Annotated in this window: 93 protein-coding genes and 1 tRNA gene (1 of these 94 running past the window's edge); 58 read left to right on the top strand and 36 right to left on the bottom strand. The window is 68.5% G+C overall.

Annotation, left to right across the window (positions count from 1 at the left end; translation table 11 throughout):
- From FBT69_06115 to FBT69_06080, 8 genes are all read left to right on the top strand, one after another.
- Nucleotides 1-339 carry the final stretch of an rRNA pseudouridine synthase gene (locus tag FBT69_06115; GenBank protein MDL1904379.1) on the top strand. The gene continues 510 nt to the left of window position 1, outside the view, so only the last 339 of its 849 coding nucleotides appear in the window; its start codon lies off the left edge, out of view; its stop codon occupies nt 337-339.
- Nucleotides 336-1,787, top strand: a complete 1,452-nt coding sequence (locus FBT69_06110; GenBank protein ID MDL1904378.1) for a YihY family inner membrane protein — start codon at nt 336-338, stop codon at nt 1,785-1,787. The genes FBT69_06115 and FBT69_06110 overlap by 4 nt, the downstream gene beginning before the upstream one ends.
- A gap of 189 nt (nt 1,788-1,976) precedes the next feature.
- On the top strand, nt 1,977-2,393 hold the full coding sequence (locus tag FBT69_06105) for a hypothetical protein (protein ID MDL1904377.1): 417 nt from the start codon (nt 1,977-1,979) through the stop codon (nt 2,391-2,393).
- A gap of 63 nt (nt 2,394-2,456) precedes the next feature.
- Nucleotides 2,457-3,026, top strand: coding sequence for an NADH-quinone oxidoreductase subunit B (locus FBT69_06100; GenBank protein ID MDL1904376.1), 570 nt, complete (start codon nt 2,457-2,459; stop codon nt 3,024-3,026).
- A 98-nt stretch (nt 3,027-3,124) separates the two neighbouring features.
- A complete protein-coding gene (locus FBT69_06095) occupies nt 3,125-3,391 on the top strand; it encodes a hypothetical protein (protein ID MDL1904375.1) in 267 nt (88 codons plus the stop codon).
- A gap of 12 nt (nt 3,392-3,403) precedes the next feature.
- Nucleotides 3,404-3,805, top strand: a complete 402-nt coding sequence (locus FBT69_06090) for a site-specific DNA-methyltransferase (protein MDL1904374.1) — start codon at nt 3,404-3,406, stop codon at nt 3,803-3,805.
- Between the two features lie 8 nt (nt 3,806-3,813).
- Nucleotides 3,814-4,026 carry a hypothetical protein gene (locus FBT69_06085; protein ID MDL1904373.1) on the top strand — a complete coding sequence of 71 codons (213 nt, stop codon included), beginning with the start codon at nt 3,814-3,816 and terminating at the stop codon, nt 4,024-4,026.
- Nucleotides 4,027-4,112: 86 nt separating this feature from the next.
- Entirely contained in the window at nt 4,113-4,328 is a 216-nt protein-coding gene (locus FBT69_06080; GenBank protein ID MDL1904372.1) for a hypothetical protein, read from the top strand.
- A 472-nt stretch (nt 4,329-4,800) separates the two neighbouring features.
- Here FBT69_06080 and FBT69_06075 read toward each other — a convergent pair whose 3' ends face one another.
- The 5 genes from FBT69_06075 to FBT69_06055 form a co-directional block, all read right to left on the bottom strand.
- A complete protein-coding gene (locus FBT69_06075; protein MDL1904371.1) occupies nt 4,801-5,727 on the bottom strand; it encodes a prepilin-type N-terminal cleavage/methylation domain-containing protein in 927 nt (308 codons plus the stop codon).
- Entirely contained in the window at nt 5,645-6,655 is a 1,011-nt protein-coding gene (locus FBT69_06070; GenBank protein MDL1904370.1) for a FecR domain-containing protein, read from the bottom strand. Before FBT69_06070 ends, FBT69_06075 begins: the two co-directional genes overlap by 83 nt.
- A complete protein-coding gene (locus FBT69_06065) occupies nt 6,652-7,161 on the bottom strand; it encodes a sigma-70 family RNA polymerase sigma factor (GenBank protein MDL1904369.1) in 510 nt (169 codons plus the stop codon). The genes FBT69_06070 and FBT69_06065 overlap by 4 nt, the downstream gene beginning before the upstream one ends.
- A 120-nt stretch (nt 7,162-7,281) precedes the next feature.
- The gene (locus tag FBT69_06060) at nt 7,282-8,043 is read right to left on the bottom strand and encodes a hypothetical protein (protein MDL1904368.1); all 762 of its coding nucleotides are present in this window, start codon (nt 8,041-8,043) and stop codon (nt 7,282-7,284) included.
- Between the two features lie 78 nt (nt 8,044-8,121).
- A complete protein-coding gene (locus FBT69_06055; GenBank protein MDL1904367.1) occupies nt 8,122-9,066 on the bottom strand; it encodes a class I SAM-dependent methyltransferase in 945 nt (314 codons plus the stop codon).
- Here FBT69_06055 and sucC point away from each other — a divergent pair.
- The 4 genes from sucC (at nt 9,065) to FBT69_06035 (ending at nt 13,729) form a co-directional block, all read left to right on the top strand.
- Nucleotides 9,065-10,282: an ADP-forming succinate--CoA ligase subunit beta gene (sucC, locus tag FBT69_06050; GenBank protein MDL1904366.1), complete on the top strand. Its 1,218-nt coding sequence runs from the start codon at nt 9,065-9,067 to the stop codon at nt 10,280-10,282. The two genes, FBT69_06055 and sucC, sit on opposite strands and share 2 nt — an antisense overlap.
- Before the next feature lie 311 nt (nt 10,283-10,593).
- Entirely contained in the window at nt 10,594-11,388 is a 795-nt protein-coding gene (locus FBT69_06045; protein ID MDL1904365.1) for a hypothetical protein, read from the top strand.
- Nucleotides 11,389-11,438: 50 nt separating this feature from the next.
- A complete protein-coding gene (locus tag FBT69_06040) occupies nt 11,439-12,548 on the top strand; it encodes a hypothetical protein (GenBank protein MDL1904364.1) in 1,110 nt (369 codons plus the stop codon).
- A complete protein-coding gene (locus FBT69_06035) occupies nt 12,431-13,729 on the top strand; it encodes a right-handed parallel beta-helix repeat-containing protein (GenBank protein ID MDL1904363.1) in 1,299 nt (432 codons plus the stop codon). The genes FBT69_06040 and FBT69_06035 overlap by 118 nt, the downstream gene beginning before the upstream one ends.
- A 15-nt stretch (nt 13,730-13,744) precedes the next feature.
- Here the strand turns inward: FBT69_06035 and FBT69_06030 are convergent, their stop codons facing one another.
- Together FBT69_06030 and pckA are read right to left on the bottom strand one after the other, a co-directional pair.
- Nucleotides 13,745-14,335, bottom strand: a complete 591-nt coding sequence (locus FBT69_06030) for a hypothetical protein (protein ID MDL1904362.1) — start codon at nt 14,333-14,335, stop codon at nt 13,745-13,747.
- 174 nt (nt 14,336-14,509) lie between these two features.
- Nucleotides 14,510-16,105, bottom strand: a complete 1,596-nt coding sequence (pckA, locus tag FBT69_06025) for a phosphoenolpyruvate carboxykinase (ATP) (protein ID MDL1904361.1) — start codon at nt 16,103-16,105, stop codon at nt 14,510-14,512.
- A gap of 148 nt (nt 16,106-16,253) precedes the next feature.
- On the opposite strand from pckA, the gene FBT69_06020 reads away from it, so the two are divergent.
- Nucleotides 16,254-16,327: transfer RNA gene (locus FBT69_06020), tRNA-His, on the top strand.
- 10 nt (nt 16,328-16,337) lie between these two features.
- Here FBT69_06020 and FBT69_06015 read toward each other — a convergent pair.
- The 3 genes from FBT69_06015 to FBT69_06005 all read right to left on the bottom strand — a co-directional run bounded on the left by FBT69_06015 (nt 16,338) and on the right by FBT69_06005 (nt 22,130).
- Nucleotides 16,338-18,218 carry a response regulator gene (locus tag FBT69_06015; GenBank protein ID MDL1904360.1) on the bottom strand — a complete coding sequence of 627 codons (1,881 nt, stop codon included), beginning with the start codon at nt 18,216-18,218 and terminating at the stop codon, nt 16,338-16,340.
- A gap of 119 nt (nt 18,219-18,337) precedes the next feature.
- Nucleotides 18,338-19,192 (bottom strand): fructosamine kinase family protein, encoded by an 855-nt coding sequence (locus FBT69_06010; protein MDL1904359.1) that lies wholly within the window; start codon nt 19,190-19,192, stop codon nt 18,338-18,340.
- Nucleotides 19,185-22,130 carry a DNA gyrase subunit B gene (locus FBT69_06005; protein MDL1904358.1) on the bottom strand — a complete coding sequence of 982 codons (2,946 nt, stop codon included), beginning with the start codon at nt 22,128-22,130 and terminating at the stop codon, nt 19,185-19,187. Before FBT69_06005 ends, FBT69_06010 begins: the two co-directional genes overlap by 8 nt.
- Here FBT69_06005 and FBT69_06000 point away from each other — a divergent pair.
- The 3 genes from FBT69_06000 (at nt 22,105) to FBT69_05990 (ending at nt 25,930) form a co-directional block, all read left to right on the top strand.
- Nucleotides 22,105-23,265 carry an aminopeptidase P family protein gene (locus FBT69_06000; GenBank protein ID MDL1904357.1) on the top strand — a complete coding sequence of 387 codons (1,161 nt, stop codon included), beginning with the start codon at nt 22,105-22,107 and terminating at the stop codon, nt 23,263-23,265. The two genes, FBT69_06005 and FBT69_06000, sit on opposite strands and share 26 nt — an antisense overlap.
- A 42-nt stretch (nt 23,266-23,307) precedes the next feature.
- Nucleotides 23,308-25,056, top strand: a complete 1,749-nt coding sequence (locus FBT69_05995; protein ID MDL1904356.1) for a DUF885 domain-containing protein — start codon at nt 23,308-23,310, stop codon at nt 25,054-25,056.
- Nucleotides 25,057-25,297: 241 nt separating this feature from the next.
- The gene (locus FBT69_05990) at nt 25,298-25,930 is read left to right on the top strand and encodes a PEP-CTERM sorting domain-containing protein (GenBank protein MDL1904355.1); all 633 of its coding nucleotides are present in this window, start codon (nt 25,298-25,300) and stop codon (nt 25,928-25,930) included.
- A 65-nt stretch (nt 25,931-25,995) separates the two neighbouring features.
- Here FBT69_05990 and FBT69_05985 read toward each other — a convergent pair whose 3' ends face one another.
- From FBT69_05985 to dnaG, 3 genes are all read right to left on the bottom strand, one after another.
- Nucleotides 25,996-26,436, bottom strand: coding sequence for a DMT family protein (locus FBT69_05985; protein ID MDL1904354.1), 441 nt, complete (start codon nt 26,434-26,436; stop codon nt 25,996-25,998).
- Between the two features lie 129 nt (nt 26,437-26,565).
- Nucleotides 26,566-28,503 carry an RNA polymerase sigma factor RpoD gene (rpoD, locus tag FBT69_05980; GenBank protein MDL1904353.1) on the bottom strand — a complete coding sequence of 646 codons (1,938 nt, stop codon included), beginning with the start codon at nt 28,501-28,503 and terminating at the stop codon, nt 26,566-26,568.
- Nucleotides 28,504-28,623: 120 nt separating this feature from the next.
- Nucleotides 28,624-30,669, bottom strand: coding sequence for a DNA primase (gene dnaG / locus FBT69_05975; protein ID MDL1904352.1), 2,046 nt, complete (start codon nt 30,667-30,669; stop codon nt 28,624-28,626).
- Between the two features lie 240 nt (nt 30,670-30,909).
- Between dnaG and FBT69_05970 the strand changes: the two genes are divergently transcribed.
- From FBT69_05970 to clpX, 5 genes are all read left to right on the top strand, one after another.
- On the top strand, nt 30,910-31,179 hold the full coding sequence (locus FBT69_05970) for an acylphosphatase (protein MDL1904351.1): 270 nt from the start codon (nt 30,910-30,912) through the stop codon (nt 31,177-31,179).
- Nucleotides 31,179-31,916: an HAD family hydrolase gene (locus tag FBT69_05965; GenBank protein MDL1904350.1), complete on the top strand. Its 738-nt coding sequence runs from the start codon at nt 31,179-31,181 to the stop codon at nt 31,914-31,916. Before FBT69_05970 ends, FBT69_05965 begins: the two co-directional genes overlap by 1 nt.
- Nucleotides 31,917-31,977: 61 nt before the next feature.
- Nucleotides 31,978-32,724, top strand: a complete 747-nt coding sequence (locus tag FBT69_05960; protein MDL1904349.1) for a hypothetical protein — start codon at nt 31,978-31,980, stop codon at nt 32,722-32,724.
- Nucleotides 32,725-32,751: 27 nt separating this feature from the next.
- Entirely contained in the window at nt 32,752-33,135 is a 384-nt protein-coding gene (locus FBT69_05955) for a hypothetical protein (protein MDL1904348.1), read from the top strand.
- 125 nt (nt 33,136-33,260) lie between these two features.
- Nucleotides 33,261-34,595: an ATP-dependent Clp protease ATP-binding subunit ClpX gene (gene clpX / locus FBT69_05950; GenBank protein MDL1904347.1), complete on the top strand. Its 1,335-nt coding sequence runs from the start codon at nt 33,261-33,263 to the stop codon at nt 34,593-34,595.
- 75 nt (nt 34,596-34,670) lie between these two features.
- Here clpX and FBT69_05945 read toward each other — a convergent pair whose 3' ends face one another.
- Nucleotides 34,671-35,600 (bottom strand): hypothetical protein, encoded by a 930-nt coding sequence (locus FBT69_05945; GenBank protein ID MDL1904346.1) that lies wholly within the window; start codon nt 35,598-35,600, stop codon nt 34,671-34,673.
- Between the two features lie 150 nt (nt 35,601-35,750).
- Here FBT69_05945 and FBT69_05940 point away from each other — a divergent pair, with 150 nt between their 5' ends.
- The 3 genes from FBT69_05940 (at nt 35,751) to FBT69_05930 (ending at nt 48,633) form a co-directional block, all read left to right on the top strand.
- Nucleotides 35,751-36,983, top strand: a complete 1,233-nt coding sequence (locus FBT69_05940; GenBank protein ID MDL1904345.1) for a bifunctional chorismate mutase/prephenate dehydratase — start codon at nt 35,751-35,753, stop codon at nt 36,981-36,983.
- A 410-nt stretch (nt 36,984-37,393) separates the two neighbouring features.
- Nucleotides 37,394-46,888 (top strand): hypothetical protein, encoded by a 9,495-nt coding sequence (locus FBT69_05935; GenBank protein MDL1904344.1) that lies wholly within the window; start codon nt 37,394-37,396, stop codon nt 46,886-46,888.
- A 272-nt stretch (nt 46,889-47,160) separates the two neighbouring features.
- Entirely contained in the window at nt 47,161-48,633 is a 1,473-nt protein-coding gene (locus FBT69_05930; protein MDL1904343.1) for a hypothetical protein, read from the top strand.
- A gap of 81 nt (nt 48,634-48,714) precedes the next feature.
- Here the strand turns inward: FBT69_05930 and FBT69_05925 are convergent, their stop codons facing one another.
- Nucleotides 48,715-50,853: a DUF5110 domain-containing protein gene (locus FBT69_05925; GenBank protein MDL1904342.1), complete on the bottom strand. Its 2,139-nt coding sequence runs from the start codon at nt 50,851-50,853 to the stop codon at nt 48,715-48,717.
- Between the two features lie 302 nt (nt 50,854-51,155).
- Between FBT69_05925 and FBT69_05920 the strand changes: the two genes are divergently transcribed.
- The 4 genes from FBT69_05920 (at nt 51,156) to FBT69_05905 (ending at nt 55,624) form a co-directional block, all read left to right on the top strand.
- Nucleotides 51,156-52,106, top strand: coding sequence for a manganese transporter (locus FBT69_05920; GenBank protein ID MDL1904341.1), 951 nt, complete (start codon nt 51,156-51,158; stop codon nt 52,104-52,106).
- Nucleotides 52,107-52,199: 93 nt separating this feature from the next.
- On the top strand, nt 52,200-52,937 hold the full coding sequence (locus FBT69_05915; GenBank protein ID MDL1904340.1) for an ABC transporter ATP-binding protein: 738 nt from the start codon (nt 52,200-52,202) through the stop codon (nt 52,935-52,937).
- Nucleotides 52,938-52,955: 18 nt separating this feature from the next.
- Nucleotides 52,956-54,284, top strand: coding sequence for a metal ABC transporter permease (locus FBT69_05910; GenBank protein MDL1904339.1), 1,329 nt, complete (start codon nt 52,956-52,958; stop codon nt 54,282-54,284).
- Nucleotides 54,281-55,624 carry a metal ABC transporter permease gene (locus FBT69_05905; GenBank protein ID MDL1904338.1) on the top strand — a complete coding sequence of 448 codons (1,344 nt, stop codon included), beginning with the start codon at nt 54,281-54,283 and terminating at the stop codon, nt 55,622-55,624. The genes FBT69_05910 and FBT69_05905 overlap by 4 nt, the downstream gene beginning before the upstream one ends.
- Before the next feature lie 81 nt (nt 55,625-55,705).
- On the opposite strand, the gene FBT69_05900 is transcribed toward FBT69_05905, so the two are convergent.
- Complete coding sequence (locus FBT69_05900) at nt 55,706-58,249, bottom strand: hypothetical protein (GenBank protein MDL1904337.1); 2,544 nt, start codon at nt 58,247-58,249, stop codon at nt 55,706-55,708.
- Between the two features lie 509 nt (nt 58,250-58,758).
- Between FBT69_05900 and nagB the strand changes: the two genes are divergently transcribed.
- The 5 genes from nagB to FBT69_05875 all read left to right on the top strand — a co-directional run bounded on the left by nagB (nt 58,759) and on the right by FBT69_05875 (nt 64,768).
- On the top strand, nt 58,759-60,807 hold the full coding sequence (nagB, locus tag FBT69_05895) for a glucosamine-6-phosphate deaminase (GenBank protein ID MDL1904336.1): 2,049 nt from the start codon (nt 58,759-58,761) through the stop codon (nt 60,805-60,807).
- Between the two features lie 3 nt (nt 60,808-60,810).
- The gene (locus FBT69_05890; protein MDL1904335.1) at nt 60,811-61,818 is read left to right on the top strand and encodes a Gfo/Idh/MocA family oxidoreductase; all 1,008 of its coding nucleotides are present in this window, start codon (nt 60,811-60,813) and stop codon (nt 61,816-61,818) included.
- 333 nt (nt 61,819-62,151) lie between these two features.
- On the top strand, nt 62,152-63,144 hold the full coding sequence (locus tag FBT69_05885; protein ID MDL1904334.1) for a hypothetical protein: 993 nt from the start codon (nt 62,152-62,154) through the stop codon (nt 63,142-63,144).
- Nucleotides 63,145-63,497: 353 nt separating this feature from the next.
- Entirely contained in the window at nt 63,498-64,067 is a 570-nt protein-coding gene (locus FBT69_05880) for a hypothetical protein (protein MDL1904333.1), read from the top strand.
- The gene (locus FBT69_05875) at nt 63,947-64,768 is read left to right on the top strand and encodes a type II secretion system protein (GenBank protein ID MDL1904332.1); all 822 of its coding nucleotides are present in this window, start codon (nt 63,947-63,949) and stop codon (nt 64,766-64,768) included. The genes FBT69_05880 and FBT69_05875 overlap by 121 nt, the downstream gene beginning before the upstream one ends.
- Before the next feature lie 6 nt (nt 64,769-64,774).
- Here the strand turns inward: FBT69_05875 and FBT69_05870 are convergent, their stop codons facing one another.
- The 4 genes from FBT69_05870 to FBT69_05855 all read right to left on the bottom strand — a co-directional run bounded on the left by FBT69_05870 (nt 64,775) and on the right by FBT69_05855 (nt 68,341).
- A complete protein-coding gene (locus FBT69_05870; GenBank protein MDL1904331.1) occupies nt 64,775-65,200 on the bottom strand; it encodes a DUF1425 domain-containing protein in 426 nt (141 codons plus the stop codon).
- A gap of 63 nt (nt 65,201-65,263) precedes the next feature.
- Nucleotides 65,264-66,931 (bottom strand): hypothetical protein, encoded by a 1,668-nt coding sequence (locus FBT69_05865; protein ID MDL1904330.1) that lies wholly within the window; start codon nt 66,929-66,931, stop codon nt 65,264-65,266.
- Between the two features lie 101 nt (nt 66,932-67,032).
- Complete coding sequence (locus tag FBT69_05860) at nt 67,033-67,620, bottom strand: hypothetical protein (protein ID MDL1904329.1); 588 nt, start codon at nt 67,618-67,620, stop codon at nt 67,033-67,035.
- Between the two features lie 19 nt (nt 67,621-67,639).
- Nucleotides 67,640-68,341 (bottom strand): hypothetical protein, encoded by a 702-nt coding sequence (locus tag FBT69_05855; GenBank protein ID MDL1904328.1) that lies wholly within the window; start codon nt 68,339-68,341, stop codon nt 67,640-67,642.
- Between FBT69_05855 and FBT69_05850 the strand changes: the two genes are divergently transcribed.
- Nucleotides 68,340-70,955, top strand: a complete 2,616-nt coding sequence (locus FBT69_05850) for a hypothetical protein (GenBank protein MDL1904327.1) — start codon at nt 68,340-68,342, stop codon at nt 70,953-70,955. The genes FBT69_05855 and FBT69_05850 overlap by 2 nt on opposite strands.
- Nucleotides 70,952-72,688, top strand: a complete 1,737-nt coding sequence (locus FBT69_05845) for a peptidase M14 (protein ID MDL1904326.1) — start codon at nt 70,952-70,954, stop codon at nt 72,686-72,688. The genes FBT69_05850 and FBT69_05845 overlap by 4 nt, the downstream gene beginning before the upstream one ends.
- 96 nt (nt 72,689-72,784) lie before the next feature.
- Here the strand turns inward: FBT69_05845 and nrdR are convergent, their stop codons facing one another.
- The 3 genes from nrdR to FBT69_05830 form a co-directional block, all read right to left on the bottom strand.
- On the bottom strand, nt 72,785-73,279 hold the full coding sequence (nrdR, locus tag FBT69_05840) for a transcriptional repressor NrdR (GenBank protein MDL1904325.1): 495 nt from the start codon (nt 73,277-73,279) through the stop codon (nt 72,785-72,787).
- Nucleotides 73,280-73,396: 117 nt separating this feature from the next.
- Nucleotides 73,397-74,746: a hypothetical protein gene (locus tag FBT69_05835; protein MDL1904324.1), complete on the bottom strand. Its 1,350-nt coding sequence runs from the start codon at nt 74,744-74,746 to the stop codon at nt 73,397-73,399.
- Nucleotides 74,743-75,114, bottom strand: coding sequence for a PadR family transcriptional regulator (locus tag FBT69_05830; protein ID MDL1904323.1), 372 nt, complete (start codon nt 75,112-75,114; stop codon nt 74,743-74,745). The genes FBT69_05835 and FBT69_05830 overlap by 4 nt, the downstream gene beginning before the upstream one ends.
- A 353-nt stretch (nt 75,115-75,467) precedes the next feature.
- Here FBT69_05830 and thrS point away from each other — a divergent pair, with 353 nt between their 5' ends.
- The 4 genes from thrS to FBT69_05810 all read left to right on the top strand — a co-directional run bounded on the left by thrS (nt 75,468) and on the right by FBT69_05810 (nt 80,773).
- Nucleotides 75,468-77,570, top strand: a complete 2,103-nt coding sequence (gene thrS, locus FBT69_05825) for a threonine--tRNA ligase (GenBank protein ID MDL1904322.1) — start codon at nt 75,468-75,470, stop codon at nt 77,568-77,570.
- Between the two features lie 66 nt (nt 77,571-77,636).
- Entirely contained in the window at nt 77,637-79,022 is a 1,386-nt protein-coding gene (locus tag FBT69_05820; protein ID MDL1904321.1) for an MFS transporter, read from the top strand.
- 40 nt (nt 79,023-79,062) lie between these two features.
- Nucleotides 79,063-80,010 (top strand): sulfotransferase, encoded by a 948-nt coding sequence (locus tag FBT69_05815; protein MDL1904320.1) that lies wholly within the window; start codon nt 79,063-79,065, stop codon nt 80,008-80,010.
- A gap of 22 nt (nt 80,011-80,032) precedes the next feature.
- Nucleotides 80,033-80,773, top strand: a complete 741-nt coding sequence (locus FBT69_05810) for a sulfotransferase (protein MDL1904319.1) — start codon at nt 80,033-80,035, stop codon at nt 80,771-80,773.
- Here FBT69_05810 and FBT69_05805 read toward each other — a convergent pair.
- Both FBT69_05805 and FBT69_05800 read right to left on the bottom strand, forming a co-directional pair.
- Nucleotides 80,764-81,189 (bottom strand): hypothetical protein, encoded by a 426-nt coding sequence (locus tag FBT69_05805; GenBank protein ID MDL1904318.1) that lies wholly within the window; start codon nt 81,187-81,189, stop codon nt 80,764-80,766. The two genes, FBT69_05810 and FBT69_05805, sit on opposite strands and share 10 nt — an antisense overlap.
- 2 nt (nt 81,190-81,191) lie before the next feature.
- Nucleotides 81,192-81,650, bottom strand: a complete 459-nt coding sequence (locus tag FBT69_05800; protein MDL1904317.1) for a flavin reductase family protein — start codon at nt 81,648-81,650, stop codon at nt 81,192-81,194.
- A 198-nt stretch (nt 81,651-81,848) separates the two neighbouring features.
- Here FBT69_05800 and FBT69_05795 point away from each other — a divergent pair, with 198 nt between their 5' ends.
- Nucleotides 81,849-82,310, top strand: coding sequence for a hypothetical protein (locus FBT69_05795; protein MDL1904316.1), 462 nt, complete (start codon nt 81,849-81,851; stop codon nt 82,308-82,310).
- Nucleotides 82,311-82,680: 370 nt separating this feature from the next.
- Here the strand turns inward: FBT69_05795 and FBT69_05790 are convergent, their stop codons facing one another.
- On the bottom strand, nt 82,681-83,667 hold the full coding sequence (locus tag FBT69_05790; GenBank protein MDL1904315.1) for a CHRD domain-containing protein: 987 nt from the start codon (nt 83,665-83,667) through the stop codon (nt 82,681-82,683).
- Between FBT69_05790 and FBT69_05785 the strand changes: the two genes are divergently transcribed.
- From FBT69_05785 to FBT69_05770, 4 genes are all read left to right on the top strand, one after another.
- Complete coding sequence (locus tag FBT69_05785) at nt 83,585-83,956, top strand: type II secretion system protein (protein ID MDL1904314.1); 372 nt, start codon at nt 83,585-83,587, stop codon at nt 83,954-83,956. The genes FBT69_05790 and FBT69_05785 overlap by 83 nt on opposite strands.
- Before the next feature lie 42 nt (nt 83,957-83,998).
- The gene (locus FBT69_05780) at nt 83,999-84,442 is read left to right on the top strand and encodes a hypothetical protein (protein MDL1904313.1); all 444 of its coding nucleotides are present in this window, start codon (nt 83,999-84,001) and stop codon (nt 84,440-84,442) included.
- A 103-nt stretch (nt 84,443-84,545) separates the two neighbouring features.
- Complete coding sequence (locus tag FBT69_05775; GenBank protein MDL1904312.1) at nt 84,546-84,908, top strand: hypothetical protein; 363 nt, start codon at nt 84,546-84,548, stop codon at nt 84,906-84,908.
- Between the two features lie 335 nt (nt 84,909-85,243).
- Nucleotides 85,244-85,843, top strand: a complete 600-nt coding sequence (locus FBT69_05770) for a hypothetical protein (GenBank protein ID MDL1904311.1) — start codon at nt 85,244-85,246, stop codon at nt 85,841-85,843.
- Between the two features lie 72 nt (nt 85,844-85,915).
- Here FBT69_05770 and FBT69_05765 read toward each other — a convergent pair whose 3' ends face one another.
- On the bottom strand, nt 85,916-88,012 hold the full coding sequence (locus FBT69_05765) for a M28 family peptidase (protein ID MDL1904310.1): 2,097 nt from the start codon (nt 88,010-88,012) through the stop codon (nt 85,916-85,918).
- A gap of 228 nt (nt 88,013-88,240) precedes the next feature.
- Between FBT69_05765 and gcvP the strand changes: the two genes are divergently transcribed.
- Nucleotides 88,241-91,141, top strand: coding sequence for an aminomethyl-transferring glycine dehydrogenase (gcvP, locus tag FBT69_05760; GenBank protein MDL1904309.1), 2,901 nt, complete (start codon nt 88,241-88,243; stop codon nt 91,139-91,141).
- A 113-nt stretch (nt 91,142-91,254) separates the two neighbouring features.
- Here gcvP and FBT69_05755 read toward each other — a convergent pair whose 3' ends face one another.
- The 4 genes from FBT69_05755 to FBT69_05740 form a co-directional block, all read right to left on the bottom strand.
- Nucleotides 91,255-92,295: an alcohol dehydrogenase gene (locus FBT69_05755; protein ID MDL1904308.1), complete on the bottom strand. Its 1,041-nt coding sequence runs from the start codon at nt 92,293-92,295 to the stop codon at nt 91,255-91,257.
- A gap of 78 nt (nt 92,296-92,373) precedes the next feature.
- On the bottom strand, nt 92,374-93,204 hold the full coding sequence (locus tag FBT69_05750) for a HEAT repeat domain-containing protein (GenBank protein ID MDL1904307.1): 831 nt from the start codon (nt 93,202-93,204) through the stop codon (nt 92,374-92,376).
- Nucleotides 93,205-93,235: 31 nt separating this feature from the next.
- A complete protein-coding gene (locus FBT69_05745; protein ID MDL1904306.1) occupies nt 93,236-93,988 on the bottom strand; it encodes a hypothetical protein in 753 nt (250 codons plus the stop codon).
- Between the two features lie 9 nt (nt 93,989-93,997).
- Nucleotides 93,998-94,900 (bottom strand): ABC transporter ATP-binding protein, encoded by a 903-nt coding sequence (locus tag FBT69_05740; protein ID MDL1904305.1) that lies wholly within the window; start codon nt 94,898-94,900, stop codon nt 93,998-94,000.
- On the opposite strand from FBT69_05740, the gene FBT69_05735 reads away from it, so the two are divergent.
- Together FBT69_05735 and FBT69_05730 are read left to right on the top strand one after the other, a co-directional pair.
- On the top strand, nt 94,803-95,876 hold the full coding sequence (locus FBT69_05735; protein MDL1904304.1) for an NAD-dependent epimerase/dehydratase family protein: 1,074 nt from the start codon (nt 94,803-94,805) through the stop codon (nt 95,874-95,876). The two genes, FBT69_05740 and FBT69_05735, sit on opposite strands and share 98 nt — an antisense overlap.
- 94 nt (nt 95,877-95,970) lie before the next feature.
- Nucleotides 95,971-98,412, top strand: a complete 2,442-nt coding sequence (locus tag FBT69_05730) for a VacB/RNase II family 3'-5' exoribonuclease (GenBank protein MDL1904303.1) — start codon at nt 95,971-95,973, stop codon at nt 98,410-98,412.
- 73 nt (nt 98,413-98,485) lie between these two features.
- On the opposite strand, the gene FBT69_05725 is transcribed toward FBT69_05730, so the two are convergent.
- From FBT69_05725 to FBT69_05715, 3 genes are all read right to left on the bottom strand, one after another.
- Nucleotides 98,486-98,899, bottom strand: a complete 414-nt coding sequence (locus FBT69_05725; GenBank protein MDL1904302.1) for a transposase — start codon at nt 98,897-98,899, stop codon at nt 98,486-98,488.
- Between the two features lie 162 nt (nt 98,900-99,061).
- The gene (gene serA / locus FBT69_05720; protein ID MDL1904301.1) at nt 99,062-100,309 is read right to left on the bottom strand and encodes a phosphoglycerate dehydrogenase; all 1,248 of its coding nucleotides are present in this window, start codon (nt 100,307-100,309) and stop codon (nt 99,062-99,064) included.
- 48 nt (nt 100,310-100,357) lie between these two features.
- Nucleotides 100,358-101,389, bottom strand: a complete 1,032-nt coding sequence (locus FBT69_05715; GenBank protein ID MDL1904300.1) for an undecaprenyl-diphosphate phosphatase — start codon at nt 101,387-101,389, stop codon at nt 100,358-100,360.
- Nucleotides 101,390-101,500: 111 nt separating this feature from the next.
- Between FBT69_05715 and FBT69_05710 the strand changes: the two genes are divergently transcribed.
- The 8 genes from FBT69_05710 (at nt 101,501) to FBT69_05675 (ending at nt 108,949) form a co-directional block, all read left to right on the top strand.
- Entirely contained in the window at nt 101,501-102,397 is an 897-nt protein-coding gene (locus tag FBT69_05710; protein MDL1904299.1) for an RNA methyltransferase, read from the top strand.
- Entirely contained in the window at nt 102,318-103,778 is a 1,461-nt protein-coding gene (locus FBT69_05705; GenBank protein MDL1904298.1) for a TlpA family protein disulfide reductase, read from the top strand. The genes FBT69_05710 and FBT69_05705 overlap by 80 nt, the downstream gene beginning before the upstream one ends.
- Nucleotides 103,779-103,801: 23 nt before the next feature.
- Complete coding sequence (locus FBT69_05700) at nt 103,802-104,374, top strand: tRNA (cytidine(34)-2'-O)-methyltransferase (GenBank protein ID MDL1904297.1); 573 nt, start codon at nt 103,802-103,804, stop codon at nt 104,372-104,374.
- A 142-nt stretch (nt 104,375-104,516) separates the two neighbouring features.
- A complete protein-coding gene (locus FBT69_05695; GenBank protein MDL1904296.1) occupies nt 104,517-104,786 on the top strand; it encodes a hypothetical protein in 270 nt (89 codons plus the stop codon).
- Nucleotides 104,787-104,921: 135 nt separating this feature from the next.
- Complete coding sequence (locus FBT69_05690; GenBank protein MDL1904295.1) at nt 104,922-105,578, top strand: N-acetylmuramoyl-L-alanine amidase; 657 nt, start codon at nt 104,922-104,924, stop codon at nt 105,576-105,578.
- Between the two features lie 234 nt (nt 105,579-105,812).
- Entirely contained in the window at nt 105,813-106,715 is a 903-nt protein-coding gene (locus FBT69_05685; GenBank protein ID MDL1904294.1) for a serine/threonine protein kinase, read from the top strand.
- 107 nt (nt 106,716-106,822) lie between these two features.
- Complete coding sequence (locus FBT69_05680; protein MDL1904293.1) at nt 106,823-107,623, top strand: hypothetical protein; 801 nt, start codon at nt 106,823-106,825, stop codon at nt 107,621-107,623.
- 39 nt (nt 107,624-107,662) lie between these two features.
- Complete coding sequence (locus FBT69_05675; GenBank protein MDL1904292.1) at nt 107,663-108,949, top strand: serine hydroxymethyltransferase; 1,287 nt, start codon at nt 107,663-107,665, stop codon at nt 108,947-108,949.
- Nucleotides 108,950-109,079: 130 nt separating this feature from the next.
- Here FBT69_05675 and FBT69_05670 read toward each other — a convergent pair whose 3' ends face one another.
- Both FBT69_05670 and FBT69_05665 read right to left on the bottom strand, forming a co-directional pair.
- On the bottom strand, nt 109,080-109,706 hold the full coding sequence (locus FBT69_05670; GenBank protein MDL1904291.1) for an ATP-dependent Clp protease proteolytic subunit: 627 nt from the start codon (nt 109,704-109,706) through the stop codon (nt 109,080-109,082).
- 56 nt (nt 109,707-109,762) lie between these two features.
- Complete coding sequence (locus FBT69_05665) at nt 109,763-110,356, bottom strand: ATP-dependent Clp protease proteolytic subunit (GenBank protein MDL1904290.1); 594 nt, start codon at nt 110,354-110,356, stop codon at nt 109,763-109,765.
- A 243-nt stretch (nt 110,357-110,599) separates the two neighbouring features.
- On the opposite strand from FBT69_05665, the gene FBT69_05660 reads away from it, so the two are divergent.
- The 3 genes from FBT69_05660 to FBT69_05650 all read left to right on the top strand — a co-directional run bounded on the left by FBT69_05660 (nt 110,600) and on the right by FBT69_05650 (nt 115,146).
- Entirely contained in the window at nt 110,600-111,376 is a 777-nt protein-coding gene (locus tag FBT69_05660; protein MDL1904289.1) for a metallophosphoesterase, read from the top strand.
- Between the two features lie 88 nt (nt 111,377-111,464).
- A complete protein-coding gene (gene yidC / locus FBT69_05655) occupies nt 111,465-113,795 on the top strand; it encodes a membrane protein insertase YidC (GenBank protein ID MDL1904288.1) in 2,331 nt (776 codons plus the stop codon).
- A 19-nt stretch (nt 113,796-113,814) separates the two neighbouring features.
- Complete coding sequence (locus FBT69_05650; protein MDL1904287.1) at nt 113,815-115,146, top strand: hypothetical protein; 1,332 nt, start codon at nt 113,815-113,817, stop codon at nt 115,144-115,146.
- The last annotated feature ends 197 nt before the right edge of the window (nt 115,147-115,343 follow it).

Raw genomic sequence — 115,343 nt, 5'->3', positions numbered from 1 at the left:
GCCCGTCTCGAACAGGGCATCTATCTCGCGGAGCGGCGCGAGGGGCGCACGGTGGGCGCGGCGCGGGCGTCGCACGTCGGGCTGCGGATCGTGAAGCGCGACCGAGACGCGACGGTGCTGGAGGTCACGCTGCGCGAGGGAAGGAACCGGCAGGTGCGCCGGATGCTCGCGGCGGTCGGGTGCCCGGTGAAGCGGCTGGAGCGCGTGGCGATGGGGCCGCTTCGGCTCAAGGGCGTGGCGCGCGGGCAGTGGCGCGAGTTGACGGCCGCGGAGGTGCGCTCGCTGCGCAAGGCATCGACGGCGGTCGAGCGTGAGGTCGGCCCGGGAGGTGCGGCATGAGCGAGCAGACGCCTGCACAACCGGAGCGGGCACCGAGCGCGACGCGGACGCTGCGCGTGGCGAAGCAGGTGGCGTTGCAGATCTACCGCACGCCGCTGCCGGCGATGGCGGCCGCGCTGGCGTACCGGACGATCTTCGGGCTGATCCCGGTGTTCGTGATCGGGCTGGTGGTGCTGGGGGCGTTCGCGACGAAGGAGCACGTGACGGAGGTCGTGCGCGACCTGCTGCGCTACGCGGGCCTGACCGAGATCGTGGTCGAGCCTGAGCCGGAGGCCTCGGACTTCGGGGCGGTGGGGGCGGGGTTCCTGCCGATCGTGCCCACGGAGGGGGGTGCGGAGGCGAGGGAGCAGGCGAAGGGGGCGGCGGCGAGGCTGGACGCGTGGGTCGAGCAGCTGGTGCTGAACGTGCGCGAGGTGAAGCTGGTGGCGATCGGGCTGACGGGGCTGGCGATGCTGGCGTATGCCGCGCTCTCGTTCGTGGTCGAGATCGAGCGGGCGTTCAACCGGATCTATCACGCGCCGACGGGGCGGTCGTGGCCGCGCCGCGTGACGCAGTACTGGACCATGCTGACGCTCGGGTCGGTCTTCCTGGTGGCGAGTTTCTACGTGGGCGGTTCGTTCACGGGGTGGGTGGCGAAGATCGACGGCGGGGGGGACCAGTCCGCGCTGGTGCCGATCGCGGGGTTCGCGGTGACGGTGGTCATCAGCACGGGGCTGCTGGTGTTCCTGTACGTGACGGTGCCGAACACGCGGGTGTCGATCAAGACCGCGCTGGCCGGCGCGGTGCTGGCCGCGCTGCTGTGGGAGGGGGGCAAGTGGGGGTTCACGGCGTTTTTGCAGTGGTCGAAGAACTACGCGCGGCTGTACGGGGCGGTCGCGCTCATCCCGCTCTTCATGCTGTGGATCTACGTGACGTGGGTGATCGTGCTGCTCGGGCTGCAGGTGTCGTACATCATGCAGACGTTCCGGCACGGGGTGCTGGCGCGGGTGGATGCGCTGGACCGGCCGCCGGTGGTGGACGGGGCGACGGTGGTTGCGCTGGCGGCGCACGTGGCGTCGCGGTTCCAGGGGGGCAAGCCGGTCGCGCCGGACGAGGCGGCGCGGTCGCTTGGTCTTGAGCCGGCGCTGGCGGAGCGGCTGCTGGAGGAGATGGCGGACGAGGGGCTGCTGCACCGGGTTCCGGCGGGTCGGGACGAGGTTCGCTTCGCGCTGGCGCGCCCGCCCGAGAGCGTGCGGGCGACGGAGGCGCTGGCGGTCGGCATCGGTGCGTCGAGCGGCCGCGCGGACCGCGCGGACTCGGCGGACCTCTCGACGCTGGGGAAGTTGCGCCGCCGCGAGGCGGAGGCGTTCGCGGGGATGACGCTGGCGGACCTGGTGGAGCGGCCGAGCGTGCCCGCGGCCGGTGTCGAGAGCCGGGGCGAATCGACGAACGCGCCCGAACCGGCCTGATCGTGGCGGCGAAGCGTCGTGGGGCGCTCGACGGGGCTACCGTTCGCCCCCTCGCGTGCGACTGGGGATCGGCCGACGGCGGATGTGCGGGACCGGCCCTTGCGGGGCCTGGAACGCATCCCGGCGTCCGGCGGAGGGTTAGACAGGGAGCGACGGCCGGCGTTGCCGGCTTCGGGAGGCGCACCCGCGATGCAGATCAGCCGGCTGACCGAGTTCTCGATCTACCTCGCCGATCGTCCTGGGGAGCTGGCGGGCGTGCTCGAGGCGCTGCGTGCGGCGGGGGTGCAGGCCGAGGCGGTGGCGGTGTCGGAGCACAACGGTCGTGGGCTGGTTCGGCTGATCGGCACGCCGGAGGAGGCGTTGCGGCGGGTCTGCGAGGGGCTGTGCGACTCGGGCGCGGGGCCTGTGGCGGAGACGCAGGTGCTGTGCGTCGGTCTGGACGAGCGGCCGGGGGCGTTCGCGGAGGTGGCGGCGAGGCTGGGCGTGTCGCGGATCAACATCCGGTACGCCTACCAGTCGCCGTCGGCGAACGGGACGCCGGCGCGGTGCATCTTCCGCGTGGACGACCTGGCGGCGGCGGAGGGCGTGCTGCGGTCGCTGGCCTGAGCGCCGGGCGGTCTAGGATGTGCGTGACGCCGGGGGAATCCGGCGGGGCGAGGGCGAAGCGCGATGGGCATCGAAGCCGCGTTGCCGACCGACTGGGTGCTGACGACGCAGTTGCAGCGGGTGATCAACTGGGCGCGTCGGTCGTCGCTGTGGCCGATGCCGTTCGCCACGGCCTGCTGCGGGATCGAGCTGATGGCGACGGCGTGCAGCCGGTACGACCTGGCCCGGTTCGGGGCGGAGGTGATGCGGTTCAGCCCGCGGCAGAGCGACCTGCTGATCGTGGCGGGGCGGATCGGCATCAAGATGCTGCCGGTGCTGCAACGCATCTACGAGCAGATCACGGAGCCGAAGTGGGTGATCTCGATGGGGGCGTGCGCCTCGACGGGGGGGGTGTTCGACACCTACGCGACGGTGCAGGGGTGCGACCAGTTCATCCCGGTGGACGTCTACGTCCCCGGCTGCCCGCCGCGGCCGGAGCAGCTGATCGAGGGCGTGATGGCGATCCAGCGGATCGTGGACGAGGACGGCATCCCGCCGCGCGGGCCGGACGGCAAGCGCGTGCCGCTGGGGATCGCCGTGCAGCCGGGTGCGGCGGGGGTGGTGCGGCCGGTCGGGCTGACGGTGCGGGCGTAGGGGCGCAGGGCGGAACGCGGAGCGACCCCCGGCACGTGTGGTGTGGACTGTCTGTCATTACCACCCTGTTCGGGCCTCATCCGGTATACTCCGCCCCGATGGCCAAACGGAAGACCACGCTCGATCGGACGCGGCGAGCCGACGCGGATGCCCCCGCGCACTCCACGCCCGACGCGGCCCGGCCCGCGCCCGGCCGCCCCTCCGCGCTCGTGGACACGCGCGTCATCGACCTCGTCTCCATCGACCCGCCTTTCAACTCAAACCGCAACGACGAGGTCTTCCGGGGCGTGGCGAAAGAGACGCGCGTCGCGCGCGGGCGAGGGCGGGCAGGTCGCCGCTCGGGTCCGCATCGGCAACGCTCATAGATTGGAATGGTCATGATCCCCGAACTCAAGGCGGCGGCATCGAGCGTCGGCTCGACTCGGAACTCCATCATCCTCGGTGATGCGTTGGCAGTCCTGCCGACGCTGGCGCGTCAGAGCGTCCACCTGACGGTGTTCAGCCCCCCGTACGACGGCATCCGCGACTACGGCAAGGACTGGCGGCTCGACTACCAATCCCTCGGCTCTGAACTCTTCGGCGCGACGGCGACGGGCGGCGTCTGCGCCGTCGTCATCGGCGACGGTACGAAGAACTTCGCCAAGTCCATGACCACGTTCCGTTGGGCGGTCGACTGGGTGGACCGTGCGGGCTGGCGGCTGTTCGAGTGCTGCATCTACGCCCGGCACGGCAACCCCGGCGCGTGGTGGACGCAGCGATTCAGGGTCGATCATTCGTGATGCATCACATGGCCAGCACGGAATCTTTCCAGCACGTCTTCCGCTATCACAACCGCACCATCCGGTTGCTCGGCCACATTGAGGAGCGGCTCGACCATAAACAACTGGTGCTTGACGACGTGCTTGCGACAACGCTTCAGATCGCCAACGATGTGCCGGACGAGCGAATCGAAGCCGAAGCGTCGAAGGCGGCCCATGACAGAGGCGCAGTGTACCGCTAACGGAGTGATGGGCGGATGACCGCGATACCCGGTGTGCATCCGATTGCCGGAGACTGGGAGGCGAACAACACCGCCTCCGCACCTCGGTGTCGCGCTACCGCAAGACCCGGGCGATCCTGACGGAGATTCTCTTTCTTCGCCTCGACCGGGAGTCCGCTCGGCGATTGGGCGAGATGAAGCAGGGTCGTAACTCAAACGGCATGCCCCGGCCGCCCAAGTACATGCTCGACCTGGAGGACATCGACGGGCTTCTCGTCGATCGGCTGGAGTTCGCAATGCCGACAGGAGGCGAGCAGGAATGATGTTCGAGAACCGACCCCTTCGCCGACCTTGCGACCTCGGTGCGCTCGGCGCACGATTGTCGCGTGGCCTGCCGCGCGCGGGGGCTGAGGGGGCCATGCCTCAGCCCCGGAGGGGCGGCCGGGGCGGGTACCCGACCGAGGGGTGCATGAGGGAGGAGGAGGCGGCCGCGACGGCCGCCCCACGAGGGGAAGGAGAATGGAAGGAAGGCGGCCGGGACGGCGGCTTCGGGCTTGACGATGCTCGTCGGCCTCCTGCCCGACCGTGTTCGCGCACGCGGCGGCGGGCGAACAACCAGAGGATCTCCGCCCGGTGCGTCCGGTTCGGCGCGCACGCGGGCCGCCCCTCCGGCGGGGCACTGCCGCTCCCTTCGGCCCGGCTGGTGCGCTCGCCCGTGCTCAACCGACACTCATTGCGTATGAACAAGGAATGGGGGCGGGTCGGCGGAGCCATGCTGACGCCGTGCCCGGCTCGTCACGGCCCGAACCCCATCGAGTACGCCCCTTCCCCGACGACGTTCTCGTTGCGGGCCGAGCCGTCGAGGAAGGTCAGCTGGCCGCGGCCCGTGCCGTGCCACCAGGCGTAGACGATCCACTCGAAGGTCCGTCGGTGGAGGGCAACCGTCATGGCGCCGGAGTCGCCGAGGAGGACGAAGCGCGAGGGGACGACCTTGACGCGGTCGGGTCCGAACCAGGGGCCGTAGACGGGGGTGTTGTTGATGCGTCGCTCGTACATGACGCGGTTGGCCTCGTAGCTGTTGCCCATCATGCCGAAGACGGTGGTTTCGCCCGCGCGGCTGGCCGCGCCGAACTCCTCCCAGGGGATGGGGACTTCGGGGTGTCCGAAGTAGCGGATGCCGTCGTCGTTGGGGCACCGGAAGATGCGGGCGAAGGCGTCGGTGGTTTCGTCGAGGCCGAGGTAGGGGTTGACGGGCCGTCGGACGGCGAGGAGGTCGGAGGGCGCGTCGGGGTCTTCGCCGTCGTAGCCGTAGAAGTGGACGCCGCCCCAGCCCCAGCGGAGTTTCTTGTTGTATTCGGGGTCTGCGCCCCATGGGAACCGGTCGAAGTCGTCGAGGTACATGGTCCAGGCGATGCCGTGCTGGCGGAGGTTGCTCAGGCATGCGGCGTCGCGTGCGGCGCGGCGTGCCTTGCCGAGGGCGGGCAGCAGCACGCCGATCAGCAGGGCGATGATGGCGATGGCGACGAGAAGCTCGACGAGCGAGAAGCCCGGGCGCGCGGCGGTGGTGCGCGGTGGCCGCATCAGGAACTTTACGCAGGGGGCGGGCGGGCCGTTGCGGCAACGCCCTCGGTTGCGGGCCTTACCAGGCGCGGCGCAGGTCTTCCCACCAGCGGTCGAGGGCGACGGGGTCGAGGGAGGCGGCATCGGCGGTGACGGCGGCATCGGCGGGGGGGGCGATGCCGGCGAGGCGGGCGATGACGGCGGCGCGCGAGTCGCCCTCGGTGCGCGGGATGAGGTGCCAGAGCGTGAGCGAGTCGCGCGGGCGGGCCGCGGCGAGCAGGTCGGCGAGGGCGTCGGCGTCCGTGCCGCTCCGTTCGAGGGCGTCGGCGGCGGCGTGGACCGAGGGGGGGGCGTCGTCGAAGACCGGGATGCCGGGGCCGGACGCGCCCGAGATGCGGCAGGATGCGCCCGCGGGGACGCGCGAAGCGACGGGCCTTGCCCGGAGCTCCACCCAGCCCGCGGTGACTCGGAGGATGCCGTCGCCGCGTTCGCCGACCGCGAGGTCGTAGGCGCAGCCCATGTCGATGGCGGTGGCGGCGGGCGTCTCGACGAAGAAGAGGCGGGGGGGGGCGTAGATGAACGCGCTGATCTCGCCGCGGGCGAGTTCGAGGCGGTGCTCGCCGGCTCTGGCGCGGAGGAGGCGCAGGCGCGAGCCGCCCTCGACGGTGACGCGGCCGACGCCGGCGCCGGTGAGGCGGGCGCGCGAGCCTTCGGCCGTCTCGACCCATCGGCCCTCGCGCCAGCCGCGCGTGCCGGCGAGCGCCGACGAGTCGAGGCGTACGTCGCCCGTCAGCGCGGCGATCTCCCAGGCGGGCGAGAGAGCGGGGCGCACGACGAGCCAGCCCACGAGCGAGAGAGCGACGGCGGCCGCCGCGGCGAGCGACACGCGCAGCACCGGCGAACGCGGCAGGGCCGGCGCGTGCCTGCGAGGCGCGGCGGCGACGGTACCGCGCTCGGTGAGCGCGGAGAGGAGGGCGGCCGCGTCCGGCGCGGCCCGTTCCGATCGCAGGGCGCGTTCGAGCGAGGCGACGCGGGGGTCAGGCTCGCCGGTGCGGTCCCAGAGGTACGGGTTGTCGGGGGGAGGTGTCATGGTGCTGCCTCTTCGATGCCGAGTCGTTCGCGGAGGAGTTTCATGCCGCGGTGCAGGTTCACGCGGACGGAGCCTTCGGTGAGTCCGAGCCGGCGTGCGATGAGCGGGCCGGGCATCTGTTCGATGAGTCGGAGCGCGAGCGTGTCGCGGTAGGCCTCGGGGAGCGAGCGGATCGCGTCGAGCGCGCGGGCGGCGGTGATGCCTTCGGCACTGGTGTCGCGCGTCGAGCGTGCGGCCGCGGCGGCCTCGCGGCGGGCGCGGCGTGCCGCGGTGCGTCTGTGATCGCCCGCCCTGGCCCGTGCCGAGGCTGCGAGCCAGGGGCCGAGCGATTCGTCGCTGCGGAGGTCGTCGAGCCGCTGCCACGCGCGGATGAAGACCTCCTGCGCAAGGTCGTCGCAGTCGGAGCGCGGCGCGCGAGCCAGCAGCACTCCCCGCACCAGCCCGACATAGCGCACATAGAGATCGGCAAAGGCATATCGGTCCCCGGCGCGCGCACGGGCGAGCAACTCGGCATCGGAAGGCTCGGCGTGCGCGGCCTCGGGCGCGCACGGCTGCCGCGCTCCGGCGTGGAGCGCGACGCCGAGGGCATGCGTCGGGTCTTGCGCGGCGTGGTCCACGCGATCACCTTACCGCGAGTCGGCGGTGCGGAGAATGGCGGCGGCGGACTCGTTCCAGTGGGCGAGATGGGCGTCGATGTTCGCGCGCAGGAGCGACTTCTCGTCGTGGACGCCCCGGATGGCGCGCCGCATGTGGGCCTCGTAGAGGTCGCGCTGGCTCTTGCGCACGCCTGGGTGGACGGCGTTTGCCGCCGCGAACTCCATCGCCGGGTCGCCTCCGGAGAGGTCGATCGCGCGAACGAGCCAGGCATAGCCCTGCACGTCCGCGGCGAAGCCGGGGCGCGACTTGTCCGGGCTGATGTTCATGTGCCAGAGGCAGGCGGCGAAGTAGCCGGCGTCGAACCAGGCGCGGGCGCGCTCCGCGGCGGTGGCGCCGGCGTCGGCCTCGCGGTCGAGGGCGATCCACGCGAGACGCGCGAGCAGGCCGGCGCACGCGGACTCGTCGCGGTACAGGTAGACGGTCGCGCGGCGTAGCGTCTCCATGCGGACGAGCGTCGAGTCCGTCGCGCTCAGGAGTTCGAGCGTCTGCTCGGCGATGCGCTTCATGTTCGCGCCCTTGCCCGCGCCCTCGAACGCGCCTTTGCCCCACGGCAGGCTCTTCGCGTCGCCGATCTCGATCTCGACGCAGACGAGGGGGGGGCCGGCTGTCGCGTGCTCGGCCGCCGGGGCGGAGCCGCGCTCGCCGCCGGCGGCGGTGGCGAGGAGGGTGGGCGAGGTCGCAAGCCCGATCAGGCCCGCGAGCGCGAGGGTGGTGAGGCGAGTGCCCGGCATGGGTGTGTCTCCTGTGTGGAACGGCGTGATGGCCGTCGCAGAGGAGACGCCGCGGAAACGGCGGGTGTTAGCGGTGTGTCAGCGGATTCGCCGCAGCACGGCCATGCCGTAGTTGTACGGCGAGGTGTAGAGGTTGCAGGCGGTGTAGCGGCCCTCGGCGAGGGCGGGGAGAGCGTCGATGAACCGGCGTGGGCCGTCGTGGCCGCACTGGTCGGGGAAGACGTCGTGCAGGACGACGGAGCCGCCGGTGTCGAGGAACGGCTCGACGGCGCGGAAGTCGCGCGTGACCCCGGCGAGGGCGTGGTCGCCGTCGATGAAGGCGAGCTGCACGCCCGAGGCGGCGAGGTCGGGCGCGGCACGGGTGATCTCGCGTGCGCTGTCGCCGCGGTGGAGGGTGACGAGGTCGTCGAGTTCGGCGCGGCGGAGGGCGTCGCGGACGAACGAGAGATCATCGGGCACGCGGGCCGCGGCGAGCGCGTCGGGGTGCGCCCAGGCGAGCGTGTCGAATCGGTCGAAGCAGTGGAGGCGACGGCCGGGGCCCGCGTCGCGCAGCGCGGCGGCGATCCAGTGCGTGCTGACGCTCATGAAGGTGCCGGTCTCGACGACGACGCGCGGCGCGGCGTTGCGGACGAGGGCGTAGAGCAGCAGCCCCGCCTCGGGCGAAAGCGAGCCGGGCCACGACGCGGGCATCGCGTAGAGGCGTTCGAGCGAGGCAACCCACGGGATGGCGCGGTCCATCCAGGCGGGCAGCGCGTAGCACGGCCGGTGCGTCGCGGGGTCGGAGGCGGGGTAGTGCGCGAGGCCGGGCGGCCCGGCTGCGCTCGCGCCGTGGCGGCGGTGTTGCGTTCGGCCGGCGCGCACGAACTCCCACAGTGCGTTGCGTGCCCGCTGGATGGCGCGATCCGAGGCGGAGCGGAGCCGTTGCATCGCGCGATGATACCGGCTGGTCATCTCAGACCTGCCGCTCTGCCGTTGCCGGTGTACCATGCCGCTCGCAGGCAGGCTGTTCACGGAGGCGCGCATGAAGATTCACGAGTACCAGGCGAGGGAGTTGCTCCGTGAGGCCGGCATCCCGGTTCCGCCGGGCGAGGTCGTCACGTCCATCGAGCAGGCGGCCGCGGCGTACAAGAAGGTCGTTGCGGAAGCCGGCCTCGGCGAGGGCGGGCTGGCCGTCGTCAAGGCCCAGGTTCACGCGGGCGGGCGCGGCAAGGCCGGGTTCGTGAAGCTGGTGCGCTCGGCCGACGAGGCGGAGCAGGCGGCGCGGTTCATGCTCACGCACCGCATGGTGAGCGTGCAGACGGGGCCGGAGGGGCTGGAGGTCCGCAAGCTGCTCATCGCGGCGGGGGTTGAGATCGCCCGCGAGTACTACCTGGCGATCACGACCGACCGCAAGTCGCGCCGCAACGTGCTCATCGCGTCGGCCGAGGGTGGGGTGGAGATCGAGCAGGTGGCGCACGCACGCCCGGACGCCATCGTGCGCGAGCCGCTGCACCCGCTGCTGGGGTTGCAGGCGCACCAGGCGCGGCGTGTGGCGTTCGCGCTCGGCTTCACCGGGCGGCTGGCGATCCAGGCCGCGGACGTGATGATGCGGCTGGCGCGGCTGTTCGTGGAAAAGGACTGCACGCTGGCGGAGATCAACCCGCTGGTGCTCACCGCGCCTCATGCCTCGGACTCCAAGCCCCAGTCCCAATCCGTCATGGCCATCGACGCCAAGTTCAACTTCGACGACAACGCGACCTTCCGCCACAAGGACGTGCAGGCGCTGTTCGATCCGAGCGAGGAGAACCCGGCCGAGTTGCGTGCCCACGCCTTCGGCCTGTCGTACATCGCGCTCGACGGCAACATCGGGTGCCTCGTGAACGGAGCGGGCCTTGCGATGGCGACGATGGACGTGGTGAAACTGCACGGCGGGGAGCCGGCCAACTTCCTCGACGTCGGCGGGAGCGCGAGCGAGGAGGCCGTCACCGAGGCCTTCCGCATCATCCTCTCGGACAAGCGTGTCAAGGGCATCCTCGTCAACATCTTCGGTGGGATCATGGACTGCGCCGTGATCGCCCGCGGCGTCGTGAACGCCGCTCGCGAGGTCGGCTTCACGGTCCCCCTCGTCGTCCGCCTCGAAGGCTCGAACGTCGAGGCAGGGCGGAAACTCCTGAACGATGCCGCCGCGACGCTGCCGACGCTCCAGGCCGCGACGGACCTGGGGGATGCGGCGAAGAAGGTGTGCGCGGTAGTGGGGTGAGGCTCACCGATACCAGGACTGGCATGATCTCCGGTCGGTCATGGGGATGGTGTACTTGAAGAGGCGGCAACGGCTCGGGGGCAGCGCACGTAGTTTGTTCGGGACCGCCTGCGATGGAAGCACGGCGAGTTGACAGAGGGGAGTGCTTGCGGGTACGCTGGGGACACTTCGTGGAAGGAGAAAACGAATGCGCACTCTGCCTCACTCTGCCTCACTCTGCCTCACTCTGCCTTCTCGCCTGCCTGAGCGTGGCTCTCTGTTGTTTTGCACCCGCTCATGCCCAGTATTCGCAGAACTCCGACGTCAACTACATGCAGATCAGCGCCAGAGGCTGGTTGTTCTGCCCGGCTACCAGTGCTAACGAGATTCGTGGGTTCCTGGCGCTGCTGGAAGATGGACTGGCAATCGGATCGAACATCGAACTCGTCTGGTACCAACGAGAAGCGAACGGGTCGTGGACCTCTTGGGGATGGGAGCAGCGGGATCTGGGAGAAGCGGTCTGGTGGGTTCGATCGCACCTGAACGACCCGCTTGCGTTCACGCTCGATGTTGAACTCAACGAGGCCGCGGAATCGGTAGAACCGGAGGCTGCAACGCCTCCGGTTCCGCTCGTCAATGGCCTGTTCTTCGACGACCCCATCCAGCCGGTTGTGCAGCAGTCAGAAAATGCCGCCGCTGTGGTGGATGGCTTGGCGGTGGCCGGGTGGCAGGTCGCACCGATCATGTCCTCGCTGGAGGCGGGCGGCGTTGCACCGTGCGACCAACAGTCAGTCAATGCCATGCAGTCTCTCTTGAACGATTTGGCGTCTGATGTGGAGATGGCCTACTTCGGAACTGCCACGATCTCCAGCACCTGTTCGTGGCCGTGCAAGTGCACCTACACCTACGGCGCGCCGACTTGCGGTGCGTGGACGTTTCTTTACTCTGTTCCTCAATCGGGCGGCGGCTTGGTGTGTCATTATTCTCGCAGTTGTACGCGGACGTGGACTTCGACAGGAGAAACTTGGCTTCTGTGCAGAGACTGTGCAGCCACGGGCACTGAAAACTACATTGAGCGAGCAAGGACCAATGCGCTGCCGGGTGATCCTTGCATGCCGCCCCCCTGAGAGCCTCGGCCGGGGAGACGCACCGCATGTCTGTTGATCTGCTCCCACCGTTGCTGCTCCTGTCGGCAGTGGTTGTCGCCGTGCTGTTGGTTTGCGGCCGTGTTCGTTGGCGGACGGTCGGCATGGTTGCGGCGGCGGGTGTGGTCTGCGGTGTGCTCGGCGTGATCGTCCGTTTCGGGCCTGTCCAGAGAGCGATCCTGCCGTTCCGGTATGAGCCGGCAGAGGTCTTCATGGGCAACCAGGTCTGGCACCCGCACGGGGCGCCGGCAGCGCTCGAATGGGTTGTGATGCTTGGGCGACTGCCGGCGCCCGTTGAGTCTGACGGTGCGCCGCCTGCGTACTCGGTCAGGGGTTCCGGCCATCTACCTGCAATCGCCTACCACGATCCCAGCAGCGTCTGTCGGGTGTCGGATGGTCTTGCCGGCGTTGCACCACCGGACCCGAGCACGACGCCGGGCGTGAAGGTGTATCGTGGCGTGAGCGCGGCGCTGTTTTACGCCTTCGGTCCTTCAGAGACGAACGCACTGCTCCGCGGCTCCTTTCTGGTGTTCTACCACGGCGCGGCCTGTGCGCTCGTTTTCTTGTGGGTGCGTCGTTCTGACCGATCCGTCTTGACGCGAGTTTCTGTCTCGAAGGTGGACCGCTCAGCAACGCTCATACGCTCGGCATGGCTCTCGGTCTTCTGGCCCGGACTCGCCATGCTCTCGCACGCTTTTTTCTTTGAGTTGCAACTCGCGTTGTTCCTGGACGCGACACGACAGGGGACTTACAACGAGATCCCGCTGGCCCTGGGACATGCCGGGATCGCGGGCATCTGGTTTGGAGCGGCAGCCGGGCATATTCTCACAATCCGCTCGGTCGTTGTACGGATGGTTCGGGCGCGGGCAGCCGACGCCGGATTTGAACCGATGTGCCGACACTGTGCGTACCCGGTGGAGAGCGAAAGCCCGCGTTGCCCTGAGTGCGGCACGAACGATCCAGCCAATCTCCCCGCGATGGGGCGCGCTGCAACGGTTCGTCGTTATGCGCTCGTCGGCCTGCAATGGTGCGTCGTGCTGGTGCTCCTCTGCGCCCCGCTCACCCTGCCGCTTTTCGGTGCGCTGCTCCCCGCTCGACTTCTGGATATTGTGGGTACGGTTTGGAAAGTTATCGTTCCATAAAGTTTGCTGTGCCGGTTGTGTTGCTCCTCGCGTCATTCCCCGTTCTCGCCGACCAGCACCACGTCTCTCCCGGCCAGGAGTGGTCGCGGCTTGCGGCGGTCGTGCGGCCGGGGGATGAGATCGTGCTGCTGCCGGGGGTGCATCGGTCGGCCTCGCTCGCCGGGCTGCGGGGCGAACCGAGCCGCCCGATCGTGATCCGCGGGGCGGACGCCGAAAACCCGCCTCGAATCGAGGTCGGCGCGACAGGCCCCGGGTCCGGCCTCCTCTTGCAGCGCCCGCGCCACGTGATCGTGCAGGATGTGGTCATCGCGGGGGCGCGGCACAACGGGATCAACATCGACGACTCGGGCGGGGGTGGGGCGGTCGGCGAGCCGTGGGCCGCGGACGTGACGCTCCGGCGCGTCGTCGTGCTGCGGACCGGGCCGAGCGGCAACACCGACGGCATCAAGCTCTCCGGGCTGCGAGGCGTGCGCGTCGAGCGGTGCCTCGTCGAGGGGTGGGGCGGGAGCGCGATCGACATGGTCGGCTGCCACGACGTGACGATCGAGGGCTGCACGTTCCGCGGGCTGCCGGGGCACGAGCAGTCGAGCGGCGTGCAGGCCAAGGGCGGCAGCACGCGCGTGCGGATCGTCGGCTGCCGGTTCGAGGACGCGGGTCAGCGGGCGGTGAACCTCGGCGGCTCGACGGGCTCGGCGTACTTCCGCCCGCGCGTGCCGGAGGAGGCGGGGCCGGGCACGCGCTTCGAGGCCGAGGACGTGATCGTCGAGCGGTGCGTGCTCGTGGGCGGGGACTGCGCGGTCGCGTTCGTGAACTCGCGCGGCGGCGTGGTGCGCGACTGCACGATCGTCGGTCCGCGCCGCTGGGCCTTCCGGTTGCTGCACGAGACGGCGGATGCGCGGTTCGCCCCGTCCGAGGGGGGGGTGATCGAGGGATGCCTGCTCGTCTGGCCGGGGGAGGGGTTTCGGTCGCTCGTGAACGTCGGCCCCGGCACCCGGCCGGAGAAGTTCCGCTTCGGCGCGAACGCGTGGTGGTGGCCCGGCGCGGAGGGCGCTGCGGGTGTGCGCGCGCTCGAAGCGCTCCCCGGCGAGCGCAGGGGTGAGCAGGCTGTCATCGACCCGCGCCTGGACGGCGACCATAGGCCGACGAACGCCGCGGCGGGGCGGTTCGGTGCGACGCGGTGAGTGAGTCGCCGCGCGTCAGTTCGTCCGCCGCCTGCGGAGCAGCGCCGGCGTTGCGAGCGCGAGCGCCGCGGCCGAGGGCGGCGTGGGGATGAGCCAGAACTCGAGGGTGTAGCCGGTGTTGTCGGGTCCGGTCTGCTGGATGAGGTAGGTGTAGGTGCCCGGGCCGAGGGGAATGTCGAAGCCGATGCCGCCGAAGGGGATGTCGGCGAGTTGTGGCAGGACGTCCGTGCCGGGTACTTCCGGGAACATGTGGTTGGAGCCGAGGAAGAATCCGACGGTGTTCTGGTCGGGAATCCAACTCGTGTTGCCCTCGTTGATGGCGTGGAAGCCGAGGTTGCCGGGGCCGCCGGAGTCGAGGTCGACGTACTGGTGCTGGTAGAGTGCGGCGAGCGCCATGCCTGCCGGCACATCGAAGGTGATGTAGTCGCGTCGGTCGTCGGGTCCGAGAACGGAGCCGATGATGGTGTTGCCGCCGAGGCCGAAGACGAGCGGGGTCGGGGCGTTCGGGTCGCTGGAGATGTCGCCGTGGACGAACTCGTTCCAGCGGACGTCTGCGAAGGCGGTCGCGGCGGTGAGGGACAGGACGGAAACGAATGCTGCTCTCATGGTGGTCCTCCGGAGTGGGAACGGATGCTCGGCAGCAACTCTAACCGAGCGAGGACGGATCGCGCTCCCTCCAAATGATGGGGGGGGCGAGAAAGTGAGGCAGAGGATGATCGCGTGGCTGTTCCAAGCCGCGATCGGCCAGATTTCGACGGCGCTGAGCGTGTCAGCAGGGAACTACCCCCGCGGCCCCGCCTTGCGGACCGCCTCGGTCATGTCGTGCTTGGCGTCGTTCTCGCGGAAGAGGGCGGCGAGTTTCTTTGCCTGCTTGTCGTAGGCGGCGCCGTCGGGCCAGGTGTTGCGGGGGTTGAGGACTTCGGCCGGAACGCCTGCGACGGCCTTGGGGATCGGCAGGCCGAAGACGGGGTCGGGGGTGAACTGTGCCTTGTCGAGCGAGCCGTTGAGGATGGAGGTGACCATGGCGCGGGTGTAGGCGAGTTTGAAGCGGGAGCCGGTGCCGTAGGGGCCGCCGGTCCATCCGGTGTTGAGGAGCCAGACGCGGGCGTTGTGCCTGCGGATTCGGTCGGCGAGCATCTGGGCGTACTCGCTGGGCCGGCGTGGCATGAAGGGACCGCCGAAGCAGGCGGAGAAGTTGGGCGTCGGTTCCGTGACGCCCGCTTCCGTGCCGGCGAGTTTCGAGGTGTACCCGTTGATGAAGTAGTACATCGCCTGCTCTGGACTGAGGCGGCTGACGGGGGGGACGACGCCGAAGGCGTCGGCGGTGAGGAAGATGACGTTGGTGGGGTGCGCGCCGACACTGGGGATGACCGCGCCGGGGATGAATTCGACGGGGTAGGTGACGCGCGTGTTCTCGGTGATGGAGCCGTCGTCGTAGTCGGGAACGCGGGTTTCGGGGTGGATGGCGACGTTTTCGAGGACGGAGCCGAAGCGGATGGCGTCCCAGATCTGCGGCTCGCCCTCGCGGGTGAGCTTGATGCACTTGGCGTAGCAGCCGCCCTCGAAGTTGAAGACGCCGCGATCGGACCAGCCGTGCTCATCGTCGCCGATGAGTGCGCGGTCGGGGTCGGCGGAGAGAGTGGTCTTGCCGGTGCCGGAGAGGCCGAAGAAGAGGGCGACGTTTTTCGGGTCGGTCCTGGAGACGTTGGCCGAGCAGTGCATGGGGAAGACGCCGACCTCGGGCATGTCGAAGTTCATGGCGTAGAAGATGCTCTTCTTGATCTCGCCGGCGTACTCGGTGCCGAGGATGATGACGGTGCGTCGTTCGAGCGACTGCGCGATGAGGACCGGCCCCTTGACACCGAGGCGTTGCTGCTCGTCGGCGCTGAGGCGGCGGCGCGAGGCGTTCAGGATGGTCCAGTCCTGCTTCCACGAGCCGTCGCCGGAGTCGGACGTGCCGCCCGGCTCGATGAAGAGGGTCTTGGCGAAGAGGGCATGCCAGGCCTGCTCGGTGACGACGCGCACGCCGAGACGGTATTGCGGGTCCGCGCCGGCGAAGCCGTCGAAGCGGTAGACGGTGGGGCGTGAGTTCAGGTGTGAGATGGCGATCCGCTCAGCAAGCTCGAATGCCTCTGGCGAGATCGGCTGGTTGACGGATCCCCACGCGATGCGATCGTGGATGGCGGGGGTGTCTTCGAGGTACTTGTCCTTCGGGCTTCTGCCGGTGCGGTCGCCGGTTCGGCAGACAAGCGCGCCGTTCGAAGCGAGTCGCCCCTCACCGGCCGCCAAGGCACGCTCGATCAGCACGGCCGCGGACGTGGCGTCCACGACGCGGTTCGGGGCGAGGTCGAGCGCAACGGGTGCAGCGGTCGGCATTGCGGGCCTCCGGTGGTTGTTCGGGATGGGATGGGAAGGGTAGGTATGGGGGCGCGATCCGGCCAGCGAAACATGCGGGCGTTGACCGGAAGTCGCGGGGAGGCTTATGGTTGGTGTCGGTCGGCAGCGATCCGGCCGGCGCGAGACGGCGACTGTAGCTCAGCTGGTTAGAGCACCTGGTTGTGGTCCAGGGGGTCGCGGGTTCGAGTCCCGTCAGTCGCCCTTCCGATCGTCACGCCGCGGCCCGGTTGTCCGGCGCTGTCCGTTCGCCCTCGTCGTGCCAGCGGCGGCATTCAGCGATGAGTTTCGCCCGCTCGATCGGCTTGACCAGGTAATCGTCGCACCCGGCCTGGAAGCACGCGTCGCGATCGTTCGGCCGGTTGTTGGCGGTGAGCGCGACGATGGGCGTGCGGCATGCCGAGGCACGGAGTTTGCGCACCGCGCCGAGGCCGTCGAGTTCCGGCATCTGGAGGTCCATGAGAATGACGCTGAAGGGGGTCTGGGCGTTCTCGACGAGCGCGCAGGCCTCGAAGCCGTTGCGCGCGGTCTCGACGTGCGCGCCGGAGGATCGCAGCAGGTGGGTGAGCAGACGGCGGTTGTCGTCGCCGTCCTCGGCGAGGAGGACGCGAACGCCCCGCAGGGGATGAGCGGTGTCGAGCGGGGTGGGCGAGGCCGTGGGATGAGAGCCGGCGAGATTGAGACGGACCGTGAAGACGGACCCCTTCCCGCGCTCGCTCTGAACGGCGATTCTGCCGCCGAGCAGGCGGGCGAGATCGTTCGAGATCGCGAGGCCGAGTCCAGTGCCGCCGAAGCGGCGCGTGGTCGCCGTCTCGGCCTGCACGAAGGGCGTGAACAGCCGGCGCTGCGTTTCCTCGTCGATCCCGATGCCGGTGTCATGCACTTCGAAGCGGATGGCGGCTGGGCGGTCTGGATCGCCTTCGGCGTGGACTTCGATGCGCACGCCGCCCGAGAACGTGAACTTCACCGCGTTGCCCGCGAGATTCACAAGCACCTGGCGGAGGCGGTCGGGGTCGGACTCGATGGCCCGGGGCACGCCGGCGTGGATGACGTACTCGAGGCTGAGCCGTTTTCGTTCGGCGGCCGGCCGCAGGAGTTGCACGGTCTGCTCGACGATCTCGGCGGGCGAGCAGGCGACGCGGCTGACGGTCATGCGTCCCGCGTCGAGTTTGGCAAGGTCGAGCAGGTCGTTGATGAGCTGGAGCAGGTGCGTGCCGTTGTTGTGGATGATCTCGGCGTATTCGGCGCGCTCCGCCTCGGGGGTGCGAGAGTCCCGGAGGAGCTCCGCGTAGCCGAGGATCGAGGTCAGGGGCGTGCGCAGTTCGTGCGTCACGTTCGCGAGGAACTCGCCCTTGGCGCGGATGCCCTCCATCGCGACGGCGCGGGCGCGTTCGAGTTCCCTGAGTTGGGCGCGAACGGTGCGCGCCACAGGCCCGAGCATCAGGCCCGCGTACGCGGTGAAGAGCAGCGCGGTCACCGCGGCGAGCGCGAGGCTGGATCGGCTGAGGCTGCGGTGCTCTTCGTCGTGCAGGACGGTGAGGTCGCGGATGGCCTGATCCATGAGCGCGACCATCTGCGCGCTGAGCACCTCGATGCCGCGGCAGATGGGGACGATGGAGCCGATCCCCGCCCCCGTCTCGGCCGCGGCGAGCTCCTCCACGGCGGCCCTGGCGTCGGCATGGAGGCTCGCCAGGCGATCGGCGTAGCTCAACGCCTCGGGGGGCTGCGGCGGGCTCTCGCCCTGCGCGACGAGCGTCTCGAGCGTCGCGCCGATGGCGCGCACGGAATGGGAAGCGCTGTTGGCGTAGCGGCGAACACCGACCGAGTCGCTGTCCGCGGCGGCCTCGATCGCGGAGGCGGCGTCGATCGCGAGATCGCGGGCGTGGCGACGGACGCGCACCGAAGCGTCGATCGCGGGGTCGGGCGAGGTGTAGGAGTTGAGTTCGAGTTGCAGCCGGACGTGGCTGCCCAGCGTCACGGCGGCCATGACGATGAGCATCGTGCCGTAGAGGAAGTGCCATCGGCCCTGGTAAGCGGGGCGCGACACGGGTCCGAGTTCGTCGCGCGCTCGGCGTTCGCTTTCGTGCGTCTGCATGGCCACCGTGATCCCCGAGTCCCGGGGGGTGTATCGACACGAGGGCGGGGGTTCGTTCGCCCATCCCCCCGGTCGATGCCCGGATGTCGCGGAACACGCCCGTTGTGCGGGTCAAGGTCCTAGAACCCGAGGCCGCGGACGATCGATGCAGCCTGCGCGCCGTACCCGCCGCCGAAGAGCCGAGCATGGACGAGCAGCGGATAGAGCAGGTAGACATCACGCTTCCGGTGCCAGAAGCCGTCGTCGAGCGGCCGCAGTTCGGCGTAGCGTTCGAAGAACGCCCGTCCGAAAGTGTTGAAGAGCGTGATGAAGGCGAGTTCGACCTCCGGGTGGCCGTGGTAGGTCGCGGGGTCGATGAAGGCCGCGACGCGTCCCGCACGCGCGATGACGTTGCCGCCCCAGACGTCGCCGTGGAGGAGCGACGGGTGAGGCGGCTCGTCGATGATCTCGCCGAGCCGCGAGCAGAGCGACTCGATTCGGCGCATGACCGCGGTCTCGATGCCGCCGTGCGCCAGCGCCTCGCGCCCCATGTGGAGGAGTCGGTGTTCGGCGTAGAACGCGACCCACGAATCGCACGTCGCGTTCGGCTGCGGCAGGCCGCCGATGAGCGTGTCGCGTTCCATCCCGAACGATGGGCCGCGCACGGCGTGCAGGTCTGCGAGCAGTTCGGCGGCGTGGCGCTCGACCGAGGCATCGATCGGGTCGCCGCCCTCGACGAAGTCGATGATGAGCAGTTCCGGCGATTCGTGGAGCACGGCCGGCACGGGCAGGCGAGACCGCCCCGCCAGCTCGCGCAGCATCCAGCCCTCGAGGTCGAGGCGATCGGAGACGGAGCCGAGCTTGGCGACGACGACCCGCCCGTCTTCGAGGTCGAGCCGCCAGGCCTGCGCCACGCACCCGCCGGAGAGGCGCGAAGCGGCGCGCACGGGCACGCCGAGCGCGGCCTCGACCGCCCGCCATGCACCGTCAGACATCGAGGTTCTTCACCTCGAGGGCGTGGTCCTCGATGAACTTACGTCGCGGCTCGACCTGCTCTCCCATCAGCGTGCTGAAGAGGAACTCGGCCTCCTGGCCCATGTCCCAGTTCACGCGCAGGAGCGTGCGGCGCGTGGGGTCCATGGTGGTCTCCCAGAGTTGCTCCGCGTCCATCTCACCGAGTCCCTTGAAACGCTTGACTTCCAGCCCACGCCGCCCGAGGTCCAGCAGCGCGGAGAGGATCGCGGGCAGGTTCGGCGCCTCGACGACGTTCGACTGCTCCTCGGCGGGCGGGCTGTCGGCCTGTTCGGCATCCCCGCCCGCTTCCGCGGCGTCTGTCGGTCTGTTGCTCTGCGGCTTTGCCGCTTTCGTCGTCACCCAGGCGAAGCGAGCCGGCAGCCGTTCGCCGGTCACGGACTCCTCCTGCACGAGCGAGTAGTCGTCGATGGCAAGCCCGACGGATTCGAGATCGACGAAGACGCGCTCCAGTTCACGGTTCTCGTGCAGTTCGCGGATGACGGCGACCGGACGCGGGTCGGCGGCGGCGTGCCCGTTCACCGGCGCGGTGGTTTCATCGGCCAGCCGGAGACCCTCGGCTTCGAGGATGGCGTGGGCCTGCTCCTCGCTCCAGGCGTAGCGATCCTCGCCCCGCCACGAGACCTTGCGGGTGGGCAGGCGGCGCTTCCCCTCCGGGTCGTCGCTGCGGGCCGCGAGCAGGTCTGCGAAGGGCGCGCCGCGACGCTCGGCGATTTCGACCAGTTCGTTCAGGCGGCGCAGCAGCCGGACCGCTCGCAGCAGCGGCTGGCCCTCGATGCGCCGTTCCTCGACGACCTGCCCCGGATCGGCGTCGGTTCGCCTCACCGAGAGGTGTGCGCCGTCGAGACCGAGTTCGCTCAACACGTCCGCCAGTTCGCGGTCGTTGAGCACGTACCGGCCCTTGCCCTTGCGGATCAGCTGGTACAGGGGCGGCTGGGCGCAGTAGATTCGGCCGCGGCGGATCAGTTCCGGCATCTGCCGGAAGAAGAACGTGAGCAGCAGCGTGCGGATGTGGCTGCCGTCCACGTCCGCGTCGGTCATGATGATGATCTTGCCGTAGCGGAGGCGCGAGGCATCGAAGTCCTCGCCGATGCCGCAGCGCAGCGCGGAGATGAGCGTGCGGATTTCCTCGAAGGCGAGCACCTTGTCGATGCGAGCCTTCTCGACGTTGAGCAGTTTGCCCCGCAGGGGCAGGATGGCCTGCGTCTCGACGTCGCGTCCCTGCGTCGCGCTGCCGCCCGCAGAGTCGCCTTCGACGATGAAGAGTTCGGAGCGGTCCACGTCGCGGGTCTTGCAGTCGCGGAGCTTGTGCGGCATCGAGCCGCTTTCGAGCGCACTCTTGCGCCGTGTGAGTTCGCGGGCCTTGCGGGCGGCCTCGCGGGCCTGTGCGGCGACGATGCCCTTGAGGCACAGCCGCTTGGCCTCGGAGGGGTGCTCCTCGAGCCAGGCTTCGAGCGCTTCTGAAACCGCGGCCGCCACGATGCCCTCGACCTCCGGATTGAGCAGTTTTTCCTTGGGCTGGTTGTTGAAGGTCGGATCGCGGAGTTTGACGCTGACAATGGCGATGAGGCCTTCGCGCAGGTCCTCGCCGGTGGGGACGGGGTCTTTCTCCTTGATGATCCCCGCCTTGCGGGCGTAGGCGTTCAGCGTGCGTGTGAGGGCGACCTTGAAGCCCTGCGCGTGCGTGCCGCCGTCCACGTTGTTGATGTTGTTGGCGAAGGTCAGCAGAGTTTCGTTGTAGCCGTCGTGGTACTGGAGGGCGACCTCGCAGACGACGCCGCTGTCGGGATCCTCGCGGCGCAGGTGCACCGGTGCGCACATGGCGTTGCGTCCCGCCATCAGGTGCTCGACATACTCGACCAGCCCGTGCTCGGCGCGGAAGAGGTCGTGGCGCGGCTTGCCGTCCGGCCCGACGCGCTCGTCGCTCAGGCGGATCGAGACGCCGGGGTTCAGGTAGGAGAGTTCGCGCAGTCGAGTCGCGAGGGTCTGGTAGTTGAAGGTCGTATCGGGGAAGATCTCGTGGTCGGGCATGAAGGTGACAGTGGTGCCGGTGCGGCGTGCGCTGCTGGGGGGGATGTCGCCAACGACGTGCAGCGGCTTGCTGACGCGCCCTCGGGCGAACTCGATGCGATAGACCTTGCCGTCGCGCCAGACCTCGCATTCGAGCCACTCAGAGAGTGCGTTGACGCACGAGACGCCCACGCCGTGGAGGCCGCCCGAGACCTTGTACGCGCTCCCCTCCTGGCCGAACTTCCCTCCGGCGTGCAGGCGCGTCATCACAACCTCGACGGCCGGCTTGCCGTTGAGTGCGGGGTCCTCGTGCTTCATGGGGCCGACCGGGATGCCTCGCCCGTCGTCGATGACGGTGCACGATCCGTCGGCCTGGATGGAGACGGCAACGATGGTGGCGAAACCGGCCATCGCCTCGTCGATGGAGTTGTCCACGGTCTCATAGACGAGGTGGTGCAGGGCATTGAGGCCCGTGCCGCCGATGTACATCCCCGGACGCTTGCGGACGGCGTCGAGCCCCTCCAGCACCTTGATCTGTTCTTCGCCGTAGGCGCCGTCGGGGCGGTTGGACACGGGTTCGACCTCGACCTTCGCCGCCCGGACCGGCGCGGCCGCGGGCGTTTCGATGGGGTGCTTCTGGGCCATTCGGGTGGTCGCTCGCTCTCGTGGTGGTGGCGTTCCGAGGGGTGGCGGAGAGGCATCGAAGGGCGTGCGCCCGGGAGGTGGTTGAGGGCGTGCCGGGAGCCTCGGAAACAGGCCTCTCATTGTAGCGCGCCGGGGGCGGTTACGCTCGCTCCGCCGAGGCTCGGAGAGGGTGGTCGGGGCGTCGTGCGCGCGGGCGTAGAGTTGCCCACTGGAGGCACGCATGTCCCTGCCGAACGCCACGATCATCGCGGGAATTCCGGCCCGAAACTTCGCGCTCTACCACGCCATCCGCTTCAGCGCGGGCGATCCGGCGGCGTTCATCGAGACACCCGGCAGCAACGGCAGGCCGACGCGAACGCTCATCATCCGCGACATCGAGATGGGACGCGCCCGCAAACACGCGAAGGCGGACCGCGTCGCCTGCCCCGCGGACTTCGCGCCCGAGGGCGGGCTGGCGGGCGACAGGGAAACCGCCACGGCCCAGGCGGCAGCCGAGTGTCTCGTGCGGGCGGGAGTTCGAACGGTGCGGGCCGACCGCACGCTGCCGCTGATCTTCGCCGAGACGATTCGTGCGGCCGGGATCGCGGTCGAACTCGACCCGGACCTCGGCGTGAGCGACCGGCGCCGCAAGGACGAGCGCGAGGTCGACGCCATGCGAGCCGCCCAGGCCATGACCGAGTCCGCCGTCCGGATGGCGTGTGAAACCATCGCGCGGGCGGCGGCCGCACGCGACGGCACGCTGATGCACGGGGGCGAGCCGCTCACCGCGGAACGCCTGCGCTTCATGATCGACGTTTACCTGCTCGAACGCAACTACGAGAACGCGCCCGCGATCGTCGCCTGCGGCCCAGAGGGCGAAGACTGCCACAACCTCGGCCGCGGGCCGCTGCGCACCGGGCAGCCGATCATCGTGGACGTCTTCCCGCGAGACCGCGCCACGCTCTACTGCGGCGACTGCACACGCACGGTCGTTCACGGCGATGCGCCGGACTGGCTCGTAGCCATGCACGCGGCGGTGGTGCAGGCGAAGGCCGCCGGGACCGCTGCCATCCGCGCGGGCGCGGCGGGTGAGGCCGCGTACCAGGCGTGCCTCGCTGCAATCCAGCGTGCGGGATGGGATCGGTCGCTCCTGGCGCCCGAGGCGCCCGAGGGGTTCTGCTCGCTCCAGCACGGCCTCGGGCACGGCGTCGGGCTGGAGGTGCACGAGCCGCCGCTGCTCGATCTCGGTGGTCCCGTGCTCGTTGCGGGCGACGCGGTCACCGTTGAGCCGGGGCTGTACGCCAAGGGGCGGGGCGGGGTGCGGATTGAGGACGTCGTGATCGTCCGCGAGAACGGGTGCGAGAACCTCGGCACGCTGCCCGAGGGTCTGTGCTGGCGGTGACGCCGGTATGCTCCGTCGTCCAACCCGAACGGAGCAAGACCCGTGAATCGAATCGTGCTGCTGGCGTGCGTCGTGTTCTTCGTTGCCTCGTGCCTCGTCGCGCCGGTGTCGGCGCGGGCGCAAGCGGGCCGCGATCTGGCCGAGTTTGTGCAGAAGTACACCGCGGACCGAGGTTCGGTGCGGTCGTTCTATGACTGGCCGTGGTCGGAGGAGGCGCTCGACCGGACGGACGCGCTGCTCGAAGAGTGGGAGGCGAGATTGCGAGCGGTTGACTTCCAGGCGCTCGATCAGCAGGGCAGGATCGATTACGTGCTGATGCGCACGCACCTCGCCGCCGAGCGAGCGGAGCAGGCGCTGACGCGGGCGAGGCTGGCGGAGATGGACGCGTTGCTGCCGTTCCGGCGGCTGGTGATCGACCTGGCGATGTCGCGTTCACGGATGGCGGAGCCGGCGCCGCGCGAGTGGGCGGATCGGCTGTCGAGGGTGGAGGCGGAGATCGGCGAGGTGCGAGCGCGCATCGATGCGGGGCGCAAGAAGAAGGAGGGCGAGGAGCCGGGCGATGCGCTGTTCGTCTCGCCGGTTGTCGCGGCCCGTGCTGCCTCGGCCACGGACGCGCTGCGTCGGACCCTGGAGGACTGGTTCCGCTACCACGACGGCTACGTGCCCGAGTTCTCATGGTGGGTGCGCAAGCCGCACGAGCAGACAGCGGCGGCGATGGCCGACTACGCCAAGCACTTGCGAGAGCAGGTCGCCGGGCTGAAGGGCAAGGACGACGATCCGCTCATCGGCGACCCGATCGGCCGCGAGAAGCTGCTCGCGGACCTGGCGACGGAGTTCATCCCGTACTCGCCCGAGGAACTGATCGCGATCGCCGAGCGCGAGTTCGCCTGGTGCGAGGCGGAGATGCTGCGGGCGTCGCGCGAACTCGGTTTCGGCGATGACTGGCGGGGCGCGCTGGAGCACGTCAAGAACCTGCACGAGCCGCCGGGCGGGCAGGCCGCGCTGATGGCGGACCTGGCGCGGCAGGGCATCGACTTCGTGAAGGAGCACGACCTCGTCACGGTGCCCGAGCTGTGCGAGGAGGCATGGCGGCTGACGATGCTCTCGCCGCAGGGCCAGCGGACGCTCCCCTTCGCCGCGTACAACAACCAGCAGATTCTGGTGGCGTATCCGACCGACGCGATGCCGCACGACGACAAACTGATGTCGATGCGGGGGAACAACCGGCATTTCACCCGCATCGTCGCCGCTCACGAGCTCATCCCCGGCCACCATTTGCAGGGGTTCGTCGCGCGGCGAGAGCGGCCGTACCGGTCGCTGTTCCGGACGCCGTTCCTTGTCGAAGGCTGGGCGCTGCACTGGGAGATGCTTCTGTGGGACAAGGGCTTTGCGCGCGGCCCGGAGGACCGCATCGGGATGCTGTTCTGGCGCATGCACCGCTGCGCCCGCATCATCGTGAGCCTGAAGTTCCACCTCGGCGAGATGACCACAGACGAGATGATCGCCTTCCTCGTCGAGCGTGTCGGGCACGAGCGGCTCGGCGCGACGAGCGAAGTGCGCCGCTACGTCGGCGGGGACTACGGCCCGCTCTACCAGGTCGCCTACATGATCGGGGGCCTGCAGCTGCGCGCCTTGCACGAGGAGACGGTGGGCCGGGGCCGGATGACCGATCGGGAGTTCCACGACGTCGTGCTGGCGCACAACGCGATCCCGGTCGAGTTGATCCGGGCGGGGATCACGGGGACTTCGCTGGATAGAGAATCGGGTTCCGTTTGGCGATTCGCAGGCTAACAGAAGCACGAACGTGATACGAACATATGTACCGGTGTGATCACTGGTGGCCAGACCGGGCAATAACCGGGGGAAAACTCGCTAAATGGAGTCTTTTTATGCGCTTAGGGCTTCCAACCCGGCCCTCCGTGCCGTATCTTCTCCGGCGAGAGAGATGGCCGAACGCCACATGATTCCTCCGGCGCTCTGTGCGTCTGAGTGGGGCGGTCGGCAGAACGAGAGAAGAGACGAGGAGAGTGACATGATCCGTGTGAAGCCCGGGGTGGCGGGGCTGTGCCTTGCCGGAGTGGTGGCCGTGTGCGCTGGGTCGGCGTTCGCTGACCGCGTGGACCTGTTCGTCTACGAGAACGCTGACAACGCCGATGTCGGCGGTCTGGACCTGTGGGCGGACCTCGTGGACGGCGGCACGTACATCGACATCACGTTCTACAACGATTCGACCGCTTCGTCGGTCGTTACCGCCATCTACTTCGAGAAGTTCAGCGGTCTGACCGGCGGCTCGATCGTCTTCGAGTCGGCGGGCGTGGACTTCTCCGACGGCGCGACGCCGCCGAACCCCGCTCAGCCGGGCCTGAACTACGGCGGCTCCTGGAGCGGCAACCTGTACTCCACCGACGCCAACCCGCCACCCGCGCACAACGGGATCAACCACGGCGGGACCGAGTCGCTCACGATCCGCTTCGACTACGCCGGCGGCACGACCTTCGGCGACGTCAAGAGCGCGCTCACCGCGAGCGACCCGACCTGGCGCATCGCCCAGCACGTCCAGGGCCTGCCGGGCGGGTACAGCGTCTGGTCGATCTCGGTTCCCGCACCCGGGAGCCTGGCACTGGTCGGTCTGGCGGGCCTCGCGGGGCTGCGCCGTCGCCGCTGAACGGCTTGACCACAGCACACTCACGGAACACGCGGACGCTCCGGCGTCCGCGTGTTTCTTTGCGCTCAGTGTGCTTCGGCGCCCGGTGCGCTCGACCGCTCGCTCACGCTCGCGGCTCGTTCGTGGGGTTCGTTCGCGTTGACGAGCGGGCCGCCCTTGCCCCACATCGCCACGACCACCGCCAGCATGATGAGGCCGAAGGCGACGTAGTCGTTGATCCGCGGCTTCTCCTTCAGGAACGCCAGCACGAACACCGTGAAGACGGTGAGCGTGATGGCCTCCTGGAGGATTTTGAGTTGCGGGGCCGTGAACGGGCCGCCCATGCCGACATGCCCGATGCGGTTGGCGGGCACCTGGAGGAGGTACTCGGGGAGGGCGATGAGCCATGAGACGGCGATTGCGGTGAAGAGCGTCCAAGACCTCGCCTTCAGGTGGCCGTACCACGCGAAGGTCATGAAGACGTTTGATGCGACGAGGAGGAGGACGGTCAGGAGCGCCTTGCCCATGGCGTGAGCGTACACGCGAGACGGGAGGGCGCGATTCGAGGGGGAGGGTTGCAGGGGTAGACGAAGACGAGGCCGCCACGGAACGGTGGGGTGGCCGGCCCCCGGAGCGGAAAGGCATCCGGCGGCGGGTCAGTTCCCGGCGTCGAAGTCGGCGTCCTCGCGGTCGATGGCTGCGTCGTGCTCGGCGAGCACGCCGTTCGCTTCGTCGGGGGTCTCCGGCTCTGCGCGTACCTCGCGGTAGACGGAGCCGTCCACGAAGCCCTGGAGTTTGCGGGCGCGGACGGGGTGCTGGAGTTTACGAATGGCCTTTGCCTCGACCTGGCGCACGCGTTCGCGCGTGACCTTGAAGATGCGTCCGACCTCTTCGAGCGTGTAGGTATACCCGTCGCCGATGCCGTAGCGGAGCTTGATGATCTCGCGCTCGCGGTAGGTGAGGGTCTTGAGCACGGCCTCGATGCGCTGCTTGAGCATGTCCTGGGCGGCGTTCTCGGTCGGCTGAGCCTGCGACTCGTCCTCGATGAAGTCGCCGAAGTAGCTGTCCTCGCTCTCGCCCACGGGGCGGTCGAGCGAGACGGGGTGTCGCGAGATTTTCATCACGCGGCGCACCTCGGCGATGTTCATCCCCGACATCTCGGCCAGCTCGTCCAGCGTCGGCTCGACGCCCGTCTCCTGGTGGACCTGCTTCTGCAGGTTGCGCAGGCGCGACATGGTCTCGATCATGTGGACGGGGATGCGGATGGTGCGGGCGTGGTCGGCGATGGCGCGGGTGATCGCCTGACGGATCCACCACGTCGCGTAGGTCGAGAACTTGTACCCGCGCTTGTACTCGTACTTGTCAACCGCGCGCATCAGGCCGGTGTTGCCCTCCTGGATGACGTCCAGGAACGAGAGGCCGCGGTTGCGGTACTTCTTGGCGATCGAGACGACGAGGCGCAGGTTGCCTCCCGACAGGTCGCGCTTGGCCTGCTCGTACTCCCAGAAGACGGTGTTGATGGCGCGGACGCGGGCCGCCAGTTCCTGCGGGGTTTCAAGGACGAGAGAGCGCAGTCCGGTCAGTTCGTCGCGCATGACCTCGACGTCCTCGGGGTCGTAGCGCTTCGGGAAGCGTTCCGCCTTCAGCAGCTCGGCTTCGAGGTCCGTCATCTTCTTGCTGATCGAGCGGAGCTTGCGCATCAGCGGGATGATGCGGCCGGTGCGCAGGCTCAGCTCCTCGGTGAGCGCGGCCATGCGCCTGCGGCGCGTGGCGATCCGCTCGCTGAGGGCGGCGACCTTGCGCCGGTCGCGCTTGCGGGCCGACTCGATCGCCGCCCAGTCCGATCGGTTGAGCGCGAGCAGCTGCTCGATCGTGCGCAGGTTCGCGGGGATGCGCCGGGCGATCTTCTCCTTCGCGTTCACCTCCGCCGTCGAGATGCGCATCGTGCGGTCGAAGGGGAGGGATCCGGCGTCCACCATCCGCAGTGTCTCCACCGCCTGCTGCACAACGTAGTCGCTCTCGAGGCAGCGACGACGGAAGATCATCCTCGTGGTCTCGATCTTCTTGGCGAGGCGGATCTCCTCCTCGCGCGTCAGCAGCGGGATCGAACCCATCTGCGTCAGGTACATCCGCACGGGGTCGTCGATGCGCCGGCCCTCCGGCTCGTCCGAGGACGACTCCTCCAGCTCGCGCTGCAGGGCCTCCGGGTCCAGGGCCTCGGCCTCGGCGACATCGATCGCGGCCTGAGTCATCTCGGCGCGTGCGTCTTTGGAGAGTTCGCGTTGGAGCGCGGCGGAGACCTCGGTCCGTTCGCCCCCGGCCACGCTCATGGCGCGGAACTGCTTGGGCAGGCCCGCGCCCGCGCCGCCGAGCGGCGTGCCGATGAGCGGGTTGTGTCCCGGCTCGTCGCCGCGCTTGATCGAGTCGCGGCGCAAGCGGGCGCGGTACTCGAGTTCATCGACCATCTCGATGCCCTGCGCGTCCATGATGGCGAGCAGTTCGTCGATGCGGTCCGGGTCGACCATCTCGTCGGGCAGCGTGTTGTTGAGCTCCTCGTAGGAGAGCCAGCCCCGCTGCCGCCCGACCTCGATCATCTGTGCCAATGCCGGATGAAGTTCGCCGATCACTGCGCTCTCCCCGGGGCGTCCCTCGCCCCCCGATGAAGATGGTCCTGCGCTGCACTGAAGCGCCGTCGATGGCGCACGCTCGTTTCCTCAACTCTGTCCCATGCCGGCCGCGGGACGCGGGAGCGCGAGCGCATCCCCGCCCAGGGCGCGGTGTTTCGACCTGATCCGTTCGATGGCGGCTGCCGCGTCGTCCGACGGCGCGGGGACCGCGTGCCGATGCAGCACGACGGCCCGCGTCGCGCAGTCGAGCAGCAACGCACGCAGGCGAGCCTCGTCTTCGTCCGTCTCACGCCAGATGCGCCTGTGCAGTTCGACCGCCGCGGCGGCCGTCGCTTCTTCGTCGGAGGCGGCGAGCGCCTCGTCCAGTCCGGGGGCGCGGCCTTGCTGCGTGATCCGGGCGACGGCACGGGCGAGCGACTGCATTCGGGGCGAAGCGTAGCCCGCGGCGAGGATGCCGTCGCGCTGATCCTCAGAGAGAATCTCCCACAGGCTGCCGTCGCAGAGCAGGCACCCGATGGCGGTCTCCGCCGGCCCGAGCCGGGCCGTCGCGAGGCGGTCGCTCGGCGCGGCGTCGCCGGAGTCGTCGTCCGTAGGCTCCGGCCTGCGCTTCGCGCCGGCCCTGGCGGCCTGAGCGAGCGTGCGGTCGTCCAGACCCGTGACCTCGCTGAGCCTGCGGATGACCAGTTGACGCCGGATCGGCTCCGCCCGGGCCAGGCCCAGGTCGCTCAGCAGTGCCAGTTCCTCCGTTGTCGCCCGTTCGAGAGCGGACAGCCCGGCCCCGGCGACGCGCTCGCGCAGCCGCTGGAACCTGTACTCGAGCAGTTCAACCGAGGCCTCGATGACGCGCCGGAAGACCTCCTTCCCGTCGGGTCGCTTGAGGAGTTCGTCGGGGTCCTTGGCATCGGTGTGCCGGTTCAGCGTGGCGATCTGCACGTCCACGGGCTGGGAGAAGAAGACCTCCGCGGCGCGATCGGCCGCCTTCAGTCCGGCCGCGTCGCCGTCGAAGAGCAGCACGATCCGATCGCAGCGAGTGCGGAGTTCCGCGGCGTGCTGTCGCGTGAGCGCGGTGCCAAGCGTGGCGACTACGTTCTCAAACCCCGCCTGGTGGCACGCGATCGCGTCGGTGTAGCCCTCGGTGATGATGGCGACGCCCTCGCGCTGGATCGCGCGGGCGGCCTGATGGATGCCGAAGATCGCCGAGGACTTGTCGAAAACGGCGGACTCGGGCGAGTTGAGGTACTTCGGGTCGTCGTTGTCGTCGATGCGTCGTCCGCCGAAGGCGATCACGCGGCCGGCCTTGTCGTGGATGGGGAAGGTCAGGCGGTTGCGGAAAGTGTCGTACCACCCGCCGTCCTTCTCGCGGAGCAGCCCGGCGGCGACGAACCGGCGGACGTCCAGTTGCCGCTGCCGGAGGCGGAGCAGCAGCCCGTCCCAGCGGTCGGGGGAAGCGCCGAGGCCGAACCGCTCGACCATCTCGGGCGAGATGCCGCGCCGTTCGATGACCGCGCGGGCAGGCAGGCCGTGCTCGTCGTGGCGGAGCAGGGCCTGGAAGAACGATTGCGCCTCGGCGTTCGCGGCGAGCAGGTCCGCCCGCGAGAGCCCGTCCGCCGAGCGGGGCGCGTCGCGGCGTGTCAACTGGATGCCTGCGCGCTCGGCGAGATAGCGCAGGGCTTCGGGAAAGTCCATGCGGTGGTACTTCTGGACGAAGGTGAAGACGTCTCCTCCCGCGCCGCAGACGAAGCAGTGGAAGATCTGCTTCGCGGGGACGACGTTCATCGAGGGGCGATGGTCGTCGTGGAATGGGCAGAGGCCGACGTACTCGCGTCCGCGCGCCCGCAGGGCGACGTGCTCGCCGACGATGCGCGCGATGTCGGAGGCGTCGCGCACGCGCTCGCGGTCGGATCGTTGTGCGTTCTGATCGGCCACAGATGTCGCGTCCGTCAGGCCGGTCGAGCGCCGGCGTGCTCCCGAACCAAGCGTCCTGCTGGTCACGACGGGGAGCGGACGGAGTCCGCGCGAGAGTCCGTGTCTAGCCGCGCGTGGCGTGCGCCCATCCGATGGGGCGCTTGTTGCGCGGACGGCCCCGCATTCGGTATCGCTCGGGAACGGTGCTGCCCGTCGGGACGATGCCATGACGGGACGATGAGCGAGCGACCCCGCTGGTCCAACCTTGCAACGCTAGCACAGGTCCGACGGGAATCAACGAAACCCGGGGGATAGACCTGCAAATCGTTGCCTGATCAATACTTATGAGAATCGTCCGTGCCTTGCGGCACCCTCCCGACCTCTTGTTCGTAGATTAATAGGATTGGACTGGTTCGCGGCTATCGGACGCGGGTGGCGGCAGGCCCACGGATCGGGGAGACTGCCAGCATGGAACGGCGTCGAATCGTTTTCCGTGGGCACGTGCAGGGGGTGGGCTTCCGCGCCACCACACGCCACTTGGCGCAGTCCTACGCCCTCACCGGCTGGGTCCGCAACGAGCCGGACGGTGCCGTGACGGTCGAGGCACAGGGCGAGGCGCCGGAGATCGAACTGTTCCTGATCGACCTGCGCGAACGGATGAGCGGGTTTATCCGGGATGAGCGGGCCGACGCGGCGAGCGTGATCGAGGGCGAGCGAGAGTTCCGCGTGCTGACCTGATGCGTTCCGGCCGGCGCGGCGTAGCATCGGCCCCCGAGCCATCCATGCTGATTCTGTTCGACATCGACGCGACGCTGGTGACGACCAGCGGTGTGGGCCGGCACGCGATGGCTGAGGCCGGGCGTCGGCTCTACGGGCCTTCGTTCACGCCGGAGGGTGTGGAGTTCGCCGGCCGGCTTGACCCTCTCATCCTGGCGGACCTGCTGGTGCGCAACGGGCTGGAGCCAACCTCGGATCGCAGGGCGGCGATGCGACGAGAGTATCGCGCTGCGCTGGTTGAAGGGCTGGGCACGCCGGGAATTGCGCGCGCGCTGCCGGGCGTTCATGCCGTCGTGGACGCGCTCTCCCGCGAGGCCGGCGTCACGATCGGCCTGCTGACGGGCAACTTCGAGGAGACGGGTCGGCTGAAACTGGGTGCGTGCAGCCTGGACGCCGACCGCTTCCCCGTGCGTGTCTGGGGTGATGAGTCGCCGCACGAGCCGCCCAGCCGCGATCATCTGCCCGCGGTGGCGATCGCTCGGTACCAGAGCGTGCTTGCGGGGCCGGTGCGGGCGGATCGGGTGACGATCGTGGGAGACACGGTGCATGACGTGGCGTGCGCGAGGGCGAACGGATGCCGATCACTGGCGGTGGCGACAGGCTCGTTCTCACCGGATGCGTTGCAATCGGCGGGCGCCGACGCGGTGATGGCGGACCTGAGCGACGCGGGGGCGGTGTTGCGGTGGCTGCTGGGCTGACTTTCGCCGGTGCGGCGAGCCGCGGTCGATAGACTGGTCGGGAGGTCTGGAGGTGTTCGAGATGTCGGCAAGCTACCGGGCGTTGTGCTCGGACTTTTACGTGAACCAGAAGGTGAGCCTGAAGCTCGACCTGCCGCGCGGGCGGGAGCAGACGCTGGAACTCTTCGAGCGTCTGCGGCGGCAGTATCCGTCGATGTCGCACTTCCGTCGCTACCGCGAGGAACTGTCGCTGGACACGCCTCCGGGCGAGTCGCCGCACCGGTGGGTTGCCGTGCGGTCAAACTCGATCCGATCGGGCGTCGTGAACGGGGACTCGCTGGGCGATGCGTACGGCCTGCACCGGACGGTCTCCGAGATCGCGCCGTACTTCCTGAGCGTCAGCCCGCTCGACGTGGACTTCGTGGAGATGCTGTATGGGTTCGACCTTTCGGCGGGCGGGAACCACGACTCGATCGTGGCGAGCGCGCTGCTCGGCGGCTCGCCCCTGGGCGCGCTGGCCGAGATTCCGGGCGCTGGACCGATCGACTGCCAGCCCGTGCTGGGGCTGGCGCTCGGCGGGGGGGGGGAGTACGAGGCGTACTTCGAGGTGCGGACGCGCCCCGCGTCGGGCGAGGACCGCGAGCGCGAGCGCGGCGAGGAGCCGATCAGCGTGTACCTGACCGTGCGGCGCAACGGACCCTTCGGCGATCTGGGCGAACTGCCCGAGACCATCGCTACGCTCGCGGAGCGAGGCGAGGAACTCATCGACTCGCGCGTCGTGCCCACGCTCCTCGTGCCGATCCGCGAGGCGATCGTGTCCGGCCTGTAGCGGCGGCACGGAGGCGACGACAGGCCGATGCAGACACCCACGCTCGACACCGCCACGCTCATCCTCGCCATCGGCGGCATGATCCTTGCGATCTCGTTCGGCGGCGTGGCGATCATGGCGCTTCGGCGCCGGATGCTCGCCAAGGATGCACCGGCGTCCGAGGAGGGTGCGGGAATGCTCGACTCGCTGCGGGCGATGCGCGCGCGGGGGGAACTGAGCGAGGAGGAGTTCCAGTCCGCCCGTGCCGCGTTCCTGTCGAAGGCGGTTGGGTCCGCGGTTCCGGGCGCGCCGGATCGGAGCGCGGAGAAGGCGCGTCCGATATCGCGCGGGGGAACGGATGGCGAACGCCGCGCGGCGCCCGGCGTGGACCTGACTGGCGCGCCGCTGCCCAGGCCGACGGACCGAGAATGACGGCGTTCGCGCGTGAAATTCTCGGCCCTTGTGCGGCGCGAGAGTAGAGACGCGGGGCGAGCACGCCGATAGACTCCTGTTGCCCCGCCCGAGGGCGTGTGTTTACCGGACCGAGCGAGGGATTCATGGCAAAGAACCGCAGCGACGGCAGCGAGCACGGCCCGGGCGACCACGGCGACAGCGGGGGATTCCGCGGGCGCAAAGTGACGACCTGTTCCTTCTGCGGCAAGACGAGCCGCGAGGTCGGGCCGATGGTGGAAGGTCCGAGCGAGGTCTACATCTGCCCGAACTGCGTCGACCTGTGCCAGAACATCTTCCGGCAGGAGCGGCGTCGCGTCAGTTCCGCGAGCAGCGCGCTGAGCGACATCCCATCGCCGCGCGCGATCAAGGAATACCTCGATCAGTACGTCATCGGCCAGGAACTGGCCAAGCGGTCGCTCTCGGTCGCCGTGCACAACCACTACAAGCGGCTGCTGCACGCCGAGAGCGAGGACGCGAGCACGATCGAGATCGAGAAGAGCAACATCCTGATGATCGGTCCGACGGGCAGCGGGAAGACGCTGCTCGCGCGCACGCTCGCCCGGCTGCTCAAGGTGCCCTTCGCCATCGGTGACGCGACCACGCTCACCGAGGCGGGGTACGTCGGCGAGGACGTCGAGAACCTGCTGCTTCGGCTGCTCCAGGCGGCGGACTTCGAGGTCGAGGCGGCCCAGCGCGGCATCATCTACGTGGACGAGATCGACAAGATCGGCAAGACCTCGCACAACGTCTCCATCACGCGCGACGTCTCCGGCGAGGGCGTGCAGCAGTCGCTCTTGAAGATGCTCGAAGGCACGATGGCCAACGTCCCCCCGCAGGGCGGCCGCAAGCACCCCGAGCAGCAGTACATCCAGCTCGACACACGCAACATCCTCTTCATCTGCGGGGGCACGTTCGTGGGGCTGGAGGACATCATCCGCCGGCGCATCGGGCAGACCCGCATCGGGTTCAGCACCGCCCAGGCGCGCGGGCCGGGGCTGATCGGCGCGGGCGAGGACGGCGATTTCAGCGTGCTCTCAAAGGTGCAGACGGAGGACATCATCGAGTTCGGGATGATCCCGGAACTGGTGGGCCGCCTGCCCGTCATCACGCCTCTGGAGCCGCTTTCGGTGCCCGCGCTGATGCAGATTCTGACCGAGCCGCGCAATGCGCTCGTGCGGCAGTATCAGCACATGTTCCGCCTCGAAGGCGCGACGCTGACCTTCACCGACGGCGCGCTGCGCTCGATCGCGGACAAGGCGTTCAAGCGCAAGACCGGCGCGCGGGCGCTGCGGGCCGTGATGGAAGAGTTGATGCTCGAAATGCTGTACGAACTGCCGGACCTTGACAACGACGGCGTCGAGTACGTCGTCGACGAGTCGGCCGTGAGGCGCAGGCCGTCGCTCGCCGAGTTGCGTCTTCCCCGCAAGGAATCGGCATAAGAGCGAAACATCTCACTTCACTTGGGGGCGCCGAGACTCGGCGTGTGGGTGGGGTGCTGCGGGGGTGCTTTGCGCTCAGGCCGGCTGGGCGGGGGGCGGTGCGCCGCGCCGAGCCGACATCAGCCCCTGGATGGTGAAGCCGATGACGGCGACAAGCACCCAGGTGATGAGCCACGCAGCTGGAGTGCGATCCGTCAGGCCGGTACCCGGGAGGTCGTGTGCCTGGGCGATCCACACCACGGCGGCAAGCCAGAGGGCCGAGCCGGCGACGGCACTGATCGCGGCGGAAGTTCTTCGTGGCCACACGAGACCGACGAACAGACCGGTCAGTCCGCCAGCGATCCCGGCCAGCAGGATTCCGCTCCGCTTGGCAGGGTCCATGCTGATGAAGGCCTCGCCGAGGCTGGTGATGCCGGCTTCGAGGGCCTGCGGACTTGCGGGGAGTCCTGCCTGCGTCGGGGCGGGTTCAGGGTCTGGGGACTTTGCCCGGATGATCGTGCCGCTCGGCAGCATCACGAACTTTGCCTGGGGGGGTTGGCTCTGAGCCTCGGAGGGGTAGGCGACTGCGGCGGTTGGTTTGACCATGTTCGAGCCGAGGGCAGGACCCCACGCGGCTGCGGTCACCAGAAGACCGATGGCAGCGAACGTGGCGGCAGCGGTCGTGGCGACGACCATCCTGTACAGCAGGAGGGCGGCACCGAGGCCGAGCAAGGCCCCGAAGCCGACGCCCGCGGCCAAGGGGGGCTGATTCTCAGCACCCGAGCCGGCCGCGCTCGCGATCAGCGCGAACCCTGCTCCGGCACCGAGGGCGGCACCAACGAAGGCCGCGGCGGGCTTCATCAGTCTCGCACCGAAGAGCCAAAGGGCGACACCGACCAGTCCCACGACGGCAGCGGCCGCCAGTCCCAGCCCGGCCGACGCCTGGTCCGCGAACCTGGCGAGCGGTTCGGCCCCGGCGGCAAGCCCGGCAGCATCAAGAAGTTGCGGCGAGAATCTCCCCTGCACGATGATACTGTTCGGCAGCGGCGGGCTTCTGTTTCGTGCCGGTTCGCTCCGATGGCTCGACCAAGTTGCGGGGGTGGCCGATAAGGGGGTACCCCATGGCGCGCGTGCCGACTGGCTGAACTTTGGCGGTGGGCGTTTGTAGCGATCCAGATGGCCAAGAAACGGGCGAAAAAAAAAGCAGCGAAGAGCCGTCCGCGCGGGCGGAAGGGATCGGAGCGGTCGCGCGGCGTGGAGGGGAATGCGGCCGCGCCGGCGAGTGAGCGGCCGCGCGACACCGCGGCCCTCGCCGAGTTGCGCCGCAAGATCGACCGCCTGGACGCCGCACTCGTGAAGATGTTGAACCAGCGGTCTCGCCTGGTCGTGCAGGTCGGGCGACAAAAGCGGGGTGCGGGGATTCCGATCTATGCGCCGCATCGCGAGGCGGAGGTGCTGGAGAAGGTGCTGCGGGCGAACCGTGGGCCGCTCTCCGGGCGGACGATCGAGGCCGTGTACCGGGAGTTGATGAGCGGCTCGTTCTCGCTGGAGCAGCCGCTGCGGATCGGGTACCTCGGCCCGCCGGGGTCGTACTCGCACCTGGCGGCGGTCCGGCAGTTCGGGTCGTCGGTGGCGTACGAGGATCTGCACGAGATCGCGGGCGTTTTCACGGAGGTGCGGCGCGGGCACGTGGACTACGGGCTGGTGCCGATCGAGAACTCGACGGGTGGCGGGATCGTCGAGGCGCTCGACGCATTCCAGCGCAATGCGGGTGAGGTGTGGGTGTATGCCGAGGTGCAGCTGGCGGTGCACCATGCGCTGCTGGCGAACTGCGAGCCGAGCGCGATCCGGCGGATTCACTCCAAGCCCGAGGTGTTCAGCCAATGCCGGACCTGGCTGGCGACCCAGTACCCGCAGGCGGAGCAGATCACGGCGGCGAGCAGTTCGCGGGCCGCGCAGACGGCGGTGGAAGAGAACCGGGTTGCGGAGTCGATCGGAGCGCAGCCGGGGTCGGCGGCGATCGGGTCCGAACTGGCGGGGAGCCTGTACGGTCTCAAGACGCTCTTTGCCCGGATCGAGGACAACCCGAACAACATCACGCGGTTCTTCGTCATCAGCCGTCACCGCGCGAAGCGGTCCGGGGACGACAAGACCTCCATCATGTTCAACACGGCGGACAAGCCTGGGGCATTGGTGGAGGTGCTCGGGGTCTTCCACCGGTCGGGGATCAACCTCTCGCACATCGACAAGCGGCCGAGCGGCCGGACCAACTGGCAGTACACCTTCTTTATTGACGCGCAGGGCCACCGGGACGACCCGGGGATGGCGGCCGCGATCCGGGAGGCGGAGACGCACTGCCGGGAGTTGTTCGTGCTGGGGAGTTATCCGCGTTCGCGGCGGATTCTCTAGGTTCGGGTCGGGTTTCGGGAGGGGCTTGGCGCGGGTCGGGAACCCTGGTATGGTGGTATGCGTAGGGGCCTGACAGACGTGGGTCCGCGCGGACCCGCCGACCTGCTGCACCGCCGGGAGAACGGCCGACGACCCCCGCTTGTCGCCGGCGCCCGGCCGAAGGGTGCGGCCCCGAAGGCCGAGTTGTGCGATGTCGCCGTTTGGCATAGCCTGTGGCCTCTCCGCCCGTCGCGTGCACGGGTGCGCGCGGGGACCGTTCCGGGATGAGCCGGAGGGCATGGGCGGAGCGCCAGACTCGACCGGCCCGCATCGCTCGGCGAGCGTTGCGGGGAGTCGCCGGCCGGCGTGCAGGAGCGTCGGCCCGCGTGTGGAACGGTCCCGGACCACTGTTTGAGTGATCAGGAGTCGCCATGAAGGGCTCTCGTCGAAACCGCCGGTCGATCCGTTCGCTGCTGGGTTCCGTTGGCGCGACGCGCCGGCGCGAGGAGCGTGCGCGGGAGTGCGACTTCGAGCGTCTCGAAGAGCGCAAGCTGCTCTTCACGCTGACGATCACGCCGGACGTGGTGAACCCCGCGACGGGCCTTGGGCAGGTGACGGCGCACTGGGCCTACGTCCGGCCGTACATCACGACGGACATCACCATCGACGCTCCGGACGACCCTGAGACGGTGGAGGAGGACTTCAACGACGAGGCGGTGGGGGGGATCCCGCAGAACTTCACGTTCCTCCAGTCCGAAGTTCGGGTGATCCACAACTTCGCGCCGACGACGAACTTCCGCATCGCGCAGATGCCCGGCGGCGAGCAGGACGACCTGGGTATCCGTGTCGTGGCGGTCGGGGGGCAGTTCTGGCAGTTCGACCTGCCGAACGTGGGCATCTTTGACACGTTCTCGATCGACATCGTCGATCCGGACGGGTTCGGGCTTGTCCCGTCGCAGTTCAGGGTGCTGGCTTCGTACTATCTTGCCGACGGCACGATCGCGACGGATGTCTTCACGGGCAACTCGCTCCTCGCGCTGATCCAGAACCCGAACCAGAACGAGCGGGCGAACGGGATAGGGCGCCTCGTGCTGGACAACAACCTCGCGGGGCAGGACGTCAACTTTGCGCGGGTTCGGTTCGAGACGGTGGGATCGGGGAACATGTTCCTCGACAACATGGAGTTCGTGCTGCCCTCCAGCGCGCTGGCGGAGCTGATTGACGAGCGTGTGGTGGGCGTCTCGGCGACGCTGACCGGCCCCGTCGGCGCGAGTGTCTCGTTCTTCGACCTCTACGACCGGGCGATGGTGCGGACGCTCCGTCTCGGCATTCCGCCGAGCTCGGAGTTTGCGATCGTCGACCCGGACGCTGACGGCATCCCGAACTTCAACGACGGGATCGGGCGGATTGTGTTCTCCAATACCGACTCGCGCACGTCGTTCAACATGTTCGGCGGCGAAGTCACGGCCACCGAGCAGCCGACGCCGGGTTCCGACCTGTACGAGTTCCCGTTCGAGTACTTCATCACGGACTCGATCGAGGGTCTCTACAGCGATTTCGAGTCGTCTTCCGCGCCGTTCGGGTACACGTGGTACGTCGAGGCGGGCGGCGGGCTGAACGTCGAGGGGCTGCCCCCCGGCCCCGGCAGCGTGATCGTCGGTTCTCCCTTCGTGCGCAACAACGCGAGCGCCAACACGTACAACCCGCTCGGCCCCGCGGCGGGCAACATTGTCACGACCGGCTTCAGCCGGCCGGACCAGGGCTTCTTCGTCCTCAACGGGGCGTCGATCGGTTCGATCCTGCTGCACGGCATCCTGCACGGCTCGTCGCAGTTCACCGGCGCGGTCGAGCGGCTGGCGATCGGTTATCTCGTCGGCTCGATCAACGTCGCGGGTGATCTCGGCTCGCTCACCGCCGGGACCGACACCGGGATGTGGGCGGCGGACCCGGGATACACGCCTCCCTTCAACATCAACAACTTCTACAAGACGAACGCGGAACTCGTCGTCGGCAGGACGGTGGGCGAGATCGCGATCGCGGGCCGGTCGGTGCTCGACGTGACCGTCCTGGGCGACCTGAGCGACCCTGTGAACCGCCCGCCGCACGAGATTCTGAACTACGTTGAGCGTGAGCACACCTTCGGGATCGCGGCCGATGCGGACCCCCGCACCACCATTCGCGCCATGCTCGGTTCGTTCGTGCTGACCGACGCCGGCGATCCGTTCCTGCTCGGCAACCGGCAGAGCGCGGCGTTCGGCCTAGGCACCTACCGCAACGACTCCATCATGTCGGCGGAGTGGATCGGCTCGATCGGTACTGCGGTGCGGGTCCTCGGCGAACTCGGCTTCGGCGACACCATCAACGCGGACGACCAGGTAGACGTCTTTGCGTTCGCCAGCGACGCCGCTCAGCCGGTCGTTCTGCAGGTGGACGCGGTGGACACCGACCTGCTCTTCCGCATCGTGGACGAGCAGCAGCGCACGTTCGTGGCATCCCGCTTCACGCGCAGTTTCGAGGAGTCGCAGTTCCTGCGGTTCGATCCTCCCGCGCCGGGCGTGTACTACCTCGTCGTCTCCGGCGTCGGTGTCGCGCAGGCGACCGACGACAACACCCAGACGGGCTTCGGGTACGCCGCCACCCTCACCGGACTCACGCCGACCACTCTGGGCGCCTACCGCACCGGCGGCGGGAACGGCAACACGGGTACCATTCCGAACGGCCTCTCGAACGGCGTGACCGTGCTCAACGGAAACGTCGGATCGTTCCGCTTCGGCACGGGGTACTGGCCCAGCGCCAACGGCGGCGACATCGACGCAACCGAGACCTTCAACCCGCGCGGCGTGAGCGAGGACAACCCGCTCTCGCACAACCTCGCCAGCGGCACCTTCAGCGTCAAGGGCACGCTTTTCGACGTGACGGTCGGCCGCGACGTCCGAGGCTCCGTGGCCGCGCCGGTGAACTTCGTCATCGGGGGCGACTTCGGGCAGTTCCACACCGGCCTCAACCCCGCCTTCGGCGCGCAGAACGACGGGCTGCTGGGCGACGTGATCTTCATGGACCTGCGCGTGGCCGGCCGCATCGCCATGCTCGACTTCCGCGGCGCGGTCGGGTACGACCAGATATCCGAGACCGAGCGGACCCTGTTCCCTCTGGGCGCGAACGTCATCACCGGCACCGCGGGCGGCGATGGCAGCATCGGCATGATCCGTGTCGGTTCGCACGTGCTCGGCGGCACCCTGCTCCTCACGACCCCGCCGGGATCGACCGTCGGTGGGATGCTCGTCAGCCAGGACATCGCGTTCGATCCCGGCGCACCCGAGATCGGCATCTGGCTCGGCGACAATCGCGGTGTCGTGGCGACGACGGGTTCGGGTTCCGACGTCCGGTTCGTTGACTTCCCGCGCATCGACGTCGGGAACACCCTGGACTCGAATGTCGAGATCCGGGGCGGGCAGCCGCTCGAACTCGTCGATGACGGCGGCGGGCGCGTCCGCATCGAAATCCTCGGCCTGCCCACCGGCGCGCTCGGCGGCATCGTCCGGTACCTCCCGGTCGACGTCTCCCAGGGCGTCGCGATCGCGCAGATCGATCAGGTCGATCTCACCGGCGGCCGCCAACTTCTCATCACCTCGACCGGCAATCAGGGCGGCGGCAATGCGCTCGCTCCCATCTCGATCGGCCGCATCAACATCATCGGCGCTGACGGCGCGGCGGCGATCGGCATCCGCGGCAACGTCGAGGTGGACGTCTGGAGCATCGTTCAGTCCGGCGGCGAGCGCCTCCAGGCGATCACGAACGAGACGCCGCGGGGCGATATCGTGGCGATCGACGTCGTCGGGGTGGACACGATCGACATCCGCACCGGTACCCTCGGACGGACGCAGGTTCCCGCGTGGGGGCCGAGCCTCATCGGACCGTTCCTCGGCGTGCAGGGCGGGAAGAACACGGCCGTCGGTGGGCCGCTCGGCATCTCGCAGGGCAGCATCGACGGCGACTGGGCCGGCGGATTGCACCGCCCCGTCACCAACGTGGTCAATGACGCGGGCACGGCGTTCCTCGACGACATCGGAGGCCCGTTCGACGGCTACCTCAACGGCCTCGTGGCCCGCACGGGCGACGTGCTGAACGTCAACGTCGGCGGCTCGATCGGCGACGTGATCCTCCAGGACGAGAACGCCACGCTGGTCAGCGTGCGGCCCAACTTCGACCGCTCCGTCCCCGCGGGCGAGTTCGAGGGCATCGTGGGCGTGCTCTATGCCACGATCATCGGCGACGTGAGCGTGGGGATGGGCATCCGGAACACCAAGCACTCGCCGCTTGCCACTGCCGGCATCTTCGCGGACGACGAGATCCGCCTCGTCACGGCGGAGGGAGCGATCCATCCCGGCGCGTTCATCTCCGCGCCGATCATCGCACGGAACTCCGCGCCGGCGACCGTCGGTCCGGGCAACCAGCTCGACGCCCAGGGCATCGGCACGATCCGCCTCCGCGGCGCGAGCATGATCGATGCACACGCCAGCGCGGAACTCCTGGACGGTTTCTGGCTGTCGCTCATCTACGTCGATCCGCTGCTGCTGACGGGCACCGTGAACCTCGTCGACGGGCTGGACGGGAACGTCTTCCGTTCCACCATCCGCGCGGACATCATCAACGATGTCCGTCTCGACAACGGCTTCTTCGACGCCTCGATCCTCGACGCGTGGACGCGCATCTTCCGCGTGCAGGCCTCGGGCTACCGCAACAGCACGACGCAGGGGACCGAGCTGGAGTTCCACCCCGCCGAGATTCTGAGCGGCGGCGAGCTCGACAGGCTCTCGACCTTCGGGTCCGCGGGAGACTACAGTGACATCCGCATCGACGTCTTCGGCTGGATCAACAACGAGATATCGGGGCGGAACTTCACCCGCGTCGATCTCGACGTGAACAACCACATCCCGCGATTCCGGGCGACCGGCGTGATCGCTTCCAGCAGTTTCACGGCCGGCCGCATCGAGGACCTGACGGCCAAGGCCATCCGGACCAGCGAGATCACCGTCTCCGGCCCGCTGCAGCGTGTGTCCGTCGATGACGACATCTACAACACCGCGTTCGCGGTCACCGGGCCGCAGGGCCAGATCGACACCATCACCGCGCGGACGCTCTTCAGCGGTAGGGTCTCCTCGTCCGGCCCCATCGGGACGATCCGCGTCAACGAGGGCGACCTTGCGATCCACGTCGCCACGGACACCTCGCGGGGCACGGTCGGCACGCTCTCGGCGTCGCGCGACCTGCGCATCACCGCGGACGTTCGCCGGAGCATCAACACCCTCACCGCGGGACGCCACATCGGCGATCGGAACAAGCCGGGCATGATCGTCGTCCACGGCGCGCTGCCCACGGTGACCGCCGGCGGCCAGTTGTACACGGACATTCGCGCCGGCGAGACCATCGGCACGGTCACGCTCGGACTGGTCCCGAACCGTCCCGGGGACGACCTCCTCGGCAGCGGTTCGATCTACGCGGCAGGGCGCATCGGGACCGTGAACGTCACGGGCGACTTCGCCGGCGGCGTGGTGAGCTACTCCGGCGGCATCGGCGCGGTGAACATCCATGGCGGATCGTTCCTGCCGACCGCGAGCGTCATCGCGTACGACGGGCACGTCGATTCGGTGGTCGTCAACGCGGGCAACTTCTACGGCCGCGTCCATGCCGACTGGATCGTTCTCTCCGTGCAGGTGCTCGGCACGGAGGACGGCGTCTTCGGCGACATGGGCGTCAACCCGTTCCGTTCCGCAGCCACGCCGTACGACGCCTTCCGCAACCAGCTGCCGCCCAGGCTTGTGCAGGGGACGGCCATCCAGGGGCCGACCATCACTGCGGGCTGGAACATCGGCAATGTCCTTGTTGACCGCGGGTCCGTGTTCGAGGCGATGATCAAGGCCGATTACGCGATCGGGTTCCTGACCATCGGGGGCGACCTGCGCAACGACGAACTGACGGCTGCGACCGGTTCCGTGATCGCCGCGGGCGACTCGATCCACGCTGTCAGCGTCGGCGGCAGCGTCATGGACGCGATGATCATCGCCGGAGTGCGCGACTTCGGCCAGGACGGCCGACCCGGCGGGAGGGGCATCGCCAACCGCGACTCCACGCAGTCCGGCTTCGTGAACGTGGTGAACGTCGGCGGCGCGATGGTCCGGTCCAAGATCGTCGCCGGCATCTGGCACGGGCCGGATGGGGTCTACGGCTCGTTCGACGACCGCACCGAGCCTGGCGTCTCGTACGTCGGCGAGGTCAACGTCGTCGGCGACGTGTTCGAGTCCATGGTCGTGAGCGAAGGCATCGCGCCGGGGGCGACGGCGGGCGGCCGACTGGGTGTGCTTGGTCCTTCGCTGCCCATCAACCATCCCGACGCCGCCGGGTCGCTCGTGGGCACGCCGGTGCCCTCGGGTGGGTCGCTGGACTTCGCCACGTCGTTGAACAGCGGCACGATCTTCTTCTCCGGCCCCGGCAGCGTGTCGTTCGATTCGGCGACCAACCGCGTGATCCTCTCCGGCACCACGGAGGGGTCCGCGGTGGTGGTCACCTCCACGAACGGGGCGCTGACGAACTTCGACGTCGTCACGACGAACTTCTCCTCGATCGGCCTGCTGCGCATCGAGGCGACGCTCTTCGGTGACTCGGACGTCTACATCGATCACTACGCGGTGCGCATCGAGCTGGGCAACGACGAGGGCACGGGCGACGTGACGATCGGACAGCACCTCGACACCCTCGTCGTGGGGCACTTCCGCCACGGCACGATCTCCGCTAAGAACGCCGCCTTCATCAGCGTCGTCGGAGAGTTCGGCGATTCCGACCCCGACGAGCGCGGCGATGCGCTTATCGACGTCTTCACCACCGGGTTCGTGACGTTCGGCGGCACAATGCGCGGGCACGTCAACGTTGACCGCGTCGCCACCTCCATCACCCTCAACGCCCCCATGAGCAGCGGCGTCGTTCGCTCCGGCTCCGCGATCGGCTCGTTCTCCGCGCCGTCGCTCAGCCGCTCCTTCGTGTCCTCGCGCGACTTCCTCGACGCCGTCAGCATTGCGGGCAACGTCACCGACAGCGCGATCATGGTCGGCGGCGATCTCGGGCGCGACGCCGAGGTCGGCGGCACGGGCGATGCCGCTGACCGTGCCACCACCGGGTTCGCCGGCACGGTGAACATCGGCGGCAGCATGATCCGCTCGAGCGTCGTGGCTGGCTTTACTCGCGGCTCGGACGGGTACTTCGGCACGAGCGATGACTCCCTCGCCAGCGGGCGGTCCGTTCTCGCCGGCGTCAGCGTCGTCGGCGCCATCGAAGGTTCCAACCGCAACTCCGAGTCGTACCGCGTTTCCTCCACCGGCGACCTCGGCGCGGTCACGGCCGGCGGCGCGCCCGCACGCAACAACGGCAACTTCCAGATCACCAACCCCAGGCACACGCCGCTGCCCATCCAGGTCAGTTCGCTCGCGGTCACCGAGCGCAGCCGGGTGTACAGCGCCGTGCTCACCTTCAACCAGCCGATGGATTCGTCGAGCTTCTCCGCCGGTCTGTCGGTCTCGGAAGTGCGCGGCACGGGCGAGGTTGAGATCCGTCTCGTGGAGGGGATCGACTACACCCTCAACTACGTCCCGCAGGCCAACCAACTCGAGGTGATCTTCGATCGTTCGGTCACGGAGCGCGATCTCCCGCAGCTCGCCGGTGTGCCCGGGCCGGGGGTCTACCGGTTCGAGCTGAGCTCGTCGCACGTGCGGTCTTCGCTGTCGCTGGCGCCGCTCGACGGCAACGGCGACGGCATGGTCGCGCCGGGCGAGCGTTACTCGCAGGACGACATCGTCGGCGACCCCGGCGACAAGCTGCCCGGTTTCGCCGGCACCGTCTTCGTGCCCGAACCGACGACCGGTGTGATCCGCCGGATCGATTTCTACCCGCCGGTGAATCTCGACATCGTCCTCGACGACAACCACGCGCCGGACGGCCTGCCGACACCGAACCGGCCCTTCACGCTCCGCGGCTCGATCGGCGACCATCCCGACCACAACACCAACCTCTTCCGATTCCCCAACGACACGGACCTCTACCGCATCACGCTCCAGGCTGGTCAGATTCTGCGACTGGGCGCGATGCAGGGATCGGCGCTCTTCGCGGGCCGGTTCCTCGTCAATCCGAACGGGGACGTCGAAGGATCGTTCGGGCCCAGCGACTTCGTCGTCCCGCTGCCCGCGCCGGTCGGTGCGGAGACCGACGCGACGTTCGGCGAGGCGTTCCTCATCAAGCAGACCGGCGTGTACCACCTGATGGTCGCGAACGTTCTCACCTACAACACCTTCGGCGTGCCGAACATCTCGTCCGCGGCCGGGGGCGTCGGCGACTACAACTTCACCGTCGAGGTCTTTGACGACGGAAACTCCGGCTTCAGCGCCCTCACCGACGCGGGCAGTGCGGACCCGCTCGTCAACGCGCCTGCCCCCATCACCTTCGCGGGTGCGGACGGCGTCTTCGGCACCGCGGACGACCTCACAACCCGCGTCATCGGCGACTTCACGTTCACCATCAGCGCCGGCGCGGACGGCATCCTCGGCACCGCGGACGACTTCGTCACCGGCTCGAACGCGGCGGGCACCGTGTCGGCGTTCACCGATACCGCAGGCCGCCAGATCGTGAACGTCGAGTCGGCGATCGGGCCGCGCGGCTCGTTCGGCCTGCCCTCGAACGTCGTCCCGGACGTCGACGTCTACGCCCTCAACGGCGGCAACCCGATCGCGGCCGGCTCTCGCGTCCGCGTCACCCTCAAACTCAACGAACTCGGCGCCGACCTCGGCAGCCGCCATCCCGTCACCTTCGAGGACTTCAGCGGCGGCGTGCAGTTCGGCATCTTCGACATCACCACGTCGAGCGACATCGACGATGGGATGCTCGTGTTCTCCCCCTCTCGCATCAGCCCGAACGGGTCCACGCCCGGGGAGCTCGCACGCAACGGCGATTTCGCCTACGGCTACGACGCGAACGGCGACTTCTTCATCGACTTCGTCGCCCCGGGTCGTCTCGACCTCACCGGCCAGCCCGCACGATACGCGGTCTACGTGCAGGGCATCTTCAATACCGACTACAGGCTCGAAGTCGTCACGGAGGGTGCATCGCAGATCAGCAAGCGCTTCCAGAACGTCTTCATCGAACTCAACGGCGGCACGATCGACTGGCTCCAGGTCGGCGGTCTCACGACCCCGCTGCGGCCGTTCGATGCCGCCGCTCTCGGCTTCACCGGGAAGGCCTCCAACGGCCAGAGCGTGAACGACTACGTTACCACTCGACTCGTGGCGAACCTGAGCAGCATCTTCTCCTCGGCCGTGGCCGACGCCGGTCCGGACGGCGTTGTTGGCACTTCGGACGACGTCGTCGGCCTCGACGTGCGGTTCTCGACCAACCCCAACGCGTTCGAGTTCCAGGATTACTCAACGATCTTCCTCACCACGACCGTTGATCCCATCACGCTGCTCTTCAGTCGCACCTTCGACTTCTTCTCCGAGTCCTACGGCTTCTCCTTCGGATCCGACGGCTTCAACTCGACGCGCACCGACGAGGGTGTCGTGTTCCTTCCGTCGCTCGCGCTGCTCGGCTACACGCCCTCCCCGGACGGACTCGACGGGTTCGTGCAATCGCTCACCGCCGCGGTCGGACGCCGCGTCGGCGAGATGCTCGGCCTGCGCATCAGCGGCGATTACGACCCGTTCGGCGAACAGTTCGATCTCATGGCCGCGAACTCCGTCTCCGACGTCCCAGGATCGCAGGGTTCCTACTCGCTGCCGGCCACAGGGCGCGCGCTCTCGAACGCGGCCGACACCGTGCTGGATACCGACTTCTTCCTCGGACGCCAGAACGCGAGCCTGCTCCTGGGGAGGTATGTGCGCCCGAAGTGACCCCCCGGTGACAGCACCAGAACCTCGACGGGCCGGGGCGCAAGTCCCGGCCTGTTTCTTGTTCCGGGAGCGAAACGCGGCGAGCGGGGGCTTTCCCTCGGAATACGAGGAGAGGTTATCGGCGACTGTCACAAGGCACTTCTCGATGGCGTGGCGGTGTGGTACAGTGCCCCTGCCGCGTGGTCTGTCGCCGTGCGGGACGTTGATGATCGCACACCCGTCGGGTTCGTGCGTGAAGTGTGAGTGTCATCCGAGTGAAGGAGCGTGCAGGGATGAACCGTCAGTTGAAGATGGCGTTGATCGGTCTGGCCTCGTGTCTTGTGCCCGCGGCTGCGTCCGCCCAGTTTCTGGGCATGGCGGACGGTCCGATGGAACTCGGGCACGTCGCCGACGAGTTGATCATCGGGTTCGACCACGTCCCGACCGACAAGTCGGTGGCGATGATCGCGGGGATGGCCGAGGTTGTGGGGTGGAAGGAGACGCGGCATCCGCGGTGGTCGAAGCACGATCCGGCGAAGCCGCACCCGCTGTCGATGGTGCGTGTGGCGAAACTCGCTGAGGGAGTCGATCCGGTCGAGTTCGCGCAGCGCGTCTCGCGGCTTCCGGGCGTTCGCTATGCCGAGCCGAACGGGCACACGGTTCTGGCGTTCGTGCCGAACGATCCTCGTTACAACGAGCAGTACGGTCCGAAGATCGCCAAGTTCGAGGGGGCGTGGGACATCACGATGGGCACGCGCGACGTGGTGATCGCGGTCGCCGACACCGGGATTTCGTGGACGCACGAGGATCTCCAGGGCGTCTACTGGGCGAATGCCGGCGATCCGTGCTGCAACGGCATCGACGACGACGGGAACGGGTTTATCGACGACTATCGCGGCTGGGACTTCATGAGCAACGACAACAACCCGCAGGACGGTCACAGCCACGGCACGCACGTCGCGGGCACGATCGCTGCGGGCCTTCACAACGGCAAGGGCGTCGCGGGGATGGCGAACGTGACCATCATGCCGCTGCAGGTCTTCAACTCGGGCGGCGGCGGCACGTGGGAGGCGATCGCCTACGCCATCTACTACGCGGTGGACAACGGCGCGCACGCGCTGAACTACTCCGGCGGCGGGAGCGGGGGCGCACAGGTTCTCGCCGACGCCTGCAAGTACGCCGATCAGAACGGGATGCCCGTGATCGCCGCGGCGGGCAACTGGGGCAGCCAGTCGCCGTTCTATCCGGCGGCGTACCCCGAGGCCATCGCGATCAGCGCCACCAACGCGAGCGACAACCGCGCGAGCTGGTCGAACTACGGCAACTGGATCGACGTCGCCGCGCCGGGCGAGGACATCATCTCCTGCAACTACGCGAACAACTCCGGTTACATCTACATGTCGGGTACATCCATGGCCGCGCCGCACGTCAGCGGCCTGGTCGCCCTGATGTACTCGCGCAACCCGAACCTGACCGGCGCGGAGGTGCGTCAGCTGCTGCGCAACAACGCCGACGACCTCGGCACGCCGGGCTTCGACATCAACTACGGGTACGGTCGGATCAACGCGGCGAGGACCGTGCAGAACACCCCTCCCGCCTGCTACGCGGACTGCAACGGCGACACCGTCATCAACACGCAGGACGTGCTCTGCTTCCTGAACCTGTACACGTCGGGCAACGCGAAGGCCGATTGCACCGGCGATACGGTCATCAACACGCAGGACGTGCTCTGTTTCCTCAATCTCTACACCGCGGGCTGCAACTGACCGCGGCGCACAACCGGTTGCCCGAACACCCCCGCGCTCGAGGCGGGGGTTTTTCATGGGTTGCCGGGGCGCTGACCGGCCTCAGCAGCGGGGCTGGTCGATGAGCACGGGAATGTTGTCGCCTCCCACGCCCACGCTGCGCCTGACCGTGCCGTCGTCGAGGAGGATGAGTATCTCTGCGGCGCGGAGCGGTCGCGGACGCGATCCTTCCGCGCCGCGGATGCCCACGATCACGCGCGGGCCATCGCGCTCGGCGGAGTACGTCGTGAGAAGGTAGTCGCCCTCACGGTAGGCGAACCCGTCGCCGGCGTCCTCGTAGAGCGTGCCCTCGGCGTGCCCGTGGCGGTCGAGCGAGATGACGAGCGTGATGGGGTCGAGCGGCTTCTCGCCGCTGAACTGGCGCACGGGTCCGAGGGGGACGATCGCCCCTTCGCGCACGAAGAGTTCCGGCAGGTCGTGGTGGGAGGCGTTCGCCGGCTCGAACGCACGCCATCGGCCGTGCGGCATGGGGTCGCGGCAGCCGTTCTCGGGGTCGCGCGACGCCCGCACCAGCACGTCGCGTCCGATCAGGAACGAGTCCTCGGCTGATCGCAGTGCCGGGTCGGCCGGGTCGGCGAAGAAGAGCGGGCGCATGACGGGCAGGCCGGTCTCGGCGGCCTCGCGGAAGACCGTGTAGAGGTAGGGCATGAGTCGGTAGCGACGCTCGAGCGCGAGGCGGCAGACGCGCTCGCACTCTTCGCCGAACGACCAAGGTTCGTGCCGCTGCGTGCCCTTGTCGGAGTGGGCGCGGCTGAAGGGGAGCAGCGATCCGAGGCCCATCCACCGCTGGAAGAGGTGGGCGTCGGCGTTCTCCGAGAAGCCGCCGATGTCGCACCCGGCGAAAGGCTGCCCCGAGAGTCCGAGGTTGAGGATCATCGGGATGGTCCAGCCGAGGTGGTCCCAGGTGCTGGTGCTGTCGCCGGTCCACATGGCGGCGTAGCGCTGACCGCCCACGAAGTTGGAGCGAGTCAGCACGAAGGGACGGCGTTCGGGACGGGCGCGAAGCATCCCCTTCTTCGTGGAGCGGATCATCAGCATGCCGTAGACGTTGTGGTAGCGAGCGTGCGTTCCCGGGCCGCCGAGTTCGGAGTCCGCGCGGTGGATGCAATCAACCGGCATGGTGCGTCCGGGTCCGTCGAAGATGGCCGGTTCGTTCATGTCGTTCCAGAGGCCGTCCATGCCGACGGTGGTGACGAAGGTGTCGATGAGGTCGGCCCACCAGTGGCGGGTCGCGCCGCGCGTGTAATCGGGGAACGCGCACACGCCCGGCCAGACGGTGCCGCGATACTCGCGTCCCTCGGCATCGCGCACGAAGTGGTCTCGCTCGACGCCGTCGGCGTAGGTCGGGTCGGCGGGATCGGCGACGATGCCCGGGTCGAGGATGAAGACCGACCGGAACCCTCGCTCCGCGAGCCGCAGCACCATGCCGGCGGGGTCGGGGAATCGCACCTTGTCGAAGGTGAAGTCCCTGAAGCGGTCCATGTAGTCGATGTCGAACCAGATCGCCTCGCACGGGATGCGTCTGCGACGGAACTCCGCGGCGACCTCCAGCGCCTCCTCCTCGGTCATGTACGAGTAGCGGCACTGGTGGTAGCCGAGCGACCAGAACGGGGGGAGGTCCATCTTCCCGGTCAGAGCGGCCAGTTCTCGCAGCACGTCCTCGGGGCCAGGGGCGTCGATGACGTAGACCGCTGGCGGGTAGCCGTCGGCTTCGAAGAGGATGCCCTCGGCAAGGTCGATGCCGACGCGGTGGGTGGTGTCCACGAGCACGCCGAACGCGCTGCCGTCCTGACGAACGCCCAGCACCCAGGGATGGGATTGGTAGAGCGAGCGAGTGGTCGAGTCGTAGTTGTAGGCGTCGGTGTTCCAGGCGATGGTGTGGCGGCCGTTGCGCAGGAGCGGGCCTGCGACCTCGCCCGTTCCGTACAGACTCCACGAGTGGTCCGTCTCGACGCGGATGAGGTGCCGATCCTCGAAGCGGGCGAAGCGGGGCCGAGGCGAGAAGGCGTCCTCGACCTGGGCGCTCGCTCCGAGTGGTCCTGCGAGCGCGAACGAGGGCGGGACCGGCTGCGGCGCATCCGGGGCACGAAATCGCGCGGTGCGCTCCCCGACCATCTCGGGTTGCGGGTCGAGGCTCCACGCGAGGGTGGGCAGTTCTTCGAGCGAGCGTTTCGGCGACAACGACAGAATCCCTTCACGGCGCCGATCAGGGGCGTCCGACCCCCAGGGCAGCCGGTCGCGGTCCCCGCGACCGGTTCATGTCTATCGACCAGCGCCGGCCCCCGGGTTGCCGACGTGGACGGGCAGTGTAGCGGAAGGGGCACGCGATGATCGACCTCCGGATTCTCCCGCGCGTTCGCCGATTGTTCGGGCCGCCTCGTTCGCCTGCCCGAAACTCGGGGGGCTTGATCGGAATGGAGCCGGGGCTACAGTAGCTTTGGCTACATTTGCCGGCCCCGCCCGGGGCGGCCGAGGAGACGCTGATGCATCGCGTGCTCGTTCTTGTGGCGGTTGTGTTCGCGGGTGTGTCCGCTGCGCGCGGGGGTGAGCCGCTCCGCGTGGTCGCGACCACGGGGATGATCGCGGACTTGGTCCGCAACGTCGCGGGAGAACGCGCGGAGGTGACCGGTCTGATGGGGCCGGGAGTCGATCCGCACCTCTACAAGGCGACGCGCAGCGACACCGCCGCGCTGATGCGGGCGGACCTGGTGTTTTACAACGGCCTGATGCTCGAGGGGAAGATGACGGACGCGCTGATCCGCGCCGCCACCGCCGGCCGAAAGGTCCATGCGGTCACCGAGTTGCTCGACGAGTCGGACCTGCTCGAACCAGAGGAGTTCGAGGGCCAGTACGACCCGCACGTGTGGATGGACCCGTCGGCGTGGTCGCGTGCCATCGGCGTCGTGCGGGACAAGCTGACGGAGGCCGATCCTGCCGGCGCGGAGCACTACCGCGTCAGCGCCGAGCGATACGCCGCGACGCTGCGGGAACTGGACGAGTACGCGCGGCGCGTGCTATCGAGTGTGCCGGAGGAGCGTCGGGTGCTTGTCACCGCCCATGACGCTTTCAACTACTTCGGCCGCCGGTACGGGTTCGAGGTCGTCGGCATCCAGGGGATCAGCACCGAGTCCGAGGCGGGGGTGCGCGACATCGAGCGCATCGTGGCCCTGATCGTCTCCCGCCGCATTCCCGCCGTCTTCGTCGAGTCAACGGTCTCGGACCGGAACGTCCGCGCGCTCATCGATGGCGCGCGCTCGCGCGGCTGGACGGTCGCCATCGGCGGGAGGCTGTTTTCCGACGCCATGGGCACGCCCGGAACCTACGAGGGCACCTATCTCGGCATGATTGATCACAACGTCACCACCATCGCCCGCGCGCTCGGCGGCGATGCGCCGCTCCGGGGGATGAACGGCCGGCTTGCGGGAGGAGAGTAGCCAGTGTCCCCGCTCCATGCACCGAGAACTCGCGGCGAGTCGCTCGCCTCGTTGCCTGAGCACAGCGCGGACAGCCCCCTCTCGGTCCACGCGATGACGGTCGCCTATCACAGGCGCCCGGTGCTGTGGGACGTGGACTTCGACGCGAGGCCCGGTTCGCTCGTCGCCATCGTCGGCCCGAACGGGGCGGGCAAGAGCACCCTCATCCGCGCGTGCCTCGGGCTTGTCCCCCTCGCCGCGGGTCGCGTCGAGTACTGGGGGCGCTCGTACCGGCAGCAACGGCGTCGCGTCGGCTACGTGCCGCAACGCGAGACCGTGGACTGGGACTTTCCCGTCTCCGCGCTCGACGTCGCGTGCATGGGGCGGTACGGCATGATCGGATGGTGCAGGCCGGTGACGCGAGCGCACCGCGAAGCCGCGTTCGTCTCGCTCGACCGCGTCGGCATGGCGGACTATGCGAACCGGCAGATCAGCCAGCTCTCGGGCGGGCAGCAGCAGCGGGTCTTTCTCGCCCGCGCGCTGGCGCAGGACGCCGAACTCTACTTCATGGACGAGCCGTTCGCGGGCGTGGACGCAGCAACCGAGCGCGCCATTGTCGAAGTGCTGCGGGAGCTCAAGTCGCGCGGACGCACCGTGATCTGCGTTCACCACGACCTCCAGTCCGTGGAGGAGTATTTCGATGACGTTTTGCTGCTGAACATGCGAGTCGTCGCGTGCGGCCCCGTCGCCGAGGCATTCACCGCCGAGAATCTTCGGCGGACGTACGGAGGACGGCTCACGCTGCTGGACGAGGCGAGCGAGGCCGTGGCGCGCGCCGCGCGGGGTGAGTGAGCCGTGACCGGGTCGGCAATGAGCTCCGCCGAATGGCCGTCCGAGGGCGTTACCTTCGACGAACTGTGGCGCACGCTCACACTCCAGGCCGGGCACAACGCCGCGGTTGTCGTGCTCGGCGCGACGCTCCTTGGAATAGCGGGCGGCGTGGTCGGGTCGTTCATCGTGCTGCGCAAGCGGGCGTTGCTCGGCGATACGTTGAGCCACGCCGCGCTCCCGGGCATTGCCGGCGCGTTCATCGCCGCGACACTGCTCGGCGTGCAGGGTCGCAGCCTGAGCGTGCTGCTTCCCGGGGCGGCAGCGGGGTGCGTTTTCGGGGTGCTCGCGGTACAGGCGATCGTACGCTTCACGCGCCTGCGCGACGACGCCGCAATCGCCGCTGTCCTCAGCGTCTTCTTCGGCGTTGGCGTGGTGCTGCTGAGCGTCATCCAGTCCATGCCGACGGGCGACCAGGGCGGGCTGGCCTCGTTCATCTACGGCCAGACCGCGGCGATGAGCGTACGGGACGCGTCGCTCATCGGCATCGTTGCGCTCGCGTCGATCGCTTCCGTCGCACTGCTCTTCAAGGAGTTCCGGCTCACCTGCTTCGACCGCGAGTTCGCCGCGGTGCAGGGCTGGCCTCTCGGCGTGATCGACCTCGCGATGACCGGCCTGCTGGTCGTCGTCACGGTGATCGGCCTGCAGGCCGTGGGGCTGCTCCTGATCGTTGCGCTTCTGATCATCCCGCCGGCAGCGGCCCGGTTCTGGACCGAACGTCTGCGCGTGATGGTCCCGCTCTCCGGCGCGCTCGGCGGCATGAGCGCATACCTCGGCTCGTGCATCTCGGCGTTGCTCACGAACGCGCCGGCCGGCGCGATCATCGTCCTGACCGCCGGAGCCTGCTTTGCCGTGAGCGTGCTTCTCGCGCCGTCGCGTGGCGTGCTGGCGTCGGTCGTCAGGCTCTCGTCGCTTCGGGCAAGGATCGCGATTGACCATGCTCTTCGTGCCGCCGTCGAACGAGAAGACGGCGGCCGCGAGGCCCGCCCCGGCCCCGCCGTTGCCTTTGCCTTGCGAGCGGGTGGGCTGGCCCGCGTCGCGCGGGGCCGCGTGGTGTTGACGCCGCGCGGCGAAGCGCGAGCACGTCGCATCGTGCGCGCCCACCGTCTCTGGGAGCGGTATCTCATCGAGTACGCTGACGCCGCGCCGTCGCACGTGGACGTCTCGGCGGACGAGGTCGAGCACGCACTGCCCCCCGCTCTCATCGCGGAACTCGAGGACGCCCTGGGCGGGCGTGGTCTGCCCGCGACCAACGGCACGCCGCCCAGCCCGCACCCGCTCAACGGCGAGCAGCAGGGGGGCGCAACGTGACACCCGCCGTTCACGAGTTCGTCTCGCTCGACCTGCCGCCGATGCTCGCCGGCACGCTCGCGGCCCTGTGCTGCGGCCTGCTGGGCAACTTCCTAGTCCTGCGTCGCCTCAGTTTGATGGGCGATGCCGTCGCTCACTCCGTGCTGCCTGGCATCGTGGTCGCCTTTCTCGTAGCGGGCACGCGCGATTCGCTGCCCATGTTCATCGGCGCGGCAGCGAGCGGTCTCGTGGCGGCAGCGCTCATCGAAGCAGTGCGGCACTACGGCCGCGTCGAGACCGGCGCGGCCATGGGCGTCGTTTTTACCGTTCTGTTCGCGCTCGGCGTGCTGCTCATCGAGCGAGCGGCCGCGCGCCACGTCGACCTCGATGCCGACTGCGTCCTGCACGGGCAGCTCGAAACGCTCTTCTGGTTCCCGCCCGAGAACTGGTCGGACTTCGTGAGTGCGGCGACGCTCGCGGCGTTGCCCAGGCAGGTCTGGACGCTCGCCATCGTCGCGCTCATCACGATCGCTTTCATTGCCGCGTTCTTCAAGGAACTGCGTCTGGCTGCGTTCGATCCCGCGCTCGCGTCGTCGCTCGGATTCAGCGCGGGCGTGCTTCACTACGTCCTGATGGTGATGGTCGCGGCGGCGGCCGTTGCGTCGTTCGAGGCCGTCGGGTCCATCCTCGTCATCGCCATGTTTGTCTGCCCGGCCGCGACGGCGCGCTTGCTGACCGACCGGTTGCTGCCGCAGATCGTCGTCAGCGCGGTCGCGGCGGTTCTCTCGGGCATCGGGGGATATGTCCTCGCTGCGTTCGGGCCGGGGTGGGTCGGCCTGTCAAACGCCGTGAACGCCGCGGGCATGATGACCGTCGTTTCCGGCACGTTGCTCGTCGGAGCGGCGGTGTTCGGGCCTCAGCACGGCGTGCTGGCACGCTGGCGCCGCCAAGCTCGGCTTGCACGCTCCATCGCGCACGAGGACATGCTGGGGTTCCTCTACCGTGCCGAGGAGTTGCGAGGCGTAGGCACGGCGGTCGCGCCGGCGGACGTGCTGCGGGCGCTCGACGCCGGGGCGGCGACGCGGCGTGCTCTTCGAGCCGCGCGCCGTGCCGGGGAGGTCGAGCAGACGTCGGAGGGTGTTCGCCTCGCCGACGCCGGCCGCGCCCGTGCTCGATCGCTCGTCCGAAGCCACAGGCTCTGGGAGACCTATCTCGTCAACGTGATGGGCCTGCGCCCCGACCACGTGCACGCGACGGCGATGGACCTTGAACACGTGACCGATGCCGCGATGGCGACACGGTTGGCCGAACGCGGCGGCGATGGACAGGATCCGCACGATCGCCCCATCCCTCCGGCATGACCGCGCGCAGGAGAAAGGGCCGCCGCGGCGTTCGTGTGAACGGCGCGACGGCCCTGTACAGCCTGCACGACCCGGTGCGTGTTACGGGCAGGCGGAGTTGTAGTCGTTCAGGAACGCGATGAAGTCGAGGGAGTTGACGACGGTGTCGCCGTTCCAGTCTGCGCTCTTGTTCCCTGCGGTGTAGGCGTTCAGGAAGGCGATGAAGTCGAGCGAGTTGACGGTGCAGTCCTGGTTGAAGTCGGCTGGGCAGAGGCGGTAGTCGATGGGCGTCAGGTCAACACCGGTGTTGTTGCCGTTGTTCGCGTCGTTCGTCACGGTGACGATGACGCCGATGTAGTAGGGCTGCGGCGTCAGGCAGGGGAGCGTGAGGATGTGGGAGAAGTTCTGCGTTCCTCCCGGCGGGAGGCTGTTGTAGTTGCGGGTACCGATCGGCGTATCCGCGGGCGAGATGATGGTGTTGGTGGAGGCGTAGAACGTCGCCGAGTAGTTCCCGGTTGCGAAGTCGCCATCGTTGACGTAGCTGCCGGTCACGTTGATGGTCTGGCCGGGGTAGAACGTCCCGCTGGGGGCGTCGAAGGAGGCGACGCGCAGGTCCGGCGCCTGCACGATCAGCTGCACGGCACGGTTGAAGGAGTTGCCGTTGTTGAACGTGTCGCGGAAGACGACGTTGGCGTTGTACGTTCCCTTGCCGAGGGAGTTGGCGTTCGAGTTCACGGAGAGCGTGACGTTGGCCGAGCCGGGGAACAACTGGCCCTTCGCACTCGAGGTATTGAGCCACGAGGGGAGCGACACCACTTCGTAGACCAGGCCGACCTGTCCGTTGTTGGTGAGCGTGTAGACGCGGCTGGAGGGCGAGAACGGGCCGCCGACCGGGCCGGTGATGACGTAGGTGGTTGACGGCGTGACAGACGCGAGGTTGCCCTGCGTCCAGACGCTGGTTGCGCCGACGTGGGTTCCCCAGTCTCCGGGCTTGGCGTACTCGGCGTAGAGCCAGGCCTTGGCAGGCCGCCCGGGGATGGAGATGTTCGCGCTGTAGTCGCCCCAGTCCATCTGGCCGCCGAAGTAGTCTCCCCAGCGGAAGCCGCCGTAACTGCCCGTGCCGGCCTTCATCAGCGACGATGCGCTGCTGAACACGCCCTTGTTGTAGTCGACGTAGCGGATTTCCGCGTTGATGCTGCCGCTGGAGCGAGAGAAAACCCAGTACGCGCTGCCGGAGTAGTCGCCCGCGACGCAGGGCATCCAGTAGAACTGGCCGGTGGAGCCGAAGTTCGACTCGAACTCCAGCCCGTGCCCGACGGCGTCGAACTTGTAGAGCCGGCAGCGTGAGGTCGCGCCGCTTTCCCAGGCGATCGAATGGCCGGTGAAGAGCTCGATGCCGTTGCTGCCGAGCGTGTCGCCGGTGACCACCGCCGTCATCAGGCGGGTGTCGATCGTGTCGAGGGTCTGCCCGCTCGGCTGGGCGGCGTTCGGCGGCACGGCGTAGTCGGAGACGACGGTGTCCACGCGCGTGAGCGTGTTGGTGTTGAACGCGCCCTTGAGTTTCCAGATGGTCACGCGGTTGCCGCCGCCCCAGCGGGCGTTGCAGAGCAGGGCGTCCACGTTCTGCCCGCTCTCGGACCACGACCACTGCATCTTGGCTGTGCGGGGGGTCTCTGTCGTGCTGCCGTCTGCGTTGGTGAGGTTGGAGAAACTGACGGGGAAAACGGTCTGAGCGTTGTAGAGCTCGGTCTTGTTGAGGAAGCGCATCCTTGCCCAGCGGAAGCCGCCCGAGAAGCGGAACATGTTGCCCGCCATGGCGATGGCGGTGTTGCTGTACCCGAGGTCGAAATAGTCGGGCCAGGACGCGTCGTTCGTTCCGGCGTCCTGCACCGAGTTGATGTCGTACCACCACCAGCCGCCCGCGCCCGGCGCGCCCCAGGGGATGCTGTTCGAGCTGACGATGACGGCGAGCGAGGCTTCCTGTGTGGCGGTGCGACGCTTGTGGTAGAGCATGACCCACCGCCCGTTCCACGGGTCGAAGATCACCTTCGGGTCGAAGAGGAGGTAGTTCTCGGATACGCCGAGGAAGTCGTGAATGTCGCGGTAGAAGATCAGTTCGCCGGCCCTGTCGTAGACGGCGAAGTCATCGTTCGTGACGGTGACCACGTAGTCGTACCCCGTGGCGAGGTCGGGGTCGGGGGGCGTCAGCCCGTTCGGGCCGGGGCCTTCGAAGTTCTGCATGAGCGGCTGCGCGCGCGACCACTCACCCGTATCATCGTGCGCTTGCCCGTCGTTGAACCCGCTCGGGATGAAGAGTTCGCCGACGTTCGGCCGCAGCCGGCGCTTCGGCATCTCCTCCTCACGCCATCCGCGCTGCCCGTCCGGCAGACCGATGCCCCCGGGAGGCCCGAAGATCGGGCGCACGCCCACCGATTCCTCGCGGAACGAGCCGTCCTCGTACTGCTCGAACGGCACGTACCCGCTCCGGGTCGGCATGGGCGGCGGCTGGACAGCCTCACGCGGCGGCGGACCGGCCTGATGGGTCGGCACGGCGACCTGGCCAAGCGTCGCGGTGGCGGCCCCACCAATAGCGAGCAGCACGACGGCGGCGAACGTACGCCGCAATCCACGGTGTGAAAGCCTCATCGGGTTCCCCTTCCTTCCTCTTCTGCTCTGTGCCAGAGAGCGACGAACGCACTGCCGCCTTGACGCGTGCGACGAGCAGCGCGACCCGGCGGGCGTGCGACGAACACCCCTCCCGGGATGTCAAGGCAGACGATCAATCAATGTCGATCCGATCCGCGCGCGCACGGACGCCTCCGCGAGCGAACATATTGAGTGTGCGAACTCTGAGTGAGATGACCCGCCGAAACCCGCTCACGGCCCTCCCGGCCACCCGGACTTCTCGCACCCTACCCGCCCCTTGAGTGCGCTTCAAGTGTTTCTCGTGAGAGAAAGCGGCCACCATCTTGTACGAGGAGACGGCGAACGACCTGGGACTATCCGTAAGTCGTTGGCGTACAATCGGATGCGTTCGTTGAGAAGAGGTCGCACGATCTGGTCGAAGGTGCAATCGCCCTGCGTACTCCCGCGAGCCGGTAGGCTAGACCCGCCATGCGAATCGCCCACGCCCACTTGCGGAGATTGAGAACGAGATGACCGAACCGAGTACGCCCCGCGCGCCCGAATGCGAGCACATTCCCGTCGCCGTGCACCAGTCGAGTGCTGCCGCCGCCCGTGCCGTTGCGGCCGAGATCGCTGCTCTCATCCGCGAGCGGGCGGAAGAGGGTAGACGCGCCGTGCTCGGGCTGGCAACGGGCGCGACGCCGGTCGGCGTCTACGACGAGCTTGTGCGCATGTACCGCGAGGAGGGCCTGAGTTTCTCGAACGTCACCACGTTCAACCTGGACGAATACTGGCCCATGCCGCCGGAGAGCCTGCAGAGTTACCGGCGGTTCATGCGCGAGCATCTCTTCGACCACGTGGACGTCGACCCGGCGTGCGCGCACGTCCCGGACGGTACGGTTCCCATCGAGCGCGTGCACGAACACTGTGCCGCCTACGAGCGAGCCATCCGTGACGCCGGGGGCATCGACCTGCAGATTCTCGGCATCGGCCGCACGGGGCACATCGGGTTCAACGAGCCAGGCTCGCCCCGCGACAGCCGCACCCGCCTCATCACGCTCGACAAGGTCACGCGGATGGACGCGGCGAGCGACTTCTTCGGCGAGTGGAACGTTCCGCGCAAGGCCGTCACGATGGGCGTGGGTACGATCCTCGACGCGCGCCGCGTCGTGCTCATGGCCTTCGGCGAGCACAAGGCGGCGATTGTCCGCCGCGCCGTCGAGGGCGAGATCACGCCCGCGGTCGCCGCCAGTTTCCTCCAGCGGCACCCGGACGCGAAGTTCGTCCTAGACTCTGCGGCCGCGTCGGAGCTCACGCGCTTCAAGACACCGTGGCTGCTCGGTCCCGTCGCGCGCTTCGGCCTGACGTGGGACAACCGCCTGACGCGCCGCGCCGTCGCGTGGCTCGCCCTGCAGCTGCAAAAGCCCATCCTCAAGCTCGTCGAGGAGGACTACAACGAGCACGGCCTGCAGGAAATCCTCTCCGCCCGCGGCAGCGCGTACGAGATCAACATCGAGGTCTTCAAGAGCCTCCAGAAAACAATCACCGGCTGGCCCGGCGGGAAGCCCGGCCGCCCGCGCTTCGTCCCCGGTGTCGGCATCGACAACGCGAACCCTCCGGACGTCTTCCCGAAGCGCGTCGTCGTCTTCAGCCCTCACCCGGACGACGACGTGATCTCGATGGGCGGCACGTTGATTCGACTCTGCGACCAGGGGCACGAGGTTCACGTCGCGTACCAGACCTCGGGCAACATCGCCGTCTTCGACGACGAGGCCGAGAAGTTCGCCGAGTTCGCCGCCGAGTTTTCGAGCGAGTTCGGCCTCGACCACGCGGTCGGCGCGACACGGACGCTGGCCGAGAGCGTCCGACGATTCATCCGCGGCAAGTCGCCCGGTGCGATCGACACGCCCGAACTCCAGCGCATCAAGGGACTGATCCGCCGGTGCGAGGCCCGCGCCGCCGCTCGTTCCTCCGGCGTGCGAACGGACCGCATCCACTTCCTCGACATGCCGTTCTACGAGACCGGACGGGTCAAGAAGCGTCCGCTCGGAGAAGACGACGTGCGCATCGTGTCGGACCTGCTCGAACGGGTCCGGCCCCACCAGGTCTACGCCGCGGGCGACCTCTCCGACCCGCACGGCACGCACCGCGTCTGTCTCGCGGCGATCACGACCGCGCTGCACCGCCTCGCATCGCGCGACTGGATGCGCGACTGCGAAGTCTGGCTGTACCGCGGCGCGTGGCAGGAGTGGGAGCCGCACGAGATCGAGATGGCCGTGCCACTCTCGCCGAGCGAGGTGGACCGTAAGCGGATGGCCATCTTCAAGCACCAGTCGCAGAAGGACAAGGCGCTGTTTCCGGGACCGAACGATCCGCGCGAGTTCTGGCAGCGGGCGGAGGACCGCAACCGAGCCACCGCGCAACTGTACGACCGCCTCGGCCTGCCCGAGTACCAGGCCATCGAGGGATTCGTCCTCTGGCGGCCGAGCGAGAACGACGGCTCGCTCGCCGACGAGCGCAGCGCGAGCGCGGCGCGCGGTCCGGGCGTGCCCGTCAATACTGGGGCGGTGGGGGGCTGATCCATGTCCGAAGTGCCGCCCGTCCGTGTGGGGGTCATCGGTTTGGGATTCATGGGGCGGACGCACTTGGCCGCGTACCGCTCCGCGAACGGGGCCGGGCACGCCTGCCGCGTCGTCGCCGTCGCCGACTCTGATCCGCGCCGGCGAGCAGGGGAGGTCGCCGTTGCCGGCAACATCGACACCGGCGGCACGGGCGAGCGTCTCTTCGATCCGGGCAAAGTGCGGGCCTATGAGCGAGCCGAGGATCTGCTCGCCGACCCCGGCGTCGATCTCGTCAGCATCTGCACGCCGACGGACACGCACGTTGCGCTCGCTCTCGCGGCGATCGCGGCAGGAAAGCATGCGCTCGTCGAGAAGCCGCTGGCAGTGCGCTCGGCGGACGCGCGCCGCGTGGCCGAGGCCGCGTCGAAGGCCCGCACGCTCTGCACGCCAGCGATGTGCATGCGCTTCTGGCCCGCGTGGGCATGGCTCAAACGGGCGATCGACTCGGGCGAGTTCGGCGGCGTGACCAGCGCGACCTTCCACCGCCTCGGCTCGCGCCCCGAGTGGACCGACTTCTACGCCGACGACTCGCGCAGCGGCGGCGCGATCATCGACCTGCACATGCACGATGCGGACTTCATCCGCTGGTGCTTCGGCCCGCCGCGAGAGGTCGTCTGCGCGGGTTCGACCAACCACCTGACGACGATCTACCGCTACGACCACGTGCCGCAGGTCGTCGCCGAGGGCGGCTGGGGGCACCAGCCCGGCTTCGGCTTCCGCGTTCGTTACGTCATCTGTTTCGAGCGAGCGACGGCCGACTTCGACCTCGCCCGCACGCCGCAGTTTCTGCTGCACCGCGGCACGGAGTCGCACGCCCCGGACGTCGGCCCGCTCAGCGGCTACGAAGTGCAGGCCAGGGCGATGGTGGACGCGGTCGCGCGCGGTGGACCCTCGCCCGTCCCCGTCGAGGACGCCGTCGCCGCACTCGAACTGCTCGAGGCGGAGTACGAGAACTTGCGGCACAGATAGGGCGAAAACTCCGCGACCGCGCTCGTGCGCGCCATCGAAAGCCGAAGATGCTTACAGACTGCAATCATGACGGACGACGGAACGTGCGGCTTGACAAGCCAGTAAGTGGCGTGGTACGCTGCCCGATATGGCTCGAAGGCTCGAAGGCTCGAAGGCGCTTTGATGGCGCATCCGCACATTCGGTCAGGCCTTGTCTTCATTTGCTTGGCGTGCGCGGCCGAGTATGTCGCGGGCCAGAGTGAAGTCGGTACGCTGCGGTGGTGGAAACAGTCGTGGCGTGAGGCTTCGGAGTGGAGCCCCGCAAGCCCGATACTTGTGACCTATGAGTCGCGGATGCCCGCCGCGGTTGTGCGCCGGAGCCTTGAGCAGTGGGAGGAGGCGCTCGCTGCTGGCCCACCCGAGGGCTTCGAGAGCAACGCCGACATGCTCCGAGAGAGACGGGCGCTCGTCGAATCCGGGCAGGACGACGTCGTCCTATGGCGGCTCTGGCTTGGCAAAGACAGGCACCGATGGGCCATGGATCGTCCCTCGACGCCGTCACAGCCGTTCAGTGATCATGGTTTTTCGGGGAGGCTTGCCTGGACGCTGCAGGAAGTGGGAGGCCAGCACCGAGTATCGGTCGTTACACCGTCTTCTGTCACCGAGCTGGGCGAGGAGGCGTCGATCGCGGGCGCCTCGGATCGTGCTCGTAAGTACCTGTTCTTCGGCGGGGTGGGCCTGGGTGCGGGCAGCGTGGTGCAGCGCACACCCTCGGGCGCATCACAACAATCGAGTGGCCGGTGGGAGGCAGAGACGACCGCACGGGTAGGCGAAAGAAGAATGGTTTGGAGGTATGTGGGAGAGACCGACGCCGGCTCGGGGCGAGCGCTGCCTGAGTCTCTTGAGACGCTTCAGATTTCGCCAACTGCGAAACGGTATGGTAGTGCGAGATTCGCCAACTGGCGGTATAGCGACGTTGCAGGAACATGGATCGCGCACAACGTAGATATTCTAGACGCCGAAGGCGTGGTGACCGCGAAGTGGCGAGTGCTTTCCGTGGAATCGGTGACACGCGAACGCCTCGATGAACTCACTCGCGTCCCGGAGCGCGACGGCGCGGATGCGTTGCGAGGTGTGCTTCGGATCACGTCGCTCGCCGACTATCGCCCCGAGGTGCGTCAAGGTATTCACGTCATGCCGGACGGGAGCGAGCGCACATGGTCCATCGGCAGCCGAAGTGGCCTTGAGGACCGAGCCTGGCTTCGAACGACCGGGTGGGTGATGCTGAGTCTGTTTTCGGGCATGATCGTTCTGCTCGTCTGGTGTCGGTATCGAGCCGGCGCATGACTGTTGTGATGGCATCACTGTTTTGGTGGAGATCAAGCCAATTACACGAAGGATTTCGTCGATCGTCTGGCGTCTCGCGGCTGTCAGCGCACCGTTCGTGATCGTCGCCTCAGCAGCAGGCATCGGCTGCTACGTTCCGGGACCCGTGTACGGAGCGTGCGAGATCAGGCCTCCCACGCTTCCGCCGGGAAGGTGCATACTTTCAATACGCAACCCCGATGCAAGACAGGTGGACGTCAAGGAGCAGCCCGGCAAGCAGAGCTACACCGTTTTCAATGTGACATGTGATTACTACCACGGCGTTCAGGACGGGATCGACTGTTATCCCGACCAGTATTCTGCATGGATAGTCGGTGATCCTGTCCGCGACGAGGTTCCATCGGGTGCGAACTGTTCCCCCGTTCCTGGTGGACCTCCCGGCAATCCCTGACCACCTGGTTCATACCATGACGAACCGCAGCCGGATCATCGGTCACTCGCTGGTGGGACTGCCAATGGCGCTGTTGGCAGCCGCGGGCGTGCTGAAGCTTGCCGATCTGACCAGTTTCGCCCGCGATCTTGATGGCTGGGATGCGGTTCCGAGCGCTCTGGTTGCTCCGGTTGCGCTCCTCGTTCCGGTCTTTGAGGTGGGTACGGCCGCCTTGTGGTTCTCGGGAACGTGGCGAGCGATCTCGCTCATATCCTGGATCGTTCTGATCACGGTCTTCAGCGCCGTGTTCGCCTACGAGTTGGCCGCCCACGGTCCGCCAGCCTGCGCGTGCTTCGGAACGATTCTTCGTTATGAGGCCACGCGTGCGGAAGCATGGTCTGTCCTGATCCGGAACGCGGGCCTTCTGTCTGCCCTCTCCGCGGGAGCATGGTTATGGTTTGGAAGCACGTCAAAGGCGACGCCCAGCCGATCTTCGTCCCTGGCAACGGAGTGAGGCGGGGGTTCACGCTCGCTGAGGTCCTAGTTGCGGCGCTCATCGTCGCGATCCTTGTCGCGCTGGCGTTGCCGATGCTCTCGTCGGTTCGCGACAGTGGTCGCGATTCGGTGTCGCTGTCGAATCTGCGGTCACACGCAACGATCATTGACATGTACCGAACGGACTGGAACGACACGTTCCCGGCGTTCATGGACCCGAGTTCGGAGTTCACCACCCTAGTTATTCAGGGCCACGAGTTCCGGATGAGGTACTTTGAGGCCCATCATCTCTGGCAGGCCGTTCTCGCGGACTTGTACTATGACGAGAAGATCATGCATCGTTCGGTCATGAGGCCCGGGGCCGGATGGAGCATGTCGTATTTCTATTCGTGCTCGCTGATCGCCGACCCCGCGTACTGGTCGTGGGAGACTCGGCAGGGACCGTCGCAGTGGCGGGCCGTGCGTGGGCACGAAGTGGCGTATCCGTCGAAGAAGGCGGTTCTGGTGGAAAGAGAGCCTGTCACGCCGTACTTTCCGGAGCGATATGCAGGCCGTCCGTTGAATATGGGTTTCGTCGATGGCAGTGCGCGCGGAACGACGGAGCCGGGACTGGTCATGCCGCTGCGCGATGGTGAAGGCGAGTATCCGGGCACCCGCCACACAATCGGGGTTTACGGGCTGCATACCGTCGGCGGTGCGCGAGGTCGCGACGTGGAGTAGGCCGCCTCACCCCGCTTGCCGGATCGACAGCCGCCAGTCCTTCGCCTGCGTGCTCAGCGAACGCCCATCCAGGAACACCTGCTGCCGCGGCGTGATCGACTTGTACTTCCATCCTGACTGCGACAGCGGGCGCCCGCGCTCGTCGAAGAACTCGAACTGGTACTGCACGCGCGTGTATCCGTCCTGCATCGACCGCACCGGCGCGACCACACGCATCGGCTCGGTCTCGGTCGCGGGCGTCACGTTCGGCTGCGAGAAGCCGAGCAGGTCGTTCAGCGGTCGTGTCACCACGATCTGCGGGTAGTCGGACAGCGGGATCGGGTCCACCCGGCCGCGGTAGGGCGGCGCGCTGCTCTGGCACGCGGCCGCGCCGAGCAGGCAACCGAGCGCTATCGTCGCCGTGAGCGCGTTCGTGCGTGTGCGAGGTGCCATGGTCGTCTCCTTGCGTCTGTGCGTCGACTGATACCGCGTCCCGAAGCGCGGGTTGATGCCCTCTTATTCCTCATGCTTCCCACCGGCGCCGATGCGGGCCACCAACTCGCGCACCTCGCGCGAGCGCGGAGCGTACGCCGGGTGCTCCTGCCCGAACAGCCGCGCGAACGCCGCCGATCCCGCCTGTGGCGTGAAGACCGTCCTCCCACCTTCGAGCACGTGCCCACGTGCCCGCCTGCGCTCCGGGCCGGGCAGCGGCTCCAGCCCTTCGAGCCTGTAGAGTTCGAGGAGTTGCCCGAACGAGACGTCATCCGGCAAACCCGCCCGCTGATACTCGACGAGCAGGTCCGGCGTCGGCGTGCGCACGCACCGCCCGCCGAGGATGTACGGCAGCGTCGGCGCGTCGAGCGCGCCCGTCTCGTCATTCGCATACAGGATGCGCCCTGACGCTGCCCACGCGGGCGCGAACCCGGTGCCGTCAGGGTCCGTCAGCAGGCGCACGTATCGCACCGTCGTTGTCTCGCCGCTTCCCGGCGACGGCAGGCCGGCAAGCGAGAGTCGCGTCCCGGGCTTGCCGGCCACCTGCAGCGTCACCGGGCCGTCGCTCGCACGGATCGGCACGATATACACGAACCGCGGGAGCAGTTCGTTGTGCCGCGTGTCCGCCTTCGAGCCGGCGCGCACCGCCATACCCGCGAGCAGTATCCCAAGGCCGGCGAGTTGAGCCTCCGTGTCGTTCGAGCCGATCGCAACCGCCGCCCCGGCAACCATCATCCCAGACCCGAGCAGACTCTTCACGCGCCGCACGTCCTCAAGGTTGTTCCAGCGGTGGTCCATCGCCATCTCGTTGAGGTCGCACGCGGGAGGCAGCTCGGTGTACGCACGCCCGCGCTGCTGCACGACCAGCCCGCTCGCGGGGCCGCGCTCGCGCGGCACAAACGCCGCGACGACACCGTCCTGCCCCGTGGCGATCTTCTCCGGCCCGAAGCCAGTGTCAACGATGAGCAGCATGTCGTAGTCGCCGTGCTCGAGCGTGGACGCGAGCGACACCAGGTGCGGCGCGATCGCCGCGGCCTTGGCGAAGTGCTCCGCGGCCTCTTCGGGCCGGTCGAGCATCCGGTTCGCCACGCCCGCGAGCAGGTAGCCGAGCGCGAAATCGGACTCGACAGCGGTGTATCCGGTCGAGAGGTAGTCGCCGCCGTCGCGGTCGCGCTCCGCGGCGCGCTTCGCAAGTTCGATCGAGGTCAGCGAACGACCGTCGCCCGCACGTCCGAAATCGCGCAGCAGAAAGATCGAATCTCCCGCCGCAGCACGCGCGTTCCCCCAGTCCGCCATCACCATGTCATGCACCGCGACGTAGGCGTATCCCATCGCCTGCTCGAACGGCTCGCCCTTCCAGATGCGTACGCCCTCGTGCACCACCACCGACGGCACGGTCTTGTCGGCGTTCAACCCCTGCGTCCGCAGCAGGTCGTAGACCTCGGCCAGGTGCGGCTCCGCGGCCTCTGGCAGCCCGTCCGCCAGCGCGACGATCCCTGCCTTCGTGCGAGCAAGCAGGTAGACGGGGTCGGACCGGCTCGACGGCAGGGTTGCCGCGATGCGACCTCGCGCATCGCCGTACTGCCCCCGCGACACCTCGTTCATCACCGAGGCGTCAGGGCGGTACGAGGCACACCCCGACGCGATGCATGCGACCGCCAGTGCTGCAATCTGTACCGTTCGAAAGTGCATGATGCCACGTTCAATCAGGATCGGAACGCGAAGTCCGCGAAAGGCGCGAAGGGATTGGAGTTGACTTCCAAGGTGTAGCATCACTTGCTTCGTCACTTCCCTCAATCCACGAGCAGTCCCTTCGCCTCGCGTGCGAACTCCACGTCCGCCTGCCACACGACTTCGCGTGAGTCGATCTCTTCGACTTCATACGAGATCAGGTACACGTCCTTGCGCACGTCCGCCGGCCCCGAACCGCGCACGGCCCCGCCGCGCACCAGCGATCGGATCGACGCCCGCAGCACGTGTGTGGGATAGTGCTCCGGCAGCAGGTCCGGGTACTCAACCCCCGTTTCGCGGAGCAGCGAGGCCTTCTCCGGCGGCAGTTGAAACACGACCCCGCGCTCCCGCGCCGCCTGCTGCACACCCCGATCCGCGATCAGCCCCGACACCATCGCCCACTGCTCGGCGATGGGCACGCGGTCGCTCGACAGGTTCTCGAGCCGCCGGATCACGATCCGTATCGGCGGCGACTCCGGCGTGCGCCCCTCCAGAAACGTCGCCGTGGCGAGTTGCTCGCGCATCTCTGCGCCCGCAAGCGCGAGGTCGCTGTGCCGCAGACGAGTTGTCTGCTTCGACGGTCCGGAAGCCGTGCACGCGCTCATCACGCACGCGGCCGCGATGCACAGGCTCAGCAGGCGGGCGGGCATGGTGCGCCTCGTCGCACGCTCAGCGCTGCTGGGCGAGGTCGAACGACTCGTTGAAGACGATGTCGCGCGACTGGAGGTTGACGAGGTTGAACTCGAAGTAGTACCGGCTCACCTGCCCGCCGCCGCGCGTGGACTCGTAGAACGACCCGCGCAGCACGTAGGTCAACCGCTCGTCGTAGCGGTCGGTCATTCCCCCCGCACCGCCGCCGGCCTGCACGCGGTCCTTCTCACGATCCATCGTGCGTGCACCCTCGACGAAGCGGGCCTTGGCGGTCACCGTATCGCTGGTGAGCAGGCGCCCGCGCAACCGCCGCTGGATCAGCTCGAAGTCCTGCCGGGGCGTGTTGGTCATGTTCTCGATGTCGCCCAGTTCGATCACGACCTTGTACGGAGCATCGCGGATTTCCGGGATCTGCGCGATGCGGGCGGCGAGCGCGTCCGCCACCTGGTCGGAGAACTCCCAGAGCGAAGCCGCGTTTGCCGCGCTCGATGAACGATCCGCCGGTGTGGTCGCGTAGGGGTTGATCCGCCCCCCCGAGTCGCCGGTCTCGCGGCGCGGCGGGCTGGACTCGCACGCGCCGATCGAGACCGCCAGCAGCGACGCACAGGTCAAGACGGCCGTTCCCCGCGTGAGGCGCCGGATATCTCTGTTGTGGTTCATCGCGTCGGCTCCTTCATGGCCGGCCGGTCCGCCGGAAACCGGGGGACAGCCTGAGCGCATGTTTGTACCGACAAACCTCCGTCGGGTGCCGAGGGTGGCGGGTGGGGGCTGGTGCGAGAAGGGGGCCGCAGCCCCGTTACGCAAGGACGGCGTCGGGATCCTCGTTCAGGGACTGGGCCAACTCGATGGCCTCTTCGCGGCTATCGCAGCGCCTCAGCGTCGCCCAGCCGTTTGCGCTCATCCGGCGCCAGACGTACCAGTCTCCCCGCTGGTCCGTGTCGGCCCGGAACTGCGCGACGTCCCCATCGTTCAGCCGGAAGATGCCCGATCCGCTCTGGGTCTTATCCATGACCACCTCCCTGCGCTTTTGCAGCCGGTCCCACGCTCCCCACGAAGCCCCGGCCGACCCCCCATAATCGTCGAAGCACGGCTCTCCTGTCAACCGCATTCGGCAGTTTGTTCGCAGTATACTCGTATATTAGCCGACACTAATATCCAATATCAGGGGTTTAGGTGGGGCAGAACGGCTAAAACTGGCCAATCTCGACTTGCCACGCAGCCGCTTTCCACCATCTATCCCACCTTCACACACAGGACGCGACGGCACGCGCATCCCTTCCTGCTATCTTCTCCGCCTCTGTCTCCGCTCGACACCGCCCAGGGAGGCGATATGCGTAGGTCCGTGCTCGTCGCGTCTGCCGTTGTCTTCGGTCTTCTTGCCGGTGCCTCGGCGCAGGACTCCACAGAGCGGTTGGTCGAGGTCACGTCCATCGGCAAGAGCCGGTCCGGCCGCGCGCTGCAGTTGCTTCGGCTCGGGCACCCCGAGCCGGACTCGCTGGGCCGCACGCCCGATCAGCGTCCCGCGCTGCTCGTTGTCGCTGGCTTGGACGGTCGTCACGAGATCGGTCCGCGCGTCGCGCGTTCGCTCGTCGATCGTCTCGTGACGAAGCACGCCGACCTGTTGCGTGAGCGCACGGTCTACATCATCCCGGACTTGAACCCCGACAACGCCGCTTTCTTCGCGCGCGAGGGCACACCGAAGTCCGACTTCGGCCGCACCGTCGTCGAGTACGACGCCGACCGCGACGGGCGCGTCAATGAAGACCCGGCAAACGATCTGAACGGCGACGGCCTCATCACCATGATGCGGATCAAGCATCCGGCCCCGGCGACAGGCCTGCGCGCCGACCTCGTCGCGGACCCCGACGATCCACGCATCATGCGCAAGCCCGAGGCTGCGAAGGGCGAGGCGCCGACGCACGCCGTTCTGATCGAAGGACGTGACGCCGACGGCGACGGACGTTTCAACGAGGATGGCGCGCACGGGAGCGCGGGCGGGGGCGTGGACCTGAACATGAACTTCCCAGCCCTCTGGCCCGAGCACACCGACGGAGCGGGGCTCTATTCGCTCTCCGAGCCGGAGAGCCTCGCGCTCGTGCGCTGGATGCTCACCCGCGACAACATCGTCTGCGTGCTCGTCTTCGGCCCGCATGACAACCTGCTCAATATCCCCGAGGCTGGCCGCAACGCCCCAGATGGGCGCGAGCCGCTCGGTATCGAATCCGACGACAAGCCCTACTACGAGGAGGTTGCCCGTATTTTCAAGGACACGACGGGGATGACCGGCGCGCCCAAGGGGCCGGATACCGCCGGCTCGTTCCACCAGTGGGCCTACGCCCACTTCGGCGTGTATGCCTTCACGACGCCGGTGTGGGTTCGCCCCGATCTTGTGAAGCCGAAAGAGACCGACAAGCCAGCGGACGCGAAGGACGAGGCCGAGAAGCCCGCGGTTGACGACGCGCCCGAGGAGAGTCCCGCGGACGCGATCCGGCGTGAGTTTCAGGCCGCCGGCGCGCCGCAGTTCGTGATCGACTTCATGATCGCCACGCCTGCCGAGCGTGCCGAGATGATGGCCTCGGCGCAGGACCGCCCACCCGAGGAGCAGCGCGAGCGCATGATGGCCATCATGGCGTTGCCGGAGGAGTTGCGTGCCAAGGTCATGGCCGTGGCGCAGGGCCAGGAGGTGCAGCCCGCCGCGCCCACGCGCACCGGCGGCCGACAGCCGGGTGCTCGCCCCGGGCAGGGTTCACCAAGCGCGTCCGGCGCGTCCTCCCGTGCCCGCGACTCCGACGACGCCAAGTGGCTCAAGTATTCCGACGAGCAGCGCAACCGCGAGGGCTTCATCGACTGGCAGCCCTTCGATCATCCTCAACTCGGCCCGGTCGAGATCGGCGGCTTCGTCCCGGGCTTCCGCGTGAACCCGCCCGAGAGCGAGTGGACGCGCCTCGCCGACGAGCAGACCGCCTTCGCCGCCGCGCTGCTCGGCAAGTTGCCCGACCTGACCATCGAAGTCCACTCCGTCGAGCGGCTCTCGACCGGCCTGTGGCGCATCACGGTGCGCGGCACGAACGCTGGATACTTCCCGACCGCATCGGCGATCGCGCGCAAGGCGCGCCGCCTGCCGCCCGTCGTCCTCGATCTGCGTGTCGAGCGGGATGCTGTCGTCTCGGGCCAGCGGGTCGCCCGCTGGGAGAACCTCGATGGTTCCGGCGGCTTCGCCTATGCCGAGTGGACCGTCACCGTCCCGGACGGTTCTGTCATCACGCTCGACGTTCGTTCCGCCGCCCTCGGCGACCGCACGCTCACGATCCATCTCACGGAGGACCAGCGGTGAGAACTGCCAGCGCCATCCTTGCCGCCATGACGCTCGGTACGGTCGCGGCCGTCCCGGCCTCCGCTCAGCCGCACATCGACGGAAAGGTCGAGATCGCCTTCAACCGTTACTACACCTACGCCGAGATCGAAGCGCACCTGAAGCGCATCGCCGCCGCCTATCCCGACCTCGTCGAGCTGCGCGAGATCGGGCGTTCGCTGCAGGGGCGCGCCCTGTGGGTCGCGATCGTGAACTCACCGAAGACCGGCCCGCACACCTCCAAGCCCGCGATGTGGATCGACGGCAACGTCCACGGCAACGAGGTGCAGTCCGCCGAGGCCGTGCTCTACTCGCTCTGGTATCTCACCAAGGCGTACGGCCAGGTGCCGAGCCTGACGGACCTGCTCGACCGCTGCTCGTTCTACTTCATGGTCAGCGTGAACCCGGACGGCCGCGAGTACTGGTTCGAGGAGGCGAACACGCCGCACTCGAGCCGCTCGAACCAGCGGCCCGTGGACGACGACCGCGACGGCCTCTTCGACGAGGATCCGCCCGACGACCTCGACGGCGACGGCTCCATCACGCAGATGTGGATCCGCGACCCCGACGGCCGCTGGGAGCGCGATCGCCACGACCCGCGCGTCTTCCGGCGCGTCCCCGACGACAAGCGCGGCGAGTGGACGCCGCTCGGTTCCGAAGGGATCGACAACGACGGCGACGGGCGCATCAACGAGGACGGCCCCGGCGGCGACGACATGAACCGCAACTGGCCCAGCGGCTGGAAGCCGGAGTACGCCCAGGGCGGCGCGGGCGAGTTCCCCTTCAGCAACCCCGAAACCCGCGCCGTCGGCGCGTTCATCATGGCCCACACGAACATCGCCGCGGGCCAGAGCTACCACAACGCCGGCGGCATGATCCTGCGCGGCCCGGGCGCGCAGTTCCGCGACGGCTTCTACCCGCGTGCCGACGCCCGCGTCTACGACGAGATCGCCCGTGTCGGCGAGGACATGCTGCCCTACTACCGCTCGATGATCATCTGGCGCGACCTCTACACCGTGCACGGCGGGTTCGTGAACTGGCTCGCCGAGGGCCTCGGCATCATCTCCTTCACCAACGAGCTGTGGACCAACGCCCGCTACTTCCAACGCGACGTGAGCGAGCCGGACGACCAGCGCATGTGGCTCTTCCGCGACCGCTTGCAGTTCGGCCTCGCCTTCAAGGAATACACCGAATTCGAGCACCCGCAGTACGGCACGGTGCTCGTCGGCGGGATGAACAAGTGGTCCAGTCGCAGCACGCCGACCTTCATGCTCGAGGAGGAGTGCCACCGCAACTTCGCCTTCACCATGTTCCACGCCGACCAGATGCCGCTGCTCGCCTTCGAGCGCGTGGAGACGGCGCGCGCCGGCGACGGGCTGTGGACCGTGACGGTGCAGGTCCGCAACGACCGGCTCATCCCGACGCGCACCGCCGTGCAGGCGCAGCGGCGCATCGGCACGAACGACCTGCTCACCTGCGAGCCGCTCGGTGGGGGGCGAGTCGCGGCGTCAGGCTCGATGAACTCCTGGCGCGACACGCGCGTCGACCCCGTGCTCTTCGAGCCTGGCCGCATGCAGCTGACCTCGGGCGTGCCCGGCCGCGGCAGCGTGATCCACCGCTTCTATGTCGAGGGAAAGCCGGGCGAGGCGGTCCGCCTGCGCTACACGGGCGAGCGCACGAAGGATGTCGAGACGACGGTCACGCTCGGTGAGTGAGTCGGCGCCGCACGACGTCGTTCTCATGCAGGGGGCGCGGAGGGTGCAACGGGGAGGCAGGAGTTCGGATCGGCTTCGCTTCATCGTCCTGCTTCGTCAGGCGTCGAACAGCGGCTGCTGGTCGGGCGAAGAACGCGGACGGGTGGCGAGGTCGTCGAGTTCGGCCTTGAGTTCCTGGATGGTCTCAATCCGCAGGTGCTCCGAGGCGAAGCGGATGTAGGCCACCGGATCGATCTCGCGCAGGCGGGCCATCACGCGCTCGCCGACCACGCTGCTCGCTACCTCGCGGTCGAAGTCGCGGGTGAGTTCCTCCTCGACTTCCTCGACGATGCGGCGTTTGACGGCGTCGGGGACCGGGCGTTTGCCGCAGGCGGCCACGATGCCCGCGAGGACGCGCTCCGGGTCGAAGGGGACGCGGGAGCCGTCGCGCTTGACGACGGTGAGGCGGTTGGTCTGCTCTGCGCGTTCGTAGGTGGTGAACCGCCGCCCGCACTTGAGGCACTGCCGGCGTCGTCGGATGACGCGGCCGCCCTCGCTTGCTCGCGAGTCGATGACCTTGTCGTCGGTGGCGTTGCAGAAGGGGCAGATCATGGGCCGTCCGCGAGGGGTGGGGCCGGTGGCCGGCGAGGCCCCGACATCTTGACGGATCGTGGGCGATCCGTCAAAGCGGCGGGGCCTCGTGCCGGTTCCGGTGTCGCGGACGGGGGATTACGGCTTGGATGTGTCCATCGCGGCCAGGATGGTCGCGGCAAGGTCGTGGATCGTGCGGTTGCCCGCGACGAGAACCGAGTTTGTGCGTGGGTCCGCGGCGGCCCGACCACCGATGCGGCCGACGACGGACTCGACGACGCGCGCGGCGTCGTGGGCGGGAGTGTGAGCGAGCGGGAAGACCCACGGGCCGGTGGCCTGTCGAATCTCACCTTCCAAGTGCATGAGCAGGGGTGGGATGAGGATGTCGGAAGTTCCCGGTGCGATAGTCTTGCCGATGCGCCGGTCTTGTGAGCGGAGTTCTTCGAGAACCCAGGCGACGCGCTCGTGGACGCGCGGCGGGGCGTTGACGAAGAGCTTGCGTCCGGCGGCGTAGATGGAGGCGAGGTCGCCGCCGTTCTGCTGCCAGGCGTCCGGCTCGGCGATCGTGGTGATGAGGTTGATGAGCGTCTCGGACTCCGCGCTGGTTTCGAGGGGGTCACCGGCGTTGAGGATGGCGGCAACGTCATAGGTTGCCAGGCGACGCTCGCGACGGTCGAAGAACTCTCCGCGGGCGAACTCCATCAGGCCGTTGTCGATGCGGAAGTCGATGCGGTCCTGGCCGGTGCGGCCGAGGATGTCGTTGGCCATCGTGAGGGCGCGGGCGATGCTCTGTCCTTCGAGCGGGAGCGGGGGGACTTCGGAGTCGGGCGAAAGCAAGGCTTGCGCGACGTCAGCCCAGTAGACGTACAGCCGCGCGCCCGACTCGGAAGCGAGGAGCGTGAGAAAGTCGGCGAGCGTGAGATCGGGCGTGTCGGCGGCGACGCGTGCGCTGTTGTCGTCAGGTTCCGGCGCCAGGCGGAAGGTCGCGTCGATGCCGAGCGGGACGTAGCCGCCCTCGGTGTCGAACTCGGCCTTGAACGAGATCGTTCCCCGGGTTTCGTCGACGTAGGGCTTGAGCATGAGCCGTTCGAGCATGATTCGCGCCGACTCTTCCGGATGAGGCTCGGGCTGGTGCGAGAGGTTGAACGTGCCGAGGGCGAGGCCGGCGCCGGCGAGAGCGATGAACGCGGTGTGCATGGCGAGTCTCCTGATACGGGGTGACTGTGCTTCGCGGTACCTTCTGGCGAGGAGGGCGAGGTCGCCGAGTTCGGCGATGGCACGGTGGACGGCTTCGGGTTCGTCGTGGCCTGCGAGCATGAGGTCGCGGACGCGATCGCGGAGGTGGCCGTCGAGTTCCTCTCGCATCTCACGAGCCTGGCGCGGGCGGAAGCGCACGAGGCGTACGAGCCGGTCGAGCCAGGCGTCGATCGCGTCCGACGTGCGCGGGGCGGCGGGGGGGGCGGCGCGCGGGGCGGTGTCGGTGGTCATGCCGTGGCCTCCGTGCCGGTTGCTCCGGGTGGCAGGAAGGCTTCGATGGCGCGCAGGTACTCGCGGTGGGCGTCGATGCGCTGGGCGAGACGGCGGCGTCCCTTGGGAGAGATGCGGTACCACTTTCGCCGGCGGCCCTCGGCGTTTTCGGCGGAGCGGTCGCTGCGGACGGTTTCCCAGGTGGCCGTGAGGAGGCCGTCGCTTTCGAGGCGTTTGAGGAGGGGGTAGAGGATGCCGGGGGTAAGGCGGACACGGTCGTTGGACCGGACCTCGACGCGGCGCGCGATCGCGTAGCCGTAGAGAGGCTCGTCGGCGAGGACGGCGAGGACGACGAGTTCGTTGGGGTCCGGGTCGGCTCGGCGTGGCATGTCGGTCTCCGGGGTGATGTACGCTCGAACCAATATATCGGTTGCCGATATATCTGTCAAGAGAGGATTTTGCGGCAGGTTGTTCGTAGCGAGGGTCTGGGGTGGATCGGGATGGTGGGGTCATCCGGCGTAGAGTGTGAGGCTGTGAACGCAAGCCGTGCCGCCGCCACCACCTCGACGACGACCGCCGAACCGGGCGGGGCGTAGTGGCGGTTCGCCAGTTGGACCGACCGTACCCGCCCCGGCCCGCGAGCCGGGGTCTTTGCTTTTGGGCTTCTGGGTCGGGGGCGTAGGCTGTCGTCCCCGGGGACGACCGAAGACGGAGAGGAACGATGAGTCAAGTTGCTGCGAAGATGATCCGCGTGACGCTGCCTGACGGATCGGTGAAGGAGTTCGCCGGGGCGGTGACGGCGCGGCAGGTGGCCGAGTCGATCGGTCCGCGGCTGGCGCAGGCGGCGGTGGGGGCGAAGATCGACGGCGAGCTGCGCGACCTGTCTGCGGTGATCGACCGCGACTGTCGAGTGGCGATCGTGACCGAGAAGACACGGGACGGCCGGCCGGACCCGGATGCGCTCTACCTGCTGCGTCACTCGGCGGCGCACGTGATGGCCGAGGCGATCCAGCGGATCGTGCCGGGCGCGCAACTGGTCTATGGGCCTCCCCTGGAGACCGGGTTCTATTACGACATCCGCTTCCCGGACGACCGGCCGTTGAAGGAGGGGGACTTCGAGGCAGTCGAGGCGGAAATGGCGAAGATCGTGAAGGAGGATCGGCGGTTCACTCGCTACGAACTGCCCGCGGAGGAGGGGCTGGCGAAGCTGCGTGCCGAGGGGAGCAAGTACAAGGTTGACAACGCGGAGAGGGCGCTGAGGGGGGGGGAGAAGGGAGGCGAGACGCACGCCCCACCGGGAGGAGGAGTCCATCTGTCGTGGTATGCGACGGGGGAGCCAGGCCGGAACTGGGAGGACTTGTGTCGCGGGCCGCACCTGCCGAGCACGGGGCGGATCGGCGCTTTCAAGGTGATGTCGCTGGCGTCTTCGTACTGGCACGGCGACGAGAACTCGGACCGGCTGACCCGCGTCTATGGCACGGCGTTCTTCTCGAAGAAGGACCTCGACGAGCATCTGACGCGGCTGGAAGAGGCGAAGAAGCGCGACCACCGCGTGATCGGGAAGCAGCTGCGGCTGTTCCACATCGACGAGATGGTGGGGCAGGGTCTGGTGCTGTGGACGCCGCGTGGCTCGATCGTGCGCAAGGAGTTGCAGTCGTTCATCGGGGAGGAGCTGCGCAAGCAGGGCTATTTCGAGGTGTTCTCGCCGCATGTGGGGAAGCTGGATCTCTACCGCACCAGCGGGCACTTCCCGTACTACGCGGAGAGCCAGTTCCCGCCGGTGGTGGAGCGTGAGTCGCTGGCCGCGCTGGCGGCGGAGGGGTGTTCGTGCGCGGAGTACGCGAACAGGTTGTCCAAGGGTGAGATCGAGGGCTACCTGCTCAAACCGATGAACTGCCCGCACCACATCAAGATCTTTGCGAGCGAGCCGCACTCGTACCGCGACATGCCGGTTCGGCTGGCGGAGTTCGGGACGGTCTACCGCTGGGAGCAGTCGGGCGAGTTGAGCGGGATGCTGCGGGTGCGGTGCTTCACTCAGGACGATGCGCACCTTTTCTGTACGCCGGAGCAGGTGGGCCGGGAGGTGCTCGGGTGCCTGGAACTGGTGAAGGTGATCTTTGCGACGCTGGGGATGAAGGAGTACCGGGTGCGGGTGGGCTTGCGCGACCCGGACTCGGCGAAGTACGTCGGCAAACCTGAGAACTGGGACCGGGCGGAGGCGTCGTGCCGCGAGGCGGCGCTGACGCTCGGCGTGCCGTTCACGGAGGAGCCCGGTGAGGCGGCGTTCTACGGGCCGAAGATCGACTTCGTGGTGAAGGACGTGATCGGCCGCGAGTGGCAGCTGGGGACGGTGCAGGTGGACTACAACCTGCCCGAACGGTTCGACCTGTCGTACATCGGGGCCGACAACAAGCCGCACCGGCCTGTGATGATCCACCGCGCGCCGTTCGGGAGCATGGAACGGTTCGTGGGGTTCCTGATCGAGCACTTCGCGGGCGCGTTCCCGGCGTGGCTCTCGCCGGAGCAGGTGCGCGTGCTGCCGGTGAGCGAGAAGACGGAAGTGTATGCCAAGCGCGTGCTGGCTGCGCTGGTCGGGGCGCGGGTGCGAGCGACGGCGGACCTGGCGAACGAGCGGTTGCAGGCGAAGATCCGTCACGCGGCGGAGGAGAAGGTGCCGTATCTGCTGGTGGTCGGGCCGCGCGACGAGGAGGCGGGGACGGTGTCGGTGCGTGCGCGGGGAGTGCAGCAGGATCTCGGGGCGATGGGGTTGACGGAGTTCGTGGTTGCGATCACGCGCGAGATCGCGAGCCGTGGGGCGGAGACCGCCACCGCTCACTTGGTGTAACTCATACAGAGTGCTTGGACGCCGCGCCTATCCTCCCACCCCTCGCACCGCCCGGGCCCGTTCGCCATGCTTCGTCGTCTCATTCCACGCAGCACGCCGGCGTCCGTCCGTCGTGACCTTCGGCTGATGACGGCCGACGGCGTGCTGTACTCGTACATGGTGGGCACGGGCGAGACGTACTTCGCCGCGTTCGCGCTGGCGATCGGGCTGGGGGAGGTGCTGGCGGGGCTGGTGGCCTCGGTGCCATTGGTGACGGGAGCGTTCCTGCAACTGGTCTCGCCGTGGGCCGTGGCTCGGCTGGGGTCGCTCCGACGGTGGGTGGTGATCTGCGCGACGGTGCAGTCGCTGAGTTTCCTGCCGCTGGCGGCCGGAGCGGTGGTGGGGACGATGCCGGCGTGGCTTCTCTTTCTGGTGGTGGCGGTGTACTGGGCGGTGAACTACGGGCAAGGTCCGGCATGGAACACGTGGGTAACGACGCTGGTGCCGCGGCGGATCCGGGCGCGGTACTTCGCGAACCGTTCGCGAGTGGCGCAGTTCGGGACGCTGGGGGGGCTGGTGGTGGGCGGTGTGGTGCTGCACGCGGTGAAGGGGTCGTCGAACGCGGTGCACGCGTACGCGGCGTTGTTCCTGGCGGCGGCGGCGGCGCGGTTCGCGGCGAGCCGGTGCATCGCCGGGCAGAGCGAACCGACGCCGATCCCGCCGGACTTCAGGCACGTGGGTTGGCGGGAGATGGCGTCGCGCTGGCGGCACGGGCACGACGCGAGGCTGCTTTCGTACATGCTGGCGATGCAGGTCGCCGTGCAGATCAGCGGACCGTATTTCACGCCGTACATGCTGGCGCGGCTGGAGTTCAGCTACGCGCAGTTCATGCTGCTGGTGAGCGTGTCGTTCGTGGCGCGGTCGATCTGCCTGCCGCACATCGGGCGGCTGGCGCACGCGCTCGGGCCGCGGGCGGTGCTGTGGATCGGCGGGCTTGGGATCCTGCCGCTCTCGGCGCTGTGGATCGTGTCGGACAACTACTGGTACCTGATCGCGACGCAGGTGCTGGCCGGCGCGATGTGGGCGTGCTACGAGATGGCGACGTTCCTGCTGCTGTTCGAGACCATCCCCGCGAGTGAGCGGACGAGCGTGCTCACGCTGTTCAACTTCGCCAACGCGCTGGCGATCGTCGGGGGCTCGCTGGTTGGCGCTGCGGTGCTGACGCTCTTCCACGCCGAGCCGTGGGTGTACTTCCTGATCTTCGGCCTGTCGTTCGCGGCCCGGGTCTGCACCGTCCCGCTGCTTGCCAGGGTGAAAGTGCCCGAGTTCGAGCCCGTGGACCTGCCGCTGCGGCCGATCGCGGTGCGCCCGTCGGCCGGCTCGCTCGACCGGCCGGTGCTGGCGGGCATCGACGAAGAGACACCCGCGCCCGGCGAGCCGGAAAGGGCGGGCGAGCCGGCGGGCACGCCGTAACCGCTTGATCGTCCCGGGAAGGTTGGCCGATACACACGCCATGCAGGAACGGTCGCATGATCGCACCGAGCAGTGGCTGTTCGTCTCAGGCGCGAACCGCTCGGGCACGACGTGGGTGGGGCAAATGCTCGACGAGCACCCCGAGGTAATGGTCCGTGGCGAGTGCGCGTTCTTCCGTGAAGACACGGGCATCGACCGGTGCGTGGACGAGGCGAGCGCAATCGGGTGGGTGCATGGATGCGCGACAAGCGCCATGCTGTTCGGCGGGCTTGATCCGGCGTCGATCACGGGCGCGGACGCGCGGGAGCGCGCCGAGCGGCTCTATCGGCGCGTGTTCGCGCCGGGGGCCGGCGTGCGCGTGCTCGGGGATCGGACGCCGTACCACTCATGCGTGTGCGCTGATCGGCTGCACGCCGCCTTCCCGGACGCGGTGTTCGTCGACGTGGTGCGCGACGGGCGCGACACGGCGGTCTCCTCCGCGTTCAAGCGGGTGATGCAGCGAAAGAGCGTCGAGCTGTGGGGCGGACCTGGGCCGTCGGAGGCGACGCGGCGTCGGCTCGCAGAGGGGGCGAGGGCGGACGACGGGTCCGGGTTCCGGCTCTTCACGGACGAAGCCGTCGAGTTCTTCGCTCGGCGCTGGGTGCGATCGGTCGAGGGCGGCGAGCGGGCACGAGCGTTCTTCGGCGATCGGCTCGTTCGCCTTCGGTACGAGACGCTGCTCGAGGATGCCGTGCCCGGGATCACGACCGTGTTCGCGCTGCTGGGCGTTGCCGATCCGTTGTCGAACGCGCGGCGAGCCGTCGAACGGCAGCGGTTCGAGCGTGTGACGAAGCGGGTGCGCGGGCAGGTCGATCCCGGCTCGCTGGCGAGGAGCGCATCGATCGGCGACTGGCGGTCGTGGTTCACCGTGCGCGATGAGACGATCTTCGAGGCGATCGCCGGCGGGACGCTCTCGCGGCTCGGCTACGCGGGCGCGGCTGTGGCGTGATGAAGACCGTACACTGCCTGCCATGACGGAGCCTGTGCGCATCGCGATGTGGTCCGGGCCGCGGAATATCTCCACGGCGCTCATGCGGTCGTTCGGCAGCCGCGCGGACACCGCCGTCGTCGACGAGCCGCTCTATGCGCACTACCTGGAAGCGACGGGCGCAAACCACCCCGGACGCGACGAGGTCATCGCGCGGCACGAGACGGACTGGAGGAAGGTCGTCGCGTCTCTGACCGGTCCCGCGCCGGAAGGCAGGCGTGTGTTCTACCAGAAGCACATGGCCCACCATCTGCTGCCGGGGATGGAGCGCGCGTGGGTGCGCGGGCTGACGAACTGCTTTCTCATCCGAGACCCGGTCGAGGTGATCACGAGTTTCGTGAAGGTCGTTGCCGACCCGACGCCGGACGAACTGGGACTGCCGCAGCAGTGGGAGTTGTTCGAGTCGGAGCGGGATCGCACCGGGCAGACGCCGCCTGTGATCGACTCGCGGGACGTGCTGGCGGACCCCGCGGCAATGCTCGCGCTCCTCTGCGAGCGAGTCGGCATCCCGTTTGACGCGGCGATGTTGCGGTGGCATGCGGGCCCGCGCGAGACGGACGGCGTATGGGGGCCGCACTGGTACGCGAGCGTCTACCGCTCGACGGGCTTCGAGCCGTACCGGGCGAAGGAGGAGCCTGTGCCGGCGCGGCTGGCCGGGGTGTACGAGCGGTGCAGGATGATCTACGACCGTCTCGCGGAGCACAGGCTGCGTGTTCAGGGCTGAGCGAGCGAAGCGTGCGCGAGCCGGTCGAGGGCGGCGTCGGGATCGGTTTCCTCCAGGACCACACTGCGCCCCATGCGGCGAACAGTGAGACGGAGGTATGCGCTCTCGCCTGGGCGTACCTCGACGCGGCGCGCGGCGCTGGCGCGCGCTTCGGCGCGGACGTGGTGCTCGCCGGGGGTGACATGGAGCGGGAGATACATGCCCTGCCCGAGCGTGCCGGCGTGCCGTTGGTCGAGGTAGACCTCGGCGGGACTGCGCGAGAGCGGGGCCTTCGGTCGGTAGACGTAGATGACAGCGCCGCCCGTGCCGACGAACTCGGGCCGGAAGCCCTTGTGCGGCTGCGCTGAGCAGGCTGTCAGCACGATCGCGAGCACGAGCAAGAAGAGAAGCAGGACACTCGCGCGCAGCGGGGGCATCGTCACTCCCGTCCGTACATCCGCGAGGCGAGAATCTGGCCGACGAAGAGTTCGTGGTCGGCCTCGAGGTCGAAGTGGCGCACGACCTCGCAATCGAACGCGACGATGGATCGGAGAAGCACGGGCGATCCTGTCACGAGGGTCTCGGTGGGGAAGGCGTCGAAGGGATCCTCGCGTGTTTCGTCGTGATCCGCAAGTTCGGTCGAGAACTTGCGATGGATCAGGCGGTTGTCGGCGGTGACCATGCAGATCGCGAAGGCATGGCTGTCGCGGATCAGCGGCTCGATCCAGTGTCCCTTCTTCGCGGCGACGCAGATGAGCAGCGGCTCATCGGCGCAGGGCTGGACGGATCGCACCATCACCCCGGCGCGCTTGCCGTCGAAGGCGGCCGTCATCACGAACGTCCCGCCTGGGATTCGTTCGATCGCGGCTCTGGCGTCATCGATCCGTGTCTCGGCCATCGTGCCTCGGAGTTCTGTTTCGGCCCACGGAGGGCCGGAGTGTACCGCGTGGCGCGGGGATGCCCTGTTCGGGCCTGGGTCGGGCTGTGTACGTCACAGAAACTTTTTCCCAAGTCGGGCCAAAAAGGTGCCGATGGGTGTTGACAGGTGGGGCAAAGTGGGGCATGATCCCAGCCATGACTACGGAGGCGGTCACTCGTGAGGCTTATCGGACTGGCCGAGGTGACGATCGACGGCAAGGGCCGGTTGGCCGTTCCGGCAAAGTTCCGATCCGCGCTCGGCGCGGAGACAGACGCTCGGACGTGGGTGAGCATGCCGCGGGACGACGGCACGATCCGGTTGTACCCGATCGCAGAGTTCACGCGACTTTCGGAGTCGATGGGTGGGAGCCTGCTGGCGGACCGGGACGAGACGGAGGTCCATCGGATTCTGTTCGGATTTTCGGAGGAGATCGAGACAGACGCCGCCGGTCGGCTGATTCTGCCGCGCAGGCACGTCGAGTTGACCGGGATGCCGAACGAGGTGGTCGTGATCGGGGCGGGTCGGTACCTCGAGGTTCACAGCCGGGCCGAGTGGTCGAAGCACGAGGCCGCGCGGTTGTCGCAGTTGCAGGAGTACATCGCTCGCGTTCGGCGGTCGGGCGCGGGCGGCGGATCGTGACCGACGACCGGGTCGAGCGGCCCGGTGAAGACAGACGAACCGCGGAGCGGAGGCTCCGCGAGACGGCACGCGTTGAGAGGGCGGGACGAACGGATTGATGAATCTCCTGTCGGGCCTGCGTGTGCGGTCCGGCCGCCGGCGCAAGGACGCCCCGGCGAACAGGAGGCCCCCTCGACACTCGGCCCGGGCGAGCCACCACCCGCCCGTGCCTTTCCAGTCGCTCCGTCGGCGCGGTTGCCGGCGGGGCGGGCAGGCCACCACCAGGCGGCGGGGCGCACCCACCACCACAGCCTCCGAAGCCCTGCTGCCACGCGACGCCCGCCCGGTTGATGCCGGGCGGGTTGTCAATTGACGGGGGAGCGGGCGGCGTTCAGCCGCGCGAGCGCCTGCGGCGAGCGCAGCCGAGGGCGGCGATGCCGAGGACGGCGGCGGAGGATGGCGCGGGCACGGGACCGAAGACGGTGAAGCCGTTTTTCTCGAAGATTCCGCTGTAAGTGTTGAAGTTTCGGCGATCGATGAGTTGGCCTCGCAGTTCTCCGAGCGGGTGCTGCTTGGTGTAGACCTGTGCGTAGATGGTGTTGGTGTAGAGGGCGTATTCGACTTCACCGAAGTCGGAGTAGATCTGCCCCTGCTGGCCGCCCAGGTAGAACTGCGAGAGAGTGAGACGGATGCCGCCCTGTTCCTGGACGAAGGAACCCCACCAACCCAGGTCGGTGACGATCGGTCCTTCCTGCTGGTTCGGGGCGTCGTGGAAGTGGATCGGGGTGCCGTTCGGGCCGTGTGGGAGCAGGTCGTCGAGCGTCAGGCCGGAGATGAACAGTTCGAGGTCGGCGCGGAGGTTGTGGTGGTTGTAGTGCAGGACGCCGATGCCCTTGGCGGCGCTGTCGGAGCCGGTGACGACCTGCCGAGCGGTCATCGCGAAGTAGTAGTGCCAGGTATGGGCGTGGGCGACGCCGACCGCGAGCGTCGAGAGCAAGGCGGCCGGCACAAGCGACTTCATGGTCGGAATCCTTCCTCGGCGAAGATCGGCTGGGGGGAGGTGTTCACGGAACATCATGCCACGGATGGGGGGCAGGTTCAAGACCGGAGCATTCGGCCGGGCATTCATTCGGGTTATGATCGGTTCTCGGGTCGGATTTTTGGTGATTTCGTGGTTTCGCGGGTTGCGGACGTTCGGTATAGGACGGTATTCTGACATTCGCGTGGGGGTGTCCAGCGGGTTCTCCGCCGGGCAGGGAATTCGGAACGGGTCCATCCATCCGGGAGTCATCATGATGATGAAGAGGCATTCCAGGCAGGCGTTCACGCTGATCGAGTTGCTGGTGGTGATCGCGATCATCGCGCTGCTGATCGGCATCCTGCTTCCCGCGCTGGGCAAGGCCCGCGAGGCCGCGCGTGCCGTGATCTCGGCGGCGAACCTTCGGTCCCAGAACCAGGGGCAGGCTGGATACCTGCAGGACAACTTGGAGTTCTTCCCCGGCGACCACGCGCAGCCGCAGAAGTTCTCGATCATCTCGTGGGTGCCTCGGATTCGGCAGTACCTGGACGGGCGGACGGAGGTGTTCAACTGCCCGTCGCTGCCGTACGAGATGCACTGGTACAAGATCTTCGACCTGGACACGAAGCAGCAGACAAAGCTGAACTAGCAGAAGTGGGAGTCGGAGTACTACGGGTTCGAAGAGGGCGAGATGTTCCTGGACGGGACGGAGTTCTTCTCCTACGGGTACAACGGTTGGGGGATCAACGACTTCACGTCCAGCGGCAGCGACGAGGCCACCCGGTTCATCTTGGGCCTGGGCGGGCACGTCGCGCTCCCGGACAAGAACAACCCGAAGGTGATGACCAACTACAAGGAGCGGAACTGGTGGGAGGCGCCGTTGCACAAGGTGGTCATGCCGTCGGACATGATCGCCATGTCGGACTCGAACGCGGACAAGAAGTGGGACACGTGGATCACGCCGATGAAGGGCGGGGAGTTCTTCTGGCCCAGCCGGAGGCACTTCGGCGGATCGAATGTGACGTTCGTGGACGGCAGCGTGAAGATCATGACGCTGGATGACCTCGTGCGCCGCGACGAGGAGAGCATGCGGCGCTGGAATATCGACTACAAGCCCCACAAGGAATACTGGTGAATCCATCGCGAGTGTGAGCAGAACCGGCTCCCGCTGTCACGCTCTCTCGATCGCACCGGGACTCTCCCGCTGAGCGGGTCGGGTTCTCCTCAGGACACGAAACGTGGCCAAGGCCATCAAGATCGGTGTCGTCGTCGTCTGCCTGGCCGTGGCGGCGATCCTGCTCGCCAAGCACTTCAGCAAGCCCACGGCCGCCCCGGAGGAGGGCTGGCAGGCGACGATCTGGCGATGCCCGGACTGCAAGACGGTTTTCGAGCTGACCGCGGCCGAGTACAAGGCTCGCGTGGGCAAGCTGTCGTACGTTCCGTGCGTTTCCTGCGAGGGCGTGGACGCCGCTGAGGTCTACAAGTGCCCGCACTGCAACGGGTACTACGAGCCGCTCGGCCACGGACTGCGCGGCACGCACTGCCCGTTGTGCAAGGAAGAGCTCCCGGACCTTGGCGCGTCGCGCCTGGGCGGCCGGTAAGCGGAACCAGCGCACCGAACAAGGACTGGAACCGGGCGAAGGCCCGTGCGGATAGTCGCGCGGCGGTGAGTCGGGTTCGTGTGCGCCGCGTCTCTGGCGCGTGAGTTTGTTTCGAACCATTGTCCAGGGATGCGCGGGGCGCAGTGGTGATGGTGTGCCCGCGTTCGTCCTCCAACCCGGCCGGCGGGGGTGCCGTGTGCCCCGCCGGCCGGTCATATGCGCGACCACTCTTCTTCGCGGACCGTGTACGCGTTGCACGCCCGTGCAATCGCGCAAGGCCGCGCAGACGGAACGGGCGCCTCATCAGCCGGCGCCCTTGAGCCGATAGACGCGGGGTGCGTCCGCAGACCGCCCAGCCCGAGTCACCGTTGCGCGAGGAGCACTTCCGTCAACTCGCGGAGGGCGTCAGGCGCAGCGCGAAAGTTCGCCGGGCGGTGGCGGTCGCACGGGTGAGCGGGTGGACGACGGCGGTGTTCGCGTTCATCTCGCTGTTGAGCGGGCTGTTCAGCCTCGTGGGGCTTGCGCTGGGCGTCGCGCTGGCAGTGGTGGCATGGCGGGAGTTGCGGGGAGCGCGCGCGCTGGCGAGGCTGGATGAACAGGCTCCACGTCGGCTCGCGTTGAACCAGGTCTTCTTCGGAGCATGCCTGTGCGCCTACGCGGTCTGGGGCGCATGGCGCACGCTCACCGGCGAAGGCCCAGGCGGCATGACGGCGACGGGCGATGCGCAGGTGGACGCGATGCTGGCCGACGTGGCCGAGCCGATGCAGGCGATGCTGCGCGTGGTGATGCTGGCGACCTACGGCGGCTTGTTGGTCGGCAGCGTGCTGGCGCAGGGGAGCATGGCGTGGTACTACGCGACGCGGTCTCGGCACGTGCGTGAGCACGCCGCGAACACGCCGGCGTGGGTGGTGCGCGTGCAGCGGATGGCGGCGTGAGGGGCAGTGGGCCGTGGACAGTGGACATGAAGGCGCCGTCCAAGGGTGCGATGCGTGTTGGTTTCGGCGGGCTTACTCGCGTGCGCCGGCGGCTCGGAGGGTGAGGGTGAGGGTGACTTCCTCGCCGTTGCGGAGGACGACGACCTCGACCTTGTCGCCCGGTTGCGCGTCGCGGAAGAGGGGCATCCAGTCGGTGACGCTGCCGACGGCCTGGCCGTTCCAGCGGGTCATGACGTCGCCGGCGAGCATTCCTGCTTCGGCGGCGGCCGTGTTGGGCGTGACTTCCTCGATGAGCACGCCGCGGCCGTTCTCGTCGTAGCCAGGCCGGATGCCGACGCGGACGCGCGAGCCGCCGCGTCCCTGCCCCTGGCCGAGGCGTGGGAGGTTCTCGGAGGCTCGGCGTCCGTCCGCGCTGTCGGGGACGAACGGGAGCGTCTCGGCGCGCTGGGCCATGGCGAGCGCGATGCGTGAGACGGCGTTCACGACGTCGACGGCGCCGTTGCGGTTGATGAGGACACTGACGTCGCCCGGCTTGTGGTAGTCGTCGTGGAAGCCTGAAAAGAAGAAGAGGACGGGGACGTCCTTGGCGTAGAAGGAGGCGTGGTCGCTTCGGCCGAAGACGCCCGCGGGCATGGGCTTGACGTCGAGACCGGACTGCTCCAGGAAGGGCCTGGTGAACTCCTCAAGCCCCTCGCCGGTGGCGAGTCCGCCGACGTGGACGGCGCGCTCGCGGACTCGGCCGATCATGTCCATGTTGAGCATGAGGACATGGCGGTCGATGGGGACGATGGGGTTGTTGGCGTAGTAGCGCGAGCCGACGAGACCGGATTCCTCGGCGGTGAAGCCGAGGAAGAGGATGGAGCGGGCGGAGGCGTCGTCCGGGAGGGCGGCGTAGAGGCGGGCGAGTTTCTCGGCGGCGAGCAACATGCCCGACGTGCCGGAGGCATTGTCGTCAGCGCCAGGGTGGAGTTGCCCGGTCGCGCCGGTGCCGAACGAGCCATAACCGACGTGGTCGAAGTGCGCGCCGATCACGACGTACTCGTCGGCGAGCGTGCCTCGTCCGGGGAGAACCCCACCGACGTTGGGGGTCAGGATGGGGCTGCGATCCACGTCGGTGCGCACGGTGACGGCCGCGCCGGGGAGGTCGAGGACGACGCCAGAGGCATCGGCGAGCCGGCGCAGGTCCATGAGCGACCGCCCCTCGGGGTCCGCGGCGCGGACGAGCCGGTCCGCAGCGTCGGCGGTGAGCATGATGACGGGAACGTCGAAGGTGCCCGCGCGGGTCTCATCGACGGTGGCGAGTCGGTTGGCGCGCTCGTCGGCTGCACCGGGCGGGTTGACGACGACGACAGCCTTCGCGCCGCGGCGCGCCGCGGCGGAAATCTTGGGTTCGAGGTTCGCCATGAAGGACCACCCGTCGCCGGTCTCAGACCAGAGGCTGTGCCCTTCTTCGTTCATGGGCTCGAACCGGAACGCGAGGGCGACCTTGCCTTCGAGGCTGTCGGCGGGCTGGTAGCCCATGTAGCCGTCCTTTCCGCTGACGATGGAATAGCCGACGAAGACAAGGGGGCCTGTGAAGTCGCCAGAACCCGAGGAGCCGAGCACGACGTAGTCCTCCCCCTGGCGGAAGGTCATCGGGGCCGCGTCACCGGCGCGGGCTTCGACTGCGCTGCCGCGAATCTCGAAGTTGCGTCCATGCTCGAAGTACTGGAAGTAGGACGCGAATGGGTTCCGGACCTCGGCGCCGTCGGCGGCCTTGACGGTCTCGGGGAACGCCGGCTTGAGGCCGAACCGCTGGAAGTAGAAGCGGATGTACTCGGCGGCATCGCGGTTGCCCCGGAGGCCCGGGGCGCGGCCCTCGAAGAATGGGTTGGCGAGCGTGGTGACGTGTTTGTCATACGTCTGCACGTCCTCCGGCATGTTGATCAGGAGCGTGGAGATGGGAGACTCACCGAGGGAGGCAATGGCGTCCTTCACGTCCGTGCCGTCGCCGGCCAGCGAGACGGAGGGGGAGAGAACGAGCAGCAGCGCGAGTGGCAGGCGGCGCATGGGCGGTCCTTTCGTGGACGTGGCGGGTTTGCCCGCCGGAGCAGTGTAGGTTCGTGAGGGTGCGCTCATGCGGTGCATCTGTGGACGAGCCGGGACCGTGAGGGAGCGGTTTCCCCACATGCGTGTACCGGAACCGCTCGCTCACAGCCGCGGCTCGTGGAGTCTCGTGGTCGCGGCTCGTCGGTCGAGGTTCGATGGTTTACCGGGTGTGTCCTAGACTCTGCCGCCCGGCCTTGGCCGCACGCTGTCGGCGGCTACGGATCGGGCGAGGCAGCCATCCCACCAGGGGAAACCCGTCTGATGAACGCGACGCGAGCAGGTACGGAAGCGCGGGCGGCCGGCCCGGGCATGGGCGGTCGGTCGGTCTTTGATGCATTGGACACGTTCCCCCGTCGGCACCTCGGGCCTTCGGAGGTCGAGGTCGCCGAGATGCTCAGCACGCTGGGGTACGGCTCGCTCGACGACCTCACGGACGCGACGGTGCCGGCGTCGATCCGGGCACGCAAGCCGCTGCGGCTTGAGGGGGCAGGCGGGATCGGCGAGCGCGACGCGATCGAACGGCTGCGGACGATCGCCGCGGGCAACACCATCTTCCGGTCGTGCATCGGGATGGGATACCACGATTGCATCGTGCCGCCGGTGATCCTGCGCAACGTGCTCGAGAATCCGGGGTGGTACACCCAGTACACGCCCTACCAGGCGGAGATTTCGCAAGGCAGGCTCGAAGCGCTGCTGAACTTCCAGACGATGATCGCGGACCTGACGGGCCTGCCTGTGGCCGGGGCGTCGCTGCTCGACGAGGCGACGGCGGCGGCCGAGGCCATGGCGATGTGCTTCGCCGCGCACGACCGCCAGCGGACGCGGTTTCTCGTCGCTGACGATTGCCACCCGCAGACGGTCGAGGTCGTGCGCACTCGGGCCGCTTCGATGGGCGTGACGGTCGTGGTCGGCTCGCCCGAATCGTTCGAGTTCCGCGGCGAGGAGTGCGGCGTGCTCGTGCAGGTGCCCACGACCGACGGGCGGATCGAGTGCTATGAGTCGCTCGCGCGGCAAGCGCACGCGGTGGGCGCGCTGGTCGTGGCGTCAGCCGACCCGCTCGCGCTGACGCTGATCCGGCCGCCGGGCGAGTGGGGCGCCGACATCGCGGTCGGGAGCGCGCAGCGGTTCGGGGTGCCGATGGGGTTCGGCGGACCGCACGCGGCGTACATGGCGACCCGCGAGGAGCACGTGCGACGGATGCCGGGACGGATCATCGGCGTCTCGCGCGACGCGCTCGGGAACCCGGCGTACCGCATGGCCATCCAGACGCGAGAGCAGCACATCAAGCGCGAGCGGGCGACCAGCAACATCTGCACCGCCCAGGCCCTGCTGGCGATCATGTCGGCGTTCTACGGCGTGTACCACGGGCCGGACGGGCTGCGGCGCATCGCGGAGCGGGTCCACGGGCTGACGCAGACGCTTCGGACCGCGTTGCTCGGGCTGGGGCACGAGATCGGGAAGGATCTGGTCTTCGACACGCTGCGGGTGCGGCCGCACGGGCGATCGGCGGCGGAGGTGGCGCGGGCGGCGCGCGAGCGGCGCATCAATCTGCGCGATTTCGGCGACGGCACGCTGGGCGTGACGCTGGACGAGACGGCGGACCGCGCCCTGCTCGCCGGGCTGGTCGAGGCGTTCGGCGGCGACGCGCGCGTCCTGGACGGCGCGGCCGCGTCGGCGCGGGCGGCGATGCCGGCGGCGTTCAAGCGGACGACCCCGTACATGACGCACCCGGTGTTCAACTCGTACCACAGCGAGACGGAGATGCTGCGGTACATCTACCGCCTGCAGGGGCGCGACCTGAGCCTGGCGCACTCGATGATCCCGCTCGGCTCGTGCACCATGAAGCTGAACGCGACGGCCGAGATGATCCCCGTGACATGGGCGGAGTTCGGCGCGATGCACCCGTTCGCCCCCGCCGAGCAGGCCCGCGGGTATGCGCGGCTCTTCGCAGACCTCGAAGCGTGGCTCGCCGAGATCACCGGCTTCGCGGCCGTGAGCCTCCAGCCCAACGCGGGGTCGCAGGGCGAGTACGCGGGGCTGCTCGTCATCCGGGCGTGGCACGAGTCGCGCGGCGAGGGCAGGCGGGACGTGTGCCTGATCCCGGCCTCGGCCCACGGGACGAACCCGGCCAGCGCGGTCATCGCCGGGATGCGCGTCGTGGTCGTGAAGTGCGACGCGAACGGCAACGTGGACCTCGCGGACCTGCGGGCGAAGGCCGAGCAGCACCGCGAGACGCTGGCCGCGCTCATGGTGACGTACCCGAGCACACACGGCGTGTTCGAGGAGGGCATCACGGACCTGTGCGCGATCGTGCACGAGTTCGGCGGGCAGGTGTACCTCGACGGCGCGAACATGAACGCGCAGGTCGGGCTCTGCCGGCCCGGAGACTACGGCGCGGACGTCTGCCACCTGAACCTGCACAAGACGTTCTGCATCCCGCACGGCGGCGGCGGGCCGGGGATGGGGCCCATCTGTGTGGCGAAGCACCTCGCGCCGTTCCTGCCGGGGCACCCGGTCGTCCGCCCGTTCGGACAAGGCAGCACGGCGGCGGGCGGGGTGGGGTCGAGGGCGATCGGCGCGGTGAGCGCGGCTCCGTGGGGCAGCCCGAGCATCCTGACCATCCCGTGGGTCTACATCGCGCTCATGGGGGAGGAAGGTCTGCGACGCGCAACGCAGGTGGCGATCCTGAACGCGAACTACATGGCCAGGCGGCTCGAAGATCACTACGCGATCGTCTATCGCGGGCGCAACGGTCGCGTGGCGCACGAGTTCATCCTCGACCTGCGCCCGTTCGAGAAATCGGCGGGCGTGAAGGCGGAGGACGTGGCCAAGCGGCTCATGGACTACGGCTTCCACGCGCCGACGATGAGTTTCCCGGTGCCTGGTACGCTGATGATCGAGCCGACCGAGAGCGAGAGCAAGGCCGAACTGGACCGCTTCTGCGACGCGATGATCTCGATCCGCGAGGAGATCCGGGCGGTCGAGGAGGGGCGGGCGAGCCGCGAGGACAACCCGCTGCGCCACGCGCCGCACACCATGGTGATGGTGGCGGCGGACGAGTGGAAACACGCCTACACCCGGGAGCAGGCGGCTTTCCCCGCGCCGTGGCTGCGCGAGCGGAAGTTCTGGCCCGCGGTGGCACGGATCGACAATCCGTACGGCGATCGGAACCTGGTCTGCACCTGCCCACCGGTCGACGCGCACGCGTGATGGTGCGAGGACTGAACGAACCGCGTGCGTGAGCAGGTGGGGTGTGAGTGTTGGTGATCCAGGCCGCTCCCTCGCGGCCGCGGCCCGTTGGGCGTCATCGGATTGTGCTGCGATCACACTTCGACGAGCACCTTCACCTGGCCCGGTTCCTGCGCGGCTGCGAAGGCGTTGAGGGCGTCGTCGAGGCGGAAGCGGCGGGTGATGAGGCTGACGACGTCGACGCGGCCGGCTTCGAGTTCGAGCAGCGCGTCCGCGATGCGCGAGCCGCGCGAGCCGAGGAGTTGCAGTTCGGCGTCGATGATGCGTGCGGGGTCGAGGCCGGGTGCGGGGCCAGTGCCGGTGGGGGGGGCCTTGAGGATGACCGTGCCCCGTGGGCGGACGAACTGGAGCGCGAGGTCCAGGCCCGCCGCGGTGCCGGTGCAGTCGAGCACGATGTCCTGATCCTGGCGGCGTCCGGCCTCGTCCATGTGCCGGTGCTTGACGCCCCATTTCTCGCACAGGCCGAAGTGGTCGGGGTGGCGGCCGAGGAGTCGGACGCTGGCATTGCGCCGGGCCATGACCTGTGCGGCGAGCAGGGCGACAGGGCCGTCGCCGAGGACGGTCACATAGGTCTTGCTCTCGATCGGAGCGAGCAGGCCCGCGTGCAGGACCGAACCGAGCGGCTCGGCGAAAACGGCCGCCTCGTCGTCGATGGAATCGGGCACTGCGAAGAGGTTTGCAACTGGAAGCGTGAAACGGTCGGCGAGGCAGCCGTCGCGGCCGGCAAGGCCCATGACGGTGCGCTCGCGGCAATGGTTGCTCAGGCCGGCCCGGCAGAGCGAGCACCGGCCGCAGACGACCGTGGGCGAGCAGACGACACGCGCGCCCTCGAACTTGCGATGGTCCTCGCGGCCGGGAAGAGGGTTCACACGCTCGACGACGCCGACGGCTTCGTGACCGAGGATGCCGGTGAATGCGGCCGGGTTGCGGAAAGCGTGCATGTCGGCCGCGCCGATACCGATCCGGAGCGGGCGAATCAGGGCCTCGCCGGCTGCGGGCGACGGCTCGCGTGCGGCTCGGTCGAGCGAGACGAGGCGGCCATCGGAACGGACTGCGCGCACTCGGTCCTCCCTCGTCGGCGCGGCGACCGCGCCTGAAGTGGGTATCGGCGGGATGCTGGAGTGGTTTGAACGGGAACCGCGCGGAGAACCACTCCCTGGAGGTTGCGGCTCGTCATCGGATGAATCGTTGGCTTATCGGGCTTCGACGGGGCGCATGCCGACGGGCGTGGACTCCGGCTCGTTCGGCGGCGGGGGGACGAAGGGGAGGAACTCGATGAGCGTGCGGTCGCGATGGAACGCGGGATAGATGTAGGCCGTGCGGCCGGCAAACGGGCTGGGGGTCTGGTTGAACCACTTCAACCAGGCGCGGCGGTCGAAGCCGTGGTCCTCACCAGTGAGCGTGCGCAGCGCGTGCAGCGCGGCGGTGTTCACAGCAAGGTTCCGGTCGTCGAGCGCGGCGATAAGGGGCTGAAGCACGCGCGGATCGGCGTATTGCCCGAGAGCATGGGCGGACTCGGCGCGGACGCGGGCGTCGGTCTCGCCGTCGAAGACGCCACGGGTCGGCTCAGGCTCGCGGACGTGGTCGATCAGCGGGCCGATGGCGACGGGGTTGTGCAGCCTCTGGAGCGTGCGGGCCGCTTCGAGGCGGACGCGATCGTCCGCGTCGCTCATCAGGGCGACAACCTTGGGCACGTGGTCCGGCGAGCCGTGGATGCCGATGGCGCGCACGGCGGCCACGCGGACGTTCGCGTCCTCGTCGTCAAGGTGGTCAGCGTACAGATCGACATACACGGCCTCGCCCCCGAACCAGCTGTTCGCGAGCAGCATCGTCCCCCGGTAGCGGTTGTCGGCGTCGTAGGGGTCGATCGCCATCCTTGCTGCCTGCTCGGGCGTGATGGGCTGGGCGACCTGGAGCAGACTCTTGGCGCCGCGCAGCTCCTCGGGCGTCTCGCAGCCGGACAGCAGGACGACCGCCGCGGCAGCAGGGACGAGCACCACGATCATCGCGCGCCGGTCAGGCATGGAGGGATGATACAAGCGAGGCTCGGAACGGTCAGAGCGGGTCGAACGGCCCCGGCTCCACGCGAAGGGCCATGGGGGGCCTCAGAATCTCCTGCATCACGAACGCGCTTCGCCACCCCGGGGGCGTCGTCGGCAGCACGACGGCGGCAGCGGAACGGCGCGGCACGGGCTGCTCCGGTTGCTCGGCGCTCTCACGCAGAGCCGGGGCGGCCTGCCGGGACGGTCTCGCGGCCGCGGCACGCTGGCGAGCCGCCTCGGCAAGACGTGCCTGCTGGGCACGCTTCGCGGCTTCCGCTTCCGCAGCGCGACGCGCGGCCCGTTGCGATTCCTGTTGCTGAGGAGTTGGAATGCGAGCGGCCTGCGGCGGCCGAGCGGTCTGCGACTGCGCCGGCGCCGGCGCTACGACGGGACCGCGCTGCGGCACGGGGCCACGCTGGGCAGGGCCACGCGGTGTCGGCGGCGCGATCGTCGGCTGCGGCCGTTGCGGCGCGGTGCGACGCTGCCGGGCCTCGGCCTGGCGGCGGCGGAGTTCCTCGAGTTGAGCCTGGCGTCGCGCGGCTATCTCCTCCTGCTGCTGGATCGCACGCTGACGCTCCTCCTCCGCCTGTCGGCGTGCCTCCGCGTCCGGGTCGCGGCCGGTGCGGAGCATCTCCGCACGTGCCTGCTGGCGCAGTTGTTCGAGCTTGCGGGCCTGGGCCTGCTCGTTCAGTTTGCGGATGATCCATTGCAGGACCGGGCCGCCGATGAACAGGATCAGGAAGATGTACTGGATGTACTGTCCCACGCGAGCATCCTACACCGTCGCGGCCTCGGGAGGGGAAGCAGTCGGGAGCAGGCCCTCGCACCCGTCGCCCCGAACGCGGGCGAAGCGCACGCCGAAGACGCCGGCAAGCGTATCAGGGGTGAGCGTTTCGTTCGCCGGGCCCAGCGCTACGAGTCGGCCCGTGCCGTCGAGGAGGGCGGCGCGATCGGCGAAACGCAGGGCTGCAGTGAGGTCGTGCAGCACGATGACGGCCGAGAGCGCGGGACCGCGCGCCACGAGCGACCGGATGAGCGAGACGGCTTCCAGAGCGTGCTTCGGATCGAGAGCGCTGAGCGGCTCGTCCGCGGCGAGGACGCGGGTCACGCCCTCGCGGCAGGGCGCGGACAACTGCGCGATCGCACGGGCGATGAGCGTCCGCTGCTGCTGCCCCGCGCTCAGGCGTTCGAACGGCTCGTCGGCCAGGGCCGCGATGCCCACGTCGCCCATCGCGGCATCGGCGGCTTCCTGCGTTCGTTCGTCGGGCGTAGCGAAGCGAGCGTGCCGGACGACCTCACGCACGGTGAACGCGAAGGCCATGCGGCTTCGCTGCGGCACGTAGGCCATGCGGGCGGCCCGCTCGCGTGCGGAGAGGCCCGCGACCGAGCGGGCATCGAGCATGACGCGCCCCGCATCAGGCTCGCGCAGGCCGAGCAACACCCGCAGCAGCGTCGTCTTGCCCGCGCCGTTGGGGCCGACGACGGCGGTGACCGTGCCCGGCTCGAAGCGGAGGCTAAGGTCGCGCAGCACAGGCCGGCCGCGCCGGTAGGCGAACGAGACACTCTCCGCGGCCAACGCCATGACGCATGGTAGAGGGTGGATGGGGGGTGCATGGCAGGATGTTGGGGTGTCCCCTACACTGGCCGCACGCCGAGAGCGTCGGCACGAGGGCAGCATGGGAGCGTCGAGAACAGCATCGGTCAGCGGGGCGACGGGGTTCGTTGGGCGGTCCGTGGTGCGAGCCTTGCTCGGGCGCGGGTGGAGCGTGCGAGCGCTGGCGCGCGATCCGGCCAAGGCGCGTGTCGCGCTGCCCACGCACGACAATCTCGACGTTGTTCAGGGCGATGTGCTGGGTCCGGGCGTCGCGGCGGAACTGATGCGCGGTTCGAGCGCGGCGGTCAACTGCATCGGCATCATCCGAGAGCGGCCGGGCGGCGAGACGTTCCGGCGGCTCCACGTTCAGGCGACGCGAGCGCTCTGCGAGGCGGCCGCCGGGGGGGGCGTGTCGCGATTCGTGCAGATTTCCGCCCTGGGCGTCCACGAAGAGGCGGCGACGGAGTATCAGCGGTCCAAGGCGGAGGGCGAGCGGATCGTCCGGGCGTCCGGGCTGGCGTGGACGATCCTGCGGCCGGGCCTGATCCACGGGCAGGCGGGCGAACTGACGCGGCAGATGCGGGCGTGGGTGACGGGACGTGCAGCGCCGTTTGTGTTCATGCCGTACTTCACGCGAGTCGTGCCGGGTTCTTCGCCCCTGCGCCCGAAGTTCGAATCGGCGCGCGTGCAGCCGGTGTGGGTGGAGGACGTGGCGCGAGCGGTGTGCGACTCGCTCGAGCGTCCGGAGGCGGTGGGCGAGGTCTACAACCTGACGGGTCCGGAGACGGTGACCTGGCCGGAGATGCTCAGGTTCGTGCGCGAGCACGTGCCTGATGCGAAGCCGGGCCTGCGCTGCGTCGGGTTGCCAGCACCGATCGCGGCGGCGAAGGCGCGCGCGCTGGGAGCGGTTGGGCTGGGGCAGCTGCTTCCTTTCGACGCGGGAATGGCGTTGATGGCCCAGGAGGACAGCGTGGCGCGGCCGCATAAGGCGAGAGTGCACCTCGGGTTCGAGCCGGTGCCCTTCCGCGAGGCGTTCGCGGGGTACGCTGGCGCCATGTGATGATGGGGCGTACCGGGGCCTGGAAGGCCCCGCCCCGGGCGGGAAGGAAGGCGTCGTTCCGGGAAGCAACCCGGCCTGGGCGCAAGGCGGAACCATGTCACTTCGCCACGAACGGCGGCTGCTCCAGCACCTCGAGCACGAGGACTACACGCCGAAAACGGTTGAGGCGCTCGCGGAGGAACTGCGCGTCGAAGATGCACACACCTTCGCCGAAGAGGTCGAGCGGCTGGTCGAGGCGGGGACGATCGAGGTGGACGATCGCGGGCGCGTGCGCCTGCCGTCACTGGCGTCGGCGGGAGGGGAGATCGTCGGCACGTTCCGCGGCACCGACCGGGGGTTCGGGTTCGTCGAGCCTGACGTGCGGCGGCGCGAGGGGGACGTCTTCATCCCGCCGGGCGCGACGCTCGACGCGCTCAGCGGCGATCGCGTGCGCGTCGAGGTCGAACGCGACAAGCGGCGCGAACGCCGCGAGGGGGGCGGGGAGCCGCAGTTCACCGGCGTCGTGGTCGAGGTGCTGGAGCGGCGTCGGGCGTGCTTCACGGGCGAGGTGTTCCGGCAGGGGCCGCTGTGGCTGGTGCAGCCGGACGGGCGCGAGATGCGCCGCCCGATCGTGGTGCGCGACGCCGAGTCGAAGAACGTCAAGTCGGGCGACAAGGTCGTCGTGGACGTGGTGGAGTATCCGCAGGGCGATGCGCTGGCCGAGGGCGTCATCAGCCGCGTGCTTGGCGAGGCGGGCAGGCCGGATGTCGAGACGCAGGCGGTCATCGCCGCGTACAACCTGCCGGGCGAGTTCCCGGAGGCCTGCGTCGAGCAGGCGCGGCGGGCCACGCGGCGATTCGACAGCCAGATCGCCGCGTGGGAGGGGGGGCAAAAGCTGCAGGGCCGTGACGACCTGACCGGGCGGTTCATCATCACCATCGATCCGCCGGACGCGAAGGACTACGACGATGCGATCTCGATCGAGCGTGTGGGCGACGGGTGGGAACTGGGCGTGCACATCGCCGACGTGGCGCACTTCATCGAGCCTGGCTCCGCGCTCGACGCGGAGGCACGCGAGCGCGGCAACTCCGTCTACCTGCCGCGGCTGGTGATCCCGATGCTGCCGGAGGTGCTCTCGAACGGCATCTGCTCGCTGCAGGAGGGCGTGCCGCGCTTCACGAAGAGCGCGTTCATGCGCTACGACCGGGACGGGAACATGACGGCGAGCGGAGTGGCGCAGACGCTTATCCGCTCGGCGAAGCGGCTGACGTACTTGGAGGCGCAGGCGTTGATCGACGGCGACGAGGAAGAGGCGAAGAAGCACGCGAGGACCGAGCCGAACTACACCCCGGAACTGCTCGCGGCGCTGCGGGAGATGGACGCGTGCGCCCGGGCGATCCGTGGCCGGCGCGAGCGCAAGGGGATGATCTCGCTGGAACTGCCGGAGGTCGTGCTGATCTTCGACGAGAACGGGCGCGTGATCGACGCGGAGCGCGAGGACGACGCCTTCACGCACACCATCATCGAGATGTTCATGGTGGAGGCGAACGAGGTGCTGGCGAGGCTGTTCGAGGACCTGAACGTACCGATCCTGCGCAGGACGCATCCGGAGCCGACGCCCAACGAGTCCGCCGAACTGCAGAAAGCGGCGAAGGTGGCCGGGTTCACCGTGCCGCGGCACCCGACGCGGGAGGAGCTGCAAGGGCTGCTGAACGCGACGCGCGGTACGGCGGCAGCGCGGGCGGTGCACATGGCCGTCCTGAGGACGCTGACGAAGGCAGAGTACTCGCCCGCGCTGGTCGGGCACTTCGCGCTGGCAAGCACGGCCTACGCCCACTTCACCAGCCCGATCCGCCGATACCCGGACCTGACGCTGCACCGCGCGATGGCGGAATACCTGAAACGCACGAACAACGGCCAGGACCGGCCGAAGAGCGAGAAGCAGCGGCACGAACTGGGACGCGAGTTGCGCGAGGCGCTGCCGACGACCGATGAACTCGTGCAGATCGGGCGGCGTTGCACCCAGACCGAGGAGAACGCCGAGGAAGCCGAGCGGGCGCTGCGGCAGTTCCTCGTGCTGCAACTGATGTCGGAGCACGTCGGCGAGGCGTTCGACGGCGTGGTGACGGGCGTCTCGCCGCGCGGCGTCTACGTGCAACTGAGCAAGTTCCTCGCGGACGGCATGGTGAAGGCGGAGGACCTGCCGGGCGACGTGACGCGGTCGAACCAGCCGCCGCGCTGGCGCATCGATCAGCGCACGGGCGCGCTCGTGGACGCGAACAGCGGTCGCTCGTTCAACATGGGCGACCTGGTGACGGTGCGCGTCGCCGCCGTGGACCTCGCCAAGCGGCAGATGGATCTGGTGATCGACGACCCGGCGTCACGGGCAGGCGGCAAGGCGAAGAAAGTCGGCCTGAAGCTCGGCTCGGAAGGGCAGTGGGGCGGGCTGGGCGCGGGCAAGGGCGCGGGCTTCAAGGGCATGACGGGCGCGCAGCGACGCAGCCAGAAGAGCAAATCACGCGACAAGCGGAAGAAGGATCATCGGGGGGATCGGTGAGGGAGCGGTTACGTCTGCATTGTGAATCGGTATAATCCGCGTCTTGCACCTGACGTTGAGATCACAATAGAACCTATCCCATAACCTCTCGCAGTAATATGATGGAACACGCGAAGTGAAGGTAGCCCTGGAACAGCATGGTCGTCTTCTCCCACCGGATGCACAGGCGTCGGAAGTGCTGGAACCACTCGATGGTCCGCTCCATGGTGAGGCGTCGCTTGTAACGGCGGAGCGCCCGGCCGTCCTGCATGATGTTCTCAAAGACGCCCGCCTCGACCCATCGTTTGAAGCAGCGGTGCACGGCGCTCTTGGAGCCGAACCCTCGCGGCAAGTCCTTCCACTTGGCCCCGTTGTCCAGGATCCAGAAGTCCCCCGCCACCGCCTTGCGTTTGTCCGTCGGCGGCCGCCCTCCCAGAGGGCTGCGCGGCGCGTCGGGGATGCGGTCACAGGTCCAGTCCAACTGCTCGTTTGCAAGTTTCATCGTCATGCAATCCCAGACGCGCCTCTATGCGAGAGGTTCCGGGATAGGCTCTACTATCGTGTCTCATTCGAGCTGCGGGAGAGTCCCTGAGAACGCGGCGCGGCTTCCCGCGAGCCGGGCGTGTGTCGATGCCACGGTCGAGCACCGCGTCGCCCGCATCAACATCCCTCACCATAGCACCCGCGTCCGCACCGTCTCGGGGATGGATTCGAGTTCTTCGAGCGCGGCGGCGGATTCGGTCGGATCGACGTCGAGCACCACGTAGCCGAGATCGGCGTCGGTCTCGAGGCGCTGCGAGCGGACGTTGATGCCGCGGGCGGCGAGCAGGGCGTTGATCTTCGAGAGCACGCCGGGCACGTTGCGGTGCAGGTGCAGCACACGGTGCGTCGCCTCGGCGGATTCGCCCGCCCGATGCGGCTGCGGCGGCAGGTCCACCTGCGGCAGGTTGACCGCGCCGGCGGTCGAGCCTGCATTGACGAACGCGATGAGCTTGGCGGCCACGTCGCGGCCGATTGCCTCCTGGGCCTCCGCGGTGCTGCCGCCGACGTGCGGCGTGAGGATGACGTTGGGCAGCCCGGCGAGTTCGCATCGGAAGGCATCGCCCGCGGCGGCCGGCTCTTCGGGAAAGACGTCCAGCGCGGCCCCTCCGATGCGACCCGTCTCGATCGCCTCACGCAAAGCGGCAAGTTCCACGAGCGAGCCTCGGGCATTGTTGATGAGCATCGCACCGGGGCGCATCCGGGCGATGGCGTCGCGTCCGATCATGCCGGCTGTCTGCGGCGTCGCGGGGACGTGGAGCGTGACGACGTCGCTGCGTTCGAGAAGTTCGCCGAGGGAGCCGGCGCGCTCGGCGTTGCCGAGGGCGAGGCGCGGCGCGGTGTCAAAGAAGAGAACGCGCATGCCCATCGCTTCGGCGAGGACGGAGACCTGCGAGCCGATGTGCCCGTAGCCGACGATGCCGAGCGTGCGCCCGCGGACCTCGTGCGAGCCGGCCGCGCTCTTGTCCCATGCGCCGGCGTGCATCCGGGCGTTCTTCTCGAAGGTCCGCCGGCAGAGCATGACCACTTCCGCCACGGTGAGTTCGGCGACGGAGCGCGTGTTGGAGAAGGGCGAGTTGAAGACCGGCACGCCGCGTGAGCGAGCGGCACGGAGGTCCACCTGGTCGGTGCCGATGCAGAAGCAGCCGACGGCGAGAAGCCTGCGCGCGGCGCTGATGACGCCGGCGTCCAGCCTGGTCTTGGAGCGCAGCCCGATGACGTGGGCCGACTCGACGAGCGTGCGCAGGCGTGCGGTGTCCGGCGAGCCGCGTTCTGTCTCGACGCGGAAGCCCTCGCGCACGAGCGCCTCGACGGCCGCTTCGTGCACGCCCTCGAAGAGCACGACGCGAATGCGGTCTTTGGGAAAGGAAGTGTCCATGGGGAAGCCCAGCGAAGCAGCAGAACCGCAAATCAGCAAATCAGCGGATCAGCAAGTCGGCGCAGCAGCGAAGGGTGGGCCGGCGGCGGTGGGAGGTTCGAGGATGCTATGAATCTCAGAATCTGCTGCTCTGCCGCTCTGCTGTCCTGCTGATTTGTTCCCGATCTTCACAAGACCGGCGGCGATGGCTGCGCCGAGAACGGCGCACAGGGCAAGGCGGTACCAGCCGAACGGCGAGAGGCCGTGGCGGTTGAGGAAGCCGACGAGCCAGCGGATGGCGACGACGGCGGAGGCGGTGGCGACGACGATGCCGACGATGCACGGTGCGACGCCGATCGTGTCGAAGAGCGTCGGTCCGCCGGTCTCGCGGGCCTCGAGCAGGTTCTTGGCGAGTTTGTAGAGGCATGCGCCGCCGAGTGTGGGCAGGCCGAGGATGAAGGAGAACTCGGCGGCGGCGCGGGGCTTGAGGCCGACGAGCACGCCTCCCGCGATGGTCATCATGGAGCGGCTGGTGCCGGGCCACATGGCGACGCACTGCATGAGGCCGATGAAGAGCGCGCCCCGGGGCGTGAGTTGCTCCAGTCCGCGGCCCGTGCGGGCGAGGCGTTCGCCGTCGGTCGCTGCGCCGGTCTCGGCCGCGCGTGCCGCCCGCAGCCGCCAGCGGTCGAGGGCGATCATGAAGACGCCGCCCAATGCGAGCGCGGCCAGCACTGGGCCTGTGCGGAAGAGGTGCGATTCGATCCAGTCGTCGAGAAGGACGCCAAGGACGGCCGCGGGGAGGAAGGCGATGGCGACGTTGATGCCGAGGCGAAGGCCGGCGTCGTCGCCGCGGCCGATGCGAACGAGGCCGAGGCCGCCGACGATCATGCGGCGAACGCTGGGCCAGTAGAGGCCGAGGACGGCGAGGATGGCGCCGCCTTGGATGACGATGTTGAAGGCATCGAGCGCGGCCTTGGTCTCGGGCGGCTCGTCGAGTCCCATGAGGCCGGAGGCGAGGATCAGGTGGCCTGTCGAACTGATGGGCAGGTACTCGGTGATGCCTTCGACCAGCCCGAGCACGACTGCTTGCCACCATTCCACGTGAATCGTCCTTGTTCGGCGAGGCTGCCTTCGGGCGGGAGTCTACGGCCTGCCGGTCCGAGCACGGCTCCGGTGTCCTCTCTCTATCGGTCGGGCGGGTTAGCCTCTGTCGTGGAGATTCCGACGGTATTGCGCGCCCGGCTGCAACGCATCGTCGATGCCGACGATCCTCGCGTCGCGGTCTATCGCAACCAGAAGGACCAGTGGCTGCGGGCACGGGCGGAGGGGGGCACAGGGCTTGCCGGCGGCCTGTTCATGGCCGAGGGGGAACTGGTTGTTCGTGCGCTGCTGCGATCGCGCTTCGAGACGGTCTCGGTGCTCCTGGCGGAGAACCGTGTCGGCGCGGTGGCCGACGTGCTGCGCGTGCTGCCCGTCGGCGTGCCGGTGTATGTCGGGTCGAGGGTGGTGGTCGAGGCGATCGTGGGGTTTGACCTGCACCGGGGCGTGCTCGCCTGCGGTCGCGTCGGGGTCTCGTTGGATGCGGCGTCGATCGTGCGGAAGGCGTCCGCGATCGTCGTCGCGGAGGAGTTGTCCAACCACGACAACCTAGGGTCGATCTTCCGCAGCGCAGCCGCTCTGGTGGGGCCGGATCGGGCGGGGGTGCTTCTCGGGCCGCGGTGCTGCGATCCGCTGTACCGCAAGTGCCTTCGGGTGTCGATGGGGTGTGCGTTGCTGACGCCGTTTGCGCGTGCGGAGCCTTGGCCCGAAGCGCTCGGATCGGTGCGGGCGGGCGGGTTCACCCTGCTCGCGCTGACGCCGAGCGCGGACGCCGCCCCTATCGACGACGTGGCGGCGGGAGCGGCCGCAGATCCGCGCTTCAAGCCCGCGTTGCTCGTGGGGGCGGAGGGCCCGGGGCTGAGCGAGGCGGCAATGGCAGCCGCGGACCTGCGTGTTCGCATCCCGATCTCGCCCGCGGTGGATTCGCTGAATGCCGCGGTCGCCGCGGCGATCGCGCTGCATCGCTTGGTGTGGCTTCCCGGTAGAGGAAGGGGGAACCCTCGGGCGTGATCGTGCGTCTGTATGGGTGGGGGCTGATGTTGTGGTCCGTCCCTATCCTGTCTCGGCGTTCCGCCTGTCCGTTCTCCCTTGGAAGGAGCCTCGTACCATGAGAATCCCGAGCCTGCTGCTGGCTGCCGCCGTGCTGGCCTTTCCCGCCCTGGGACAGGACGGCGTGATCCGCGAGAGCACCGGAGAGCGGCTCGCACGCCTGACGAAGATGGAGTTGGTGCCGTTCGACGGGGCGAACTGGAAACTCCTGTCGTCGTGGACGAACGGCGACGCGCTGACGAGCGAGGGGACGAACGGCAAGGTCGTCGTGATCATGACGTGGGCGGGGTGGAACCCGGTCGCGGCGCGCGCGCTGCCGATGGCGAAACGCCTGCACGACAACTACGAATCGGAGGGTCTGATCGTCGTCGGCGTGCATCACGGTACGGGGTGGGAAGAAGGGCTGAAGGCGGCGGAGCGGGCGGGGATCAAGTTCCTCCTGGCGCATGACGCGGAGAACAAGTTCCGCGAGGCGCTGCTGGTGGACCAGGATCCGGACTTCTACGTCATCGACCGCGCCGGGCAGCTGCGGTACGCCGATATCGTGACGGAATCGGTTGAGACTGCGATCCGGGCGACGCTCGGCGAGACCGTGGAAGAGGCGGCCGGGATTCGTGGCCGGTTGGCCGACGAGGTGCAGCGGCGCGACGCAGAGGCACGCCGGACCGAAGCGATCCGATCGCAGATCGATCTGCGGACATTGCCGGAGGTGCCGTTCATGCCGCCGTCGAAGGCGGCGTACGAGGCGACGACCTGGCCGACTCCACCAAAGGACGATCAGAACCGTGGGCAGCAGCAGCCCCAGGAGCCCCCGCTGCTCGTGCTGCCGAAGGAGGGCTACCACCCCGCGCCGCCGGCGACGGCAGGGCGGGCGGTTGTGGTGTACTTCTGGCATCCGAACGAGCGTGACAGTTACTCGATCATGAACGAGATGGACCGGCTGCAGCGGCAACTCGGGCGGGATCTGGTGGTCGTCGGCGCGCTGGTGCCCCTCCAAGGTCAGAATCAGGGGTGGCAGCAACAGCAGGACAACCGCAACGACCCCGCCGTGCTCTCGGCCCGCATGACGCAGTTCCGCAATGCCCGGCAACTTGACCACGCCCTCCTGCTGGACATTGCCGGGGTGAGCGTTGCCTCTGTTCCCAATCGGCAGGGGTATGGCACGACGACGGTGCCGGTTCCCTACGCCGTCCTCGCGAGTTCGGACGGGCTGGTGCGGTACTGGGGCAACCCGGTCAGCCCGGCCTTCCGTTCCGCGCTCGACCGCGTGATCCGCGACGACCCAGGCATCGCGGCCCGTCGCCGGGCGGAGGCGGAGTACATCCGGTCCAAGGGCGGGTGAGGCCGAAGGGGGAAGGACAGGGGATGCAGCAGGGGCGTGACTCTGCAACGCAAGCATCAGGCCCTTGCTCGCCCATCCTGCATGTCGTCCTGCATCAACCGGAGATTCCGAACAACACGGGGACGATCGGGCGGACCTGCGTGGCGCTCGGGGCAGCGTTGCACCTGATCCATCCGATCGGGTTCGAGACCACGGAGCACGCGTGTCGGCGGGCGGGTCTGGACTACTGGCCCCGACTCATGCTGCGCGAGCACGGGTCGTGGGAGGCCTATCTGGAGCGTGAGGGACCGCGCCGGATGTGGCTGTTTTCGGCAAAGGCCGCGCGCACGCTGTTCGACGCGGATTTCCACCACGGCGACCACCTGGTCTTTGGCCGCGAGAGCACCGGGCTGCCCGAGTCGATCCTTGCGCCGCGCGTCGAACGCTTGTTGTCAATCCCGATGCTGGCGGGTGAGCGATCGCTGAATCTCGCGAACGCGGCGTCGGTGGCGATATACGAAGCCGTTCGGCAAATGATCGGGAACGGAGAGTTGATTCTCGGCCCGGATGGACGGCTGGTTGATCCGTCGGTCCCCCGGTTTCAGAAACCAGTCTGAGGACGCGAACGCCGAGGTGTCATCGCTCGTACTCCGGGGAGAGCCGCAGCGCTCTTCCTGACTCCTCCCTGCTGTTTCTCTCCGAACGGACAGCCGGCAGCCGCCACCCGGACTTCTGGGTGGTAGACTGCCGGCGTTCGTTATGGCGACGGGCACACACGACCATCTCGTCTCGCGGCGCAGACTCGGCGCGGCCGGTTCGCGGCGGCCGCTCGTGGTTTGGACGTTTTTTTTCGGTCTTTCGGCCCTCTGGCTTTCGGCGTGCCACCAGTCTCCGATCAACGCTCGCGACCCCCGGAGCCAGTACAGCCGCTACGACTTGGTGCGCGGACAGTACCCACCGCAATACCTAGAGGACGAGTTCGGTCGGCGCATCCCCAACCTGCGCGGGCGATTGCTTGCGGCTGAGTGAGCGGGCGATCTCCGTTCCTCGCGACCGTCAAAAACTCGCGTCGATAACGCGCGATTTCCAACGAAACACACGCCGCAGGCCCGATCGTTTGGTAGTCTTTGCCGATGATGCATCGGTGACGTGGAGCCGAGGGGCATGAAGGCCGAACGCAGCACGACCCGCATGAGCCGCCGCTCGAAGACGGTGTGGCTGTCGCTGCTCGCCGCGATGACCGGCGTCAGCGGTGCGCTGCTCGCGCTGGACGGCGGCCCGGCTCCGCGGTTTGATGGCATGACGCTCCCCGCCCTCGCTGCCGCGACCGGCCCCGCCTCGATGGAGGTCATCCTCGCGCCCCGGCAGCCGCTGGACAGGGCACGCTGGCAGGCCATCGTCATCGAGCAATCCGGCTCGCCCTTCGGCACCGCGGCTTCGATCGACCAGGAGCACAAGGCCCGGAATCTCCGCGGCCTCGGGTACCACTTCGTCATCGGCAACGGCAACGGCCTCTCCGACGGCGAGATCCACGTCGGCTACCGCTGGCTCGAACAACAGCCCGGCGCACACACCGGCGGCCCGAACGCCGACTGGTACAACCAGCACGCCATCGGCATCTGCCTCGTCGGCAACGGCGACAGGCGATCCTTTTCCGACGCCCAGATGTCGCGGCTGGTCGAACTCGTCAGCGTGCTGGCCCGGGACCTGGGCATCCCGCCGGAGCGGATCGTCTTCGCGTCGGATGTTTCGCCCTCGGGCGGGCCGGGTCGTCTCTTCCCCGCAGCGGCCTTCCGCGAGCAGGTAGACGCCCGTCGCTGACACGGGATTGCTCTCGTATCTCCGACCAGCGAACACTCAGCCGCACGGGGGGCGGGGTTGCTGCTAAGATCGGGTCCGGTCGCCCGCGAGCGGCGGCCGCGAATACGCCGCCCTCTGCCCCACGGGCCGATCCGGGTCGTCTTCGGGGCGGCGTCCGGGCACTAGGCATACCGCCGGTCTGTCGTCCGGCGGGGTTTCGGAGGAGCGGCCCCCGTTCGTCGCGGGGGTTCGACGATGGCAGAGGACACCTCATCTGTGCCGGTGAAGAAGAAGGGCGACGTCGTCGAGGGCTACCGCGTGCTGTCCGAGATCGGACGCGGGGCTGCGTCCGTCATCTACCTCGTCCAGGACCCCAAGACCAAGCAGATCGTCGCGCTCAAGCACGTTGAGAAGCAGACGGACAAGGACCAACGGTTCCTCGACCAGGCCGAGATGGAGTACAAGGTCGCCCGCCAGCTGGACCACCCCGGCATCCGCAAGATCGAACGGCTGATCAAGAAGGGGTCGTTCCTTGCGGTCAAGGAGTTGTACCTCGTCATGGAGTTCGTGGACGGGGTGAGCCTCGACCGCCACCCGCCCCACACCTTCGAGGAGGCGTGCGCCATCTTCGAGCAGGCCGCGGCGGCGATGGCCCACATGCACGGGCGCGGGTTCGTCCACGCGGACATGAAGCCAAACAACATCGTGGTGTCCGAGGGCGGCGTGGTGAAGATCATCGACCTCGGGCAGTCCTGCTCGTCGGGGACGATCAAGCCGCGGATCCAGGGCACGCCCGACTACATCGCCCCGGAGCAGGTGCATCGGCGCGCGATCACGCCCAAGACGGACATCTACAACCTCGGCGCGACGATGTACTGGGTGCTGACGAGGCAGCACATCCCGACCGCTCTGGCCAAGGGGGACTCACTCGTCGGTTCACTGGATGACAACCTGGTGGCGAAGCCGAAGCCCGCGATCGAACTGAACCCGCGCATCCACCCGAAACTGAACGACCTGATCATGCAGTGCGTCGAGATCGACCCCGAGAAGCGCCCGGAGTCGATGAAGGAGGTCCAGGACCGGCTGAACCTGGTCCGGGGCATCCTGCACGCGGCGACCGCGATGGCCGCGCAGGCGATCGACGACGAGGAGGACTAGCGATCCTCCGCGCTCCCGACCTCCAGGACCCGGACGCGGTCTGCCGCCTCTTCGAGCGGGGCGCGGAATCCAACCGCGACGCCCGTTGCCGCCGCAGGTCGATCGACGTGATCGAAGCCCCAGGCACGCTGGTCGCCACGGGTGATCTGCACGACAACCCATTCCATCTGGAGCGGCTGGTCGAGGCGGCAAGGATGGACCACGCGGCTTCCGCGGGCGAGCCGGGGCCGCACCTGACGCTGCACGAGGTCATCCACGCAGACCGGCTTGTGAACGGGCTGGACTTCAGTTACCGCGCGCTGGCCCGGGTGGCGCAGTTGAAGGCAGAGTTCCCGGAGCGTGTGCACGCCCTGCTCGCCAACCACGAGTTGAGCCAGATCATCGGGGCGGGGATCGTCAAGGACGGCGTGCGGTGCGTGGACGCTTTCAACGACGGCCTCGAGTACGTCTTCGGCGGCGAGTGGGAGCGAGTGGCGCGGGCGGTCGAGCGGTTCATCCGGTCGATGCCGATCGCGTTGCGCTGCTGCGGCCCTCGCGGAGACGTGCTCTGCGCCCACAGCCTGCCCGGGCCGGAGGGCATGGCGCGGTTCGACGCGACGATCCTCGACCGAGACCTGACGGACGACGATTTCCAGCCGCGGCGTGGCTCTGCGCACGTGATGGTGTGGGGTCGCGGGTACGACGCCGAGCAGTTGGAGGACCTGGTCGAGCGGTGGGGGGTGGGGCTGTTCGTGCTGGGGCACGAGAAGGCGGACAACGGGGTTCTGATCGTGCCGCCGTGTGTGGTGGTGCTGAACAGCGACCATGCGAGGGGCGTCTATCTGCCGATCGACCTGGCGGACCCGCCGCGTGCCGAGGAGGCGGCGGGCATGGTGCGTCCGCTGGCGCTGGCAGGGGACGTGGGATGAGCCGGCTCTCACGGTGAATGCCGTCCGTATCATCCACACATGTCCCACGACTCCATTGCCGACAGTGTGCTCGGGCTGCTGCGCGAGCGTGACCCGGAGGCGGCCGCAATCCTCGCGCGTGAGCAGGAGCGCCAGGCGACGACGCTCGAACTGATCGCCAGCGAGAACCACGTCTCGCCCGCCGTGATGCACGCGATGGGGACGTGCTTCACGAACAAGTACGCCGAGGGCTACCCGGGGGCGCGGTACTACGGCGGGTGCGTCTACCACGACCAGGCTGAGGAGCTCGCGCGCGAGCGGGCGAAGCAGCTCTTCGGATGCCGGTTCGCGAATGTGCAGCCGCACTCGGGGGCGCAGGCAAACGCAGCCGTCTTCCTCGCGCTGCTCCAGCCGGGGGACACGTTCGCCTCGCTGGTGCTGGCGGACGGGGGGCATCTCTCGCACGGGCTGAAGGTGAACCTGAGCGGCAAGTGGTTCAACCCGGTCTTCTACCCGCTGCACTACGACCCGGCCCACCCGCGCTTCGAGCAGATCGACTACGACGCGGCCGAGACCCTGTGCATGGAGCACCGGCCCAAGCTGCTCATGTGCGGGTATTCGGCGTATCCGCGCGTGATCGACTTCGCGCGGTTCCGAGAGATCGCGGACAGGTGCGGGGCGATGCTCATGGCGGACGTGGCGCACATCGCGGGGCTGGTGGCGAGCGGCGAGCACCCCTCCCCCTTCCCACACTGCCACGTGGTGACGACGACGACGCACAAGACGCTGCGCGGGCCGCGCGGCGGGCTGATCCTGACGAACGACGAGGAGATCGCCAGGAAGATCGACCGGGCCGTCTTCCCGGGAATGCAGGGCGGGCCGCTGATGCACGTGGTGTTCGCGAAGGCGGTGGCATTCGGCGAGGCGCTACGACCGGAGTTCAAGGCGTACCAGGGGCGCGTGGTACGCAACGCCAAGGCGCTCGCGGGCGCGCTCCGCGAACGCGGCTACCGCATCACCAGCGGCGGCACGGACAACCACCTGATGCTCGTGGACCTGCGCACGCGAGACCAGAACCTTACCGGCGCGGACGCGGAAAAATGGCTCGAATCGGCGGGCATCATCACGAACAAGAACGGCATCCCGCAAGACCCGCGCCCGCCCCGCGTGACCAGCGGGCTGCGCCTCGGCACGCCCGCCATCACCACGCGCGGCCTGCGCGAGAACGACATGGCGACGGTCGCGGAGTTCATCGACGGAGTGCTCGGCGCGGCGGGCGAGGCGAGCGTGTGCGCGAAGGTGCGCGAGGACGTGCGGGCAATGTGCGCACGATTCGCGCTGCCCTGACGAGGAGAAGATTCTTCTTGCAGCGATCACGCCCGGGACGAGCGGAGCGAATCCCGGGATTCACGTCGAACATCGCGGTCGTGTTCGAGTGCGGGCGATGCGATCGCACGCGGGAGCGGTTGCGGGTGCGTTACTCGTCGTCGTGATGTTCGCGCCGGTGCTGGGGCATGGATTCCAGCACGGCGTCGATGAGGCCGTAGGCAAGCATTTCCTTCTCGTCGAGCCACTTGTTGCGGTCGAGGTCTTCCTCGATGCGCGGTCGCGGCTGTCCGGTGGCCTGCACGTAGACCTCGTAGATGCGGTCTCGCAGGCGGAGCATCTCTCGGGCTTCGATCTCGATGTCGGTCGCCTGGCCCTCCATGACGCCCGAAAGGAGCGGCTGGTGCAGCAGGTTGCGTGCGTTGGGCAGGGCGTAGCGCTTTCCCTTCGCGCCGGAGCAGGCGAGCACGGAGCCCATGCTGGCGGCCTGCCCGATGATGTAGGTGCAGACGTCGGGGGCGATGAAGTTCATGGTGTCGAGAATGCCGAGTCCGGCGGTGACGCTGCCGCCCGGCGAGTTCACGTAAAGATGAATGTCGCTCTTGGGGTCTTCGTTGGCGAGGAAGAGCAGCTGAGCGACGACGAGGTTCGCCATCTCGTCCATGATCGGGCCGCCGAGGAAGATGATGCGGTCCTTCAGCAGGCGTGAGTAGATGTCGTACGACCGTTCGCCGCGTGAGGTCTTCTCGATGACGATGGGGACCAGGTAACTCGACATGTGGCGTGTCCTGCTCTCGGTGCGTTGGATGGGTCGTACGGAGTTGCGGGGCCGGGTCAGCGGGCGACGTTGGCTTCCTTGGGCGGTTCCTTGAGGACCTCGTCCACCAGGCCGTAGGCGACCGCTTCCTCTGCTGAGAAGAACTTGTCGCGTTCGGCGTCGCGGCGGATCTGCTCGACGTCCTGCCCGGTGTGGCGGGAGAAGATTTCGTTGAGTTGCCGCTTGGCCTTGATGATCTGCTCGGCCTGGATGCGGATGTCCTCGGCCTGCCCGGTCACGCCGCCGTAGGGCTGGTGGATCATGATCTTGGCGTGGGGCAGGATGAAGCGCCGTCCCTTGACGCCCGCGGTGACGAGCAGGGCCGCGCCAGAGTAGGCGTAGCCGATGCAGTACGTGGCGACCGGCGAGGAGATGAGGCGCATGGTGTCATAGATGGCGAGGGTGTCGTCGACGCTGCCGCCCGGGCTTTTGATGTAGAAGTTGATCTCCTGCCCGCGTTTCTGGTGTTCGAGGTAGTGCATCTGCATCATCACGCGCGAGGCGGAGACATGGTTGATGTCGCTGGCGAGGAAGACGATGCGGTTCTCGAGGAGGAGTTCCTCGATGGTCATCTCTCGCGTGCGCTGGTAGGTGATCCCTGCGGCCGGCATCGGTGCTTCCTCCCCGCGTGTGGTCGTGTGGCCGCGCGTGCGGCATTCGTGGGGGCATGCTAGGGCCGTCGGTGCGCATCGCCACCGCGCCCCGTGCGGCCAGGTCTGCCCCCATCCACGATCGGCCCGAACGCCCCGCGGCTTTGGGCCGATTGCCGATCCGGTGGGGGTTCCCTACGATGCCCGCCTGCCCCCGGAGGCCCCGGGGCACACCCCCGAGAGCGGGCGCCGAGAAAGCCAGCCGTGCTTACCGCCGTCATCAGCGACATCCACGCCAACGCCGAAGCCCTGCGGGCGGTGCTGGCGGACATCGACTCGCGCGGCATCGAGCGCATCATCTGCCTGGGGGACATCGTGGGCTACGGGCCGGACCCGCTCGAATGCGTGGACATGGTCCGCCGGCGTTGCGTGTGGTCGCTCATGGGCAACCACGACTTCGGCGTGCTCTACGAGCCCACGAACTTCAACCCGGGCGCGGAGCAGGCGGCGTACTGGACGCGAGAGCAGTTCGACAGCGAGCCGGACCCGGCGTTACGGGCTGAACGCTATGAGTTTCTGGGGCGGCTGCGGGTGCGCGTGGTGGAGACGCCGCCGGACGGGAGCACGCCGATCCTGGCGGTGCACGGCTCGCCACGCCGCCCGATCAACGAGTACATCTTTCCGGACGACGCGATCGCCAGCCCGGACAAGCTGGAGGCCGTGTTCGAGCGCGTGGACCGGTTGTGCCTGGTCGGGCACACGCACGTGCCGGGAGTGTTCACGAACGAGCCGGACTTCTACCCGCCCGCGGAACTGGGTGAGATGACGTACACCTTCGCGGAGGAGGAGAAGGCGATCATCAACGTCGGGTCGGTGGGTCAGCCGCGCGACCACGACCCGCGCGCGAGTTACGTGGTGCTGCACCCCGACCGGGCGCAGTTCGTTCGTGTCGAGTACAACGTGGACGTGACGGCGAAGAAGATCAAGGCGATCCCGTCGCTGCACGACTGGCTGGGGGACCGGCTCTACGAAGGCCGGTGAAGGGCGGGCGGAATCCGGCCCGCCGGGATCGGAACGACCGGCTATCGTTGCCCCCTGCCGACGCTGAGGAGGCTCCGCGCGTTCAGCCATGCCGCCGCCCCGCAACAAACCGCTCAGGATCATGGTGCCGCTGGTCGTGATGGTCGCCGGCATCGGTGTGATGATCGCGGTGGCGCGGAACACGGCGAACCAGCGAGCGGCGAGGCAGGCCGCGCAGGCGCAGGTCGAGCAGCAGGCGGCTCAGGAGGCGGTGCGCGAGCAGGCCCCACCTGTGGCGACGGACACGCCGGCGCCGACCGATGTGGCCTCGCCACCCGCTCCTCCGCAGGCCGAGACGGTCGTGGCGCCGACTGGGCTTCGTGCCGAGTCGTTCGAAGGCGATCCGCTGGCGTCGTCATTCGCCCCCTTGGGCGGGCTTGGCTACGACTCGCCCTACGAGATGCGGCTTGAGTTCACGACGCTCGGGGCGGGCGTGCGGTCGCTTCGCCTCGCGGACCAGTTGGATTCGATCAAGACGGATCGGGCGGCGCGCAAGCGCGAGCCTGTCGCGGACGAGCACTTCGTCGAGTTGCAGGCGGAGCGGCGCGTGACGTGGGCAGGCGTGGATGCGCAGGGGAACGCGGTGACGCGGACCGCCGCGATCGCGCCCATGGCCGCGCTTGCGGTGGAAGTGGACGGCGTGCTCGTGCCGCTGGCGGACGCGGTGCGTCCGCTGTGGCGGCAGGTGTCGGAAGGAGAGCCTGGCCGCTTCGAGGCGTTCGTGGTGGATGCCGAGGGGCGGCGCGTCCTGCGCGTCGAGCGGCGCTATACGCTGGCCGAGAACGCGAACGACGTGCTGCTGAGCCAACGGGTCGAGAACCTGACCGAAAGGGCCATGCGCGTGCGGCTGCGGGTGTTTGGTCCGGGCGACCTGCCGGAAGACCACCTCGGCTACGGCGGTGACAAGCGGCGCGTGCGGTTCGGGTACCTGGCCGCACCCGCGGTCGATCCGGCCCGGCAGTTTGTCGCCGCGAGCGACTTCCTCTGGCCCCGTGCGAAGGCGCTCGGGACGCGCGACAAGCAGACCGGTCTGTACCCGGAGACGCTGCCCTCTCCCCTGTGGCCGAACGACCGCGCGGCCGAGAAGTCCTACGAGCTCGTCTGGACAGGGATGACGAACCGGTACTTCGGCGTCGTCATGCATCCGGTCATCGACCTCTCCGCCGCGATGCCGCGCAAGACCTTCGATGCTGTGGAGCGCATCGACCGCGTGGTGCTCAACACGGGCGGCACGGACCCCGCGATGGTGCTGTCGCTCGCGCTGCGCGAGCAGGTCGTGCCGGCGGGGGGCGCTGCGGCGGTGGACCTCGGGCTGTATGCGGGGCCGCTGAGCCGGCCGATCATCCGTGCCCACCCGATGGCAGCCGCGCTGGGGATCGACCGGATCGTGGTGTTCAACTTCGGCGGGATGTGCGCGGCGTGCACCTTCGCCTGGCTGACGGAGCCGCTCCTCTCGCTGATGAGGCTGCTGCACTCCCTGACGCACGACTGGGGCCTGGCGATCATCTTCCTCGTGGTGGTCGTGCGCACGATCCTTCACCCCGTGACGCGGTTCGCGCAGATCAGGATGCAGCGGTTCGGCAAGCAGATGCAGGGACTCGCCCCGAAGCAGAAGGCGATCCAGGAGAAGTTCCGCAACGACAAGCAGCGCATGCAGCAGGAGATGGCCCGGTTGTGGCGCGAGGAGGGCGTCAGCCCGGCCGGCTTCCTCGGGTGCCTGCCGCTCTTCCTGCAAAGCCCGGTCTGGATCGCGCTGTACGCGACGCTCTACTTCGCGATCGAACTCCGGCACGAGCCGGCGTTCTTCGGCGTCTTTCAGGCGATGACGGGTGCGCAGTGGTCGTTCCTGGGCGACCTGTCGGAGCCGGACCGGGCGATCTACTTCGGTCGCACGCTCTTCACGATCCCGCTGATGGGCGCGATCAGTTCGTTGAACATCCTGCCGCTGCTGCTCGGCGTGGTGTTCTATGTGCACCAGAAGTACCTCACGCCGCCCCCCTCGGCCGCGATGACGCCGGAGCAGGAGCAGCAGCAGAAGATCATGCGGATCGTGTCGGTGGTGATGTTCCCCGTGTTCATGTACAACGCGCCGAGCGGGCTTTCGCTCTACTTCATCACGAACTCCACGCTCGGCATCTTCGAGAGCCGGTGGATCAGGGCGCACTGCGAGAAGCACGGGCTGCTCGACCTCGACAAGATCAAGGCGAAGAAGAGCGGCAAGAAGACGGGCTTCATGGCGAGGCTGCAGGAGATCGCGGAGCAGCAGCGAGCGAAGCAGGAGGCCGCGAGACAGGGCGCCGCGGGAGCGAGGCGCGTCGATCCGCGTGCCGGGCGGGACCGGCCGGACGACACGACGCGACGCTACAAGAAGCGGCGCTGAGCAAGGCCAATGATCGGGCGTGCGCACGGGAGACGTCATCGTCGCGGTCGCTTCGCCGCACGGGCGGTCGGCGAGGGCGATCGTGCGCCTCTCGGGGCCCGGGGTGGAGCGTGCGCTCTCGGGCGTCGTCGCGGAGGTGCCGCCGTTGTCCGCGGGGGTGCACGCATGCTCGCTCCGCGTCGCGGATCGGCTGATGATCCCGTGCCTCGTGCTGCGGTTCGTCGCGCCGGCGTCGTACACGGGCGAGGATGCGGCCGAAGTGCAACTCCCCGGCAACCCCGCGCTGGTCGAACGGACGCTCGCGCGGTTGCTCGCGCAGGACGGGGTGCGGCTGGCCGAGCCGGGCGAGTTCTCGGCACGGGCGTACATGAACGGTCGGCTCACGATCGCGCAGGCGGAGGGCGTCGCGGCGACGATCGCCGCACGCACGGCCGAAGACCTCGACGCGGCCAGGCGGCTGCTCAGCGGCTGCACGGGTGAGCGCTACCGCGAATGGGCGGACGAGATCGCAACGCTCCTCGCGCTCGTCGAGGCGGGCGTGGACTTCGCCGACCAGGAGCACGTGGTGCCGATCGCGCCGGCCGACCTGATCGACCGGCTGAGCGCGCTCGTCGCCGAGATCGGCGGCGAACTGCACGGCGAATCGCCCGCGAGCCTGCGCGGCTCGGACCGGGCCGCGGCCGCGCTCGTCGGCCCGCCAAACGCGGGAAAAAGCACCCTTTTCAACGCCCTGTTGGGGCGGCGCCGCGCGGTTGTGAGCGACGTGCCCGGCACGACCCGCGACGTGCTGCGCGAGCCGCTGGACCTCTCTCCGGATGCGCCGGGCGCGCCCGGCGTGGACCTGCTCGACCTGCCGGGCCTGGATGCGGCGACACACGGGCCGATCGACGCCGAAGCCCAGCGCGCGGCGCGGGCCGCGCTCCGTGCCGCGGACGCGATCATCCACTGCGACCCCACGGGCCGGTACGCGCCGATCGAAGACGTGCCCGCTGCAGTTCCCGTCATTCGTGTGCGCACGAAGGCGGACCTTCCGGGGAGCGAACACGGCGGGCTGCCGGTGTGCGCACTCGACGGCTGGAATCTGGGGCCGCTTCGCCGGGCGATCGCGGACTCGGTCGGCGTGCCGACGGGATCGCTGCTGTCGCGTCACAGGCGTGCGCTGGCGCTCACGCTGCGCGGACTGGAGGAGGCTGGCACACTCGTCACGAACGATTCGCGCTCTCTCGGCGCGCCGGAACTGGTAGCGGATGCGTTGCGGGCAGCGTTGGACGCGATCGGGGAGTTGACGGGTCGCGTGACGCCGGACGACGTGATCGGGCGTGTGTTCGCGTCGTTCTGCGTGGGCAAGTAGGGAAACGCGACCCGCCCACCGTTGGGCGGGACGGGTCGCTGGAGGAGAAAGCGTGCATGACGGCGCGCGAGCGCGCATACGGACAGCCCGCGCTCGCCTCTGACCACCCGTTGCACGCCGAACTGCTGAGAAACTGCCCCGTCATCCGGCGGCCGGAGTCGGCCCGAAGCATCATCGGGACAGCAGGTTATACGACG

The sequence above is a fragment of the Synechococcales cyanobacterium CNB genome, from assembly GCA_030263455.1.
Lineage (GTDB): Bacteria > Planctomycetota > Phycisphaerae > Phycisphaerales > UBA1924 > CAADGN01.
The sequence above is the reverse complement of the archived record's forward strand: the minus strand, read 5'-3'. Positions and strand labels throughout refer to the sequence as shown.

What these genes read in the sequence shown, in the direction of transcription:
- FBT69_06110 (MDL1904378.1), top strand. Translation starts at nt 336, where the DNA reads ATGAGCGAGCAGACGCCTGCACAACCGGAGCGGGCACCGAGCGCGACG.
- FBT69_06105 (MDL1904377.1), top strand. Translation starts at nt 1,977, where the DNA reads ATGCAGATCAGCCGGCTGACCGAGTTCTCGATCTACCTCGCCGATCGT.
- FBT69_06100 (MDL1904376.1), top strand. Translation starts at nt 2,457, where the DNA reads ATGGGCATCGAAGCCGCGTTGCCGACCGACTGGGTGCTGACGACGCAG.
- FBT69_06095 (MDL1904375.1), top strand. Translation starts at nt 3,125, where the DNA reads ATGGCCAAACGGAAGACCACGCTCGATCGGACGCGGCGAGCCGACGCG.
- FBT69_06090 (MDL1904374.1), top strand. Translation starts at nt 3,404, where the DNA reads ATGATCCCCGAACTCAAGGCGGCGGCATCGAGCGTCGGCTCGACTCGG.
- FBT69_06085 (MDL1904373.1), top strand. Translation starts at nt 3,814, where the DNA reads ATGGCCAGCACGGAATCTTTCCAGCACGTCTTCCGCTATCACAACCGC.
- FBT69_06075 (MDL1904371.1), bottom strand. Translation starts at nt 5,727, where the DNA reads ATGCCGCCGTCACCGCCGATGCCGCCTCCCTCGACCCCGTCGCCCTCG.
- FBT69_06070 (MDL1904370.1), bottom strand. Translation starts at nt 6,655, where the DNA reads ATGACACCTCCCCCCGACAACCCGTACCTCTGGGACCGCACCGGCGAG.
- FBT69_06060 (MDL1904368.1), bottom strand. Translation starts at nt 8,043, where the DNA reads ATGCCGGGCACTCGCCTCACCACCCTCGCGCTCGCGGGCCTGATCGGG.
- sucC (MDL1904366.1), top strand. Translation starts at nt 9,065, where the DNA reads ATGAAGATTCACGAGTACCAGGCGAGGGAGTTGCTCCGTGAGGCCGGC.
- FBT69_06055 (MDL1904367.1), bottom strand. Translation starts at nt 9,066, where the DNA reads ATGCGCGCCTCCGTGAACAGCCTGCCTGCGAGCGGCATGGTACACCGG.
- FBT69_06045 (MDL1904365.1), top strand. Translation starts at nt 10,594, where the DNA reads ATGCAGATCAGCGCCAGAGGCTGGTTGTTCTGCCCGGCTACCAGTGCT.
- FBT69_06035 (MDL1904363.1), top strand. Translation starts at nt 12,431, where the DNA reads ATGGTGCGTCGTGCTGGTGCTCCTCTGCGCCCCGCTCACCCTGCCGCT.
- FBT69_06030 (MDL1904362.1), bottom strand. Translation starts at nt 14,335, where the DNA reads ATGAGAGCAGCATTCGTTTCCGTCCTGTCCCTCACCGCCGCGACCGCC.
- pckA (MDL1904361.1), bottom strand. Translation starts at nt 16,105, where the DNA reads ATGCCGACCGCTGCACCCGTTGCGCTCGACCTCGCCCCGAACCGCGTC.
- FBT69_06015 (MDL1904360.1), bottom strand. Translation starts at nt 18,218, where the DNA reads ATGCAGACGCACGAAAGCGAACGCCGAGCGCGCGACGAACTCGGACCC.
- FBT69_06010 (MDL1904359.1), bottom strand. Translation starts at nt 19,192, where the DNA reads ATGTCTGACGGTGCATGGCGGGCGGTCGAGGCCGCGCTCGGCGTGCCC.
- FBT69_06000 (MDL1904357.1), top strand. Translation starts at nt 22,105, where the DNA reads ATGTCCCTGCCGAACGCCACGATCATCGCGGGAATTCCGGCCCGAAAC.
- FBT69_06005 (MDL1904358.1), bottom strand. Translation starts at nt 22,130, where the DNA reads ATGATCGTGGCGTTCGGCAGGGACATGCGTGCCTCCAGTGGGCAACTC.
- FBT69_05990 (MDL1904355.1), top strand. Translation starts at nt 25,298, where the DNA reads ATGATCCGTGTGAAGCCCGGGGTGGCGGGGCTGTGCCTTGCCGGAGTG.
- FBT69_05985 (MDL1904354.1), bottom strand. Translation starts at nt 26,436, where the DNA reads ATGGGCAAGGCGCTCCTGACCGTCCTCCTCCTCGTCGCATCAAACGTC.
- rpoD (MDL1904353.1), bottom strand. Translation starts at nt 28,503, where the DNA reads ATGATCGAGGTCGGGCGGCAGCGGGGCTGGCTCTCCTACGAGGAGCTC.
- dnaG (MDL1904352.1), bottom strand. Translation starts at nt 30,669, where the DNA reads ATGGCATCGTCCCGACGGGCAGCACCGTTCCCGAGCGATACCGAATGC.
- FBT69_05970 (MDL1904351.1), top strand. Translation starts at nt 30,910, where the DNA reads ATGGAACGGCGTCGAATCGTTTTCCGTGGGCACGTGCAGGGGGTGGGC.
- FBT69_05965 (MDL1904350.1), top strand. Translation starts at nt 31,179, where the DNA reads ATGCGTTCCGGCCGGCGCGGCGTAGCATCGGCCCCCGAGCCATCCATG.
- FBT69_05960 (MDL1904349.1), top strand. Translation starts at nt 31,978, where the DNA reads ATGTCGGCAAGCTACCGGGCGTTGTGCTCGGACTTTTACGTGAACCAG.
- FBT69_05955 (MDL1904348.1), top strand. Translation starts at nt 32,752, where the DNA reads ATGCAGACACCCACGCTCGACACCGCCACGCTCATCCTCGCCATCGGC.
- clpX (MDL1904347.1), top strand. Translation starts at nt 33,261, where the DNA reads ATGGCAAAGAACCGCAGCGACGGCAGCGAGCACGGCCCGGGCGACCAC.
- FBT69_05940 (MDL1904345.1), top strand. Translation starts at nt 35,751, where the DNA reads ATGGCCAAGAAACGGGCGAAAAAAAAAGCAGCGAAGAGCCGTCCGCGC.
- FBT69_05935 (MDL1904344.1), top strand. Translation starts at nt 37,394, where the DNA reads ATGAAGGGCTCTCGTCGAAACCGCCGGTCGATCCGTTCGCTGCTGGGT.
- FBT69_05930 (MDL1904343.1), top strand. Translation starts at nt 47,161, where the DNA reads ATGAACCGTCAGTTGAAGATGGCGTTGATCGGTCTGGCCTCGTGTCTT.
- FBT69_05920 (MDL1904341.1), top strand. Translation starts at nt 51,156, where the DNA reads ATGCATCGCGTGCTCGTTCTTGTGGCGGTTGTGTTCGCGGGTGTGTCC.
- FBT69_05915 (MDL1904340.1), top strand. Translation starts at nt 52,200, where the DNA reads ATGACGGTCGCCTATCACAGGCGCCCGGTGCTGTGGGACGTGGACTTC.
- FBT69_05910 (MDL1904339.1), top strand. Translation starts at nt 52,956, where the DNA reads ATGAGCTCCGCCGAATGGCCGTCCGAGGGCGTTACCTTCGACGAACTG.
- FBT69_05900 (MDL1904337.1), bottom strand. Translation starts at nt 58,249, where the DNA reads ATGAGGCTTTCACACCGTGGATTGCGGCGTACGTTCGCCGCCGTCGTG.
- nagB (MDL1904336.1), top strand. Translation starts at nt 58,759, where the DNA reads ATGACCGAACCGAGTACGCCCCGCGCGCCCGAATGCGAGCACATTCCC.
- FBT69_05890 (MDL1904335.1), top strand. Translation starts at nt 60,811, where the DNA reads ATGTCCGAAGTGCCGCCCGTCCGTGTGGGGGTCATCGGTTTGGGATTC.
- FBT69_05885 (MDL1904334.1), top strand. Translation starts at nt 62,152, where the DNA reads ATGCCCGCCGCGGTTGTGCGCCGGAGCCTTGAGCAGTGGGAGGAGGCG.
- FBT69_05875 (MDL1904332.1), top strand. Translation starts at nt 63,947, where the DNA reads ATGGTCTGTCCTGATCCGGAACGCGGGCCTTCTGTCTGCCCTCTCCGC.
- FBT69_05870 (MDL1904331.1), bottom strand. Translation starts at nt 65,200, where the DNA reads ATGGCACCTCGCACACGCACGAACGCGCTCACGGCGACGATAGCGCTC.
- FBT69_05865 (MDL1904330.1), bottom strand. Translation starts at nt 66,931, where the DNA reads ATGCACTTTCGAACGGTACAGATTGCAGCACTGGCGGTCGCATGCATC.
- FBT69_05860 (MDL1904329.1), bottom strand. Translation starts at nt 67,620, where the DNA reads ATGCCCGCCCGCCTGCTGAGCCTGTGCATCGCGGCCGCGTGCGTGATG.
- FBT69_05850 (MDL1904327.1), top strand. Translation starts at nt 68,340, where the DNA reads ATGTTTGTACCGACAAACCTCCGTCGGGTGCCGAGGGTGGCGGGTGGG.
- FBT69_05855 (MDL1904328.1), bottom strand. Translation starts at nt 68,341, where the DNA reads ATGCGCTCAGGCTGTCCCCCGGTTTCCGGCGGACCGGCCGGCCATGAA.
- nrdR (MDL1904325.1), bottom strand. Translation starts at nt 73,279, where the DNA reads ATGATCTGCCCCTTCTGCAACGCCACCGACGACAAGGTCATCGACTCG.
- FBT69_05835 (MDL1904324.1), bottom strand. Translation starts at nt 74,746, where the DNA reads ATGACCACCGACACCGCCCCGCGCGCCGCCCCCCCCGCCGCCCCGCGC.
- FBT69_05830 (MDL1904323.1), bottom strand. Translation starts at nt 75,114, where the DNA reads ATGCCACGCCGAGCCGACCCGGACCCCAACGAACTCGTCGTCCTCGCC.
- thrS (MDL1904322.1), top strand. Translation starts at nt 75,468, where the DNA reads ATGATCCGCGTGACGCTGCCTGACGGATCGGTGAAGGAGTTCGCCGGG.
- FBT69_05820 (MDL1904321.1), top strand. Translation starts at nt 77,637, where the DNA reads ATGCTTCGTCGTCTCATTCCACGCAGCACGCCGGCGTCCGTCCGTCGT.
- FBT69_05815 (MDL1904320.1), top strand. Translation starts at nt 79,063, where the DNA reads ATGCAGGAACGGTCGCATGATCGCACCGAGCAGTGGCTGTTCGTCTCA.
- FBT69_05810 (MDL1904319.1), top strand. Translation starts at nt 80,033, where the DNA reads ATGACGGAGCCTGTGCGCATCGCGATGTGGTCCGGGCCGCGGAATATC.
- FBT69_05805 (MDL1904318.1), bottom strand. Translation starts at nt 81,189, where the DNA reads ATGCCCCCGCTGCGCGCGAGTGTCCTGCTTCTCTTCTTGCTCGTGCTC.
- FBT69_05800 (MDL1904317.1), bottom strand. Translation starts at nt 81,650, where the DNA reads ATGGCCGAGACACGGATCGATGACGCCAGAGCCGCGATCGAACGAATC.
- FBT69_05785 (MDL1904314.1), top strand. Translation starts at nt 83,585, where the DNA reads ATGATGAAGAGGCATTCCAGGCAGGCGTTCACGCTGATCGAGTTGCTG.
- FBT69_05790 (MDL1904315.1), bottom strand. Translation starts at nt 83,667, where the DNA reads ATGCCGATCAGCAGCGCGATGATCGCGATCACCACCAGCAACTCGATC.
- FBT69_05780 (MDL1904313.1), top strand. Translation starts at nt 83,999, where the DNA reads ATGTTCCTGGACGGGACGGAGTTCTTCTCCTACGGGTACAACGGTTGG.
- FBT69_05765 (MDL1904310.1), bottom strand. Translation starts at nt 88,012, where the DNA reads ATGTGGGGAAACCGCTCCCTCACGGTCCCGGCTCGTCCACAGATGCAC.
- gcvP (MDL1904309.1), top strand. Translation starts at nt 88,241, where the DNA reads ATGGGCGGTCGGTCGGTCTTTGATGCATTGGACACGTTCCCCCGTCGG.
- FBT69_05750 (MDL1904307.1), bottom strand. Translation starts at nt 93,204, where the DNA reads ATGCCTGACCGGCGCGCGATGATCGTGGTGCTCGTCCCTGCTGCCGCG.
- FBT69_05735 (MDL1904304.1), top strand. Translation starts at nt 94,803, where the DNA reads ATGACGCATGGTAGAGGGTGGATGGGGGGTGCATGGCAGGATGTTGGG.
- FBT69_05740 (MDL1904305.1), bottom strand. Translation starts at nt 94,900, where the DNA reads ATGCTGCCCTCGTGCCGACGCTCTCGGCGTGCGGCCAGTGTAGGGGAC.
- FBT69_05730 (MDL1904303.1), top strand. Translation starts at nt 95,971, where the DNA reads ATGTCACTTCGCCACGAACGGCGGCTGCTCCAGCACCTCGAGCACGAG.
- FBT69_05725 (MDL1904302.1), bottom strand. Translation starts at nt 98,899, where the DNA reads ATGACGATGAAACTTGCAAACGAGCAGTTGGACTGGACCTGTGACCGC.
- serA (MDL1904301.1), bottom strand. Translation starts at nt 100,309, where the DNA reads ATGGACACTTCCTTTCCCAAAGACCGCATTCGCGTCGTGCTCTTCGAG.
- FBT69_05705 (MDL1904298.1), top strand. Translation starts at nt 102,318, where the DNA reads ATGCCGCGGTCGCCGCGGCGATCGCGCTGCATCGCTTGGTGTGGCTTC.
- FBT69_05700 (MDL1904297.1), top strand. Translation starts at nt 103,802, where the DNA reads ATGCAGCAGGGGCGTGACTCTGCAACGCAAGCATCAGGCCCTTGCTCG.
- FBT69_05695 (MDL1904296.1), top strand. Translation starts at nt 104,517, where the DNA reads ATGGCGACGGGCACACACGACCATCTCGTCTCGCGGCGCAGACTCGGC.
- FBT69_05690 (MDL1904295.1), top strand. Translation starts at nt 104,922, where the DNA reads ATGAAGGCCGAACGCAGCACGACCCGCATGAGCCGCCGCTCGAAGACG.
- FBT69_05685 (MDL1904294.1), top strand. Translation starts at nt 105,813, where the DNA reads ATGGCAGAGGACACCTCATCTGTGCCGGTGAAGAAGAAGGGCGACGTC.
- FBT69_05675 (MDL1904292.1), top strand. Translation starts at nt 107,663, where the DNA reads ATGTCCCACGACTCCATTGCCGACAGTGTGCTCGGGCTGCTGCGCGAG.
- FBT69_05670 (MDL1904291.1), bottom strand. Translation starts at nt 109,706, where the DNA reads ATGTCGAGTTACCTGGTCCCCATCGTCATCGAGAAGACCTCACGCGGC.
- FBT69_05665 (MDL1904290.1), bottom strand. Translation starts at nt 110,356, where the DNA reads ATGCCGGCCGCAGGGATCACCTACCAGCGCACGCGAGAGATGACCATC.
- yidC (MDL1904288.1), top strand. Translation starts at nt 111,465, where the DNA reads ATGCCGCCGCCCCGCAACAAACCGCTCAGGATCATGGTGCCGCTGGTC.